The organism is Sphaerotilus natans, from assembly GCF_900156335.1.
Lineage (GTDB): Bacteria > Pseudomonadota > Gammaproteobacteria > Burkholderiales > Burkholderiaceae_C > Sphaerotilus > Sphaerotilus natans.
Genome location: NZ_FTMZ01000022.1, coordinates 1 through 86,364, shown reverse-complemented (window position 1 = coordinate 86,364; position 86,364 = coordinate 1). Strand labels below are relative to the sequence as shown.

At 69.9% G+C, this 86,364-nt stretch carries 82 protein-coding genes, 4 tRNA genes and 2 pseudogenes; 39 read left to right on the top strand and 49 right to left on the bottom strand.

Features of this window, described 5'->3' with window-relative positions:
* Nucleotides 1–299: ISAs1 family transposase (locus BW996_RS17175; protein ID WP_139330928.1), on the top strand; the 299-nt coding region annotated here is incomplete at its 5' end.
* Nucleotides 300–375: 76 nt separating this feature from the next.
* Here the strand turns inward: BW996_RS17175 and tldD are convergent.
* Nucleotides 376–1,839 carry a metalloprotease TldD gene (gene tldD / locus BW996_RS17170; protein ID WP_037478721.1) on the bottom strand — a complete coding sequence of 488 codons (1,464 nt, stop codon included), beginning with the start codon at nucleotides 1,837–1,839 and terminating at the stop codon, nucleotides 376–378.
* A 32-nt stretch (nucleotides 1,840–1,871) separates the two neighbouring features.
* Between tldD and dinB the strand changes: the two genes are divergently transcribed.
* On the top strand, nucleotides 1,872–3,167 hold the full coding sequence (gene dinB / locus BW996_RS17165) for a DNA polymerase IV (RefSeq protein WP_081837963.1): 1,296 nt from the start codon (nucleotides 1,872–1,874) through the stop codon (nucleotides 3,165–3,167).
* Here the strand turns inward: dinB and BW996_RS17160 are convergent.
* From BW996_RS17160 to petA, 7 genes are all read right to left on the bottom strand, one after another.
* A complete protein-coding gene (locus tag BW996_RS17160) occupies nucleotides 3,134–3,580 on the bottom strand; it encodes a YbaN family protein (RefSeq protein ID WP_169740568.1) in 447 nt (148 codons plus the stop codon). The two genes, dinB and BW996_RS17160, sit on opposite strands and share 34 nt — an antisense overlap.
* Before the next feature lie 66 nt (nucleotides 3,581–3,646).
* Nucleotides 3,647–3,722 (bottom strand) — tRNA-Thr (locus BW996_RS17155).
* 81 nt (nucleotides 3,723–3,803) lie between these two features.
* Complete coding sequence (locus tag BW996_RS17150) at nucleotides 3,804–4,331, bottom strand: ClpXP protease specificity-enhancing factor (protein ID WP_037478666.1); 528 nt, start codon at nucleotides 4,329–4,331, stop codon at nucleotides 3,804–3,806.
* Nucleotides 4,332–4,389: 58 nt separating this feature from the next.
* The gene (locus BW996_RS17145; RefSeq protein ID WP_037478668.1) at nucleotides 4,390–5,004 is read right to left on the bottom strand and encodes a glutathione S-transferase N-terminal domain-containing protein; all 615 of its coding nucleotides are present in this window, start codon (nucleotides 5,002–5,004) and stop codon (nucleotides 4,390–4,392) included.
* A gap of 162 nt (nucleotides 5,005–5,166) precedes the next feature.
* Complete coding sequence (locus BW996_RS17140; protein WP_037478670.1) at nucleotides 5,167–5,949, bottom strand: cytochrome c1; 783 nt, start codon at nucleotides 5,947–5,949, stop codon at nucleotides 5,167–5,169.
* A 31-nt stretch (nucleotides 5,950–5,980) separates the two neighbouring features.
* Nucleotides 5,981–7,384: a cytochrome b gene (locus BW996_RS17135; RefSeq protein ID WP_037478673.1), complete on the bottom strand. Its 1,404-nt coding sequence runs from the start codon at nucleotides 7,382–7,384 to the stop codon at nucleotides 5,981–5,983.
* 17 nt (nucleotides 7,385–7,401) lie between these two features.
* Nucleotides 7,402–7,998: a ubiquinol-cytochrome c reductase iron-sulfur subunit gene (petA, locus tag BW996_RS17130; protein ID WP_037478675.1), complete on the bottom strand. Its 597-nt coding sequence runs from the start codon at nucleotides 7,996–7,998 to the stop codon at nucleotides 7,402–7,404.
* Between the two features lie 313 nt (nucleotides 7,999–8,311).
* On the opposite strand from petA, the gene mscL reads away from it, so the two are divergent.
* Nucleotides 8,312–8,734: a large conductance mechanosensitive channel protein MscL gene (mscL, locus tag BW996_RS17125; RefSeq protein WP_037478677.1), complete on the top strand. Its 423-nt coding sequence runs from the start codon at nucleotides 8,312–8,314 to the stop codon at nucleotides 8,732–8,734.
* Between the two features lie 346 nt (nucleotides 8,735–9,080).
* Nucleotides 9,081–11,087 carry a putative bifunctional diguanylate cyclase/phosphodiesterase gene (locus BW996_RS17120; RefSeq protein ID WP_037478679.1) on the top strand — a complete coding sequence of 669 codons (2,007 nt, stop codon included), beginning with the start codon at nucleotides 9,081–9,083 and terminating at the stop codon, nucleotides 11,085–11,087.
* A gap of 29 nt (nucleotides 11,088–11,116) precedes the next feature.
* Here BW996_RS17120 and BW996_RS17115 read toward each other — a convergent pair whose 3' ends face one another.
* A complete protein-coding gene (locus tag BW996_RS17115) occupies nucleotides 11,117–12,313 on the bottom strand; it encodes an amino acid aminotransferase (protein WP_037478681.1) in 1,197 nt (398 codons plus the stop codon).
* A 226-nt stretch (nucleotides 12,314–12,539) separates the two neighbouring features.
* On the opposite strand from BW996_RS17115, the gene BW996_RS17110 reads away from it, so the two are divergent.
* Nucleotides 12,540–13,424, top strand: coding sequence for a response regulator (locus tag BW996_RS17110; RefSeq protein WP_037478682.1), 885 nt, complete (start codon nucleotides 12,540–12,542; stop codon nucleotides 13,422–13,424).
* 19 nt (nucleotides 13,425–13,443) lie between these two features.
* Here BW996_RS17110 and lplT read toward each other — a convergent pair whose 3' ends face one another.
* On the bottom strand, nucleotides 13,444–14,724 hold the full coding sequence (lplT, locus tag BW996_RS17105; RefSeq protein WP_037478683.1) for a lysophospholipid transporter LplT: 1,281 nt from the start codon (nucleotides 14,722–14,724) through the stop codon (nucleotides 13,444–13,446).
* Nucleotides 14,725–14,904: 180 nt separating this feature from the next.
* On the opposite strand from lplT, the gene alr reads away from it, so the two are divergent.
* The 3 genes from alr to BW996_RS17090 all read left to right on the top strand — a co-directional run bounded on the left by alr (nucleotide 14,905) and on the right by BW996_RS17090 (nucleotide 17,225).
* Nucleotides 14,905–16,017 carry an alanine racemase gene (gene alr, locus BW996_RS17100; protein WP_037478684.1) on the top strand — a complete coding sequence of 371 codons (1,113 nt, stop codon included), beginning with the start codon at nucleotides 14,905–14,907 and terminating at the stop codon, nucleotides 16,015–16,017.
* Nucleotides 16,018–16,064: 47 nt separating this feature from the next.
* Nucleotides 16,065–16,646 carry a cytochrome b/b6 domain-containing protein gene (locus BW996_RS17095; RefSeq protein WP_037478686.1) on the top strand — a complete coding sequence of 194 codons (582 nt, stop codon included), beginning with the start codon at nucleotides 16,065–16,067 and terminating at the stop codon, nucleotides 16,644–16,646.
* Nucleotides 16,647–16,724: 78 nt separating this feature from the next.
* A complete protein-coding gene (locus tag BW996_RS17090) occupies nucleotides 16,725–17,225 on the top strand; it encodes an acyl-CoA thioesterase (RefSeq protein ID WP_037478688.1) in 501 nt (166 codons plus the stop codon).
* 7 nt (nucleotides 17,226–17,232) lie between these two features.
* Here the strand turns inward: BW996_RS17090 and BW996_RS17085 are convergent, their stop codons facing one another.
* Both BW996_RS17085 and BW996_RS17080 read right to left on the bottom strand, forming a co-directional pair.
* On the bottom strand, nucleotides 17,233–18,162 hold the full coding sequence (locus tag BW996_RS17085; protein ID WP_037478690.1) for a DUF4394 domain-containing protein: 930 nt from the start codon (nucleotides 18,160–18,162) through the stop codon (nucleotides 17,233–17,235).
* 108 nt (nucleotides 18,163–18,270) lie between these two features.
* On the bottom strand, nucleotides 18,271–18,900 hold the full coding sequence (locus tag BW996_RS17080; protein WP_037478692.1) for a LysE family transporter: 630 nt from the start codon (nucleotides 18,898–18,900) through the stop codon (nucleotides 18,271–18,273).
* Nucleotides 18,901–18,952: 52 nt separating this feature from the next.
* Here BW996_RS17080 and radA point away from each other — a divergent pair, with 52 nt between their 5' ends.
* Complete coding sequence (gene radA, locus BW996_RS17075) at nucleotides 18,953–20,332, top strand: DNA repair protein RadA (protein ID WP_037478694.1); 1,380 nt, start codon at nucleotides 18,953–18,955, stop codon at nucleotides 20,330–20,332.
* 212 nt (nucleotides 20,333–20,544) lie between these two features.
* Nucleotides 20,545–21,009, top strand: coding sequence for a hypothetical protein (locus BW996_RS17070; RefSeq protein WP_076459023.1), 465 nt, complete (start codon nucleotides 20,545–20,547; stop codon nucleotides 21,007–21,009).
* A 25-nt stretch (nucleotides 21,010–21,034) separates the two neighbouring features.
* Here BW996_RS17070 and BW996_RS17065 read toward each other — a convergent pair whose 3' ends face one another.
* From BW996_RS17065 to ppnP, 3 genes are all read right to left on the bottom strand, one after another.
* Complete coding sequence (locus BW996_RS17065) at nucleotides 21,035–23,416, bottom strand: ATP-binding protein (protein ID WP_051631592.1); 2,382 nt, start codon at nucleotides 23,414–23,416, stop codon at nucleotides 21,035–21,037.
* On the bottom strand, nucleotides 23,413–23,928 hold the full coding sequence (locus BW996_RS17060; RefSeq protein ID WP_037478696.1) for a putative pterin-binding protein: 516 nt from the start codon (nucleotides 23,926–23,928) through the stop codon (nucleotides 23,413–23,415). Before BW996_RS17060 ends, BW996_RS17065 begins: the two co-directional genes overlap by 4 nt.
* Before the next feature lie 110 nt (nucleotides 23,929–24,038).
* Entirely contained in the window at nucleotides 24,039–24,362 is a 324-nt protein-coding gene (gene ppnP / locus BW996_RS17055; protein ID WP_037478698.1) for a pyrimidine/purine nucleoside phosphorylase, read from the bottom strand.
* Between the two features lie 190 nt (nucleotides 24,363–24,552).
* On the opposite strand from ppnP, the gene BW996_RS17050 reads away from it, so the two are divergent.
* On the top strand, nucleotides 24,553–26,280 hold the full coding sequence (locus BW996_RS17050; protein WP_037478700.1) for a long-chain-fatty-acid--CoA ligase: 1,728 nt from the start codon (nucleotides 24,553–24,555) through the stop codon (nucleotides 26,278–26,280).
* Between the two features lie 10 nt (nucleotides 26,281–26,290).
* Here BW996_RS17050 and BW996_RS17045 read toward each other — a convergent pair whose 3' ends face one another.
* Together BW996_RS17045 and BW996_RS17040 are read right to left on the bottom strand one after the other, a co-directional pair.
* A complete protein-coding gene (locus tag BW996_RS17045; RefSeq protein WP_051631593.1) occupies nucleotides 26,291–27,730 on the bottom strand; it encodes a serine/threonine protein kinase in 1,440 nt (479 codons plus the stop codon).
* 15 nt (nucleotides 27,731–27,745) lie between these two features.
* Nucleotides 27,746–28,466, bottom strand: a pseudogene (locus BW996_RS17040) (metallophosphoesterase family protein).
* Between the two features lie 119 nt (nucleotides 28,467–28,585).
* Between BW996_RS17040 and BW996_RS17035 the strand changes: the two are divergent.
* From BW996_RS17035 to BW996_RS17025, 3 genes are all read left to right on the top strand, one after another.
* Nucleotides 28,586–29,626 carry a chorismate transformation FkbO/Hyg5 family protein gene (locus BW996_RS17035; RefSeq protein ID WP_156027812.1) on the top strand — a complete coding sequence of 347 codons (1,041 nt, stop codon included), beginning with the start codon at nucleotides 28,586–28,588 and terminating at the stop codon, nucleotides 29,624–29,626.
* Nucleotides 29,627–29,744: 118 nt separating this feature from the next.
* Nucleotides 29,745–30,710 carry a hypothetical protein gene (locus BW996_RS17030; RefSeq protein WP_037478702.1) on the top strand — a complete coding sequence of 322 codons (966 nt, stop codon included), beginning with the start codon at nucleotides 29,745–29,747 and terminating at the stop codon, nucleotides 30,708–30,710.
* Between the two features lie 85 nt (nucleotides 30,711–30,795).
* A complete protein-coding gene (locus BW996_RS17025; RefSeq protein WP_037478703.1) occupies nucleotides 30,796–31,188 on the top strand; it encodes a hypothetical protein in 393 nt (130 codons plus the stop codon).
* Between the two features lie 31 nt (nucleotides 31,189–31,219).
* Here BW996_RS17025 and argF read toward each other — a convergent pair whose 3' ends face one another.
* The gene (gene argF / locus BW996_RS17020; RefSeq protein ID WP_037478706.1) at nucleotides 31,220–32,182 is read right to left on the bottom strand and encodes an ornithine carbamoyltransferase; all 963 of its coding nucleotides are present in this window, start codon (nucleotides 32,180–32,182) and stop codon (nucleotides 31,220–31,222) included.
* Nucleotides 32,179–33,390, bottom strand: coding sequence for an aspartate aminotransferase family protein (locus BW996_RS17015; protein WP_037478708.1), 1,212 nt, complete (start codon nucleotides 33,388–33,390; stop codon nucleotides 32,179–32,181). Before BW996_RS17015 ends, argF begins: the two co-directional genes overlap by 4 nt.
* Nucleotides 33,391–33,716: 326 nt before the next feature.
* Here BW996_RS17015 and BW996_RS17010 point away from each other — a divergent pair, with 326 nt between their 5' ends.
* From BW996_RS17010 to BW996_RS16995, 4 genes are all read left to right on the top strand, one after another.
* Nucleotides 33,717–34,055 carry a DUF3579 domain-containing protein gene (locus BW996_RS17010; protein ID WP_037478710.1) on the top strand — a complete coding sequence of 113 codons (339 nt, stop codon included), beginning with the start codon at nucleotides 33,717–33,719 and terminating at the stop codon, nucleotides 34,053–34,055.
* A 129-nt stretch (nucleotides 34,056–34,184) separates the two neighbouring features.
* Entirely contained in the window at nucleotides 34,185–35,426 is a 1,242-nt protein-coding gene (locus BW996_RS17005) for a hypothetical protein (protein ID WP_139330927.1), read from the top strand.
* A gap of 13 nt (nucleotides 35,427–35,439) precedes the next feature.
* On the top strand, nucleotides 35,440–36,837 hold the full coding sequence (locus BW996_RS17000; RefSeq protein WP_037478715.1) for a cytochrome P450: 1,398 nt from the start codon (nucleotides 35,440–35,442) through the stop codon (nucleotides 36,835–36,837).
* Entirely contained in the window at nucleotides 36,834–37,181 is a 348-nt protein-coding gene (locus tag BW996_RS16995) for a hypothetical protein (RefSeq protein ID WP_037478716.1), read from the top strand. The genes BW996_RS17000 and BW996_RS16995 overlap by 4 nt, the downstream gene beginning before the upstream one ends.
* 72 nt (nucleotides 37,182–37,253) lie before the next feature.
* On the opposite strand, the gene BW996_RS16990 is transcribed toward BW996_RS16995, so the two are convergent.
* From BW996_RS16990 to hemC, 6 genes are all read right to left on the bottom strand, one after another.
* A tRNA-Arg gene (locus BW996_RS16990) sits at nucleotides 37,254–37,330 on the bottom strand.
* A 36-nt stretch (nucleotides 37,331–37,366) separates the two neighbouring features.
* Nucleotides 37,367–37,443, bottom strand: a tRNA-Arg gene (locus BW996_RS16985).
* Between the two features lie 85 nt (nucleotides 37,444–37,528).
* Nucleotides 37,529–38,776, bottom strand: coding sequence for a heme biosynthesis HemY N-terminal domain-containing protein (locus tag BW996_RS16980; protein ID WP_037478718.1), 1,248 nt, complete (start codon nucleotides 38,774–38,776; stop codon nucleotides 37,529–37,531).
* A 12-nt stretch (nucleotides 38,777–38,788) separates the two neighbouring features.
* Nucleotides 38,789–39,826, bottom strand: a complete 1,038-nt coding sequence (locus tag BW996_RS16975; RefSeq protein ID WP_245801925.1) for a uroporphyrinogen-III C-methyltransferase — start codon at nucleotides 39,824–39,826, stop codon at nucleotides 38,789–38,791.
* 268 nt (nucleotides 39,827–40,094) lie between these two features.
* Nucleotides 40,095–40,901, bottom strand: a complete 807-nt coding sequence (locus BW996_RS16970) for a uroporphyrinogen-III synthase (protein ID WP_076459022.1) — start codon at nucleotides 40,899–40,901, stop codon at nucleotides 40,095–40,097.
* Nucleotides 40,898–41,857 (bottom strand): hydroxymethylbilane synthase, encoded by a 960-nt coding sequence (gene hemC, locus BW996_RS16965; RefSeq protein WP_245801924.1) that lies wholly within the window; start codon nucleotides 41,855–41,857, stop codon nucleotides 40,898–40,900. Before hemC ends, BW996_RS16970 begins: the two co-directional genes overlap by 4 nt.
* Before the next feature lie 154 nt (nucleotides 41,858–42,011).
* Here hemC and ppc point away from each other — a divergent pair, with 154 nt between their 5' ends.
* Entirely contained in the window at nucleotides 42,012–44,879 is a 2,868-nt protein-coding gene (gene ppc / locus BW996_RS16960) for a phosphoenolpyruvate carboxylase (protein ID WP_076459020.1), read from the top strand.
* A gap of 26 nt (nucleotides 44,880–44,905) precedes the next feature.
* Here ppc and BW996_RS16955 read toward each other — a convergent pair whose 3' ends face one another.
* The 9 genes from BW996_RS16955 to BW996_RS16910 form a co-directional block, all read right to left on the bottom strand.
* A complete protein-coding gene (locus tag BW996_RS16955; RefSeq protein WP_076459019.1) occupies nucleotides 44,906–45,958 on the bottom strand; it encodes a histone deacetylase family protein in 1,053 nt (350 codons plus the stop codon).
* Nucleotides 45,959–46,007: 49 nt separating this feature from the next.
* Nucleotides 46,008–46,745, bottom strand: coding sequence for an ABC transporter ATP-binding protein (locus BW996_RS16950; RefSeq protein ID WP_037483685.1), 738 nt, complete (start codon nucleotides 46,743–46,745; stop codon nucleotides 46,008–46,010).
* 33 nt (nucleotides 46,746–46,778) lie between these two features.
* A complete protein-coding gene (locus BW996_RS16945) occupies nucleotides 46,779–47,570 on the bottom strand; it encodes an ABC transporter ATP-binding protein (RefSeq protein ID WP_037483683.1) in 792 nt (263 codons plus the stop codon).
* A 19-nt stretch (nucleotides 47,571–47,589) separates the two neighbouring features.
* Nucleotides 47,590–48,681 carry an ABC transporter permease subunit gene (locus BW996_RS16940; protein WP_375131865.1) on the bottom strand — a complete coding sequence of 364 codons (1,092 nt, stop codon included), beginning with the start codon at nucleotides 48,679–48,681 and terminating at the stop codon, nucleotides 47,590–47,592.
* Nucleotides 48,682–48,703: 22 nt separating this feature from the next.
* Nucleotides 48,704–49,639, bottom strand: coding sequence for a branched-chain amino acid ABC transporter permease (locus BW996_RS16935; RefSeq protein ID WP_037483677.1), 936 nt, complete (start codon nucleotides 49,637–49,639; stop codon nucleotides 48,704–48,706).
* A gap of 262 nt (nucleotides 49,640–49,901) precedes the next feature.
* Entirely contained in the window at nucleotides 49,902–51,212 is a 1,311-nt protein-coding gene (locus tag BW996_RS16930; RefSeq protein WP_037483675.1) for a replication-associated recombination protein A, read from the bottom strand.
* A 10-nt stretch (nucleotides 51,213–51,222) separates the two neighbouring features.
* The gene (lolA, locus tag BW996_RS16925) at nucleotides 51,223–51,876 is read right to left on the bottom strand and encodes an outer membrane lipoprotein periplasmic chaperone LolA (RefSeq protein ID WP_375131862.1); all 654 of its coding nucleotides are present in this window, start codon (nucleotides 51,874–51,876) and stop codon (nucleotides 51,223–51,225) included.
* The gene (locus BW996_RS22515; RefSeq protein WP_310732930.1) at nucleotides 51,873–54,479 is read right to left on the bottom strand and encodes a DNA translocase FtsK; all 2,607 of its coding nucleotides are present in this window, start codon (nucleotides 54,477–54,479) and stop codon (nucleotides 51,873–51,875) included. The genes lolA and BW996_RS22515 overlap by 4 nt, the downstream gene beginning before the upstream one ends.
* Before the next feature lie 145 nt (nucleotides 54,480–54,624).
* Nucleotides 54,625–55,293: a Crp/Fnr family transcriptional regulator gene (locus BW996_RS16910; protein WP_037483673.1), complete on the bottom strand. Its 669-nt coding sequence runs from the start codon at nucleotides 55,291–55,293 to the stop codon at nucleotides 54,625–54,627.
* 248 nt (nucleotides 55,294–55,541) lie between these two features.
* On the opposite strand from BW996_RS16910, the gene trxB reads away from it, so the two are divergent.
* From trxB to BW996_RS16890, 4 genes are all read left to right on the top strand, one after another.
* Nucleotides 55,542–56,501, top strand: a complete 960-nt coding sequence (trxB, locus tag BW996_RS16905) for a thioredoxin-disulfide reductase (RefSeq protein ID WP_037483670.1) — start codon at nucleotides 55,542–55,544, stop codon at nucleotides 56,499–56,501.
* A 178-nt stretch (nucleotides 56,502–56,679) separates the two neighbouring features.
* Nucleotides 56,680–56,913 (top strand): 50S ribosomal protein L28, encoded by a 234-nt coding sequence (gene rpmB / locus BW996_RS16900; protein ID WP_037483668.1) that lies wholly within the window; start codon nucleotides 56,680–56,682, stop codon nucleotides 56,911–56,913.
* A 15-nt stretch (nucleotides 56,914–56,928) separates the two neighbouring features.
* Nucleotides 56,929–57,099 carry a 50S ribosomal protein L33 gene (rpmG, locus tag BW996_RS16895; protein ID WP_037483666.1) on the top strand — a complete coding sequence of 57 codons (171 nt, stop codon included), beginning with the start codon at nucleotides 56,929–56,931 and terminating at the stop codon, nucleotides 57,097–57,099.
* Between the two features lie 183 nt (nucleotides 57,100–57,282).
* Complete coding sequence (locus BW996_RS16890; protein ID WP_037483664.1) at nucleotides 57,283–58,881, top strand: hypothetical protein; 1,599 nt, start codon at nucleotides 57,283–57,285, stop codon at nucleotides 58,879–58,881.
* A 27-nt stretch (nucleotides 58,882–58,908) separates the two neighbouring features.
* Here BW996_RS16890 and BW996_RS16885 read toward each other — a convergent pair whose 3' ends face one another.
* The 3 genes from BW996_RS16885 to purN all read right to left on the bottom strand — a co-directional run bounded on the left by BW996_RS16885 (nucleotide 58,909) and on the right by purN (nucleotide 62,278).
* Nucleotides 58,909–60,132 (bottom strand): DesA family fatty acid desaturase, encoded by a 1,224-nt coding sequence (locus BW996_RS16885; protein WP_037483661.1) that lies wholly within the window; start codon nucleotides 60,130–60,132, stop codon nucleotides 58,909–58,911.
* A gap of 189 nt (nucleotides 60,133–60,321) precedes the next feature.
* The gene (locus BW996_RS16880) at nucleotides 60,322–61,590 is read right to left on the bottom strand and encodes an RsmB/NOP family class I SAM-dependent RNA methyltransferase (RefSeq protein WP_037483914.1); all 1,269 of its coding nucleotides are present in this window, start codon (nucleotides 61,588–61,590) and stop codon (nucleotides 60,322–60,324) included.
* Nucleotides 61,591–61,639: 49 nt separating this feature from the next.
* Nucleotides 61,640–62,278, bottom strand: coding sequence for a phosphoribosylglycinamide formyltransferase (gene purN, locus BW996_RS16875; protein ID WP_037483917.1), 639 nt, complete (start codon nucleotides 62,276–62,278; stop codon nucleotides 61,640–61,642).
* Nucleotides 62,279–62,446: 168 nt separating this feature from the next.
* On the opposite strand from purN, the gene BW996_RS16870 reads away from it, so the two are divergent.
* Together BW996_RS16870 and BW996_RS16865 are read left to right on the top strand one after the other, a co-directional pair.
* Entirely contained in the window at nucleotides 62,447–62,914 is a 468-nt protein-coding gene (locus BW996_RS16870; RefSeq protein WP_037483919.1) for a YidB family protein, read from the top strand.
* Nucleotides 62,915–62,981: 67 nt separating this feature from the next.
* On the top strand, nucleotides 62,982–63,416 hold the full coding sequence (locus BW996_RS16865; RefSeq protein WP_037483921.1) for a DUF3717 domain-containing protein: 435 nt from the start codon (nucleotides 62,982–62,984) through the stop codon (nucleotides 63,414–63,416).
* Here the strand turns inward: BW996_RS16865 and BW996_RS16860 are convergent.
* From BW996_RS16860 to BW996_RS16845, 4 genes are all read right to left on the bottom strand, one after another.
* A complete protein-coding gene (locus tag BW996_RS16860) occupies nucleotides 63,355–64,815 on the bottom strand; it encodes a sensor histidine kinase (protein ID WP_241462024.1) in 1,461 nt (486 codons plus the stop codon). The genes BW996_RS16865 and BW996_RS16860 overlap by 62 nt on opposite strands.
* A 14-nt stretch (nucleotides 64,816–64,829) precedes the next feature.
* Nucleotides 64,830–65,537, bottom strand: coding sequence for a response regulator (locus BW996_RS16855; protein WP_037483925.1), 708 nt, complete (start codon nucleotides 65,535–65,537; stop codon nucleotides 64,830–64,832).
* A gap of 89 nt (nucleotides 65,538–65,626) precedes the next feature.
* Complete coding sequence (locus BW996_RS16850; protein ID WP_081838222.1) at nucleotides 65,627–65,998, bottom strand: response regulator transcription factor; 372 nt, start codon at nucleotides 65,996–65,998, stop codon at nucleotides 65,627–65,629.
* A gap of 56 nt (nucleotides 65,999–66,054) precedes the next feature.
* Nucleotides 66,055–66,705, bottom strand: coding sequence for an excisionase family DNA-binding protein (locus BW996_RS16845; protein WP_076459018.1), 651 nt, complete (start codon nucleotides 66,703–66,705; stop codon nucleotides 66,055–66,057).
* 282 nt (nucleotides 66,706–66,987) lie between these two features.
* Between BW996_RS16845 and greB the strand changes: the two genes are divergently transcribed.
* On the top strand, nucleotides 66,988–67,557 hold the full coding sequence (gene greB / locus BW996_RS16840; protein ID WP_037483927.1) for a transcription elongation factor GreB: 570 nt from the start codon (nucleotides 66,988–66,990) through the stop codon (nucleotides 67,555–67,557).
* Nucleotides 67,558–67,572: 15 nt separating this feature from the next.
* Here the strand turns inward: greB and BW996_RS16835 are convergent, their stop codons facing one another.
* From BW996_RS16835 to BW996_RS16820, 4 genes are all read right to left on the bottom strand, one after another.
* Complete coding sequence (locus BW996_RS16835; RefSeq protein ID WP_081838223.1) at nucleotides 67,573–69,975, bottom strand: RelA/SpoT family protein; 2,403 nt, start codon at nucleotides 69,973–69,975, stop codon at nucleotides 67,573–67,575.
* Nucleotides 69,976–70,069: 94 nt separating this feature from the next.
* Nucleotides 70,070–70,273, bottom strand: coding sequence for a DNA-directed RNA polymerase subunit omega (gene rpoZ, locus BW996_RS16830; protein WP_037483929.1), 204 nt, complete (start codon nucleotides 70,271–70,273; stop codon nucleotides 70,070–70,072).
* A gap of 22 nt (nucleotides 70,274–70,295) precedes the next feature.
* Nucleotides 70,296–70,946 carry a guanylate kinase gene (gmk, locus tag BW996_RS16825; protein WP_037483965.1) on the bottom strand — a complete coding sequence of 217 codons (651 nt, stop codon included), beginning with the start codon at nucleotides 70,944–70,946 and terminating at the stop codon, nucleotides 70,296–70,298.
* A 17-nt stretch (nucleotides 70,947–70,963) separates the two neighbouring features.
* On the bottom strand, nucleotides 70,964–71,884 hold the full coding sequence (locus BW996_RS16820; protein ID WP_076459017.1) for a YicC family protein: 921 nt from the start codon (nucleotides 71,882–71,884) through the stop codon (nucleotides 70,964–70,966).
* A gap of 29 nt (nucleotides 71,885–71,913) precedes the next feature.
* Between BW996_RS16820 and BW996_RS16815 the strand changes: the two genes are divergently transcribed.
* The 5 genes from BW996_RS16815 to hemW all read left to right on the top strand — a co-directional run bounded on the left by BW996_RS16815 (nucleotide 71,914) and on the right by hemW (nucleotide 76,601).
* On the top strand, nucleotides 71,914–72,885 hold the full coding sequence (locus BW996_RS16815; protein ID WP_037483934.1) for a serine/threonine protein kinase: 972 nt from the start codon (nucleotides 71,914–71,916) through the stop codon (nucleotides 72,883–72,885).
* 76 nt (nucleotides 72,886–72,961) lie between these two features.
* Complete coding sequence (locus BW996_RS16810; protein ID WP_037483936.1) at nucleotides 72,962–73,885, top strand: PP2C family protein-serine/threonine phosphatase; 924 nt, start codon at nucleotides 72,962–72,964, stop codon at nucleotides 73,883–73,885.
* A 114-nt stretch (nucleotides 73,886–73,999) separates the two neighbouring features.
* Nucleotides 74,000–74,746 (top strand): ribonuclease PH, encoded by a 747-nt coding sequence (gene rph / locus BW996_RS16805; RefSeq protein ID WP_037483939.1) that lies wholly within the window; start codon nucleotides 74,000–74,002, stop codon nucleotides 74,744–74,746.
* A 12-nt stretch (nucleotides 74,747–74,758) separates the two neighbouring features.
* The gene (gene rdgB / locus BW996_RS16800; RefSeq protein ID WP_037483966.1) at nucleotides 74,759–75,391 is read left to right on the top strand and encodes an RdgB/HAM1 family non-canonical purine NTP pyrophosphatase; all 633 of its coding nucleotides are present in this window, start codon (nucleotides 74,759–74,761) and stop codon (nucleotides 75,389–75,391) included.
* Nucleotides 75,384–76,601 carry a radical SAM family heme chaperone HemW gene (gene hemW / locus BW996_RS16795; protein ID WP_051632120.1) on the top strand — a complete coding sequence of 406 codons (1,218 nt, stop codon included), beginning with the start codon at nucleotides 75,384–75,386 and terminating at the stop codon, nucleotides 76,599–76,601. Before rdgB ends, hemW begins: the two co-directional genes overlap by 8 nt.
* Here the strand turns inward: hemW and BW996_RS16790 are convergent.
* Nucleotides 76,570–77,775, bottom strand: a complete 1,206-nt coding sequence (locus BW996_RS16790; RefSeq protein ID WP_051632121.1) for a protein-glutamate methylesterase/protein-glutamine glutaminase — start codon at nucleotides 77,773–77,775, stop codon at nucleotides 76,570–76,572. The two genes, hemW and BW996_RS16790, sit on opposite strands and share 32 nt — an antisense overlap.
* Before the next feature lie 26 nt (nucleotides 77,776–77,801).
* Entirely contained in the window at nucleotides 77,802–78,512 is a 711-nt protein-coding gene (cheD, locus tag BW996_RS16785; RefSeq protein ID WP_081838224.1) for a chemoreceptor glutamine deamidase CheD, read from the bottom strand.
* A 183-nt stretch (nucleotides 78,513–78,695) separates the two neighbouring features.
* Between cheD and BW996_RS16780 the strand changes: the two genes are divergently transcribed.
* The 3 genes and pseudogenes from BW996_RS16780 (at nucleotide 78,696) to BW996_RS16770 (ending at nucleotide 80,876) form a co-directional block, all read left to right on the top strand.
* Nucleotides 78,696–79,430: a GGDEF domain-containing protein gene (locus tag BW996_RS16780; RefSeq protein WP_037483944.1), complete on the top strand. Its 735-nt coding sequence runs from the start codon at nucleotides 78,696–78,698 to the stop codon at nucleotides 79,428–79,430.
* A pseudogene (locus BW996_RS16775) lies at nucleotides 79,427–80,242 on the top strand (MinD/ParA family protein); the annotation flags it as partial. The gene BW996_RS16780 and the pseudogene BW996_RS16775, both read left to right, overlap by 4 nt.
* A gap of 226 nt (nucleotides 80,243–80,468) precedes the next feature.
* Nucleotides 80,469–80,876 (top strand): group II truncated hemoglobin, encoded by a 408-nt coding sequence (locus BW996_RS16770; RefSeq protein ID WP_037483946.1) that lies wholly within the window; start codon nucleotides 80,469–80,471, stop codon nucleotides 80,874–80,876.
* 28 nt (nucleotides 80,877–80,904) lie between these two features.
* On the opposite strand, the gene BW996_RS16765 is transcribed toward BW996_RS16770, so the two are convergent.
* A complete protein-coding gene (locus BW996_RS16765) occupies nucleotides 80,905–81,564 on the bottom strand; it encodes a Smr/MutS family protein (RefSeq protein ID WP_037483949.1) in 660 nt (219 codons plus the stop codon).
* Nucleotides 81,565–81,572: 8 nt separating this feature from the next.
* Nucleotides 81,573–82,241: a RadC family protein gene (gene radC, locus BW996_RS16760; protein ID WP_037483952.1), complete on the bottom strand. Its 669-nt coding sequence runs from the start codon at nucleotides 82,239–82,241 to the stop codon at nucleotides 81,573–81,575.
* 50 nt (nucleotides 82,242–82,291) lie between these two features.
* Between radC and BW996_RS16755 the strand changes: the two genes are divergently transcribed.
* From BW996_RS16755 to BW996_RS16735, 5 genes are all read left to right on the top strand, one after another.
* On the top strand, nucleotides 82,292–82,744 hold the full coding sequence (locus tag BW996_RS16755) for an FKBP-type peptidyl-prolyl cis-trans isomerase (protein ID WP_081838225.1): 453 nt from the start codon (nucleotides 82,292–82,294) through the stop codon (nucleotides 82,742–82,744).
* A complete protein-coding gene (gene ispH / locus BW996_RS16750; protein ID WP_037483956.1) occupies nucleotides 82,744–83,736 on the top strand; it encodes a 4-hydroxy-3-methylbut-2-enyl diphosphate reductase in 993 nt (330 codons plus the stop codon). The genes BW996_RS16755 and ispH overlap by 1 nt, the downstream gene beginning before the upstream one ends.
* Before the next feature lie 40 nt (nucleotides 83,737–83,776).
* Nucleotides 83,777–85,075, top strand: a complete 1,299-nt coding sequence (serS, locus tag BW996_RS16745; RefSeq protein ID WP_037483959.1) for a serine--tRNA ligase — start codon at nucleotides 83,777–83,779, stop codon at nucleotides 85,073–85,075.
* Nucleotides 85,076–85,130: 55 nt separating this feature from the next.
* Nucleotides 85,131–85,221: transfer RNA gene (locus BW996_RS16740), tRNA-Ser, on the top strand.
* A 390-nt stretch (nucleotides 85,222–85,611) separates the two neighbouring features.
* Nucleotides 85,612–86,271 carry a helix-turn-helix domain-containing protein gene (locus BW996_RS16735; protein ID WP_037483960.1) on the top strand — a complete coding sequence of 220 codons (660 nt, stop codon included), beginning with the start codon at nucleotides 85,612–85,614 and terminating at the stop codon, nucleotides 86,269–86,271.
* Nucleotides 86,272–86,364 lie beyond the last annotated feature (93 nt).

The window sequence follows — 86,364 nt, the reverse complement described above, 5'->3', positions numbered from 1 at the left end:
TGCTCGACGCCCAGGCCTTCAACGCCACCATCCGGGCGCACTGGGCCATCGAGAACGACTGCCACTGGGTGCTGGACGTCAACTACCGCGAGGATGCCTGCCTGATCCGGCGCGACCACGGCCCGCACAACATGGCCACGCTGCGGCGCATCGCCCAGAACCAGATCAAGCTCGACGCCGGCAAGGGCAGCCAGAAGACCAAGCGCAAGCGCATGGGCTGGAGCGATGACTACCTCCAAGCGCTCTTCGGCTTGACTCCAGCCTCACTCAGCCCTGCACAAATTTCGAGCGATGGCTGATGCAATCGCCCTGCCCTGGCGCTCAGGCGCTGTCGGTTCCTGGCGACGCGGATGCAAGCCTGCCGTCAGGCCCGGCTCAGGCCGTGCCGCCGACGGTCAGGCCATCGATGCGCAGCGTCGGCTGGCCGACGCCCACCGGTACGCTCTGGCCGTCCTTGCCGCAGGTGCCCACGCCCGAGTCCAGCTCGAGGTCGTTGCCGATCATCGACACGCGCGTCATCGCCTCCGGGCCGTTGCCGATCAGCGTCGCGCCCTTGACCGGGTAGAGGATGCGGCCCTTCTCGACCCAGTAGGCCTCGCTGGCCGAGAAGACGAACTTGCCGCTGGTGATGTCGACCTGGCCGCCGCCGAAGTTGGTGGCGTAGAGCCCGCGGTCGATCGAGGCGATGATCTCCTCGCGCGTCTTGTCGCCGGCCAGCATGTAGGTGTTGGTCATGCGCGGCATCGGCACATGGGCATAGCTCTCGCGGCGGCCGTTGCCGGTGGGGGCGACCTTCATCAGCCGCGCGTTCATCGAGTCCTGGATGTAGCCCTTGAGGATGCCGTCCTCGATCAGCACGTTCTTCTGGCTGACATGGCCCTCGTCGTCGATGTTGAGCGAGCCGCGGCGGTCGGTGATCGTGCCGTCGTCGAGCACCGTCACGCCCTTGGCGGCGACGCGCTCGCCGATGCGGCCCGAGAAGGTGCTCGAGCCCTTGCGGTTGAAGTCGCCCTCCAGGCCGTGGCCGACCGCCTCGTGCAGCAGCACGCCTGGCCAGCCGGGACCGAGCACCACCGTCATCTCGCCGGCCGGCGCCGGGCGGCTCTCGAGGTTGGTCAGCGCCGAGCTCACCGCCCGATCGACATAGTCCTGCAGCAGCGAGTCCTGGAAGTAGCCGAAGCCGAAGCGCCCGCCGCCGCCGGCCGAGCCCACCTCGCGCCGCCCGCCCTGCTCGGCGATCACCGTGACCGACAGGCGCACCAGTGGACGCACGTCGGCCGCCAGCGTGCCGTCGGCGCGCGCCACCAGCACCACGTCGTACTCTCCCGCCAGGCCGGCCATGACCTGCACCACGCGCGGATCCTTGGCGCGGGCCATGCGCTCGATGCGCTCGAGCAGCGCCACCTTCTGCGTGCTGTCGAGCGTGGAGATCGGGTCCAGGTCCGGGTAGAGCCGGCGGCTGGGCGCCACCACCTGCGGCGTGTCGACCTTGACGCGCCGGCTCTGGCCGGCCGCGGCGATGGTGCGCACGGTGCGTGCCGCATCCAGCAGCGCCGCCTCCGAGATGTCGTCCGAATAGGCGAAGGCCGTCTTCTCGCCAGCGACCGCGCGCACGCCCACGCCTTGGTCGATCGAGAAGCTGCCGCTCTTGACGATGCCCTCCTCGAGGCTCCAGCCCTCGCTGCGGGTGTACTGGAAGTACAGGTCCGCATCGTCGACGCGGTGCGCCGACAGGGTGTTGAGCGCCCGCGTCAGCGTGGCCTCGGTCAGGCCGAACGGGTCCAGCAGCAGCCGGCGGGCGGTGGCCAGCCGCTCCAGGGTGGGTTCGCGAGAGATCATGCGATGCATTCTAGGTCCGCCACAATCGACCCATGCACGATGCGGATGGCGACCCGACCCGGAAATCTCACGATGCCCCGGAACTGCCGGCATCAGCGCCCGCGCGCCTGATCGCCCACCTCGACATGGACGCCTTCTACGCCTCGGTCGAGCTGCTGCGCCGGCCCGAGCTGCGCGGCCGCGCGGTGGTGGTCGGCGGCAGCCGGGCGCGTGCCGCGCGCTTCGAGGACGGCCACTGGCCGCGCCTGGGCGACTACGCCGGCCGCGGCGTGGTCACCACCGCGACCTACGAGGCGCGCGCCCGCGGCATCCATTCCGGCATGGGCCTGATGAAGGCCGCCGCGCTGGCGCCGGACGCGGTGCTGCTGCCGGCCGACTTCGACGAATACCGGCGCCTGTCCCGCGCCTTCAAGGACGCGGTGGCCGAGCTGGCGCCCGCCATCGAGGACCGCGGCATCGACGAGATCTACATCGACCTGAGCGACATCGCGCGGGCGCACGAGCCGCTCGGCCACGATCCGCTGGGCGGCGCGCGCGCGCTGGCGCAGGACATCCGCAACAACGTGCGTGCCGCCACCGGCCTGAGCTGCTCGATCGGCCTGGCGCCGAACAAGCTGCTGGCCAAGATCGGCAGCGATCTCGACAAGCCCGGCGGCCTGACGGTGCTGACCGCCGCCGACGTGCCACTGCGGATCTGGCCGCTGCCGGTGCGGCGCCTCAACGGCATCGGCCCGAAGGCCGGCGCGCGGCTCGATGCGCTGGGCATCCAGACCCTCGGCGAGCTGGCGGCCTGCGAGCCCGGCTGGCTGGTCGAGCACTTCGGCCGCACGCAGGGGCTGTGGATGCACCGCAGCGCCCACGGCCTGGACGATCGCCCGGTGGTCACGCACAGCGACCCGGTGTCGATGAGCCGCGAGACCACCTTCGAGCGCGACCTGCACCCGCGCCACGACCGCGAGCAGCTCGGCGCCCTCTTCACCCGGCTGTGCGAGCAGGTGGCGGCCGACCTGCAGCGCAAGGGCTGGGTCGGGCGCACCATCGGCATCAAGCTGCGCTTCGACGATTTCCGCACCGTCACCCGCGACCTGACGATCGAGCTGCCCACGGCCGACGCCGCGCTGATCCGCCGCGTCGGCGGCCTGTGCCTGAAGCGCGTCAGCCTGAACCGGCGCCTGCGCCTGCTCGGCGTGCGGGTGGGCACGCTGTCGCGCGCCGATGTGCAGCCGCCGCGACCGCGGCCCAAGCGCCCGCCCCCGATGCCGCAGCAGCACGCGCCCGCAGACGCGCCGCTGACTCAGACGCTGCCGCTGTTTCCGGACGCGTCCTGAAGCGGCAGATCCTCGCGCGCGGGCAGCCGCGCCATCCAAAGCGCCACCAGCGCGCAGCAGGCTGCCGGCAGCCACTGCAGCCGCGGCAGCGACCAGGCCGCCACGACCGATCCGATCGCCATCATCGCGAAGGCCAGCCAGCGCGCGCGGCGCGGGATGGCGCGGTGGCGGCGCCAGTCGCGCACCATCGGCCCGAAGGTGCGGTGCGAAAGCAGCCAGCGCTCGCAGCGGGTGCTGCCGCGCGAGAAGCAGGCGGCAGCCAGCAGCACGAAAGGCGTGGTCGGCAGCAGCGGCAGGAAGATGCCCACCACGCCCAGCAGCAGCGCCACCAGCCCAGCCGACAGCCACAGCGCCCGCCACCAGACGGGCCGACGCGGCAGATCGGCCGCGCTTGCTTGTGTCCTCAGATTCACCGCGAACGCTCTCCGCAAGAAAGAAGCCCGCGCCTCCGGTGGGAGACGCGGGCTTCATCGTAACCCTGGTGCCGACTATCCGAATCGAACGGATGACCTACTGTTTACAAGACAGTTGCTCTACCAGCTGAGCTAAGTCGGCGGGGAGCCGGATTGTAGTGAAAAAGCGCTCCGAGGTGTCAGGCCAGAGCCTGCTGCACCTGCGGCCACCTCACTTGCAGCCTCACTTGATGCGCTTGAGCGACGGCCGGGCGCCCGCAGGCGGTGCGGCCGGCGGCGGCTCGTCGTCGCCCGCGTCCGGGTCGGCGAGCGGCTCTGCCGTGGTGGCAGGGGCCGGCGCCAGTCGCAGCCCGGCACCGGGGATGGGCTTCTCGTCGTTCTCGACCTCGGCCGACGCCGGGGCCTCGAGCTCGGTCGGACCCTCGGGCATGGGAAAGGCCATGCCCTGGCCGTTCTCGCGCGCGTAGATCGCGATCACATGGTCGATCGGCACGACGATGTCGCGCGCGACGCCACCGAAGCGGGCCTTGAAGTCGATCACGTCATTGCCCAGGCGCAGGCCGCTGGTGGCGTCGAAGCTGACGTTCAGCACGATCTCGTTGTTCTTGACGAACTCCATCGGCACACGCACCGAGGAGTCGACATGAACGGCGAGCAGCGGCGTGAAGCCGTTGTCGATGCACCAGTCGTGCAGCGCACGGATCAGGTAGGGACGGGTCGAGGTGCCCTGGGAATCGTGATCGACGGACATGCAGCGGTGCGCTCAGGCAGAAGTGGATCCGGGTCGGCGGCGGGAACGGCAGCGCGGCTTACTTGCGCATCACCTTCTCGGACGGCGTCAGCGCCTCGATGTAGGCCGGGCGCGAGAAGATGCGCTCGGCGTACTTCAGCAGCGGCGCGGCGTTCTTCGACAGCTCGATGCCGTAGTAGTCCAGACGCCACAGCAGCGGCGCGATCGCCACGTCGAGCATCGAGAAGTCCTCGCCCAGCATGTAGCGGTTCTTCTGGAAGATCGGCGCGAGCTGCGTCAGGCGGTCACGGATCTGCGAACGCGCACGCTCCAGATCCTTCTCGGTGGCCTTGACGCCGCCGCGGCCCTCGAGCAGGTTGACATGCGTGAACAGTTCCTTCTCGAAGTTGAACAGGAACAGGCGCACGCGTGCACGAGCCACCGGGTCGCCCGGCATCAGCTGCGGATGCGGGAAACGCTCGTCGATGTACTCGTTGATGATGTGCGATTCGTACAGGATGAGCTCGCGTTCGACGAGGATCGGCACCTCGTTGTACGGATTCATCAGCGCGATGTCCTCGGGCTTGGCGTAGAGATCGACGTCACGGATCTCGAAATCCATGCCCTTCTCGAACAGCACGAAACGGCAGCGATGCGAGTAGGGGCAGGTCGTGCCGGAGTAAAGCACCATCATGGCGGAGATCGCTCCTCGAAGAGAAGACAGAGCTCTGGAACCGAACTCTGAAAAACAAAAGCGCGCAGAGAACCTCGACGGGAACTCTGCGCGGTGACACCGGCCCAAGGCGCCGCACGAGGCGGCCCCCCGGACCCGGCGCCGGACACCGGGAACGTCAGCTTACTTGACGTCCTTCCAGAAGGCTGCATTCAGACGCCAGGCGATGACGGTGAACACGGCCAGGAACAGCAGCACCCAGACGCCGAGCTTGACGCGCAGGCCCTGGTTGGGCTCGCCCATCCACTGCAGGTAGGCGACCAGATCGCCGACCGCGGAGTCGAACTCCTGCGCCGACATCTTGCCCGGCTTGATCTGCTCGAAGCTCTTGAAGGCGTGCGTGACCTTCTTCGGATCATGCGGATCCTGGACTTCCTCGAAGATCGCGCGGCGCTCGCCCTGCAGTTCCCACAGCACATGCGGCATGCCGACGCTCGGGAAGGCCAGGTTGTTCCAGCCGGTCGCCTTGGTCTCGTCGCGGTAGTAGGTGCGCAGGTAGGTGTAGAGGTAGTCCGCACCGGTGCCAGCATGGCTGGCGCGCGAGCGGGCGATGACCGTCAGGTCCGGCGGCGTCGCGCCCAGCCAGTCCTTGGCCTGGCGTGCGTTCAGCGAGACGTTCATCAGGTCACCGACCTTGTCGGTGGTGAACAGCAGGTTGTCCTTGATCTGCTGCTCGGTCAGCCCGATGTCCTTCAGCCGGTTGAAGCGCATGAACGCCGCGGCATGGCAGTTCAGGCAGTAGTTGACGAACAGCTGGGCGCCACGCTGGAGGGCGGCGGTGTCGTGCAGCTTCTCGGTCGGGAACTTGTCCAGCGGCACCGAGGCACCACCGGCGGCGTGAGCCGGCGTCAGCGCGGTCAGGCAGGCCGACGCCGCCACGAGCAGGGAAGCGATGAACTTTTTCATGGTTGTCTGGGCTCCGTGTCGTGGGCAGGCATCAGTGCGGCTGGAAGGTCACGCGGTCAGGGACCGGCTTGAACTCGCCGATCTGGCTCCACCACGGCATCAGCAGGAAGAAGCCGAAGTAGAACAGCGTGCCGACCTGGGCGATCAGCGTGCCGATGTCCGACGGCGGCTGGATGCCCAGATAGCCAAGGACCAGGAAGAACACGACGAAGACACCGTAGAGCGCCTTGTTCCAGGACGGACGGTAGCGGATCGACTTGACCGGGCTGCGGTCCAGCCAAGGCAGGAAGAACAGGATGACGACCGCGCCACCCATGACGACCACGCCCCAGAACTTCGCGTCGAAGGTCTTCAGCAGACCGCAGACGACCACCGCGCCGACCAGCACGCCGACCTTGGCCTTGCTCGGCAGATTGCCCTTGAGCACCGCCAGCACCGCGGCCAGGCCGATGATGACCACCAGCACGTTGATCATCACGTCGGTGGTGGCACGCAGCATCGAGTAGAACGGCGTGAAGTACCAGACCGGCGCGATGTGCGGCGGGGTCTTGAACGGATCGGCCGGGATGAAGTTGTTGTATTCCAGGAAGTAGCCACCGAACTCGGGCGCGAAGAAGATCACGCCGGTGAAGGCCATCAGGAACACCGTCACGCCCAGCAGGTCATGCACCGAGTAGTACGGATGGAAGGGAATGCCGTCGAGCGGAATGCCGGTCTTCGGGTCCTTCTTGGCCTTGATCTCGACGCCGTCCGGGTTGTTCGAGCCCACTTCGTGCAGCGCGATGATGTGCGCGGCGACCAGGCCGATCAGGATCAGCGGCACGGCGATGACGTGGAAGCTGAAGAAGCGGTTCAGCGTCGCGTCCGACACGACGAAGTCGCCGCGGATCAGCAGCGCCAGGTCCGGACCGACGAAGGGCACGGCGGCGAACAGGTTCACGATCACCTGAGCGCCCCAGAAGGACATCTGGCCCCAGGGCAGCAGGTAGCCCATGAAGGCCTCGGCCATCAGCGCCAGGAAGATCGCGCAGCCGAAGACCCACACCAGCTCGCGCGGCGAGCGGTAGGAGCCGTAGATCAGGCCGCGGTACATGTGCAGGTAGACCACCACGAAGAACGCCGAGGCGCCGGTGGAGTGCATGTAGCGGATCAGCCAGCCCCAGGGCACATCGCGCATGATGTACTCGACCGAGGCGAACGCGAGGGCCGCGTCCGGCTTGTAGTGCATCACCAGGAAGATGCCGGTGACGATCTGGATCACCAGCACCAGCAGCGCCAGCGAGCCGAAGAAATACCAGAAGTTGAAGTTCTTCGGAGCGTAGTACTCGGACAGGTGTTCCTTGTACAGCTTCGACGCGGGGAAGCGGTTGTCCACCCAGGTCAGCAGCTTCTCGCCTGCGGAGGCGTCCGGGGGAGCGACTTTGAATTCAGCCATGTTGGACCTCAGTTCCTTCAAGCCTTCTTGTCTTCACCGATCAGGATCGAGGTGTCCGACAGGTACATGTGCGGCGGCACTTCGAGGTTGTCGGGCGCGGGCTTGTTCTTGAACACCCGGCCGGCCAGATCGAAGGTCGAGCCGTGGCAGGGGCACAGGAAGCCGCCCTTCCAGTCGTCCGGCAGCGAGGGCTGCGGACCGGCCTGGAACTTGTCGGACGGCGAGCAGCCCAGGTGGGTGCAGATGCCGATGACGACCAGATATTCAGGCTTGATCGAGCGCGGGGTGTTGCGCGCGTATTCCGGCGTCGGATAGGCGGTGCGCACCGAGTCCGGATCGGCCATCTCGGCGCTCAGCGCCTTCAGGGCCTCGAGCTGCTCGGGCGTGCGACGCACCACCCACACCGGCTTGCCACGCCATTCGACCGTGAGCTTCTCACCGGGCTTGAGTGCGCTGATGTCGACCTCGACGGAGGCGCCTGCCGCCTTGGCCCGCTCCGACGGCGTGAAAGTGCTGACGAAAGGCACGGCGGTCGCCAGGCCGCCTACGGCGCCTGCGCAGCCCGACGCGATCAGCCACGTCCGCTTGGCCTGGTCGACTTGCTGGTCACTCATGTTATTCCTCGGGAAAAGATCCGGTCTCTGAGAGGGGGGCAACCCCTAATTCTAGCCCAGCCCGAAGGGGCTTCTCCACATTCGGCAACACCCAGCCCTGTCTGTGGCATCGCCAAGCTGAGGCAAAAACAACACGCTCCGGAACAGATCGGGCCATCGCCCACCCCCTCGAATCAAGCCCGACCTAATGCTGGTTGACGCGGCGCTGACAGCGGCAATACTTCACGCGGCGAGACAAAGACGCGCCAGACATCCACATTCATTTCCGCGGGACAACCGGGGGCGACATCCGCCCTCAATCAGGAGAAGCGACATGGGCATGATGAGCGAATTCAAGGACTTCGCCCTCAAGGGCAATGTGATGGACCTCGCCGTCGGCGTGATCATCGGCGGCGCGTTCGGCAAGATCGTCGACTCGGCGGTCGGCGACGTGATCATGCCGATCGTCGGCAAGATCTTCGGCGGGCTGGACTTCAGCAACGCCTTCATCCCGCTGGCGGGCCAGACCGCCACGACGCTGGTCGAGGCCAAGAAGGCCGGCGCGGTGCTGGCCTACGGCAACTTCATCACCATCGCGATCAACTTCATCATCCTGGCCTGGATCATCTTCATCATGGTCAAGGGCATGAACCGCCTGAAGAAGGCCGAGCCGCCGGCGCCGCCCGCCCCGCCGGCACCGACGCCGGAAGACGTGGTGCTGCTGCGCGAGATCCGCGACGCGCTGAAGAAGCGCTGAAGAAGCGCCGAGCAGGCGCAGAGAAGGTCGCCCGGACCCGGTGTCCGCACCCAGCATGACCAGACCGCCGGGATCGGTACGATCCCGAACAACGGCCTCCACCCCCTTGTTCGAGGGGTGGAGGCTGTTTTGTTACCTAAAGGAGACAGACACTCGAAATTACCGTGGCGATTTTTTGCATTTACAGTCTGCCCCCATTATGTTGGCGTAACTTGCTCGGTAATTTGTCACGCCACTTGGGGAGATCGTCGGCATGGAAGCGGCATTCCTTCCCGCTCAACAGCATTTCAGCCTTCACGCACTGACTGCATCCCGTCAAGACGGGAATGCCGCGAGTGACAGTCCGGTGACGGACCACACCAGCGCCCATGTCACGCCGCTGCAGCGGCTGCGCACACCGGTCTGGCTCTATGACATCGACCAGGGCCGCGTGCTCTGGGCCAACGAAGCCGCGCTCGGCCTGTGGTGCAGCGACAGCCTAGAGGAGCTGCGCCAGCGCGACATGGCCCGCGAGATGTCACCGACCATCGCGCAGCGGCTGCGCCAGCTGCAGCAGGACTTCCGGCTGCATGACCGCAGCAGCACCGAGCTGTGGACGCTCTATCCGCGCGGCATGCCGCGCACCGTCGACATCGTCTGCACCGGCTGGGTGCTGGACGATGGCCGCATGGGCATGCTGTGCGAGGCCATCGGCGAATCGATGACCGACGCGGTCACGCTGCGCAGCGCCGAGGCGATGGTGCACACGCCCGTCATGGTCACGCTCTACAGCGTGCGCGGCCGCGCGCTCTACCGCAACCCGGCGGCGCGGGCCACCGTCGATCATCCGGATGCCGGCGCGCGCAGCCGGGTGCTCGACCGGCGCGAGCTGCGCCAGATCGTCGAGCAGCTGCACCGCAACGGCCAGGCCCGCGCCACCACGCAGGTCAGCACCAGCCTGGGGCCACGCTGGCACGACATCTCGGTGCGGCTGTGCCGCGATCCGGTCGAGGGGCGTCAGGTCTTCCTGGTCAGCGAGATCGACATCACCGAGCTCAAGCAGGCCGAGTCGCGCGCGCACTGGCTGGCGATGCGTGACACCCTCACCGGCCTGCCCAACCGCAGCTTCGTCTCGCGCGACTTCCAGCAGCGTCTCGACGGCCTGCACGCCAGCGGCGGCGAGGCGGCGCTGATCTTCATCGACCTGGACCGCTTCAAGGCGGTCAACGACTCGCTCGGCCATGACATCGGCGACCGGCTGCTGGTGGAGATCGCGCAGCGCCTGTATGCCACGCTGGACACCGACGATCTGGTCGCGCGGCTGGGCGGCGACGAGTTCCTGGTGCTGGTCTCGAACCGCGACGGCGACATCGAGCGACGCACCCGGCAGCTGGTGCGCCGGCTGCAGGCCGAGCTGGGCCGCACCGTGATGATCGGGCGACTGCAGATGCAGGTCACGCCCTCGATGGGCATCTGCCGCTTCCCGCGCGACGGCCATGACATCGACGCGCTGCTGCGCAATGCCGACCTGGCGCTCTACCGCGCCAAGGAGGCCGGCGGCAACGGCGTGGGCTGGTTCACCCCGGAGCTGGTGCGCATCGCCCGCGAGCGCATCCAGCTCGAGCAGGATCTGCGGGTGGCCGTCGAGCGCCACCAGTTCGAGGTGCACTACCAGCCGCGGGTGCAGGTCGGCAGCGGCCATCTGGTGGGCGCCGAGGCGCTGGTGCGCTGGCGCCACCCGCGCCGCGGCCTGGTCGCGCCGGATGTGTTCATCGGCCTGAGCGAGGAGACCGGCCTGATCCGCTCGATCGGCGCGATGGTGCTGGAGAAGGCCGCGCGTCAGCAGGTGCTGTGGCAGTCGCTGGGGCGGCGGCTGCGCATCTCGGTGAACCTGTCGCCGCGCCAGTTCGGCGATCCGGGTCTGGTCGACACCATCGCGCGCATCGTGCGCGACACCGGCTGCGACCCGCAGCAGATCGAGCTGGAGATCACCGAGTCGGTGATGCTCGGCCAGGACGAGTCCACCAACCGAGCGCTGCACCAGCTCGCCGACATGGGCTTCCGGCTGGCGATCGACGACTTCGGCACCGGCTACTCCAACCTCGCCTACCTGCAGCGCTGCCCGATCAGCACGCTGAAGATCGACCGCTCCTTCATCGCCGGAGACGATGGGGTCAGTCCGCTGGCGCGGCTGGTGATCACGATGTGCCGGATGCTGGGCATCGAGACGGTGGCCGAAGGCGTCGAGACCGAGGCGCAGCTCGACTGGCTGCGCACCCAGGACTGCGACGAGTACCAGGGCCACCTCTGCAGCCCGGCGCTGCCGGCCGACCAGTTCGAGCGGCAGATGCTGACGATGGCCGGTCCGGCCTGAGCCGGGAACCGATCCGACTGATCAGCCGATCAGCCGCCCAGCACCGCGGCGATCGCCTCGGCGGTCGGCTCGACATTGCCCGAGTTCAGGCCCGCCACGCACATCCGGCCCGATCGGACCAGGTAGACGCCGTGCTGCTCGCGCAGCACGTCGACCTGCGCCGCGCTCAGGCCGGTGTAGCTGAACATGCCGCGCTGGGTCAGGAAATAGCTGAAGTCGCGGCCGGGCACGCGCGCGGCCAGCACGTCGTGCAGGCGCTGGCGCATGGCCTGGATGCGCTGGCGCATCGCGTCGAGCTCGGCGACCCAGGCGGCGTTGAGGGCCGGATCGGCCAGCACGCGCGCGACGATGCGCCCGCCGTGCGTGGGCGGGCTGGAGTAGTTCTTGCGCACCGCCACCTGCAGCTGGCCGAGCACCAGCGCGGCCTCGGCCGGCGTCGGGCAGACCACGCTCAGGCCGCCGACGCGCTCGCCGTAGAGCGAGAAGCTCTTCGAGAAGCTGTTGGCGACGAAGAAGGCCAGGCCCGCGTCCGCCAGCATGCGCAGCGCGAAGGCGTCCTCGCGCACGCCGTCGCCGAAGCCCTGGTAGGCGATGTCGACGAAGGGGATCAGGCCGCGCTCGACCATCACCGGGATCAGCTCGGCCCACTGCGCTTCGCTCAGGTCCACGCCGGTCGGGTTGTGGCAGCAGGCGTGCAGCAGCACCACCGAGCGCGCGGGCAGCGCGCGGACGGCCTCCAGCATCGCGTCGAAGCGCAGGCCGCCGGTGGCCGCGTCGTAGTACGGGTAGGTGTTCACCGGGAAGCCCGCGCCCTCGAAGATCGCGCGGTGGTTGTCCCAGGTCGGGTCGCTGATCCAGACCTGCGAGTCGGGAAAATACTTGCGCAGGAAGTCCGCGCCGACCTTCAGCGCGCCCGAGCCGCCCAGCGACTGGATCGTCACCGTGCGCCCGCTCGTCACCGCCTCGTGGTCGGCGCCGAACAGCAGGTGCTGGACCTGGGTACGGTACTCGGCCAGGCCGGTCATCGGCAGGTAGCTGCGCGGCCCGATCGACTGCAGCAGCGCCGACTCGGCCTCGCGCACCGCCTGCATCACCGGCAGCCGGCCGGCGTCGTCGAAGTAGATGCCGATCGACAGGTTGATGCGGCCCGGGCGCGGGTCCTTCTGGAAGTTCTCGTTGAGCGTGAGGATCGGATCGCCCGCGTAGGCGTCGACGTGTTCGAACATGGACGTTGGCTCCTGCCGGAACGGCGCGGAAGAGAGGTCGGAAACCCGGATTATGGCGCCGCCCCGATCAGGAAAATCCGGGTGCGCCAAGCGTGCAATTCTGCGCACCCCCCGCGACAGCGCAGAGGTACCACGCCGTATTGAGGGGGGATCGGCGCCTTGACGCTGCGGGCCGCGGGCTCGAAGAATCGGACCGTCCCGAACCGCATAGCCCGAGGAGTACCGGATGTCCGATTGCCAGAGCGTCGCCTTTGTCGGCCTCGGCGCCTTCGAGCGCCGGACGCTGGAGAGCTTCTTCCGGCTCGATGCCGGCCGACGCCGCTACGCCTGCACCGACGCGATCGACGAGGCCGACTGGCTGATCGCCGATGCCGACCGGCCCGAGGCGGTGCTGCGCGTCGAGCGGCTCGACCGGATGCGCGAGACGGTGTTCGTCGGCGCCGGCGCCGTGCCGCGGTGCAGCGGCGCGCAGCTGCCGCGGCCGATCGACGCGCACCAGCTGCGCCGCCAGCTCGATCTGCTCGGCGAGCGTCGCGCGGCCCGGGCGGCGCGGCCGGGCGCCCTGCTGCAGCTGCCGCCCGGACCGCACCGGGAGCGCATCGCGGCGCTGGCGGACCAGCAGATCCATGACTTCCGGGCCAGCAGCGGCTTCAGCAACACCGTGCTGGCCGAGGGCGAGCAGCGGCTCGACCGCATCCTCATCGTCAGCAGCAGCCCGGCCGAGTGCCGGCTGCTGCGCGACACCCTGACACCGCTGGGCTACCGGGTGCATCTGACCCGCAGCGCCAGCGAGGCTCAGCAGATGACCGAGCGCCTGGGCTACGGCTTCGTGTTCCTGGGCGTGGGCCAGGGCGGCAGCGCCGGCTTCCAGGTCAGCCGACGCATCCGCCGCGAGATGGTCGACGGCGGCCCGGCTGCGGTGGTGGTGGCGCTGGCACCGCGCGGTGCGGCGATCGAGCGCATTCGCGCCACCTTTGCCGGCTGCGACGCCTTCCTGACCACGCCGCTCGACGAGCGCGAGCTGCTGCACCTGCTGGCGCGCCATGACCGCACCTTCGAGCGGGTCTTTCAGCCGACCGAGCTGATGATGCCGTTCGAGATGCGCGCCTGAACCCGGCGCGCACTGCGCGTCAGTGGTGGCCGTCGCTGCGGGCGATCACCAGCAGGCGATCGACCTCGTCGCGGTGCTGCACGGTGTTGCGCTGGTGCCAGCGACCGATCAGCCACATCGTTCCCGCCACCAGCAGGCCGAAGATGGTGATCGCGCCGAAGGCCGACAGGCCGCCGCGGGTCATGCCGGTGTAGAAGGCGCCCAGCGCCAGGATGCAGGCCTGCTCGTTGAAGTTCTGCACCGCGATCGAGCGGCCGGCCCCCATCAGGTTGTGGCCGCGGTGCTGCAGCAGCGCGTTCATCGGCACCACCAGGAAGCCACCCAGGCCGCCCAGCACCATCAGGAAGGGCGCCGCCACCCAGACGTTGTCGATCACGTTCATCAGCACGACCAGCACCCCCATGGCCACGCCCAGCGGAATGACCCGGGTGGCCTGGTCGAGCTTCATCATCACCGAGGCCACCACCGCGCCGACCGCGGTGCCGATGGCCACGACGCCCACCAGCGAGGACGCCTGCGTGGTGCCGTAGCCCAGCGCCGCAGCCGCCCAGGCCAGCACGATGTAGCGCAGATTGCCCGACACGCCCCAGAACAGCGTCGTCGTCGCCAGCGAGATCTGGCCGAGCTTGTCAGCCCAGAGACGCGAGTTGCACTCGGAGAAGTCGCGCACCAGCGCCAGCGGCTGCGCCGGCAGCGGCTGCAGCGGCGCGTCGGTGCGTGGAATGTAGAGGTTGAACACCGCCGCGATGATGTAGAGCAGCACCAGCGAGGCGATCGCCGCCTGCGCCGGCGTGTCGATGCCCAGCGACACGCCCGGCAGGTCCAGCGCCAGCAGATGCGGCGCGATGTGCGGCCCGACCAGCTGGCCGCCCAGCAGCACGCCCAGGATGATCGAGCCGATGGTCAGCCCCTCGATCCAGCCGTTGGCCTTGACCAGCTGCGAGGGCGGCAGCAGCTCGGTGAGGATGCCGTACTTGGCCGGCGAGTAGGCCGCCGCGCCCAGACCGACGATCGCGTAGGCCGCCAGCGGATGGGTGCCGAACAGCATCATCAGGCAGCCGACCACCTTGATGGTGTTGGAGACGAACATCACCCGGCCCTTGGGCACCGCGTCGGCGAAGGCACCGACGAAGGGGGCGAGGATGACGTAGAACAGCGCGAACATCGGCACCAGCGCGGCACGCTGCCACTCGGGCGCACCGGAGGTTCTCAGCAGCTCGACCGCAGCGACGAACAGGGCGTTGTCGGCCAGCGAGCTGAAGAACTGCGCCGACATGATGGTGTGGAAACCTTTTTTCATCCGGAAAGATGGCGCTGCGCTCGAGGTTCTGAGGGTTCGGCAAGGGGACGAGACCGCAGGGCGGCCGCGGCGCCGCTTCGGCGCGGCGCGGTTATAGCACGCAGGCCCAAGCCGCCTGCCAAGGCGATTCCCCGAGACGGCAGAACCGCGCCAGAACCGCGCTGGCACAATCGCACGATCATGCCCCGTCCGATCGAAGCCCTCGTCCATCCCGACGCCCTCGCCCGCAATCTCGCCACCGCCCGCCGACGCGCGCCCGACGCACGGCTGTGGGCGGTCATCAAGGCCAATGCCTACGGGCATGGCATCGAACGGGTCTGGCCGGGCCTGCTCGGCGCCGACGGCCTGGCGATGCTCGACCTCGACGAGGCGCAGCGGGTGCGCGATCTGGGCTGGCGCGGCCCGGTGCTGCTGCTCGAAGGCTGCTTCGAGCCGCGCGACCTGGAGCTGTGCTCGCGGCTGAACCTCTGGCATGTCGTGCACTGCGACGAGCAGATCGACTGGCTGGCCGCGCACAAGACGCACCAGCCGCACCGCGTCTTCCTGAAGATGAACAGCGGCATGAACCGCTTGGGCTTCACGCCGGCGCACCTGCGCAGCGCCTGGGCGCGGCTGGACGCGCTGCCCCAGGTCGACGAGATCTCGCTGGTGACGCACTTCTCCGACGCCGACGGCCCGCGCGGCATCAGCCACCAGGTCGAGGCCTTTGTCCAGGCCACGCGTGACCTGCCGGGCGAGCGCTCGCTGAGCAACAGCGCGGCCATCCTGCGCCATGCGGCCGCTGCCGACGTGCGCGCCGACTGGGTGCGCAGCGGCATCCTGAGCTACGGCAGCGCGCCCGACTTCCCCGAGCACGACATCGCGCACTGGGGCCTGGTGCCGGCGATGACGCTGCGCTCGCGGCTGATCGCGGTGCAGCAGCTCCAGCCCGGCGACAGCGTCGGCTACGGCAGCCGCTTCGTCGCCGAGCGCGCGATGCGCATCGGCATCGTCGCCTGCGGCTACGCCGACGGCTACCCGCGCCTGGCCGCCAGCGGCACGCCGGTGCTGGTCGACGGCGTGCGCACCGGCACCGTCGGCCGGGTGTCGATGGACATGCTGGCGGTCGATCTGACGCCGGTGCCCGCTGCCGGCTTCGGCAGCGAGGTCACGCTCTGGGGCCACGGCCCGCGCGGCACGCGGCTGTCGATCGACGAGGTCGCGCACGGCGCCGGCACCATCGGCTACGAGCTGATGTGCGCGCTGGCCCCGCGCGTGCCGGTGCGTGTGGTCGATCTTGCGCCGCAGGACTGATCGCCCCTTTCCCCTCCTGTCCACCGCCCGAAGACGGAACTCCGCCGATGCCCGCCCTCGCCCCCCGCTCCCCCTCCTCCCCGACGGTCTACGGACCGGTCTCCCGCCTGGCCCACTGGGGCGGCGCGCTGCTGACGATCGCGCTGCTGGCGCTCGGCCTGATCGCCGAGGAGCTGCTGCCTGACGGCGCGCTGCGCAAGAAGCTCTGGGCCTGGCATGTCGGCCTGGGCATGCTGGCGCTGCTGCCGCTGCTGCTGCGGGCTCAGTGGAGCGCGCTGGCGCTGCTGGCGCGGGGCCGTCGCCCGGCGCCGCTGTCGCCACCGGGCCCGCTGCGCTGGCTCGAGCACGGCGTGCATGCGGGCCTGCTGGTCGTCATGCTGGTGATGGCCTTCAGCGGACCGCTGATGTACTGGAGCGAGGGCGAGCCGGTCCATGTGCTGGGCTGGTTCTCGGTGCCCTCGCCGATCGAGGCGAACGCGGCGCTGCACTACTACAGCGGCCGCCTGCACGACCTGGGCTCGAAGCTGCTGCTGGCGCTGCTGGCGCTGCATGTGGCGGGTGCGTTGCGCCACGGCCGCAGTTCGCTGCGCCGCATGGCCGGACCACGACCGCAACCGTCCACGCGCTGACACCAGGCTGACGGCACCGGGCACGACTGGTGCAAGATGGCGGAGACTCCACCACCGACCTCACGGTCTGCCCCCTCCATGGATCTCCCCTCCCACCAGCTGACGATGACGGTGCTGATGACGCCGGACATGGCCAACTTCTCCGGCAACGTGCACGGCGGCACCATCCTGAAGCTGCTCGACCAGGTCGCCTACGCCTGTGCCAGCCGCTACGCCGGGCGCTACACCGTCACGCTCAGCGTCGACCAGGTGATGTTCCGCCAGCCGATTCACGTCGGCGAGCTGGTCACCTTCCTGGCCAGCGTCAACTACACCGGCACCTCGTCGATGGAGATCGGCGTGAAGGTCGTGGCCGAGAACATCCGCACCCAGGTCGTGCGCCACGCCAACTCGTGCTTCTTCACGATGGTGGCGGTCGGCGACGACGGCAAGCCGGTGCCGGTGCCGCCGCTGCGCCCCTTCAACGCCGAGGAAAAGCGCCGCTGGGCCAATGCCCAGGCCCGGCGCGAGCTGCGCACCGAGATGGAGCAGCGGCTGCGTGCGGTTCGCACCCAGCCGCCCGCACCGGCGGCCAGCTGAGCCGCCGTCAGGGCTCGATCGCCAGGCCGCGGATCGGCGCGCCGGCGCCGACCGGGCCGATGCGCTGGGCCTGGCCGCTCTTCAGGTCGACCCGGTAGAGCCGGGTGCGGTCGGTGCGCAGCGCCGCCAGCGCGGTGTTGTCGATGTCGGCGATGTCGAAGGCCGCATCCGAGAAGCCCTTCACCCCCAGCGACCCGACGGTGCTCAGCAGCCCGGTGTTGGGCGAGACCGCCGGCGTGGCCCCCTCCAGCGACCCCTGCATCACCAGCGTGCCGGCCGCCTGGTCGATCGCGTAGTTGGTGGTCAGCTTGTCGCTGGTCTTGTTGTAGGTGTAGCCGGCGGCGTCGATGCGCGGCGTGCGGCCGTGGGCCGGATCGCCCTCGGCATAGCGCAGCGCGCCGTCGGGCTGCAGGCCCTCCATCTTCGGGTCGCCGTCGACCAGCGCGCCGGTGTCGGGATGGGCCCGCAGATTCACCGCGGCGCCGACGATGCGGATGCGGTCGGCGGCCGGATTGAAGTCGAAGCCGATCGGCCCGGACGGCAACGCGATGGCCAGCGCCCCCCCCGTCCCCACCGGCGTGAGCTGACCGCTGCCGGTGTCGACGGTGTAGAGGCGGCCCTGGCGGGTCAGCAGGTACAGCACGCCGCGCGCGACCCGGAAGTCGATGCCGACCACCTCGTCGCCCGAGGCCAGTCCGCGCAGCGCCACCTGCTGCTCGATGCGGTCAGGGCGACCTGCGCGCACCAGCTGCAGCTGGTGGTCGGCGCTGACGATCCAGAGGCGGTGCTCGCGCGCCTTGGGCGGGAGCACCTCGGCGGTGACCGCCTCCGGCGCGCGGGGCTTGGGCGGCATGCCGGCGCAGGCCGACAGCAGCAGGGCCGCAGCCAGGGCCGACACGGCCGGAAAGAAGGACGAGACAGGACGGGAGCGCTTCATGGACGGCCTTTCATGCCGGAGAAGAACAGCCCCGGCACCGGCCCATCGGCAGCGCGGCGTGCGCCTTGAGTCCGGGCAGACCCGCCGCCCGGCTCCGTCCAGTCCAGTTCAGGCTGCGCGACGGAACATCGCCAGGAACAGGCCCGCAGCCACGAACAGGCCGCCGAAGCTGCGGTTCATCCAGCGCAGCTGGCCCGGCGTGCGCAGCGCGCCCAGTACCCGCGAGGCCAGCCCGACATAGCCGGCCATCACCACCAGATCGGTGAAGGCCAGCGTCAGCGCGATCGTCAGGTACTGCGGCACCAGGGCCTGCGCCTGATCGATGAACTGCGGCATCACCGCCAGCAGGAAGACGGTGCCCTTCGGATTGACCGTGTTGATCATCCAGCCGCGCAGCACCAGGGCCAGGCGCGAGGTGCCGGCGCCGGTGTCCTCGGCCGACACCAGCGGCGCCTCGGCGGCCCGCCACTGCTGGATGCCCAGCCAGACCAGATAGGCCACGCCCAGCCATTTCAGCATCGAGAAGGCCCAGGCCGAGGTCGCCATCAGCGCGCCCAGGCCGACCGAGACGACCAGCACCTGGGTCCAGATGCCCAGCACCAGTCCGATGACGATGGCATAGCCGCGCCAGAAGCCGTGACGCACGCCGGCGCTCATCGACGCCACCGCGCCGGGTCCGGGAGACAGGCTGATGGCCCAGCAGGCCGCGAAGAAGGTGATCCAGGTCGAGAATTCCATCGCGCGGTTGTAGCACGGACCGCCCGCCCCTCTGCACGGCGACAATCCCCCCATGGCCCGCGACAAGACGCTCTACACCTGCCGCGAGTGCGGCGGCACCAGCCCGAAGTGGCTGGGCAAGTGCCCGCACTGCAATGCGTGGAACACCCTCGACGAGACGGTGCCCGAGCCCACGGCCGCCGCCGGCGCGGCCGGGCGCAACACCCGCTTCCAGGCGCTGGCCAAGAACCAGCCGGTGGCCACGCTGGCCGACATCGAGGCCGCCGAGGTCGCGCGCACGCCCACCGGGCTGGAGGAGCTCGACCGGGTGCTGGGCGGCGGCATCGTCGAGGGCGGCGTGGTGCTGATCGGCGGCGACCCCGGCATCGGCAAGAGCACGCTGCTGCTGCAGGCGGCCGAGGCGCTGTCGCGGCAGATGAACGTCCTGTACGTCACCGGCGAGGAGTCCGGCGCGCAGGTGGCGCTGCGCGCGCGCCGGCTCGGGCTGGAGGGGCTGCAGCTGCGCCTGCTCGCCGAGATCGGCCTGGAGCGCATCCTGGCCACGCTGGCGGCCGAGCAGCCGGCCTTCTGCGTCATCGACTCGATCCAGACGCTGTTCTCCGAGCAGCTCAGCTCGGCGCCGGGGTCGGTGGCGCAGGTGCGCGAGTGCGCCGCGCAGCTCACCCGCGTGGCCAAGTCGAGCGGCTGCACCATCGTGCTGGTCGGCCATGTCACCAAGGAAGGCGCGCTGGCCGGCCCGCGCGTGCTCGAGCACATCGTCGACACGGTGCTCTACTTCGAGGGCGACACGCATTCGAGCTTCCGGCTGGTGCGCGCGATCAAGAACCGCTTCGGCGCGGTCAACGAGATCGGCGTCTTCGCGATGACCGACAAGGGCCTCAAGGGCGTGACCAACCCGAGCGCGATCTTCCTGTCGACCCAGGGCGAGCCGGTGCCCGGCGCCTGCGTGCTGGTGACGCTGGAGGGCACGCGGCCGATGCTGGTGGAGATCCAGGCGCTGGTCGATGCGGGCGGCCCGAGCCCGCGCCGGCTCAGCGTCGGCCTGGACCGCGACCGGCTGGCGATGCTGCTGGCGGTGCTGCACCGCCACGCCGGGGTGTCGTGCGCCGATCAGGACGTGTTCGTCAACGCCGTCGGCGGCGTGCGCATCGGCGAGCCGGCGGCCGACCTGGCGGTGCTGCTGGCGATCCAGAGCTCCTTGCGCGGCCGGGCGCTGCCCAAGGGCTTCATCGCCTTCGGCGAGGTCGGTCTGGCCGGCGAGGTGCGTCCGGCCCCGCGCGGCCAGGACCGGCTGAAGGAGGCCGCCAAGCTCGGCTTCTCGGTCGCGCTGGTGCCGCGCGCCAATGCGCCGAAGAAGGCGATCGAGGGGCTGACAGTGCACCCGGTCGATCGCATCGAGCAGGCGATCGAGGTGCTGCGCGGCCTCGATTGAGGCGAACCGGCGGCGAGGCCGAACCGGGCTGTTGCCGGATTCTTATCAACATTACCAGTTGTTTCACAAGGCTCCCGACAGGACCGCTGCTACTACACTTTCCGGTTGTTCCGCCTCCTGTCGACGCATCCGCCCCCCGATTCACGGGGCAGTTCGATCGACCGGATCCCGACAAGGAGGCGGCCCATTCCTCCAGCGATAAGATCTGGTACATGAAAGTTTCCAATCAACGCTTGCTGAACGCGACCCTGGTGGCGGCCGCCCTGATCGCAGGCTGGACGATGCTCGGCTGGCAGGGCGTGGTGCTGGCCATCACGGTGATCGGCTTCTGGATGGTGCTGCAGTTCAACCGCGCCACCCGTCAGATGCGCAATGTCGCCGACCGGCCTAAGGGCATGGTCGACAGCGTGGTCACGCTGCAGTCGAAGCTCGGTCACGGCATGAGCATGGCCGACGTGCTGTCCATCACCAACAGCCTGGGCCAGCGCGTCCAGGGCACCCATGGCGACTGGATGTGGCGTGACAGCTACGGCAACCAGATCGTCGTGACCTTCCGCCGCGGCGGCGTCGAGCGCTGGGCCGCCACCCGCACCGACGGCGGCAGCGCACCGCAGGCGATGCCGGAAGCCGCCACGGCCGCCAGCGCCTCGCGCCAGCCCAACGCCGCAGCCGCCTGACATCCTGCCGGGCTCGATCCCGGCCTCAGCCCGGCACGACCCAGCCGAGCTTGATGCACATCTCGCGCGCCTGATCGATCTGCTGGTGCAGCAGTCGCGTCAGCTCCTGGCGCTGCGCGGCCTCGTCCGGCAGGCCGCGCTCCTCGATCTGGCGGGCTGATTCGGCCAGCTGGCGCAGCCCCAGCGTCGCGGCCGTGCCCTTGACCCGGTGTGCCGCGGCGCCCAGGCCCTCGACGTCCTCGCGCTCGACCCGGTCGAGCAGATCCGCCAGCGTGCGGCTCTCGTCGGCGAAGAAGGACTGCAGCAGCGAGCGCAGCCGCTCGACGCCCAGCATCGCGCAGGTGTCGGTGATCAGATCCAGATCCAGCACCCGGCCGGCGTCGCCACGCCGGGGCCTCGACTTCGGCGCGGGTCGCGTTTCGGGCGCGGCAGCGCTGCCCGGCGGCGGGCGCACCGCGGCCACCGCCGCGCTGCCCACCGAGCGGGCGCCGAAGTGGCGACGCAGCATTTCCTCGACATCGTGAACCTGGACCGGCTTGGCCAGGAAGTCATCCATGCCGGCAGCATGCGCCCGCTCCCGGGACTCGGCGAAGGCATCGGCCGTCAGCGCGACGACGCGGGTGGCGCCGGCCGGCTGCGGCAGCTGGCGAATCGCCCGGGTCGCGGCCAGACCGTCCATGTGAGGCATGTGCACGTCCATCAGCACCAGATCGAAGGGCGAGCCTTCACGCTGGCGCACCTGCTCGAGCGCTTCGCGGCCATCCTCGGCCAGGAGGACCCGGTGCCCGAGCCGCTCCATCAGCACCTGCATGTACTTGCGGTTGACTGGATGATCGTCGGCGACCAGCACCTCCAGCGCGTCCGCTTCACGGCCTGCCTCACGCCTTGGGCCTCCCCCCTGGCCGGTCGCGGCCGCCTCGCCCGCCGCGACCTCGGAGGCCGGCACCGAGGCCGGCGCGAGCCGCAGCAGCGGCAGCAGCACGCTGAAGGTGCTGCCCTGCCCGGGCTGGCTCTCGACCCGGATGTCGCCGCCCATCATGCGCACCAGCTCGCGCGAGATCTCCAGGCCGAGCCCGGTGCCGCCGAAGCGCCGGCTGATGCTGTCGTCGCCCTGGCTGAAGCGCTGGAACAGCCGGCCCAGCGTGGCCGCGTCCATGCCGATGCCGGTGTCGATGATGCGCACCCGCGTCAGCGCCATGCCGCCGGGCTCGGCGGGCGGCAGCGCGTCGATCAGCAGCCGCACCTGCCCCCGGTCGGTGAACTTGATCGCGTTGCCGACCAGATTGAAGATCACCTGCTTGAGCCGCTTGCCATCGACCTCGACCCGCGGCGGCAGCGCCGGATCGAGCACCGCCTCGAACTGCAGCCCCTTGGCGCGCGCCTGCGGACGCATCAGGGCCTCGATCTCGGCCAGCAGGCGCGACAGGTCGACCGGATGGGGCGACAGCTCGAGCCGGCCCGACTCCAGCTTGGACAGGTCCAGCACATCGTTGAGGATGGCCAGCAGGTGCTCGCCGGACTGGCGCGCGATCTGCAGATGCTCGCGCTGCTGCGCGTCCAGCGACGAGCGGTCGAGCAGCGACATCATGCCCAGCAAGCCGTTGAAGGGCGTGCGCAGCTCGTGGCTCATGTTGGCCAGGAAGGCGCTCTTGGCCCGGTTGGCCTGCTCGGCCTCGGTCTTGGCCTCCTCCAGCCGGGTGGCGAGCTGCTGCAGCGCCTCGCGGCGGCGCTCGAGCACACGCATCTGCCGCACGACGATGCCGGCAAACAGCAGGATCAGCAGACACTGGAACAGGGTCAGCGCGATGCCGATGCGGTTCTGCTGGCGCACGCCCTCGTTGCGGCTGACGATGCCCGCGCCCACCGCCTGGTTCGACAGCAGCGACAGATCGCGCACCGCCGGCTCCAGAGCCTCGTAGTCGGCGATCACCGCCTTCAGCGCGGCCGGGTCGAGCGGCTGGGGCGCCTCCGGACCCAGCACGGTGTCGACCCGATCGACCATGCCGCGCAGCAGGCCCATCACCCGGTGATGCTCGGGCAGATCGGGCATGACCTCGCGGGTGCGCTGCGGATCGACCAGGCTGATGCGGCTGACGAAGATGTCGTAGCGCTCGCGAAGATCCGTCTCGGCCAGATCGCGCTGCGGCGGCGGCAGGACCGCGCCATCGCGCGCGAAGTCGCGCAGCTGCTGGCCCAGGCGCAGGTACTCGGTCTCGAGCTGGAAGAAGCTCCAGACGATGTTGTCGCCCTGATAGACGACATTGGCGCTGAGCAGCCGCAGCGACTGCGCCTGCAGCCAGGCGATGCCACCGAAGACCAGCGCCAGCAGCAGCGCCATGACCGCCAGCAGGCGGCCGACCCGCCGCGATCCGGCCGGGGCAGGCACCGAGGCGGCCGTCGCGCTCACTCGACCTCGATCACCTTCAGCTGCCAGGCCGAGCGGCTGTAGTAGCGCTCGCTGCGCAGCGTCTCGTCGGCATCGAAGGGATAGATGATGAACAGCGGCCCCTTGTCGCGCACCGGCATCGGCTTGTCGTCAAGCAGCCGGGCCAGCACCACGGAATAGCGCGAGGCGTCCTCGACCGGCAGCTCGACCTTGTAGTCGTTGAGCGCGATCGCCCGCAGCGTGCGCCCCTGCGCGCCGGCGGCAGCCAGCACATCGCGCAGCAGCGGCCCGGTGAACTTGCGCGGGCCCGGGTACCAGGGCGTCTTGGTCGAGAAGCTGTGCTGGGGCATCGCCGCCAGCATGTCCATGTCGAACTGGGCGGTCTCGCCGGCATTGCGGATGCCGATGCGGCCGGAGATCGTCAGCACGACCCGGCCCTTGGGGGCCGGCAGCGCGGCGCGGACGACGCCCGGCAGCAACGGCAGTGTGGTGGCGGCAGCCGCCGCAGCCAGAAGACGACGACGATGCATCATGAGGAAGCTCTCCAGGCAATCGCACGACACGCACGTGCGGCGCGGATGATGCCCGAGGAACCCTCAGGTATCACGCGCCGATGACACGGGGTCGATCGGCCGCACGACGATCAACCGAAGTGGCAGATGTAGTGGTAGGGCTCACCCTCGACACGGATGTCGAAGCGGGCGTTGCCGGGCACGCTGAACTTCTCGCCGGGGCCGAAGGTCTGCCACTCGCTCGCGCCGGGCAGGCGCACGCTGCACGAGCCGGCCACCGTCTCCATGATCTCCGGCGCGCCGGTGCCGAAGTTCAGCTCGGCCGGCAGGATGACGCCGACGCTCTTGCGGGTGCCGTCGGCGAAGGTCACGGTGTGGGAGACGCAGCGGCCGTCGAAGTAGACATTGGCCTGGGTCGAGACGGCGACGCCGTCGAGCTGTGCGGTGATGCTCATCGTGAAAGCCGCCGGGAGGCGGACAGCAAGGGGAAAGCGTTGCGGGATTGCAGCCGTGAATTCTAGGCGGCACACGCCTGTCCCGGTCGCGACAGCGCCTCCGGGACGCCCCGATGCCCGCCGCCCGCGCCCGCGCCTACGCTGCAGGCCAGCTCCCCCTGGAACGACCCGACCGAGCGCGAGGTTCACGATGCCGATTCCCGCCGACCGTCCGCACCTGAAGCACTGGCCCGCACGCCTGCCGCGCGAGCTGGCGGTGCCCGACACCACGCTGTGGTTCAACCTCGAGGTGGCCGCGCAGCGCTGGCCGGACAAGCCCGCCTGGAGCTGCCTGGGCCACGACTGGCACTGGCGCGAGGTGCGGCGCCAGGCCGAGGCGCTGGCCGGCTGGCTGCAGGCGCAGGGCGTGGGCCGCGGCGACCGGGTGGCGCTGTTCATGCAGAACTGCCCGCAGTTCGTCGTCGCGCTGTACGCGGTGGTGCGCGCCGACGCGGTGGTGGTGCCGGTCAACCCGATGAACCGCGCCGACGAGTTCGGTCACTACATCGTCGATCCGGACACGAAGGTGGTCATCTGCGCGGCCGAGCTGGCCGAGGTGGTGCAGCAGGCCGACGCGCGCCTGCCCGAGGCGCAGCGCCTGCGCGCGCTGCTGGTGACCGGCTGGGACGACGTGCTCGGCCCGGAGCGCCGGATCGATCCGGACCTGGCCGTGCCGCCGGTGATGCAGGCGCTGCTGCAGGCCGAGCCCCTCTTGCCCGAGGGCGCCACCCGCTGGGCGGACGCGCTGGCCGCCGGCCTGGCGCCGGGCCCGCACCTCGCCCGGCCCGACGACCTGGTGCTGCTGCCCTACACCTCCGGCACCACCGGCCTGCCCAAGGGCTGCATGCACACCCACCGCACGCTGATGCCCAACATCGTCGGCGGCTCGCTGTGGAGCCATGTCGGCGCCGAGTCGGTCACGCTGGGCGTGGTGCCCTTCTTCCACATCACCGGCATGGTCTACGGCGTGCTGGCGCCGGCCTGGAGCGGCGCGACGGTGGTGGTGATGCCGCGCTGGGACCGCACGCTGGCCGGGCGGCTGATCGCGCGCCACCGCGTCAGCCACTGGACCTGCATCCCGACGATGATCATCGACCTGCTCGCCAGCCCGGAGGCGGCGAGCCTGGATCTCTCGAGCCTGCGCTTTCTCAGCGGCGGCGGCGCAGCGATGCCGCAGGCGGTGGCCGAGCGGCTGCAGCGCGACTTCGGCCTGACCTTCGCCGAGGGCTACGGCCTGACCGAGACCGCCGCGCCCAGCCACGCCAACCCGCCCGAGCGAGCCAAGCTGCAGTGCCTGGGCCTGCCGCTGTTCGGCACCGACGCGCGGGTGGTCGATCCGGTCACGCTGGCCGAGCTGCCCGCCGGCGAGGTCGGCGAGATCGTCACCTGCGGGCCGATGCTGTTCACCGGCTACTGGAAGCATCCAGCCGCGACCGAGGCGGCCTTCGTCGAGCTGCCCGGCCTGCCGGGGCGGCGCTTCTTCCGCACCGGCGACCTCGGCCGCATGGACGAGGAGGGCTACTTCTTCCTCACCGACCGGCTCAAGCGCATGATCAACGCCAGCGGCTTCAAGGTCTGGCCGTCGGAGGTGGAGCTGCTGCTCTATCGCCATCCGGCAGTGGCCGAGGCCTGCGTGATCGGCGCGCGCGACGCCTACCGCGGCGAGACGGTCAAGGCGGTGATCGTGCTGCGCGCCGAGGCGCGTGGCCAGGTGACCGAGGCGGAGATCATCGCCTGGGCGCACGAGCACATGGCGGCCTACAAGGCGCCGCGCCAGGTCGAGTTCGTCGAGACGCTGCCCAAGTCGGGGACGGGGAAGGTGATGTGGCGGCTGCTGCAGGACCGCCAGAAGGCACAGGACGACGAACCGGTTCGCTGACGCGGCCGCATCAGGATTCCTCGTCGCCCTGGGCGGCCGGCCGGCGCACCACGGTGACGGTGCAGTCGGCGTCCGCCACCACCTTCGACGAGACGGTGCCCAGATAGCGCCTGAGCGTCGAGCGCGCCCGCGCGCCCATGATGATGTGGTCGACCTGGGTGCGCCGCGCGAACTCGAGCAGCGCCTCGGCCACGTCCGGGGCCTCCAGCACATGGAAGGTCAGCCGGCCGGTGCCCAGCGCCAGCGACTGCGCGATCGGCCGCGCCCAGTGCTTCAGACCGACGAGCTGCTTGACGTGCAGGCTGTTGCCCGAGCGGTCGGTCAGCTCGTCCATGCCGATGCGGTTGGTCTTCATGACGCCCACACAGGCCAGGCGCGCGCCCGGCTCGGCCGCGACGATGCGCCGCACCGTCTCGCGCTGCAGGTCGAGCAGCGGCTCGGTGGCGTTGCTGACATCGACCGCGGCCAGGATGATCGGCGCGCGCTTGAGCTGCTCGCCCACCGAGGCCCGCGCGGTCGGCTCGGTGCCGAGCGCACCCAGCCAGCGCCGCCAGGTCTGCAGCCGCCCCGGCGTGGTGTCGCGGCTGGCGCGCTCGGTCAGCGCCATCTGGTCGGGATGGCTGAGGTCGTGCATCAGGTGCGCCGCGCTCGGATGGCGGTCCTCGGCCTTCACCTCCAGGCAGCGCAGGATGATCTCCTGCAGCCACGGCGGGCAGTCCGGCCGCAGCCGGCGCGGCGGCACCGGCGCCTGGTAGAGCCGCTCGCGCAGGCCGCGCACGCTGGTGGGCGCGCCGAAGGGCCGCTCGCCGGTGGTCAGGTGGTAGAGCATCACGCCCAGCGCGAACAGGTCCGAGCGCGGCTCGCTGCGCAGGAACTGCACCTGCTCGGGCGACATGTAGGGCCCGGTGCCCATCGGCAGGTTGAACTCCTCGTCGAGCAGGTCGGGCAGGTGGTCGTGCCGGCTCAGACCGTAGTCGACCAGCACCGCCTCGCCGCCCGGGCGGAACAGGATGTTGCTCGGCTTGATGTCGAGGTGGATGACGTTCTGGCGATGCAGATCGTGCAGCGCCGCGGCCACCCTCGCGCCGATCGAGGCGACCTCGGCCACCGGCAGCGGCGCCATGTCCAGCTTCGGGCGCAGCGAGTCGCCGGCGATGTGTTCCATGACGATGTAGGGACGCGTGGCGAAGTCGCCCTTGGCGATGCAGCGCGGCACATGCACGCCGCGCAGCATCGGCAGGATCATCATCTCGACCTCGAAGCCGACGATGGTGGCCGGGTCCTCGCCGCCCTTGATGCGCGGCACCTTCATCAGCATCGGCAGCCGATGGTCCGGATGTGTCACCCGCCACAGGCTGGCCATGCCGCCCTGATGGAGCCGCTCCTCGAGCAGGAAGCCGTCGACCAGATCGCCCACGCCGAAGCGCACGCCGAACGCGTCGCTGTCCATCGCCGCCCTCCCCGCTCAGGCGCCGACCAGCAGCCGCTCGCCCAGCGCGCGCGGCAGGCCGGCGGCGATGATCTTCGCGGCGGTGGCCTCATGGTCGTAGGGCACGCGGTGGAAGGTCAGCGTCTGGCGGCCCAGATCGAACATCGCCCAGGCCGCGGCCGGATTGCCGTCACGCGGCTGGCCGGCCGAGCCAGCGATCGCCAGCCACTGGCGATGCCCCGGCACCGGCACCGCCACGCCCGGCACCGGCGAGAAATTGGCGATCTTGCCAACGCTGGACAGGTGATAGAGCGCCGGCTGGTGCACATGGCCGCAGAAGGTATGGCGGCAGTCGGTGGCCATCATGCTGCGCACCGCCTCGTTGCGGCCCAGGATGTACTCCCAGCTCGCCGGCGCCCAGGCATTGGCATGCACGAACAGGCAGCCGAACTCCTCGCGGCGCATCGGCAGCCGGGCCAGGAAGGCCAGCTGCTCGGCCGAGAGCTGGGCGCGCGTCCTCGACCAGGTTCGGATTGGGCTCGCCGGCCACCGCGTCGTCATGGTTGCCGCGCACCGCGATCGCGCCCTGCGCGACCAGGTCCTGCACCATCGTCACCACCCAGGCCGGATCGGCGCCATAGCCGACGAAGTCGCCCAGCAGCGCGATGCGGTCGGCGCCATGCAGATGGGCCTGCTCGAGACAGGCCTCGAAGGCCTCGCGGTTGGCATGGATGTCGGTGATCAGTGCAATCTTCATGTCGAGGTCTCCCCGGTCGGACACGCTGGCGTGCCCCGGTATGGAATCGAGTGTAGACCGCAGCCGGGCCGTCACGGCGCTCGCCTAGAATCGCCGCGTTCCCGAGATCGCCGCGACCCGTGACCCTGAGATTCGAGCGACAGCCGCCCGGTGCGGCCTGCCCTGACCCCTGTGCCCCCCGCTCTGCCACCGCCGCGTCGCCCGCGGCCGTCATGCTCGGCGAGCGCTGCCATGACAGCGATGCGGCCCTGGCCCGTGCCGCCGGTCTGCCCCGGCTGCTCGCGGGCGAGCCACCCTGCGCCGAACGCTGGCTGAGCCCGGTCGACCCGGCCAGACTGCGACAGGGCTGCACCGGCCGGGTGAACTGGCGCAGCGACGGCCTCTGGCTGCACGCCAGCGCCCGCATCGAGGTGCAGAGCGGCGCCCAGCTGCGCGAGCACACCCGCGCGCTCTACGCCGACCTGTTCGAGGTGCTGCGCCTGCAGGGCGGCCCCGAAGGCGGCATGCGCCTGCATGCGCTGAAGATCTGGAACTATCTGCCGCACATCACCGCCGAGCTCGATGGCCTGGAGGTCTACCGGCACTTCAACATCGGGCGCCAGCAGGCTTTTCTCGAGGCCGGCCTGAGCGCCTTCGAGGGCGCACCGGCCGCCTGCGCGCTCGGCCACCATGACGGACCGCTGACGGTGCATGTGCTGGCCGGCCCCGAGGCGCCGCGCCCGGTCGAGAATCCGCGCCAGGTCAGCGCCTACCACTATCCGTCGGTCTACGGGCCGCGCAGCCCGACCTTCTCGCGCGCGGCGCTGGTCTCGCTGGCGCCGGGCGAGGAGACGCTGCTGATCTCCGGCACCGCCAGCATCGTCGGCCACGAGACCTGCCATGCCGGCGACGTGGTCGCGCAGACCGCCGAGACGCTGCGCAATCTGGAGGCGGTCATCGCCTCCGCGCACCGGCAGACCCCGGCCCGCTTCGATCTGCGCCAGATGGACCTGACGGTCTACCTGCGCCGTCCGGGCGACCGCGCGGCGGTCGAGGCGGTGCTGGCGCAGGCACTCGGTGCCGCGGCCCCCGGCCTGCGCGATGCGCTGTGGCTGCACGCCGATGTCTGCCGCACCGACCTGCTGGTCGAGCTGGAGGCCCAGGGCCATGCACGGTGCTGAAAGCGCGGGCCCCGAATCGGGTGCTTTCACCCGGGTGACTGGCGGTTCCACGGAACCCTGGGCACACTGGCCAGATTGAAATCATGGAAGACCGCCGGACCGGGCGAAGGAAAACCGAATGAGTCACGACCGATCGAATCTTTCGCATCCCGAGGCCCGGCGGCGCCTGCTGCTGGGGGCTCTGGCGCTGTCGCCACTGGCTGCGACGCCGCTGCTGGGCGGCTGCACCACCACGCCGCCGCTGTCGCCGATCCCCCCGACCGAGACCACCCAGCCGGCCGCCACCGCCCTGCTGGCCGAATCGGCCGCAGCCCATGGCCTGAGCGCCTGGCGCCGGGTGCGCGATCTCGGCTTTTCCTGCCGAGGCGAGTGGCGCACGCTGGTGGACCGGCTGCAGCCGGAGCTGGTGGATGCCCGCTTTCGGGTCTCGTCCGAGGAGCGCCTGCTGCCGTCGGAGGGCCTGATCGCCCAGATCCACACCGGGCCTGGCGGCCACAAGCATGTGCTGCGCCGCCAGGGCCGCGGCGAGCGCGACACCGGCAGCGTCGAGGTGGCCTACAACAGCCTGAGCACCCGCGACGCCGCGCTGCTGCAGGCCAGCGCGCTGGCGGCCGACACCAGCCGGCTGAGCCTGCTCGGCCCGCTGGCGCTGGTGGACGGTGCGCACACCCTGCGGCTGGCCGGTCTGGAGCAGGTCGGCGAACACGCCTGCGAACGGCTGATGGTGCGCCTGAGCCCGGGCCTGGGCCTGTCTCCGGCAGACCAGCTGGTGCTGTGCATCGACCGGCGCACCCGGCTGATGCGCCGCCTGCGCTTCACGCTGGATGGCCTGGCCTCGGCGCGCGGCACGCTCCTCGAGCTGGACACGCACGACTTCCAGAACATTCACGGCATCGAATGGCCGACCCGCTTCCACGAACGCATGCGCCGGCCGGTCCCGCACCTGCCGGTGCGCGACTGGCAGCTCACCGGCCTGGACATCAATCGCGGCATGAAGGCCGAGGAGCTCGGCGGCGGCCGCTTCTCGGGCGCGGCGCGCGGCGCGGCGCGAGCGCTGCCCGGTGCGGCGACACCCACGACCTGAACCGCAATCATGCTGCAGCGCAACATGGGTGAGTCGATCGGCCTATGATGGCCGGGTCACGAACTCCTCGGACGGTCCGTCGCCCATGTCACCCCATCTGCACCATCGACCCGACGCGCTCTGGGTCGCCCAGATCGAGAAGCTCTGCGAGGAGCTGAACCTGCGCATCGCCCGACTGGCCCTGATGCTGGGCGTGTCGCTCGACGACGAGGCCCAGCTGGCCCGGATGCTGGCACCCGTGCCTCGCCCGGACGCCGGCGACAGCCACGGCACGCGCCATGAGGCCGCCGCACGCACCGAGCTGCGCGGCCTGCTGCTGCTGCGCGGCGAGCTCGAGAAGCGCTGCGTCGACGAGTTCGGAGCGGCGACCGCCGGCGAGATGCTGATCGACGTCGAGGCGGCCATGGTGCGCCACGGCTTTGCGCCGGGCGCCGACGGCCTGGACCTGCGGCGCCTGTTCGGCACGTCCTCGGCCTGAGCCGGCCGGCCAGGCGCGGCCTGCGCCAGCGTCAGCCGATGCGACCCAGCAGCAGGTACTCCATCAGCGCCTTCTGGACGTGCATGCGGTTCTCCGCCTCGTCCCAGACCACCGACTGCGGGCCGTCGATCACCTCGGCGGTGACCTCCTCGCCGCGGTGCGCGGGCAGGCAGTGCATGAAGAGCGCGTCCGGCTTGGCCACCGCCATCATCTCGGCATCGACGCACCAGTCGGCGAAGGCGGCGCGGCGCGCCTCGTTCTCGGCTTCAAAGCCCATGCTGGTCCAGACATCGGTCGTGACCAGATCGGCGTCGCGACAGGCCTCGTGCGGATCGGCGAAAACCTTGTAGCAGTCGCTTGAACGAATGCCGGCGACCTGCGGGTTCACTTCGTAGCCGCTGGGCGTGCTCACATGCACCGTGAAACCCAGGATCTCGGCCGCCTGCAGCCAGGTGTTGGCCATGTTGTTGCCGTCGCCGACCCAGGCCACCACCTTGCCCTTGAGGCAGCCCAGGTCATAGCCGTTCGCCCCGACCGGCGCGCGGTGCTCCAGGTAGGTGAACAGGTCGGCCATGATCTGGCACGGGTGGAACTCGTTGGTCAGCCCGTTGATGACCGGCACGCGGCTGTGCGCGGCGAAGGCCTCGATCTTGGTGTGCTCGAAGGTGCGGATCATGACCAGGTCGGTCATGCGGCTGATGACGCGCGCCGAGTCCTCGATCGGCTCGGAGCGGCCGAGCTGGCTGTCGCCGGTGGTCAGGTGCACCACCGAGCCGCCCATCTGGTACATGCCGGCCTCGAAGCTCACGCGGGTGCGGGTGCTGGCCTTCTCGAAGATCATCGCCAGCGTGCGGTCGGCCAGCGGCTGGTAGCGCTCGTAGTTCTTGAAGCGGCGCTTGATCAGGCGCGCGCGCTCGAACAGGTAGGCGTACTCCTCGGCGCGGAAGTCCTTGAACTGCAGGTAGTGCTTCATCAGGCTGTTTCCGGGTTTCATGCTGCGGCAGACTCGGCGAGGAAGGTCTTGATGACGGGCACCAGCAGCGCGACGATCTCGTCGGCCTCGGCCACGCTCAGCGTCAGCGGCGGCACCAGGCGCACCACGCTGTCGGCGGTCACGCTCAGCAGCAGGCCGGCCTCGAGCGCGCGCGTCAGCACCACGCCGCAGGGACGGTCCAGCTCGATGCCCAGCATCAGGCCGGCGCCGCGGATCTCGGCCACGCCCGCCACGCCGGCGAGCTCGCGCTCCAGCGCCGCCTTCAGGTGCGCGCCGACGGCTGCGGCGTTCTCCAGCAGGCCCTCTTCTTCCATGATGCGCAGCGTCTCGATGCCGGCGCGCATCGACAGCGGATTGCCGCCGAAGGTGGTGCCGTGGTTGCCGGGCTTGAAGATGTGGGCCGCGCGCGGGCCGCACACCACCGCGCCGATCGGCACGCCCGAGCCCAGGCCCTTGGCCAGCGGCATCACGTCCGGCTTGATGTCGGCCCACTGGTGCGCGAACCACTTGCCGGTACGGCCGATGCCGCACTGCACCTCGTCGAGCATCAGCAGCAGGTCGTGCTGGTCGCACAGCTCGCGCACCGCGCGCAGGTAGTCCCAGCGCGCCGCGTGGATGCCGCCCTCGCCCTGGATGGTTTCCAGGAAGATCGCGGTGATGTTCGGGTTCGACTCGACCGCGGCGCGGATCGCCTCGATGTCGTTGAACGGCACCCGCACGAAGCCCTCGACCAGCGGGCCGAAGCCGGCCTGCACCTTCGGGTTGCCGGTGGCCGACAGCGTGGCGATCGAGCGACCGTGGAAGGCCTTCTCGAACACGATCACCTCGGGGCGCTCGATGCCCTTGTCATGGCCGAACTTGCGCGCGAGCTTCAGCGCCGCCTCGTTGGCCTCCAGGCCGGTGCTGCAGAAGAAGGCGTTGGTCAGGCCCGACAGTTCCACGAGCCGGGCCGCGAGCTGCTCCTGGCCGGGAATGTGGTAGTAGTTCGAGCAGTGGATGAGGGTCGCGACCTGCTCCTGCAGGGCCGCGACGAACTTCGGGTGCGCGTGGCCCAGCGTGTTGACCGCGATGCCGCCCAGGCCGTCGAGGTACTCGCGGCCGGTCGAGTCCCAGACGCGGCTGCCTCGGCCTCGCACCAGCGCGATCGGCAGGCGGCCGTAGGTCGTCATCACGTGGGGTTCGGCGATCGTCGCGGACTCGGCGGTCATCTAGGTACTCTCCAGGCTAGGAATCCAGGCAGGCAAATGCAAAAAGCGCCGCACGATGACGGCGCCCGGCCCATTGTAAGGAAAGCCGACGACAGCACGCCGACAGATGCCTGAGCGATACTCGCACCCCGCGCGCCAGTGCCGACGCGCAAGAACCGCACAGAACAAGACGCAGAGACCCGGTGCCGCCTGCGGTGCCGGCCGATATCTGCCCTGACTCCGCGGCCGTTCCGTCCTGCGCCGATTGCTGCTGCGCTGCAGCACAATAGCGGGCTGACGGGCGGCCGCATGCGCTTGTCACCGCAAGCAGAACAAGGCAGCAGCCCGTGACGAACAACTCGAAACCCAAACCCCGCGAAGTCTTCATCCAGGGCATCACCCGCGACGGCCGCACCTTCCGTCCCAGCGACTGGGCCGAGCGACTGGCCGGCGCGATGTCCTGCTTTCGCCCCGGCGGCGCACGCCCTGCCGGCATCGGCTCGGCGATCGGCTACTCGCCCTACTGCATCCCGACCGTCATCGGCAGCACCAAGTGCGTGGTCGTCAGCGAGGCGCTGAAGGACATCGAGCCGATGGCCTGGGACTTCGTGATGAACTTCGCCCGCGACAACGACCTGCAGGTGATGGAAGCCTGCCTGATCCCCGACGCCCCGAAGAAGGGCTGACGCCCGGGGCGCCGCGCCGCCCTTTTGCCCGCCTTTGCCGCTCGAGTTCCGCCGATCACGGCCGGAGCAGGCGGCGCATCATGCACCGGTCCCGAGATGATCCGCCGCGACCGCCGTCCGGTGCATGCCATGACCCGCCCGTCCGCCCGCTCCCCGTCCTCCTGCGCCAGCTCCATCGCCGCCACACCGGTGCGCCGGCGTCGCGTCCACTACTTCAGCGGTTTCGACCCGCGCGGGGCCAGCCACTACCACCGCCTGTTCAGCCAGCAGGGCGAGCGCCCGCAGCCGGGCGGCGGCAGCATCACCACCGGCGCGCGCCAGCGCATCGGCGAGCTCTTCCACCGCTGGACGGTGGACTGGCGGCCAGCTCCGGCCACCCCCGCCGCCGCGCCGGACGATGCCGCGGTGCGCACCGAGCATGTCTTCATGGGCTGGGACGACATCATCCGACGCCACTGGAGCCGCCAGCCGCTGGCGCTGCTGCGCGAGTTCGCCGCGGTGCAGGTGGCGATGATGCGCGACGTCGGCCTGCGCCGGGTGCACGCACTGCATCCCACCGCGCTGCTGACCGCGCTGCTGCCGCTGCTCTGGCTGGTGGCGACGCTGCTGGTCGGCGGCTTCGTCATCGCCGCGATGTCGGCGCTGCCGCTGACCGCCCTGGGCGAGACCGGTCTGGTCGCAGTGGCCACCGGCGTGGGCCTGGCCCTGACCGGCATGCTGCTCTCGCTGGGTGCGCAGGCCGGACTGTTCTGGCTGATGCGCATCTACCACTTCATCCTGTGCATGGGCCGCGGCCAGGTCGCCGGCATGGACGAACGGGTCAAGGAATGGGTCGAGCATGTGATCGAGCGCCAGAGCACCGATCCCGTCGACGAGGTGGTGCTGGCCGGCCACAGCGTGGGCACGCTGGTGATGGTCGAGGCGGTCGACCAGCTGCTGCGCGATCCGCGCTGGCAGGCGCTGCAGGCGGGCCGGCGCACCGCGATGCTGACGCTCGGCCAATGCTATCCCGGCCTGGCGCTGCTGCCCGGCGCCGAGTCCTTTCGCCATGCGCTGCTGCGGCTGTCGCGCCACCCGGACCTGGTCTGGCTGGACGTGACCGCGCGCATCGACCCGATGTGCTTCTTCAGCACCGCGCCGCTGGCCGGCACCGAGCTGGCCGAGCAGGCCGGCCCGCTGCCGCGCCGCCGCGCCGCGAGCTTCTTCCAGATGTACGACCCGCTGCACTGGGCCGCGATCCGTCGCGACAAGCTGCAGGCGCATTTCCTCTATCTGATGACGCCGGACCGGCCCGGCAACTTCGATCTGTTCGCGATGCTCTACGGCCCGCGCCGCTTCGAGCAGCAGCTGGTCGAGACGCGGCGACGCTGAGCCCCGAGGCCCCATGGCGCACTTCTGCCCCGCCTACCCGACCCCACGCAGGCACAAGGCCTCCGGCCTGCTGATGTTCCTGAGCGCACGCCACTCCTGGCTGGACGCGCTGTACGAGCGCAGCTACCGGATGCAGATGGGCGAGGTCCGCCTGCCCGGCCTGGACCTCTACATGATCAACGAGCCCGGCCTGGTGCGGCGGGTGATGGTCGAGCAGGCCGAGGACTTCCCGAAGAGCGAACTGCTCGGCCAGGCGCTCGAGCCGCTGCTGGGCGAAAGCATCTTCACCACCAGCGGCGAGCAATGGCAGCGCCAGCGCGCGATGATGGATCCGGCCTTCGCGCAGGCGCGGCTGCAGGTGGCCTTTCCGGTCATGGCCGCCGCGACCGAGGCGATGCGGGCGCGGCTGGATCGGCTCGCCGACGGCACCGAGCACGACATCGAGGTCGAGATGACCCATGTCACCGCCGACATCATCTTCCGCACCATCTTCTCGGTGCCGATGGAGGGCGAGGACGCACGGCGGGTGTTCGACGCCTTCGCGCGCTACCAGGCGCTGGTGCCGCGCCTGATCCTGCCGTCGATCTTCGGGCTGCGCTGGCTGGTCTGGCCCTGGGACGCCTGGCGCGCACGCCACGCCGCACGCGAGATCCGCGGCCTGCTCGAGACGCTGATCCGCCCGCGCTTCGAGGCCCGCCGCGCCGGCGCCGAGCATCCGCAGGCCGACATCCTGGCCGCCTTCCTCGACGCCCGCGACGAGCAGGGCCGCGCCTTCGACTTCGAGGAACTGGTGGACCAGGTCGCGATGCTCTTTCTGGCCGGACACGAGACCTCGGCCAGCGCGCTGACCTGGGCCTGCCACCTGCTGGCGCGTGCACCTGACATCCAGCAGCGCGTCCATGACGAGGTCGCCACACAGATCGGCGCACGCGCGCCCGGCGTGGCCGACATGAAGGGCCTGACGCTGACCCGCAACGTCTTCCGCGAGACGCTGCGGCTGTTCCCGCCGGTGGGCTTCATGGCGCGGCAGGCGCGCACCGGCTGCCCGATGCGCGGCAAGCAGATCCAGGCCGGCGCCACGGTGGTGATCTCGCCCTGGCTGATCCAGCGTCAGCGCGACGGCTGGCGCGACCCGGACGCCTTCGATCCCGATCGCCATGCCCGCGACGAGGAAGGCAGCGCAGGCCACGGCCGCGCCGGCTACCTGCCCTTCGGCATGGGGCCGCGCGTCTGCCTGGGCGCGGCCTTCGCGCTGCAGGAAGCGACGCTGATCCTGGCCCAGCTGGTGCGCCGCTGGCGGCTGGAGGCCGTCGAAGGCCATGAGCCCCGCCCGGTCGGCCGGCTGACGATCCGCTCGGCCAACGGCGTGCGCCTGCGCCTGCACCGGCGCGCGGAGGCTCCAGCCGGATGAAGGAGCGAGCGGCAGGCATCCTGCTGATGTGCGCGATCGTGCCGCTGGCGGTGATCGGCTACCTGATGCTGGTGTGGATCGGCCTGTTCGGCCCCAACCGGCGCGGCCGCGCCGGCGTGCGCGCGCTCGACCATTTTGTCAACGCGACCGTCTTCGGCGGCCACGCCTGGGAATCGATATCGTCGCACGCCTGGCGGGTGCGCGAGCACAAGCGCTGGGCGCGCCTGGTCATCCGCCTCACCGACCTGTTCCAGAAGGACCACTGCCGACGCGCCAACAAGCGCGAGCAGCCGCTGGTGGATCTGGCGCTGCGTGCCGGTCTGGATCGGCAGACCATTCGCTGAGCTGAGAAACAGCAGTCAGGCCAAGATCCGAAAAAAGAAAAGGGACTGCTTTTTGAGCAGTCCCTTGATGTTTGGTGCGGCTGGCAGGATTCGAACCCACGACCCCTTGGTTCGTAGCCAAGTACTCTATCCAACTGAGCTACAGCCGCATTGATCTTGCGATCATCTCGGCGAATTTGTCTTTATGGTGCGGCTGGCAGGATTCGAACCCACGACCCCTTGGTTCGTAGCCAAGTACTCTATCCAACTGAGCTACAGCCGCTAAGCAAATTTCGCTGAGAGATGAATTATGGCATGCGCCTGAAAATTTCCGCAAGCACTTCCGACAATTATTTTTTGCACCCGGATCAGAGGCTGCGTGCGGCCTCGCGATAGCAGCGCTGCGCCAAGGCCTCGTCGCCTTCGCTCTCGGCGATCTCGGCCAGCGCGCGCCAGGCCTTCAGCCGCAGCGCCGGCGCGGCATCGGTCGCGGAAGCCGCCGACTCCAGCAAGCGATGCGCGCGTCCCCAGAGCTGGCGCTCGGCCATCGCCCGGCCAGCGACATAGGCCAGATGCGCATCGCGCGGCGAGGCATCGACCGCGGTCTCGAGCAAGGGCAGCCAGTCGGCTGGCAGCCCCGGCAGCACCTCGACGAAGGCATCGAGCACATCGCCGCGGTCGCGCTCGTCGAGCTCGGCCAGACGCTCCCAGTGAGGCTTGAGCCAGCCCCGGGCATCGGAGGGCGCCTCGACCGCCGCCGCACGGCGCGCAGCGCGGGCGGCCACATAGGGGTCACGCCGATCAGCGCTGTCGAGCTGCAGCCAGATGCGACGCAGCTGGTCAGCATCGCGAGCGGTGTCGAGCGCCTCGACCGCCAGCGAGCGCAGCAGCCCCTGGGCGGCAGCCGGCGTGAAGCCCTGATGCTTGGCCAGCAGGCGTGCGGTCTTCAGCGCCTCGAGCGGCTGACGAGCAAGACGGGTGGCCTGCAGCTTCAGCCGCAACGCATGGGTGCGACGGGCCACGCCGGCCGGCAGCTGGCCGAGCTGGTCGAGCGCCCGATCGGCATCGCGGTCGTCGACCGCCCACTCGGCGGCCAGCATGCGGGCGCCCTCGCCGATCGCGGAGCCCGCGGGCAGATCCGCCAGCAGCGCCTGGGCGCGCGAGAGCTGCTCGTCGCGCCGGCCCTGATCCTGCAGCCGGTGCAGCGCGCTGGCCGACAGCAGATGCGCCAGCACCGGCAGGTCCGGATCGAGCTTCAGGTCGGGCGCCTGGATGCGGATGTCCAGCGCCTGCTGCGCTGCCTTGTGCGCGCGGCCGTAGCGGCCGGCGAAGAGCTGCGCCACCGCCTCGCGCATCGCGCGCTGCACCGCGGCCTCGCGCTGCTGGGTGCGCCACTGGCGTGCCCGCTGCGGCAGATCGATCAGGCCCGAGACCGCCCCCGTCAGCACATGCCCGACAAAACCCGCCGCCAGCAGCAGCAGCACGAAGACATTGATCGACAGATCGACCCGCCACGGCGCCCAGTAGATCGACACCAGTCCGTCATTGGCGCCCAGCGTGCTCGCCGCCAGCACCGCGATGGCGAACATCATCAGCAGCCACACCACCTGACGCATCGTGTGACTCCTTCAGCGTCCGGCCAGCGCGGCCGTGGTGGCGGCCAGCGTGTCGTCCGGCCGCGGAATGCCGACCAGCCGGCTCTGCGAGGAGACCTGGCGCAGCATGTCGGCAGCGATCTGGGTGCGCCGCGCGCTCATGTCGAAATAGGTCACCAGCATGCGCTGGCAGGCCTGCAGGTCGGCCACCGCGGCCTCGGGCTGGCGCGACAGCAGCGACAGCCGGGCATTGAGCAGACGCAGCTTCAGGTTCTCGCGCAGGAAGAAGCCCTGGTCGGGCGACAGCAGCATCGCCTCGGGATGATCGATGCGGGTCACCCGCAGCAGGCCGGTGATCTCCGACCAGACCAGCTCGACCGGCCGGCTCCAGTCCTGCAGCCATTGCGGCCAGGCCGAGCCGGAGGCTCCGTCTTGCGCGGCCGAGGCCCGGGCGGCGGCCTGCACCGCACGCGCCTGCTGGGCCGCCGCCCGGCCGGTGGTGGCGGCCTGCGAGACCAGCGGCAGCTCGTCGGCCAGCCGCACCGTCTCGTCGAGCTTGATCAGCAGCGAGCCGATGTCGGGCACCGCCACCGAGCGCACCCGGTCCATGTCGCGGGCGATCGCCCGGCGCAGCGGCTCCAGACGCGGCTGGCTGATGCGCGCCAGCCGCTCGTCGGCGCTGCGCAGCGCCACCATCAGCGGCTCGGCCGAGCCGGTCAGCGTGGACTGCTGGATCGCCAGTCGGATGGCCGAGTCGATGTCGGACACCGCGTTCTCGTCGCGCGAGCGCGACAGCGACTGCAGCAGGTCATCGATCTGGCCGCGCTGCAGCGCGACCTCGGAGACACGCGCCTCCATCAGCGCGACCTTGGCGGCCGCGTCGCGCGCGATCTCGTCGGACTGGCGCGCCAGCACCCGGGCCTCGGCGGACTGCTCGCCGCTGTCCTGCTGGCGCTTGACCAGCTCCATCTCGAGCGAGTGCACCCGCTGCTGCGTCTGCCAGCTGGTCCAGGCGCCGCCGCCAGCCAGCAGCGCCAGCACCAGGCCGGTCGGCAGGACCCAGCCGGGCAAGGCGGGCGCAGAAGCAGATGCAGACGCCGGCAGGCTCGCAGGTGCGGCCACGGGCGGAGGCGCGAACACCGGCGGTGCGGCCGGCGCCACAGGCGCCGCTGCGGAAACGGCCGGAGCGGATGCCTCGGCCGGTGCCTCGGCGGCGCCGGCCGGCGGAACCGGACTGCTGGAAGGAGAGGATTGATCGTTCACGGGCAATGCGGGTCCGGGAGGAGGAACCTCCCTCCGGAAAGATTGTATAGAGCGGACCGCGCCTGCGTGCGACGCATCACGCTCGCGGCTCCGGCGAGGCGTCAAGCGCCTGACGCACCTCAAGCGGATGCGGACGCACCGGCATGACGACGGCAAAGCCGGCCGCGCGAGCGGTCTCGGCGATGCGAGGATGAGTCGCCAGCACCGGCACGGACCGAAGGGCCGCCCGCAGCGCAGGCTCGACCGGTGCAGCCATCAGGTGGTCGATGCACTGCGAGCTGCTGAACAGCCAGACCTGCGCGGCCGGATCGCGCCCGACCGCCGCCAGCGCGGCACGCTCCGCCGCGGTCCAGGCGGGCTCGGCGCGTGCGTAGGCGGCCAGGGCCTCGACCCGGGCGCCGGCCTGGCGCAGCGTCGCAGCCAGCCAGTCGCGGCCTTCCTCGCCACGCACGATCAGCACCTGCTGCTCCGCCCAGTCCAGCCCGGCCAGCGCGTGGCGCCACAGCGATTCGGCGTCGAAGCTGGCCGCGTCCTCGGGCGGCGCGGCGATCGAGCGCGCCTCGACGCCCTGCGCACGCAGCGCCGCGATCGTGCCGGGGCCGGTCGCGCCGGCCAGCGTGTCCGCCGGCCAGACGGCGCCCTCGGGCCGCCCGGCGAAAAAGGCCAGCACCGCATTCGGGCTGACGAACATCACCAGCCGGTGCCGCGCCAGCTCCGACCAGGCCGCGCGCACCGCCGCATCGAAGCCCTCGCGGCGCACGATGCGCATCAGCGGCAGGGCCTGCGCCGGCGCGCCAAGCGCCTGCAGCCGCGCGACCCATTCGTCGGCCTGCGGCTGCGGCCGGGTGACGAGCACCGTCGGCAGCGCGGCGGCCCGCCTCATGCGCTGGCCGACAGCGCGGCAGCCGCGTCCAGGCAGACCTGGCCGCCGGCAGCACGCAGCTGGCGCGCGGCCTCCAGGCCCAGCGCCTCGGCGGCGGCCGTGTCGGCGACTTCGGCCGAGACGCTCACCCCATGCAGCGGATGCGCCGCATCGACCGGATGGCCCAGCCGCGCCTGCAGCACCAGCGTGCCGCCCTGCCAGTGCGCCCAGGCCGCCAGCGGCATGCTGCAGCTGCCACCCAGCGCGCGCGACACCGCGCGCTCGGCATGCACCGCCAGCCAGGTCGGCGCGTGCGTCAGCGAGGCCAGCGCCTCGCGCAGCGCGGTCGCATCGGTGCGCACCTCCAGGCCCAGCGCGCCCTGCCCGGCCGCCGGCAGCATCACCTGCGGATCGATCACCGCGCGGATGCGCGCGCCCAGGCCCAGGCGCTTCAGGCCCGCCGCCGCCAGCACGATGCCGTCGTACTGGCCCTCGTCGAGCTTGCGCAGCCGGGTGTCGAGGTTGCCGCGCAGCGGCTGCACGTCCAGGTCCGGCCGGATCGCCTTGAGCTGCACCACCCGGCGCAGGCTGGAGGTGCCGACGCGCGCGCCCTGCGGCAGCGCCTGCACCGACTCGAAACGGGGCGAGACCCAGGCGTCGCGCGGATCCTCGCGCTCCATGACGGTGCACAGCGAGAAGCCCTCGGGCATCTCCATCGGCACGTCCTTGAGCGAATGCACCGCCAGGTGGGCGCGGCCCTCCTCCAGCGCCACCTCCAGCTCCTTGACGAACAGGCCCTTGCCGCCGACCTTGGACAGCGCGCGGTCCAGGATCTGGTCACCCTTCGTCGTCATGCCCAGCAGCTCCACCGTCCAGCCGAAGCGCTGGCGCAGCAGGGACTGGACATGCTCGGCCTGCCACAGGGCCAGGCGGCTTTCGCGGGTGGCGATGATGCACGGGGACGACAGTGTGTTCATGCCGCGATTGTCCTTCATCGGCTGAAGGCCGCGTGACAGGCCTCACGAAGCGGCAACGGACTCGTTCTGGTCCGAAAGCTGCTCTGAAGCCCCACTTCGGGTGCTAACATGCGCCGCGTAACCCGGTTACCACTCCATCGCCATCGAGGTTTCAATGCCCCGCGCTGCCCGTCCCAAGAAGAACGCCGCTTCCGCCCCCGCTCCTGAAACCCCGGTCGTCGAGACCGGGTCGGCCGCCGACGCGGCCGAGAAGAACCGACCGCTGGTCGAGGACATCCGCCTGCTCGGGCGCATCCTCGGCGACGTCATCCGCGAACAGGAAGGCAAGGCCGCCTACGAGCTGGTCGAGAAGATCCGCCAGCTCTCGGTCGCCTACCGCCTGAAGCAGGATGCCGGCGCCGGCAAGTCGCTCGACCGGCTGCTGAAGAACCTGTCGGTCGAGCAGACCGTCAGCGTGATCCGCGCCTTCAGCTACTTCTCGCACCTGGCCAACATCGCCGAGGACCGCCACCACGTCCGCCGCCGCGAGGTGCACGAGCGCCAGGGCCACCTGCAGGAAGGGTCGCTGGCGATGACCTTCGAGCGCCTGGCCGAGGCCGACGTGCGCGCCGACGACATCGCCGGCACGCTCGCGCGCGCCTACATCTCGCCGGTGCTGACCGCGCACCCGACCGAGGTGCAGCGCAAGTCCATCCTCGACGCCGAGCGCGCCGTGGCCGAGCTGATCAACCAGCGCGACCACCTGCACACCACGCGCGAGCGCGCCGAGAACGAGGAGCAGCTCGCCGCCCGCGTGACGCAGCTCTGGCAGACGCGCATGCTGCGCTACACCAAGCTGACCGTCTCGGACGAGATCGAGAACGCGCTGTCCTACTACCGCGCGACCTTCCTGCGCCAGATCCCGAAGATGTACCGCGAGATCGAGCACGCGCTGCCGGGCCGCGACATCGCCAACTTCTTCCGCATGGGCAACTGGATCGGCGGCGACCGCGACGGCAACCCCTTCGTGACCGCCGAGACGCTGAAGCTGGCGCTGTCGCGCCAGAGCGAGACGGCGCTGCGCCACTACCTGACCGAGGTGCACCAGCTCGGCGCCGAGCTGTCGATGTCGCTGCTGCTGTGCCCGGTCACGCCCGAGATGGTCGCGCTGGCCGAGCGCTCGCCCGACCAGAACGCCCACCGCCAGGACGAGCCCTACCGCCGCGCGCTGGTCGGCATCTATTCGCGCCTGGCCGCGACGCTGCACGCGCTGACCGGCACCGAGGCGCTGCGCCACGCGGTCGCGCCGCAGAACCCCTACGCCTCGGCCGGCGAGTTCCTCGCCGACCTGCAGGTGATCGAGGCCTCGCTGAAGTTCCACCATGCGCAGGCGCTGATCGCGCCGCGCCTGGCGCCGCTGATGCGCGCGGTCGAGGTCTTCGGCTTCCACCTGGCCACGGTCGACCTGCGCCAGAGCTCGGACAAGCACGAGGAGGTGGTGGCCGAGCTGCTGCGCGTGGCGCGCATCGAGGCCGACTATTCAAGCCTGGACGAGGCCGGCCGGCGCGCGCTGCTGCTCAAGGTGCTGGATGACGCGCGCCCGCTGCGCGTGATCGGCGCCGAGTATTCGGACCACGCCCGCAGCGAGCTGGCCATCTTCGAGACCGCGCGCGAAATGCTGGGCCGCTTCGGCCGCCACGCGCTGCGCCACTACATCATCAGCCACACCGAGGACGTCAGCGACCTGCTCGAGGTGCTGGTGCTGCAGAAGGAAGTCGGCCTGATGCGCGGCACGCTCGACAGCGGCGCCGCGGTCAACGACCTGATCGTCGTGCCGCTGTTCGAGACCATCGGCGACCTGCGCAACGCCGCGCCGATCATGGCGCAGTTCTATGCGCTGCCCGGCATCGCCGGCATGGTCGAGCGCTCGGGCCGCGAGCAGGACATCATGCTGGGCTACTCCGACAGCAACAAGGACGGCGGCTTCTTCACCAGCAACTGGGAGCTGTACGCGGCCGAACTGGCGCTGGTGGAGCTGTTCGAGCAGCTCGGCCGCGCGCACGGCATCACGCTTCGCCTGTTCCACGGCCGCGGCGGCACGGTGGGTCGGGGCGGCGGCCCGAGCTACCAGGCCATCCTGGCCCAGCCCCCGGGCACGGTCAACGGCCAGATCCGCCTGACCGAGCAGGGCGAGGTGATCGCCTCGAAGTACGCCAACCCCGAGATCGGCCTGCGCAACCTGGAGACGCTGGTGGCCGCGACGCTGGAGGCCACGCTGCTGCACCCGACCAAGAGCGCGCCGAAGGCCTTCCTGGACGCGGCCGCCGAGATCTCGGGCGCGAGCATGGCCGCCTACCGCGCGCTGGTCTACGAGACCCCGGGCTTCACCGACTACTTCTTCAGCGCCACGCCGATCCGCGAGATCGCCGAGCTCAACATCGGCTCGCGCCCGGCCTCGCGCAAGGCCACCCGCGCGATCGAGGACCTGCGCGCGATTCCCTGGGGCTTCAGCTGGGGCCAGTGCCGCGTGGCGCTGCCGGGCTGGTGCGGCTTCGGCTCGGCCGTCGCCGCCTACCTGGCCGGCGCCAAGGGCGACAAGGCCCAGGCCGAGCGCCTGGCGCTGCTGCAGCGCATGTACCAGGAATGGCCTTTCTTCCGCACGCTGCTGTCCAACCTGGACATGGTGCTGGCCAAGTCGGACCTGCGCATCGCCGCGCGCTACCTCGATCTGGTCGAGGACAAGAAGCTGGGCAAGAAGATCTTCGCCGCGATCGAGGCCGAATGGCAGCGCACCAACGACGCGCTGAACCAGATCACCGGCGACACGCAGCGCCTGGCGGCCAACCCGACGCTGGCGCGCTCGATCGAGCACCGCTTCCCGTACCTCGATCCGCTCAACCACCTGCAGGTCGAGCTGATGCGCCGCTACCGCCAGCGCCCGGCGGACGCGAAGACCGCGGGCGACGCGACGCTCGAGCGCCTGCAGCGCGGCATCCACATCTCGATCAACGGGGTGGCCGCGGGCCTGCGCAACACCGGCTGAGGCCGGCAGGCCCAAGGCGGCCGGCCTCAGCCGGCGGCCGCCTCGAAGCCTTCGAGCACGTTGACGACGTTGATGCCAACCTCGGCGACCGCGTAGCCGCCCTCCATCGTCAGCACCACCGGCAGGCCGGCGCGCGCCAGGCGCTCGCCCAGGCGCAGGTAGTCGTCGGCGCGCAGCCGGAAGCCCGAGATCGGATCGCCCTCGAAGGTATCGACGCCCAGCGCCACCACCAGCGCCTCGGCGCGGTGGGCGGCCACCGCGGCCAGGCCGGCTTCGAGCGCCTCGAACCAGGTCTCGACCGTCGTGCCGCGCGGCAGCGGCAGGTTCAGGTTCGCGCCCAGGCCGGCGCCCTCGCCGCGCTCGTCGGCATGGCCGAGGAAGAAGGGGTATTCGGTGCGCGGATCGCCGTGCAGCGACACCGTCAGCACGTCATCGCGGCCATAGAAGATCGTCTGCGTGCCGTTGCCGTGGTGGTAATCGACATCGAGCACCGCCACGCGCGCCGCGCCCTGCTCGCGCAGCGTCTGCGCCGCCAGCGCGGCGTTGTTGAGGAAGCAGTAGCCGCCGAAGAAGTCCGGCCCGGCGTGGTGGCCAGGCGGGCGGGTCAGCGCGAAGGCGGCGCGCTCACCGCCGGCCACCGACAGCGCGGCCGAGCGGGCGCAGGCCGCGCCCTCGCGGGCCGCCGCCCAGGTGCCGGCCATGATCGGGCTGCCCGCGTCGAAGGAGAACAGCCCGATGCGCGCGGCGAAGCTCTCGGGCAGCAGGTCGGCGCGAAAGCCCCGCACCGGCCAGACCGCCGGCAGGATGTCGGTCTGCGCGTTGGCGGGATCGAGCGCGACCCATTCGTCCCAGGCGCCGGCCAGGAAATCGAGGTAGCGCGGCGCATGGATCGCCGCCAGCGCGGCGCCCAGATCGGGCTGCGGCAGCGGCTCCAGCAGCGTGCCGACCGGCCGGCGCGCCAGCTCGGCCAGCACATGGTCGAGCCGCGCCGGCGTCTCGTGGCAGGGCACGAGGCGGCCGCGGTACATCTCCAGGCGCGCGTCGTGGCGGCGGTAGAGGGCGTTGCGGAAGATCTTCATCGGCACCGGCCCTCCCCGCCGGACAGGACGCTCAGGCCGCTCAGGCCGTTCACTCGCCCAGGTAGGCGGCGCGGACCTTCGGGTCTTCGAGCAGCTGGCGGCCGGCACCGGTCATGGTGATCAGGCCGGATTCCATCACGTAGCCGCGATCGGCCACCGCCAGCGCGCGGCTGGCGTTCTGCTCGACCAGCAGCATGGTCACGCCCTGCTTGTGGATGTCGTTCACCACCTCGAAGATCTTGTCGACCATGATCGGCGACAGGCCCATCGAGGGCTCGTCGAGCAGCAGCACCTTGGGTTTGGCCATGAGCGCACGGCCCATCGCCAGCATCTGCTGCTCGCCGCCCGACATCGTGCCGGCGAGCTGGTCGCGGCGCTCCTTCAGGCGCGGGAAGATGGAGAAGACCTTGTCGATGTCCTCCAGGATGCCCGCCTTGTCGTCGCGGATGTAGGCGCCCATCTGCAGGTTCTCGGTGATGGTCATCCGGGTGAAGGTGCCGCGACCTTCCGGGATCATCACCAGGCCCTGCTTGGCCAGGTCCCAGGCGCCCTGGCCCTTGAGGCTCTTGCCCAGGTACTTCACGTCGCCGTCGCCGATCGGCTGCAGGCCGGTGACCGCCTTCAGCGTGGTGGTCTTGCCCGCGCCGTTGGCGCCGATCAGCGAGACCAGCTCGCCCTCGCGCACCTCCAGGCTCACGCCCTTGACGGCCTGGATGCCGCCGTAGGCGACCTTGACGTTCTCGATGCTGAGCAGGACCTGCCCGCTCTTCTTGTGGTTGCTCGACATGATGGTCTGCTTTCCTGTGCGATCAAGCCGGGCTCAGTGGGCCTTGTGGCCGGTGCCGAGGTAGGCCTCGATCACCTTCTCGTTGCGCTGCACCTCGGCCGCGGTGCCCTCGGCGATCTGCTTGCCGTAGTCGAGCACGGTCAGCCGGTCGCACAGGCCCATCATCAGCTTGACGTCGTGCTCGATGATCAGGATGGTGCGGCCGTCCTTGCGGATGCGGTCGATCAGCTCGCGCAGCACCACCTTCTCGGTGGCGTTCATGCCGGCGGCCGGCTCGTCCAGCGCGATCAGCTTCGGATCGGTGGCCAGCGCGCGGGCGATCTCCAGGCGACGCTGGTCGCCATAGCTCAGCGTGCGCGACTTGAACTCGGCGTACTTGCCGATGCCGACATAGTCGAGCAGCTCCTGCGCCCGGCGGGCGATCGCGGCCTCCTCGGCCTTGAAGCTGGGCGTGCGGAAGACGGCGCCGAGCAGGCCCGACGAGGTGCGCACATGGCGGCCGACCATCACGTTCTCCAGCGCAGTCATCTCGGGGAAGAGCCGGATGTTCTGGAAGGTGCGGGCGATGCCGGCGGCGGCCACCTCGTGCACGGCGGTGGGCGTGTAGGGCGCACCGCCGAGCTGGAAGGTGCCGCCATCGGGCGTGTACAGGCCGGTGATGACGTTGAAGAAGGTCGTCTTGCCGGCGCCGTTCGGACCGATCAGGCCATAGACCTGACCCTTGCGGATGGTGATGCCGACGTCGGAGAGGGCCTGCAGGCCACCGAAGCGCTTGGAGACGCCCTTGACCTCGAGGACGATCTCGGATTGCGTGCTGTTGCTCATGAAGTGCTTCTCCTGGGGATCACTTGGCGACCGGGGCGGCCTTGCCATGCTCGGGCGCAGGCCACAGGCCGCGCGGACGCAGCAGCATGATCGCGATCATCGCCAGCGCGATCAGCAGCTGGCGCAGGATGGCGGCGTCGAGACGGCCGCCGGTCATCGCCTGGATGTCGCCGGCGACGTAGCGCAGCACTTCCGGCAGCGCCGCGAGCATCACCGCGCCCAGGATCACGCCAGGAATGTGGCCGATGCCGCCCAGCACCACCATCGCGACGATGATGATCGACTCGGCCAGCGTGAACGACTCCGGCGAGATGAAGCCCTGGAAGGCCGCGAACATCGAGCCCGACACGCCGCCGAAGGTGGCGCCCATGCCGAAGGCCAGCAGCTTCAGGTTGCGGGTGTTCAGGCCCATCGCCTTGGCGGCGATCTCGTCCTCGCGCACCGCCATCCAGGCCCGACCGATGCGGGAGGTCTCGATGCGATGGCAGATGATGACGGTGAAGATCACCAGCGTCAGGAACAGGTAGTAGTACAGCGTCACCGACGGGAAGCTGTGACCGAACAGCTCCAGCGGCTTGCCGAAGCTCACGCCGCCGATGCTGATCGGGTCGATCTGGCTGATGCCGCGCGGACCGTTGGTGATGTTGACCGGATGCTCCAGGTTGTTCATGAACACCCGGATGATCTCGCCGAAGCCCAGCGTGACGATGGCCAGGTAGTCGCCGCGCAGCTTCAGCGTCGGTGCGCCCAGCAGCATGCCGCAGACCGCCGCGACCGCCGCGGCGATCGGCACCACCGCCCAGATCGGGAAATGCATCCCGTCAGGATAGGCGGCCCGGATGGACTCGAAGTTCTCCATCAGGTGCGGCGAGGCCACCAGCGCGTACAGGTAGGCGCCGACCGCATAGAAGGCGACATAGCCCAGGTCGAGCAGGCCGGCGTAGCCGACGACGATGTTCAGGCCCAGGGCCAGCATCACGTACAGCAGCGCCAGCGCCATGATGCGCACCCAGCCCTGGCCGAACTGCGCCACCACCAGCGGCAGCGCCAGCAGCGCGACCGCCGCCAGCAGGAAGACGACGATCTGCTTGGTCTTGTCCATGTGTTGCATGTGAGTCTCTCCTCGGACGGCGTCAGGCGCGATCGGCGACACGCTCGCCCATCAGGCCGCTCGGGCGCAGCGTCAGGACCAGGATCAGCACCAGGAAGGCGAAGATCTCGACATAGTGGCTGCCGAACAGGCCGCCGGTCAGGTCACCCAGGTAGCCGGCGCCCAGCGCCTCGATCAGGCCGAGCAGCACGCCGCCGACCATCGCGCCGGTCAGGTTGCCGATGCCGCCGAACACCGCGGCGGTGAAGGCCTTCAGGCCGGGCATGAAGCCCATGCTGTGCTGCAGCGTGCCGTAGTTGGCCGCCCACATGATGCCGGCGATGGCCGCCAGGGCCGCGCCGATCACGAAGGTCGCGCTGATGATGTGGTCAGGACGCACGCCCATCAGGCCGGCGACACGCGGGTTCTCGGCGGTGGCGCGCATCGCGCGGCCGAGCTTGGTCTTGTTGACCAGCCACAGCAGGCCGGTCAGCACCACCGCGGTGATCACCAGGATCAGCACCTGGGTCAACGTGATGACCGGGCCGTCCTCCCACAGGAAGAACACCTCGACCGGCAGCAGCTGCGGATAGGGCTTCGGGTTCGGCTTCCAGATGATCATCGCCAGCGTCTGCAGCAGCAGGCTCATGCCCATCGCGGTGATCAGCGGCGCCAGGCGCGGCGCGTTGCGCAGCGGCCGGTAGGCGATCTTCTCGATGGAGTAGTTGAGCGCCGCGCAGACGATGATCGCGGCGATCGCCGAGATCAGCATGATCAGCCAGCCCGGCATGGGCGAGGCGGTATCCAGCAGAAAGGTCGCGACGGTCCAGCTGACCATCGCACCGACCATGAGCACCTCGCCATGCGCGAAGTTGATCAGGCTGATGATGCCGTAGACCATCGTGTAGCCCAGCGCGACGAGGGCATACATGCTCCCGAGCACCAGACCGTTGATGATCTGCTGTACAAAGATGTCCATTCCAAGATCTCCTGTGGCTTGCTCAGGAAATCGCAAGGGCCGTGCCAGCCCATGGAAACCCTGACTCGCCCAGGGGATCGGCGGATCGTGACATCCTTCCCGCCGCAGGCGTTGCAGTGCCTTGCCCCGGCCCGGATCGGCCACATTTCAGCGCCACGCACCGGCCACAGCCCCGCCCGCGACAGCGGCACAAGCGCACGAACCGCAGAAGATCCGGACTCCCACCCCTTCGGACCGGATCGGATCGGGAAAAGAGCGCCGTTCAGCCCAGCTTGTTCGCCTGGGCGTCCAGCTCGCGCAATCTCTCGAGCTTCTCGCCGATGCGGATCTCGAGTCCCCGGTCGACGGGCTGGTAGAAGCGCGGCGCCGGCGCCAGTCCGTCCGGGAAATAGTTCTCGCCGGACGGATATCCGTCCGGCTCGTCGTGCGCGTACCGGTAATTCCGTCCGTGCCCCAGGTCCTTCATCAGCCGGGTTGGTGCATTGCGCAGGTGCGCCGGCACCGGACGCGAGCCGTCCTGCTTGACGAAGGCCTGCGCGGCCTTCCAGGCGACATAGGCGGCGTTGGACTTCGGCGCGACCGCCAGATAGAGCACCGCCTGCGCCAGCGTCAGCTCGCCCTCGGGCGAGCCCAGCCGCTCGTAGGTCTCCGCGGCGTCCAGCGCGATGCGCAGCGCGCGCGGATCGGCCAAGCCGATGTCCTCGCTGGCCATGCGCACCAGGCGCCGGGCGATGTAGCGCGGATCGGCGCCGCCGTCGACCATGCGCGCGAACCAGTACAGCGCGCCGTCCGGGCTGCTGCCGCGCACCGCCTTGTGCAGCGCCGAGATCGCGTCGAAGAACTGGTCGCCGCCCTTGTCGTAGCGGCGCAGCTGCGCGCCCAGGCAGCGCTCGAGCGCTGCCTCGTCCAGCGGCCGCTCCGTGCCGGCCATGCGCACCACGTTCTCGAAGGTGTTGAGCAGCCGGCGCGCGTCGCCGTCGGCATAGGCGGCCAGGCGCTGCGCTGCGGCAGGCTCGGGCGCGGGCGCGGGCAGCGCCTCGCCGGCGCGGGCCAGCAGCGCCAGCAGCTCGGCCTCGCTCAGCGGTTCGAGCACATGCACCGTCGCGCGCGACAGCAGCGCCGAGTTGACCTCGAAGGACGGATTCTCGGTCGTCGCGCCGATGAAGGTGAACAGGCCCGACTCGACATGCGGCAGGAAGGCGTCCTGCTGCGCCTTGTTGAAGCGGTGCACCTCGTCGACGAAGACGATGCAGCGCCGCCCGTGCGCGCGCGAGCGCTGCGCGCGCTCGACCGCCTCGCGGATGTCCTTGACCCCGCCCAGCACCGCCGAGATCGGCACGAAGTCGGCGTCGAAGGCCTCGGCGGTGAGACGCGCCAGCGTCGTCTTGCCGACACCCGGCGGGCCCCACAGGATCATCGAGTGCGGCCGACGTGACACGAAGGCGGCGCGCAGCGGCTTGCCCTCGCCCAGCAGATGCGTCTGGCCGATCACCTCGTCGATGTGGCGCGGTCGCAGCCGCTCGGCCAGCGGGGCCTCCGGTGCGGTCGGCGCTTCGTCGAACAGATCGTTCACGCCGGCGCGCTCACTGCTGCAGCACGTCGGCGCCGGCCGGCGCGCTGAAGCGGAAGCGCTCGGCCGGCAGCTTCAGATTGGCCTCGAAGCGCGAGAAGTCCAGCCGCGAGCGCTGGCCCAGCGCGTCGGTCAGCTCGATCGCCGCCAGGTCCTTGCCGCGAAAGCCCACCCGCAGCTGGCGGATCTGGCTCTCCTTCGCCTTGGGCTGGGCGGCCGCCCACTGCAGGCCGCCCTGGTCGGGCTCGGCCGACAGCGTGAAGTCGCGCTCCAGGGTGCCGCCGGCCAGCAGCGCCGCGGGCGTGGCGCCCAGCGCCTGGTCGAAGGGCCGCACCGTCACCTGGTTCAGGTCGACGTCGAAGAGCCAGACCTTCTGGCCGTCGGCGACGATCTGCTGCTCGTAGGGCCGGGCGTAGTCGAAGCGGAAGCGGTTCGGGCGCTGGAACTCGAACTCGCCGCTGGAGGTCTTCTTCTTCGCGCCGTCGGGCGAGGTGGCGACCTGCGTGAAGGCCGCGCGGCCGGACTGCACCGTCTGCACGAAGCCGCGCAGCGTGTCGACCGCATCGGCGCGCGCCGGCAGCGCGGTGGCGGCAACGGCCGCCGCCAGCGCCAGCATCAGCACCCGGCCAGGCCGCTTCGAGAAGGATTCGAGGGAGAGCAGCTTCATTCTTCCTTGCGGGCCGGGACGAGGATGTCGCGGTTGCCGTTGGTGGACATGCTCGATACGAGTCCGGTTTTTTCCATTTGTTCCAGCAGCCGCGCCGCGCGGTTGTAGCCGATGCGCAGATGGCGCTGCACCAGCGAGATCGAGGCCTTGCGGTTCTGCAGCACGATGGCCACCGCCTGGTCGTACATCGGATCGGCCTCGGCGTCGCCACCACCGCCCTCGGCGTTGGTGTCGTTGGCGCCGCCCTCGCCCTCGAGCGTGCCGCCCTCCAGGATGCCCTCGATGTAGTTCGGCTCGCCCTGGCTCTTGAGGTATTCGACGACGCGGTGCACCTCGTCGTCGGAGACGAAGGCGCCGTGCACCCGCACCGGCTGTCCGGTGCCGGAGGCCATGTAGAGCATGTCGCCCATGCCCAGCAGCGCCTCGGCGCCCATCTGGTCCAGGATGGTGCGGCTGTCGATCTTGCTCGAGACCTGGAAGCTCAGCCGGGTCGGGATGTTGGCCTTGATCAGGCCGGTGATCACGTCGACCGACGGGCGTTGCGTGGCCAGGATCAGGTGAATGCCGGCCGCGCGCGCCTTCTGCGCCAGGCGGGCGATGAGCTCCTCGATCTTCTTGCCGACGACCATCATCAGGTCGGCCAGCTCGTCGATGACGACGACGATGTGCGGCAGGCGGTCGAGCGGCTCAGGCTCCTCCGGCGTCAGGCTGAAGGGGTTGGGAATCAGCTCCTCGCGCTCGTGGGCCTCGCGGATCTTGGCGTTGTAGCCGGCGAGGTTGCGCACGCCCAGCTTGCTCATGATCCGGTAGCGCCGCTCCATCTCGGCCACGCACCAGTTCAGCGCGTTCGAGGCCTGCTTCATGTCGGTGACCACCGGCGCGAGCAGGTGCGGAATGCCCTCGTAGACGCTCATCTCGAGCATCTTCGGATCGATCAGGATCAGGCGCACGTCCTCCGGCTCGGCCTTGTAGAGCAGCGACAGGATCATGCCGTTGATGCCCACCGACTTGCCCGAGCCGGTGGTGCCGGCCACCAGACAGTGCGGCATCTTGCCCAGGTCGGCCACGATCGGCTCGCCGACGATGTTCTTGCCCAGGCCCATCGTCAGCAGCGAGGCCGCCTCGCGGTAGACCGGCGCGCCCAGCACCTCGGACAGGCGGATCATCTGGCGCTTGCGGTTGGGCAGCTCCAGCGCCATGCAGTTGCGCCCCGGAATCGTCTCGACCACGCGGATCGACACCAGGCTGAGCGAGCGGGCCAGATCCTTGGCCAGATTGACGATCTGCGAGCCCTTGACGCCGACGGCCGGCTCGATCTCGAAGCGGGTCACCACCGGGCCCGGCATCGCCGCGATCACCTTCACCTCGACGCCGAAGTTCTTCAGGTGGCGCTCGATCATGCGGCTGGTGTTCTCCAGCTCCTCGGGCGAGGCGGATTCGGCCTGCGGCGGCGCGGCATCGAGCAGATCGACCGACGGACGCCCGCCCTCGCCGCCCGCCGCGAAGACCACCGGCATGGCCGGACGGGGCGCCGGCGGTGGCATGACAAAGACCGGCGGCGCGGCTGGCGCCGGTGGCGGCAGGTCGTCCTCGTCGTCGGCAGGATCGTCCCACGGGGCCGCCGAGGTCCGCGCCAGGGCAGGCATCGGCGCGGGCGCCGGATCGCGAGGCCGGGCTGGCGGTGCCGCCACCGCGGGAACCGGCGCCGGCATGGGCTGCACCGGCATCTGCGGCAGGGTGTCGACAAAATCCGGCTCGTGGCCGGGCGAGCGACCCGGAGCCAGCGCAGCGATGTCGCCGAATTCCGGCTCGACCGGCACCACGGCGGGCACCGCCGCGGCCTCGCGCTCCTTGCGGGCGCGGCGCGGGGCGGCCGGCGCAGGCGTCGCGGCCGGCACGAGCGCCGGTCCAGCGGCCATCAGGTCATCGGCCGGACCCTGCCCGGACAGGCCGCGCTCGCGCTGCGCCTGCTCGCCGATGCGCTTGTCCTCGGCCTCGGCCAGACGCTCGTCGCGGCGCTCGCGCCAGATGTCGAACAGCGCGCCGATGCGCTCGGCCAGACCCAGCCAGGAGAAGCGGAAGGCCCAGGCCATCGACAGCAGCAGCAGCACGATCCACAGCACGCCACTGCCGACGAAGCCCAGCAGCTTCATGCTCAGCGGACCGAGCATGGCGCCCAGCACGCCTCCGGCATGGGTTCCAGCCACCAGGCCTTCATGCTGGTAGAGCCGCGTCCACTCGAGCGAGGTGCTCGACAGCAGCAGCAGCAGCAGCCCAATCCAGGCCTGCCACCAGGGCCGCCAGTGCACCGGGCCGTCGACCGTCTCCACCGGCGCCAGATCGACCCGCAGCAGCCGCGCCACCGCCGACAGCCAGCCACGCAGGCCAAAAAGCAGCAGCCACCAGGCCGACAGGCCACACAGCACGAAGGACAGATCGGACAGCCAGGCCCCGATCACGCCAGCCTGGTTGCGCAGCGGCCGGCCGTCCCCGGAGGTCGAGAAGGCGGCGTCGCCCGGGTGATGGCTGAACATCGCCAGCATCCACAGCACCAGCAGCGTGCCGCCGAGCGTGATGGCCAGCTGCAGGCGCCAGCGTGACACCGGACGAGGCAGGGAGGAACGGGTTTGCGCGGCTGCAGACGACCCTGAGGCCGTGCCGCGCAGCGAACCGAGCGGATAAGTCATGCCCGAATTGTCCGCCATCCGTCAGGATGGTCTTGAAACGACAACCGGGCGAGGTCTGCGCTTATTGCGAGGCCAGACGCTCGGTCAGCACGACCCAGCCGTTCTCCTGGGTCTCGATCAGATGGCGCTCCTCGAGATCCTTCATGACGCGGCTGACCATCTCGCGCGAGGCGCCGACGACCTTGGCCAGATCCTGGCGCGAGACCTTGGAGCGGATGACGCGGCGGCCCTCGTCGTCCTCGGCCATGTCGAGCAGCGCGCGCGCCACCCGGCCGTAGACATCGAGCAGGGCCAGCGACTCGATCTGGCGGTCGGCATTGCGCAGGCGCGCCACCAGGCCGCGCAGGATCGCGTAGGACAGGCTGGAGTTGTCGGGCAGGCAGACCGCGAACTCGTTGCGACCCAGCACCAGCACGTCGGTCTGGACCTCGGCGCGCACGGTGGCCGAATGCGGCTCGTTGTCGATCAGGCTCATCTCGCCAAGATAGTCGCCCGCCTCGAGCACCGCCAGGATGACCTCGCGGCCACGCGCGTCCGAGGTGATCACGCGGGCGCGGCCACTCAGCAGGATGAACAGCGCGTCCGACTTGCGACCCTGCTCGACGATGATCTCGCCGCGACGGTAACGGCGCTTGACCACGCCGTCGGCGATCGTCTGGGCCTGCTCGACGGTCAGCATCGAGAACAGCGGCACACGCCGGATCAGATCGAGATTCGAGAGCATCGCCATGTTGGGGGTCACTCCTGTGCTTGTTTGGTTTCTGTCGTTGAGTTGGGGCCAGGCCTAGCGCGAGTCGGCATCCCCTGGCGACCGGGGACGATCGGGAACCGCTAAGCTCTCGAATCGCACCGCGTCACGCACGCCCGATGCGACGCGACTCTAACCGATGCGTCGCGTCGTTGAACAGCGAACCGACCCGGAAATGAAACCGTGCGCCGCCCGCCGGCGCCCGCCCCCAGAACCTGCCACAGAACGCCATGACCCGCACTGTCCAGCACGCCCAAGTCCTCATCCTCGGCTCCGGCCCGGCCGGCTACACCGCCGCCATCTACGCCGCCCGCGCCAACCTCAAGCCGATGCTGGTCACCGGCATGGCCCAGGGCGGCCAGCTGATGACGACCACCGAGGTGGACAACTGGCCGGCCGACGTGATGGGCGTGCAGGGTCCCGAGCTGATGGAGCGCTTCCAGAAGCACGCCGAGCGCTTCAACACCCAGTTCGTCTACGACCACATCAACCAGGTCGACTTCAGCCAGCGCCCCTTCACGCTCCAGGGCGACAGCGGCACCTACACCTGCGACACGCTGATCATCGCCACCGGTGCCAGCGCCAAGTACCTGGGCCTGCCCTCCGAGCAGACCTTCATGGGCCGCGGCGTCAGCGGCTGCGCGACCTGCGACGGCTTCTTCTACCGCGGCGACGAGGTCTGCGTCGTCGGCGGCGGCAACACCGCAGTCGAGGAAGCGCTCTACCTGTCCAACATCGCCAGCAAGGTCCACCTGATCCACCGCCGTGACAAGTTCCGCGCCGAGGCGATCATGGTCGACAAGCTGCACGAGAAGGTTGCCGCAGGAAAAATGGAGTTACACCTGTTTCAGACGCTGGATGAAGTCCTGGGCGACCAGAGCGGCGTGACCGGCGTGCGCCTGAAGAGCACCGAGGACGGCAGCACCCGCGACCTGGCGGTCAAGGGCTGCTTCATCGCGATCGGCCACCACCCGAACACCGACATCTTCCAGGGCCAGCTCGAGATGAAGGACGGCTACATCGTCAGCCGCTCCGGTCTGGACGGCTTCGCGACGATGACCAGCGTTCCCGGCATCTTCGCCGCCGGCGATGTCCAGGACCATGTCTACCGCCAGGCCATCACCAGCGCCGGCACCGGCTGCATGGCCGCGCTGGATGCCCAGCGTTTCCTGGAGCAGAACCACGGCTGAGTCGTCGGGCCTGGGCCCTCGGCCGTTTTCAGGCTACAATCGACGTTTTGCCGCCAAAAGAGACCCGAGGCGCCGGATGGTGCTGTCGGAGGGGTAACCATCAGACCAGGCACCACAAGTGCTGCAAGTTCCGGGCGGGTCTGCGCTGGTTGCTGTAACCATAGATCGGAGAAGCGTCATGGCACGCGTCTGTCAAGTCACGGGCAAGGGCCCGATGACCGGGAACAATGTTTCCCACGCCAACAACAAAACCAAGCGCCGCTGGCTGCCCAACCTGCAGTACCGCCGCTTCTGGGTCGAGAGCGAGAACCGCTGGGTTCGCCTGCGCATCTCGAACGCGGCTCTGCGCCTGATCGACAAGAAGGGCATCGACGTGGTCCTGGCGGACCTGCGTGCTCGCGGCGAACTGTAATCGGAGACCGACACCATGGCAGCCAAAGGCGGACGCGAAAAGATCAAGCTGGAATCCACTGCGGGTACCGGCCACTTCTACACCACGGACAAGAACAAGAAGACCACGCCGCAAAAGCTGGAATTCATGAAGTTCGATCCGAAGGCACGCAAGCACGTCCTGTACAAGGAAGTGAAGCTGCGCTGATCTCGATGATCGACACGTTCCTCGGCAGCCGCTGCTGAACGTGCCCGTGCAGACCCGCCCGGACAGTCATGTCCCGGCGGGTTTTCTTCGTCGACACCCCCTTGCGGGGGCCCCCTCCAGGGGGATGAGCCCTCAAGTCACCGATGCCTACATTGAGCCGGTGAACTCTCGAGGAGGGCCTCCATGCACCTGTGCGGCTCCCGCCCCCGGCGACGCCAGCAACCCGAACGGATCTGGCTGCTCTGGCTGTTTCTACTGCTGCTGCCGCAGCAGGCCGGCGCGCAATCCATCGACACTCGCCGCAGCAAGGCCACCATCGGCGAGCCAGTCGCGATGAGCCTGCAGGTGCGGGCCTTCGACATTCCACCCGCACTGCTGGGGCCGGACTGCATCGCTGTGCGACTGCAACATGCCGACAGCGGCGAAGCGCTCGAACCGATCCGGATACGCACCGTGCCCAGCGGGCAGGACGAGCAGGTGACGGTCCAGATCCACAGCCCTGCGCTCGTCGAGGAGCCGGTGCTGATCGGACGGGTGGACCTGCTGTGCGGCGCGGCCTTCAGCCGGGAGTTCACCGTGCTCGCCGATCCTCCGCGCCGACCCCTGCCTCGCAGACCTGCAGCACAGGTGCGCCAGACGGTTCAGGCCCACGCCGCACCGTCAACACCCGCGGCTGCAGCCCCCCGCCCTGCACCGACCCTGAGCGGCCCGACCGGCGCCGACGAGGCCGCGCTGGCCGGCGCCGCCGAGCTGATCGCCCGTCTGGTGGCGGAGCGGCTGCCGCACGCCGAACCCGGCGTCCGGGCCGAGTTCCCCGAGGCCTGGCGACATCTGCATGAGCAGCAGCGCGAAACCCGTGCCGCCCTGGACGAGCTGAAGCTGCAGCTGCAGCTGGCCCAACAGGACGCCCCTGCCCCACCCTGGCGCGATGCAGCCCTGGTGGCGGGCACGCTGATCGGCCTGGGCAGCTGCATGATGATCGGACGACTGCTGCACGATCGACCGGCAGGATCGGGCCGGGCCGGTCGGCGCCGCACGACCCCCAGCAGCACCGTGCCAACCGGACCCCATCACCCAGGCACCGACGAGCACGCGGCGCCCGCCTCACCCCAAGGCCCAGCGGGACGGATCATCACGATCGACTGGCCCCAGTCGCAGGACGACGAGGCCTCGACGGCAGCCCCTCCAGCACCTTCGTCCGCATCGGCCTTGACCTCTGCCGAGGATCGCTCCTGCTGGCAGGACAGCAACTTCGGCCATCCCCGCCTGGACGACGAGGGCAGCCAGGAGCTGCTGGGGGAACTGGAGGCCGCACCGCCCGGCAATGCCGAGCAGCAGCTCGGCTGGGTCATGGTGCTCGAACGTCGCCTGCTCGAAGGCCAGGGACGCTGCCCCTGGCTGCTGATGCGGCTGCTGGCCCTCTACGAGCAGCTGCGACAGCCCTGGAACCATGAACGGGTGGCTGCTCAGCTCGAGGCGCTCTACAACGTGCGAGTGCCCCAGATGTCGCCAACGACATCGGCCTCAGCAGCATCGCGGCAGGACAGCCAGCGCCAACTCGAGCAGCATGAACTCACCTGGAGGCAGGTCTGCGAGCACTGGAACGAGGCGCAGGCCGAGGCGCATCTGGCCGCGCTGCTGCTGCGGCCGACCGCGCTGGAAGAGCTCGATCTGCCCGCCTTCGAGGAACTGCTGACGCTGCACGGCCTGCTGCGTCGGCGAGAGCAGATGCCCCGGGCTTCGCTGCTCGATGTCGTGGAGTTCGAGGTGCTGGCCGCCTGAAGTGGCTGCGGCGACCCGCCGTGCCCGTCAGGCCCGCGCCGAGCGCAGCGTGCGGGCGAAATCCTGCAGCGCGACGATACCGCTGGCCTCGGCCCGCTGGCACCAGCCCTGCAGGTCGGCGACCAGCTGCTCGCCCGACACATTGGTGCGGGTCCAGAGCTGGCGCAGCTCCTCGCGCATGGCCACCAGCTTGGCCAGTGCCGGGCTCTGGTCGCAGGCCTGCGCGATGCTGGCCTTGAACTCGGCCGGGATCTTCTGCTCGTCGCGGTGCAGCCAGCGCTGCGCCAGACGCATCTGGGCCCAGCGCTCGGTGTTCTGCGCCCCCTGCTGCTTCAGGCGGTCGAGTTCCTCGTTGCAGGCGCGGCGCAGACCGGTGGCGTACTGCGCCATCATCTCGTAGCGGTTGGCGATCAGCGCCTCCAGCGTCTGGCTGTCGGCCACCGCCTTCATGGCGCCGAGCTTGAGCTGCGGCGCGGTCTTGCGCACCTTGGCCTGGCCGAGCATTTCCAGCAGGCGGATGTAGCCCCAGCCGATGTCGAACTCGAAGGGCTTGACCGACAGCTTGGCCGAAGTCGGGAAGGTGTGGTGGTTGTTGTGCAGTTCCTCGCCGCCGATCCAGATGCCCCAGGGCGAGATGTTGGTCGAGGCGTCGGCCGCCTCGAAGTTGCGATAGCCCCAGTGGTGGCCCAGGCCGTTGATGATGCCGGCCGCATGGATCGGGCTCCACAGCATCTGCACCGCCCAGACCGTCAGGCCCAGCGCGCCGAACAGCGCCACGTCGATGATCAGCATCAGCGCCACGCCCAGCGCCGAGCGGCCGGTGTAGAAATGGCGCTCGAGCCAGTCGTCGGGCGTGTTGTGGCCGTACTTCTTCAGCGTCTCGGCCACCTTGGCCTCGGCGCGATAGAGCTCGCTGCCACGCAGCAGCACCGTCTGCAGGCCGTGCGCGACCGGGCTGTGCGGATCATCGACCGTCTCGCACTTGGCGTGGTGCTTGCGGTGGACCGCGACCCACTCCTTCGTCACCATGCCGGAGGTCATCCACAGCCAGAAACGAAAGAAATGCGAAGGAATCGGCCCCAGGTCCAGCGAGCGATGTGCCTGGCTGCGGTGCAGGAAAACGGTGATCGAGACGATCGTGATGTGCGTCACCACGAGCGTGAACAGCAGCACCTGCCACCAGGAAGCACGCAGCAGGCCATGAGCCAGCCAGTCCAGCAGGACTGCCCAGATCGTCGAGAGGTCGGACATCGGAAAGACTTTCAGAAACGCAGGAAGCAGGCAGGCTGCACGGCGGGCGAAGGTCGCCGGCGTTTCGGAAAGCGCACGGGGCGAGGGGTCCGAGTCACAGGCGGGCGGGCGATTCTAGCCCCGCTCGGGTGGCGGCGACATGAGCAGCCACCCGAGTGGCGGTGATTTGCCCGCCCGCCTCCAGCGCGCTCAGCGCCGGCGCCAGACCGCGGCGAAGAAGCCGTCGGTGCCGTGGCGGTGCGGCCACAGCCGCAGCATGCCGTCGTGGCACAGCGAGGCGGCCTGCTCGACCTTCTGGCGCTCGAGCACCTCGGCGGCGTCGAGCCGCTCGAAGTCCGGGTGCGCCTCGGAGAAGGCGTGGACGATGGCCTCGTTCTCGGCCTCCAGCACGCTGCAGGTGGCGTAGACCAGCTGGCCGCCGGTTTTCACCAGTCGCGCGGCGCTGTCGAGGATGGACGCCTGCTTGGCGGTCAGCTCGGCGACCGACTTCTCGCTCTGGCGCCACTTCAGGTCGGGATTGCGGCGCAGCGTGCCCAGGCCTGAGCACGGCGCGTCGACCAGCACCCGGTCGATCTTGCCGGCCAGGCGCTTGACGCGGTCGTCGCGCTCGTGGGTGATGCCCGCCGGGTAGACATTCGACAGCCCGCTGCGCGCCAGGCGCGGCTTGAGCGCGGCCAGGCGGTGCGCCGACACGTCGAAGGCGTAGAGCCGACCGGTGTTGCGCATCATCGCGCCCAGCGCCAGCGTCTTGCCGCCGGCGCCGGCACAGAAATCCACCACCATCTCGCCACGCTTGGCCTCGGTCAGCAGCGCCAGCAGCTGGCTGCCCTCGTCCTGCACCTCGACCTCGCCGCGGTTGAAGACCTCGGTGCGGTTGAGCGCCGGCTTGCCGTCGACGCGCAGGCCCAGCGGCGAGAACGGCGTCGGCTGCGCGCGGATGCCCTCGGCGGCCAGCGCCTCCTGTGCGGCCTCGCGCTTGACCTTGATCGCGTTGACGCGCAGGTCCAGCCCGGCGGGCTGCAGCAGCGCCTGGGCCAGCGCGTCGAACTCCTCGCCGACCTGCGCCTTCAGCGGCTCGACCAGCCACTCGGGCAGGTTGTGCACCAGCGCGGCGTTGTGGCCCTTCGACGCCTTCATCGGATCAAACTGGCGGCAGTTGTCCAGCCAGGTGCGCTCGCCCTCGGTGATGGCGGCATTCAGGTAGGCCTCTGAGCCCTGCCAGGCCAGCAGGATCAGCCGGCGCTCGATCGAGCCGTGGCCCGAGCGCGCCAGATATTGGTACTTCGCGCGGCGGCGCAGCACCTCGTAGACCGTCTCGGCCAGCGTCTGGCGCTCGCGTGCGCCCAGCGCGCGGTTCTGGCGGAAGAAGGACGACACCACCGCATCGGCGGGCGTGGTGAAGCGCAGCACCTCGTGCAGCAGCTCGTCGCACAGGGCGAACAGGGCCTTGGGGGTCATCGAGGGCTCCTCGGGAACGAAATCGGAAAATCTGACAAGAAAGGACGGCTCAGCGCGGATCGAACAGCCACTGCTCGGCACCGTCAAGATGGCGCACGACGCCCGCCGCATCGACCTCGAGGCGGTCCTCGACGAACCAGCGCACCGCGCGCGGGTAGATCACGTGCTCGCAGCGCAGGATGCGCTCGGCCAGCGTGTCGGGCGTGTCGCCCTGGCGCACCGGCACCGCCGCCTGGATGACGATCGGACCGTGATCGAGCTCGGGCGTCACGAAATGCACCGTGGCGCCGGCGAACTTGCAGCCTGCCTGCAGCGCGCGCTCGTGCGTGTGCAGGCCGCCGAAGGACGGCAGCAGCGACGGGTGGATGTTGAGCAGCCGCCCGGCGTAGCGCGCGACGAACTCGGGCGTCAGGATGCGCATGAAGCCGGCCAGCACCACCAGGTCGGGCTGGTGGCGGTCGATCTCCTCGGCCAGCGCGGCGTCGAAGGCGGCGCGGTCGGCATGGGCGCGGTGGTCCAGGCCGACCGCGGCGATGCCCTGCGCCTGTGCCCAGGCCAGGCCGCCGGCCTGCGGGCGGTTGCTGATGACGGCGACGACGGAGGCTGGCCAGCCCTCGGCCACGCAGGCCTTCTGGATGGCCTCCATGTTGGAGCCCCGGCCGGAAATCAGGATCACGATGCGTTTCATGGGTGCGGGAGTGTAATCGGCGCCCGGCGGATGACCCGGCCATTGGTCGCATGACAAGGACTTGGAAACCGGTCACAGTAGCTCCCGCGCCCCGGCGCAGCGTGAACCTTGTCGCGATTCACGACTTCTTTCTTCTTTCTTCTTTTCGATTCCAACAGGAGAACACAGATGGGACTGCTCGACTCTCTGGTCGGCTCGGTGGTGAGCCAGGCGCTCGGCGGCTCGCAGCAGGGCGGCCAGGCCGCCCTGATCCAGGCGCTGATCGGCATGCTGATGAACGGCGGCCTCGGCGGCGGCGGCGCGGCCCAGGCCAGCGCGCCGGCCGGTGGCCTGGGCGGGCTGCTGGAGCAGTTCCAGCGCGGCGGCCTGGGCGACGTGGCTGCCTCCTGGGTCTCGACCGGCCAGAACCTGCCGATCTCGGCTGAGCAGATCGGCCAGGTGCTCGGCCCGGACGTGCTGGGCCAACTCGCGCGCAGCGCCGGCATGGACAGCGGCGCAGCCGGTGGCGCGCTGGCGCAGATCCTGCCGCAGGTGGTCGACGCCATGACGCCGGACGGCCGCCTGCCCCAGCAGGGCACCGACCTGGGCGCGATGCTGCCGCAGATCCTCGGCGGCCTGCTCGGCGGCGCGCGCTGAGCGCACCGAGCCTCCACCGCCCCTGACGATGCCGGGGACGGGCGTCGGCCGCTATGCTCGCGTGGCCATGGCCGACATCCACATCACCGACATCGAGAACGCCATCAACTGGTGGCGCCAGCGCAGCCCCTCGCCCGACGGCGTCGAGCTCGGCGCGCCGCTGCGCGCGCTGGCCGAGGTCTACGCGCGGATGAGCTACTTCCGCCAGACCGCGCACGACGAGACCACGCTGCCGCCGCCGGCCCGCGAGGCCTGGCTGGCCTGGTACGACAGCACGCCCGACGCGCCCTGCATCGCGATCTGCTCGACCGCCCAGGGCGACGCAGTCTGCAAGGGCTGCGGGCGCAGCTTCGAGGAGGTCCGGCACTGGCCGGCGATGAGCCCGGGGGAGAAGCGCGTCATCTGGCGCCGCATCATCGCCGAGGGCAGCGCCTGGCGCTTCAACCGCTATGCCGACCGGGCGCCGGAGCGTCGTCGCCCAGCATCGGACTCGGCAGCGTGATGACGAAGCAGGTGCCGCCGCCCTCGCGGCCCTCGCAGCGCACCGTGCCGCCGTGGCGCTCGGCGATCTGGCGCACCAGCGACAGCCCGAGGCCGACGCCGCCGGCGCGCTCGGCATGGCCGGGCAGGCGGTAGAACGGCTCGAAGATGCGCTCGCGGAACTCCGCCGGCACGCCAGGGCCGCGATCGCGGATGCTGATCTCGATGCGGCCGTCCGGCAGCGTGGCGACATCGGCCGACACATCGTCGCCGCCGTAGCGACGCGCATTCTCCAGCAGGTTGCGCAGCGCGCGGCGCAACAGGCGCTCCTCGCCCAGCACCTGGACATCCTCGCCGCCCGCATCGGCGCCGACCCGCGCGGCCTCCTCGACCAGCAGGCCGAGCAGGTCGACCAGCTCGGGCTGCATGTCCGAGCGCGCATCGAGCCGGCTGGCCAGCAGCACCTCCTCGACCAGCTCGTCGAGCTCGCGGATGTCGCGGTCGATCTCGCGGCGCAGCCCCTCGTGCTGGGCCGGGTCGGCATGATCGAACATCGACACCGCCATCTTCAGCCGTGCCAGCGGCGAGCGCAGCTCATGGCTGGCATTGGCCAGCAGCGAGCGGTTCGAGCGCACCAGATCCTCGATGCGCTGCGCCGCCTGGTTGAAGCTGCGCGCCACCGCGGCGACCTCGTCTTCGCCGCGTGCATCGACCCGGTGCGACAACCGGCCACTGCCGAAGACTTCGACACCGCGCTGCAGGATCTCGAGCCGCCGGGTCAACCGGCGCACCACCGGATAGGCGCCCAGCGTGATCGCGGTGAACAGCGCCGCCAGCAGCAGCAGCACGCCGGTGGCCTCGTCGAGCAGGCCCGGCCCGCCCAGGCCGATGCGATCCAGCGGCCCAGGACCGCTGATCGGCGGCAGGCGCGGCGGCCCGCCATCACCGCGAGGCCCATGCTCATGCCCGGGGCCGGGCCCTGGCCCGCCGCCCTTGATGCCCTTGAAGCGGATCTTCAGTGTCCACAGCACCCGGCCATCCGGCAGGCGCGAGGCCAGCGCGATCTCCGCTTCGGGGCGCGCCCGGTCCTCGAGAATGCGACGGTAAGGTTCGGACTCGGCGATGCGCCGACCCGAGGCGTCATCCAGCGCCAGCGGCAGCTTGAGCTGACGCGACCAGTCCAGCAGCACCTCGCGCTGGGTTTCCTCGGGTGCGCTGGCGGGTGGAAGACTGCGCTCGATCAGCGCCGCCATCGCCCGAGTGCGCTCGAGCACCGCGCTCTCGAAGCGGGCCTCCTCGGCTGCCGCATGGCGGCGGAACAGCACCGCCGCGATCAGCGCGAACACCAGCAGCACCACCACGACGGTGAGGTAGATGCGCAGGTAGAGGCTGCGCACTCCGGTGGCTCGACGCCAGCGCATGCCTGAAGACGCGCTCAGGCCGCGTCGGCGTCCTGCTTGCGCGCGAAGACGTAGCCCGAGCCGCGCACCGTCAGGATGCGGCGCGGATTCTTCGGGTCGTCCTCGATCGCAGCGCGGATGCGCGAGACATGCACGTCGATGCTGCGGTCGAAGGCCTCGATCGGGTGGCCCTTGAGCGCATCCATGATCTGGTCGCGCGAGAGCACCCGGCCGGGGCTGCGCGCCATCACCTGCAGGATGTCGAACTGGTAGCTGGTCAGCTCGCAGATGCGGCCGTCGACCCGCACCTGACGCGCGTTCACGTCGACCTCGAGCCGGCCGAAGCGCAGCACCGCGTCATCGCCCAGCGGCGTGGCACGGCGCAGCAGCGCCTTGATGCGCGCGAGCAACTCGCGCGGCTCGAAGGGCTTGGGCAGGTAGTCGTCGGCACCGAGCTCCAGACCGATGATGCGGTCCATCGGCTCGCCGCGTGCAGTCAGCATCAGCAGCGGCAAGCTGCGCAGGCGCGGGTCGGCGCGCAGCTCGCGCGTCAGGTCCAGGCCATCGCCATCGGGCAGCATCAGGTCGAGCACCAGCACATCGAAGAGCTCGCGCTGCAGACGCGCGCGCCCCTGGGCCAGGTCGCCAGCCACCGAGACATGAAGTCCGGCCGAGACCAGGTAGGTGCTGACCATGCCGGTCAGACGGGCATCGTCGTCGATCAGGAGAACACGGGCGCTCATGGGGGAGTCGGAGGAACGGGCAGTCTCGGAGAGCATGAAGTATCGTCGACCGCGGACGTCAGCCTCACGTGCCTGCGCTGTAAAGAACTTCAGCCCAGCATCGACTCGACCTGCTCGAGCAGTTCGATCGGGCTGCACGGCTTGACCAGACAGGCATCCGCACCAGCCCGTCGGCCCGCCTGCAGATCGGCCGGCAGGCCGCGAGCGCTGAGCAGCAGCACCTTCACGCCCGCCTGCGCCGGATCGGCACGCAGGCGCCGGCACACCTCGAGCCCGTCGATCGATCCCGGCAGCATCACATCCAGCACCACCAGGGCCGGTCGCAGCTCATGTGCCAGCGCCAGCGCCTGGGAACCGTCGGCCGCCTCGTGCAGCTCATGCTCGGTCATCTCCAGCGTCATCCGGATGAAGCGGCGAATGTCGATCTGGTCCTCGACGATCAGGATGCGGCTGGAAATCATGTCCGTTCTCGGGATCCCGGCAGGTCGGCACAGACCCTCACCTGCCGGGGACAGGTTCACTGCATGCCTTCGGCATGCATGCTGCGGCCCATGCGGATCATCTCCGATTCCACCCAGGCGCGCACCGCGATCGCAGGCGCGGGCTGGTGGATCACGCGGACCCGGTCGGGCAGACCGCCGCGTTCGGCGATCTGGTGCGGCGTCTGACTGGTAATCGCCAGCACCCGGAGCGGAGCGTACTCGTTCAGCCCGGACAGCGTCAGCAGCATCGCGTAACCGTCGATGTCAGGCATCGCCAGATCGGTCACCAGCAGGTCCGGCGCCTTGCGACCGAGCTGAAGCAGGCCGGTGTAGCCATTGTTGGCGCCGCGCAGCGACACATTCGAGCCCAGAGGCTGCAGCACCTCCTGCCAGAGCTGCAGCTGGTCGACGCTGGAGGCGATCAGCAGGACATCGATCGGTGCATTGGCGGCAGCCGCCATCGACAGCGAGGTCGGCGCCGCAGGACGCAGACCGCTGCGCTGGGCCAAGGCCTCGACCGCGGACAGCCGGATGCGGCGATGGCCACCTGGCGTGCGACCGGCCGGCAGCGTGCCGGCCTCGACCCACAGCTGGACGGTGCGCAGCGACACGCCGAGCCGCAGTGCGGCCTCACGGGTGGTCAGGAGCGGGTCCAGAGGATCTTGAGCAAAATGGGGACGGGACATGGCAGGGGGCCCTCTAAAACACAGATCGGGCGAGCTCGTCTGACCGAGTTCGCGAGTCTCCAGCTCATCTATTTGCGGCTTGCCCGGGTCATCGGCATGCGGCTTCCCCCGCTGTAGCGCCGGAAGTTTCAAAGTGTGACTTATTTCGCCGCCCGATTACGAATTGCGCAGATCCAGTATGAGGAATATTTGCAACACAACCCCTCATTCATGGGTACGCATCGTACCAAATGAATCGAAAAAAATGATCATGTGCAAAAAATCACACCAGGAGCCACAACAATGACCCGTCCAGCGGCCACACCCCCTTCAGATGCAGCCGACGACGAGGAGTTTCAAGGATTGCCCCCGCTGCCTCCGGGTACACGAAATTACATGACGCCGCAAGGCCATCGCCAGATGCGCGCCGAATTGATGAATCTGCTCGATGTCGAGCGCCCGAAAGTGGTGGAAACCGTTTCCTGGGCCGCAAAGAACGGCGACCGCTCGGAAAACGGGGACTATCTCTACGGGAAGAAACGGCTGAGGGAAATCGACCGGCGCATCCGGCACCTGACGCGCCGGCTCGACATCGCGGAGGTGGCCGATCCGTCAGCGCACCACGGGCGCGACCAGGTCTTCTTCGGTGCGACGGTGACCTATGCCGACACCACCGGTCAGGAGCACACCGTCACCATCAAGGGCATCGACGAGTCCGACAGCCTGCGCGGCGAGATCAGCTGGATCTCGCCGGTCGCCCGGGCGCTGCTGAAGGCGCGCGAGGGCGACGAGGTGATGCTGATGACCCCTGCGGGGCTGCAGCGCCTCGAGGTGATCGAGGTGCGCTATCCCGCCCCGGGCGAGCCGGCCTGAGGCCGTGGGCCCGCCTCAGGGACGGATGCGGGCCACCCGCATCACCGACGGACTGCGTCGCACCACACGCAGCACATCCGCCAGATGCTGGCGGTCGCGCACCGCCAGCATCAGCCGCAGCTCGGTGGTCTCGCCGGCGCGGTGCGGATCCATGTCGATGTGGGCAATGTCGGCCTCGGCCTGACTGACCGCCTGGGCAATCTCGGCCAGCACCCCGGTGCCGTTGCGCACCAGCACGCCGACCGCGGTGCGGAAGGCGCGCACCGGCTGATCCGACCATTCCACGCCCAGCCAGCGCTCGGGATCGCGCTCGAAGAGCCGTTTGCCGACCGAGCACTCGGCGGTGTGCACCGTGAGGCCCTCGCCGCGGCCGAGGTAGCCGACGATGTGGTCGCCCGGAATGGGCTGGCAGCAGGTGGCGAGCTGGATCGTCGCGTTCTCGCTGCCGTCGATGACGATCGTGCCCTGGGTCGGCGCCTCATGGTCGACCGCGTAGCGGCCCATCGACAGCGTGACCGCGTCGGGCCGACGCCCTTGCTCGATCATCTGGCGTGCCAGCCGCTTGGCGACGATCACCGCGATCTTTCGGCCCAGGCCGACGTCGATCAGCAGCTCGCGGCGGTTGCGGTTGCCGCTCCAGCGCACCAGCGACTGCCAGAGCTGCGCGTCGGCCTCGCTGAGATCGCTGTCGTCGATGCCGGGCAGCGGCAGGCCCTCGGTGCGCAGCGCCTGCGCCAGCAGCTTCAGGCCGAGATCGTAGGACTCCTCGGCCTCCATGTTCTTCAGGTGATGGCGGATCTTCGAACGGGCCTTGCCGGTGCGCACGAAGTTCAGCCAGGCCGGATTGGGCCGGGCCGAGGGCGCGGTGATGATCTCGACCGAATCGCCCGAGGACAGCGCGGTGCGCAGCGCCACCGGCTCGCCGTTGACGCGCGCGGCCACGCAGTGATCGCCCACGCGCGAGTGGATCGCGTAGGCGAAGTCCACCGGCGTGGCGCCGCGCGGCAGCGCCAGGATCTTGCTCTTGGGCGTGAAGACGTAGATCGACTCGGGGAACAGATCGATCTTCACATGCTCGAGGAACTCGGCCGAGTCACGCGTCTCGCTCTGGATGTCGACCAGCGACTGCAGCCACATCGTGCCCAGATGCTTGGTGTCGGGCCGGGTGTCGGGCGCCTCGCTGCCGTGGCTGGTCTTGTACATCCAGTGCGCGGCGATGCCGGCCTCGGCCACCGCATGCATCGCGGCGGTGCGGATCTGGAACTCGATCGCGGTGCCCAGCGGGCTGACCACGGTGGTGTGCAGCGACTGGTAGCCGTTGGCCTTCGGGATGGCGATGTAGTCCTTGAAGCGCCCCGGCACCGGCTTGTAGAGCTGGTGCAGCACGCCCAGCGCCAGATAGCACTCGGGCAGCGTCGCCACCACCAGCCGGAAGCCGAAGATGTCGCTGACCTGCGCGAAGCTCAGGTGCTTCTCGCGCATCTTGGTGTAGATCGAATGAACCGTCTTTTCGCGGCCGTAGACCTGCGCGGGCACCTCGGCCTGGGTCAGCGCCAGCTCCACCTCCTGGCGCACCCGCTCGACCAGGTCGCGCCGGTGGCCACGGGCCTTGCCGACCGCCTTCGACAGCGCCGCATGGCGCCAGGGGCTCAGGAAACGGAACGAGGTCTCCTGCAGCTCGCGATAGCACTGGTTCAGGCCGAGCCGGTGCGCGATCGGCGCGTAGATCTCGAGCGTCTCGCGCGCGATGCGGGCGCGCTTGTTCGACGCCATCGCCTCCATCGTGCGCATGTTGTGCATGCGGTCGGCGAGCTTGATCAGGATGACGCGCACGTCGCGCGCCATCGCCAGCAGCATCTTGCGAAAGGATTCGGCCTGCGATTCCTCGCGGGTCGAGAACTGCAGCTTGTCGAGCTTGGTCAGGCCGTCGACGATGTCGGCGGTGGCCGCGCCGAAGCGCTCGACCATTTCCGACTTGGTGATGCCGCAGTCCTCCATCGTGTCGTGCATCAGCGCGGCCATGATGGCCTGCACGTCGAGCTTCCAGTCGGCGCACAGGCCGGCCACTGCGATGGGGTGCGTGATGTAGGGCTCGCCGCTGGCGCGGAACTGGCCCAGATGCGCCTCGTCGGCGAAGCGGTAGGCCTCACGCACGCGGCGCACGTCGGCCTCGTCCAGGTAGTCGAGCTTGGCCGTCAGCACCGCGAAGGAGGCGGCGCTGGCGCCATGTGCGCCCGGCACCGCGTCGATCACCGGCTTGCCGGCGCGATCGCGCGGCTTCTGGCGCGCGGCGACCTCGGGCCGGACGGGCTCGGCGATCGGCGAAGCCTCGGCATCGGGAAGAAGGGTCTCGGAGGCATGCTCCGGATCGCCCGATCCGGACTTGCTTCCCGTTCGTCGCCAGGACGGGAAGAACATGCGACGCAGGACATCAGCAGTACGGGACACCATGACTCACTCTAGCGTGTCCCGCGCCGCGTCGGGCGTCGCGGGCGGGAGGCCGGACAGGCGATCAGGTCGGCACCTTGCGCAGCATCTCGACGCCGACCTGGCCGGCGGCGATCTCGCGCAGCGCGGTCACGCCCGGCTTGTTCTTGGTCTCGACCTTCGGCGCATGGCCCTGGCTGAGCATGCGGGCGCGGTAGGTGGCCGCCAGCACCAGCTGGAAGCGGTTGGGGATCTTCTGCAGACAGTCTTCGACGGTGATGCGTGCCATGGTGGGTCTTTTCTTCCGCAGTTCAGGAGAGTTGGAGGGCGTCGAAGACAGCCGGACGGCTGCGACGCTGGGTCGAGTATTTTAGCCGCTGGGCGTGCACGATGGTCTTGAGGTCGAACAGCGCCGTGTCGAACAGCGCGTTGACGACGATGTAGTCGAAGTGGCGCGCCTGCGCGACCTCATGCCGGGCGTTGATCATGCGCTGCTCGATGACCTCGGACGTGTCCTCGCCGCGGCGGCGCAGGCGCTGCAGCAGCTCCTCCCACGACGGCGGCAGGATGAAGATCAGCACCGCGGCCGGGAAGATCTGCTTGATCTGCAGCGCGCCCTGGAAGTCGATCTCCAGCACCACATCCTCGCCGGCCTGCAGGCGACGCTCGATGGCGGCGCGCGAGGTGCCGTAGCGGTTGCCGTGCACCTGCGCCCACTCGAAGAAGTCGCCGCGGTCGATCATGGCCTGGAACTCGTCCTGGCCGACGAACCAGTACTCGCGGCCGTGCTGCTCCTGGCCGCGCGGCGCGCGGGTGGTGTGCGAGACCGACACCATCAGCCGGGCGTCGAGCTCGAGCAGCGCCTTGACCAGGCTGGACTTGCCGGCACCGCTCGGGGCGGAGACGACATACAGGTTGCCCGGATAGTCAGGCTGCACGGCGGCGGGATTCGGCGTGTTCATGGCGGAGTTGTTGGCACTCATTCGATGTTCTGGACCTGCTCGCGCATCTGCTCGATGGCGACCTTCATCTCGACCGAGATGCGGGTGAGCTCGAGCGCGGCGGACTTCGAGCCGAGCGTGTTGGCCTCGCGGTGCAGCTCCTGGATCAGGAAGTCGAGCCGCTTGCCCAGCTCGCCGCCCTGGCGCAGCAGCCGGGCGATCTCGTCGAGGTGGGACTGCAGCCGGCCCAGCTCCTCGGCGACGTCGATGCGGATCGCGAAGGCCGCGGCCTCCGACATCGCCCGCTCGGCCAGCGCCTCGGCCGGCACGCCCTGCGAGGCCCCGGCAGCGGCCAGCGCCTCGTTCCAGCGTTCGAGGAAGCGCTGGCGCTGGCGCTCGACCACCTGCGGCACCAGCGGAGCAGCCTGCGCGGCCAGGGCGCGCAGCGCCTCGACCCGCTCCATCAGGATGGCGACCAGGCGCTCGCCCTCGCGGGCCCGCGCCTCGCGCAGCCGCACCACGCACAGCCGGGCCGCCTCGGTCGTGGCCTCGTCGAGCACCGGCGCCGGCGCGGTCGAGCGGCACCAGGCCAGCGCCTCCTGCACGCTCATCGGCGCGGACTGCGGCAGCGCCGCCAGCACCGCCGACTGCAGCATGCCCAGCCGGGCGAGCTGCTCGGCCGCGGGCGGGCGCACCTCGGTGTCGGCGCGCTCGCCGTGCAGGCGCAGCTCGATCTTGCCGCGCTTGAAGGCCTGCGTGAGCTGCTCGCGCAAGCCCGGCTCGAGCGCGCGCAGCTCGTCAGGCAGACGCAGCGTCAGATCGAGAAAACGGCTGTTGACCGAGCGCAGCTCGACCGTCACGGTACCGGCGCGGACGGCGGTGGATTCGGTGTTTTCCCCGGTGTCAGGGCCGGTGCCGGCGCTGGCACTGGCATAACCGGTCATGCTGTAAACTGGCATCGCGGACTTCGCCCAAGCAAAACACGATTATGTCAAAGCCTCAGAAACCCGCCCCGCTGCCGCCTGGCACGGTGGTCGGAGGCTACCAGGTCATTCGAAAGCTGGCGGCGGGTGGTTTCGGGGTGGTCTATCTGGCCGAGGACGCCGAGCGTCGGCTGGTGGCACTGAAGGAGTACCTGCCGTCATCCCTCGCCGAGCGTGCTCCGGGCGAGCTGATCCCGCGCGTCAAGCCGGACAAGCAGCCGCTCTATCGCCTGGGCCTGAAGAGCTTCTTCGAGGAAGGCCGCAGTCTCGCGCAGATCAGCCATCCGAGCGTGGTCTCGGTGCTGAACTTCTTCCGCGAGAACGAGACGGTCTACATGGTGATGAACTACCTGCAGGGCGACACGCTGCAGGACTTCATCGTCACCGCCCGCGACCTGAAGCGTGACAAGGTCTTCCGCGAGAGCACGATCCGCAGCCTCTTCGACGAGATCCTGCGCGGCCTGCGCATCGTGCACCAGCACAAGATGCTGCACCTGGACATCAAGCCGGCCAACATCTTCATCACCAACGACAACAAGGCGGTGATGCTGGACTTCGGTGCCGCGCGCGAGGTGCTGTCCAAGGAAGGCAACTTCATCCGGCCGATGTACACGCCGGGCTTCGCCGCGCCGGAGATGTACCGCCGCGACGGCAGCCTCGGGCCCTGGACCGACATCTACGCCATCGGCGCGTGCATCTACGCCTGCATGCAGGGCTATCCGCCCAACGACGCGCCGCAACGCATCGAGAAGGACCGGCTGAACCTGTCGCTGTCGCGGCTGCGCAATGTCTACTCGGACAACCTGATCGAGGTGACCGAGTGGTGCATGTCGCTCGACCCGCTGGCGCGGCCGCAGAGCGTGTTCGCGCTGCAGAAGGAGCTCTCGCGCGAGACCGAGCGGCGCTACACCAAGCTGAGCTTCAGCGAGCGTCTCAAGCTGCAGCTCGAGAACATCAAGTCCGGCGCGAAGGCCTGAGCACGGCCGCGCCGTCCTGCACAGCCCTTCCCGCTGCCCTCCTCACGACACCGCTCGACGCCCGGAATCCCTGTCCATGCGCTTTTCCGTCTACCAGATCAGCCGCCGCGGCGGCCGCGAGAAGAACGAGGACCGCATGGGCTACTGCTACACGCGGGACTCGGGCCTGTTCGCGCTGGCCGACGGCATGGGCGGCCACCCCGAAGGCGAGGTCGCCTCGCAGCTGTCGCTGCAGACGCTGGCGGCCCAGTTCCAGCAGGAGGCGCGGCCGACGCTGAAGGATCCGAAGCGCTTTCTGAGCGAGGGCATCCTGGCCGGCCACCACCAGCTGCTGCGCTACGCGGTCGAGCGCGCGCTGCTCGACACCCCGCGCACCACGCTGGTGGCCTGCCTCCTGCAAGGCCGCGAGGCCTGGTGGGCACACTGCGGCGACTCGCGCCTGTACCTGGTGCGCGACGGCCGGCTGATCGCGCGCACCCGCGACCACTCCTACTCCGAGCTGCAGGAGACGCTCACCGGCATCGTGCCGCTGGGCGACAAGGTCAACCGCAACGTGCTGTTCACCTGTCTGGGCAGCCCGGGCAAGCCAGTGATCGACATCGTCGGGCCGGTGACGCTGCAGCCGGGCGACCGGGTCATGCTCTGCTCGGACGGTCTCTGGGGCGTGATCGACGACGCCACCATCACCCGGGAGCTGGCCGCCGCGCCGATCGGCGAGTCGGTGCCCGAGCTGGTGGAACTGGCGCTGCGCACCGCCGGCGACAAGAGCGACAACGTCACCGTCATCGCCGTCGAGTGGGAAGCCTCCGAGAACGACGACGAGGACACCCTGGCCGGCATCGAGACCGCCGCGCTCGGCGACGACATGTTCGAGTCGACCATCCAGGCCGGCCACGGCCCCGGCCAGGAGGCGGCCGACCTGCTCGACGACGAGGAGATCGAGCGCTCGATCCGCGAGATCAACGAGGCGATCCGCCGCACCGCGCAGAAGCGTGGCTAGCGGCCAGCCCCTGCCCCGTTTTCCTTCTCTCCCTTTCTTTTCATTCCCTCGGCGTTCGTCATGCCCGCGCAGGCGGGCACCCACGCACCGCCCGCCCCGTCCAGGACTGACCCCATGACCACCTCCCGCCCCCTCGACCGCGCCCCCGACGCGCTGCGCCCCGTGCGCATCACCCGCGGCTACACCCGGCACGCCGAAGGCTCGGTGCTGATCGAGTTCGGCGACACCCGCGTGCTGTGCACCGCCTCGGTCGAGGAGCGCGTGCCGCCGCACAAGAAGGGCTCGGGCGAAGGCTGGGTCACCGCCGAGTACGGCATGCTGCCGCGCGCCACCCACACCCGCTCCAGCCGCGAGGCGGCCAAGGGCAAGCAGACCGGCCGCACGCAGGAGATCCAGCGCCTGATCGGCCGCTCGCTGCGCAGCGTCTTCGACCTGAAGATGCTGGGCGAGCGCACCATCACCATCGACTGCGACGTGCTGCAGGCCGACGGCGGCACCCGCACCGCCTCGATCACCGGCGCCTTCGTCGCGGCCCATGACGCGGTGTCGAAGCTGCTGGCGCAGGGCCTGCTGGCCGAGACGCCGATCCGCGACCATGTGGCGGCGATCTCGGTCGGCCTGCTCGACGGCGCGGCGCTGCTCGACCTCGAATACGTCGAGGACTCGGCCTGCGACACCGACATGAACGTGGTGATGACCGGCTCGGGCGGCTTCGTCGAGGTGCAGGGCACCGCCGAGGGCGTGCCCTTCAGCCGCGAGGAGATGGACCGCCTGATCGGCCTGGCCGACAAGGGCATCCGCGAGCTGATCGCGCTGCAGCGCGCGGCGCTGGCCGCGGCTGGCACCCCCGCCGGGGCCTGAGCGATGGACACGCTGCGACTGGTGCTGGCGTCGAACAACGCCAAGAAGCTCAAGGAGCTGGGCATGCTGCTGGCGCCGGCCGGCGTCGAGCTGGTGACGCAAGGCGCGCTCGGCGTCGCCGAGGCCGAGGAGCCGCACCACACCTTCATCGAGAACGCGCTGGCCAAGGCGCGCCACGCCGCGGCCGCCACCGGCCTGGCGGCGATCGCCGACGACTCCGGCCTGTGCGTGGACGCGCTGGGCGGCGCGCCGGGCGTGCATTCGGCGCACTACGCCGCGCTGGAGCCGGCCGCCGACGCCGACCGCGAGGCGCTGCGCGCCCGCCAGGACGCGGCCAACAACGCCCGGCTGCTGGCCGCGCTCGACGGCGCCGCGACGCGGCGCGCGCGCTTCGTCTGCGCGCTGGTGGCGGTGCGCTCGGCCCAGGACCCCGAGCCGCTGATCGCCTTCGGCCGCTGGGAGGGCGAGATCCTCGCCGCGCCCGAAGGCTCGGGCGGCTTCGGCTACGACCCGCTGATGTTCATCCCGTCCGAGGGCTGCACCGCCGCGGCCATGCCGGCCGAGACGAAGAACCGGCTCAGCCACCGCGCGATCGCCTGCGCGCAGATGCTCGCGCTGATGCGGGAGGTCTGGCAGCGTGGCTGAAGTCATCGTCGATCACCAGGCGCTGCTGGCGCGCTACCTGCGCCCCGGCACGCTGCAACTGGGCGCGCCGCCGCCGCTGGGCCTGTACATCCACCTGCCGTGGTGCCTGCGCAAGTGCCCGTACTGCGACTTCAACTCGCACGAGGCGGCCGCCGGCGGCCACCCGGAAGCGCGCTATCTGGACGCGCTGCGCGCCGACCTGGAGGCCGCGCTGCCGATGGTCTGGGGCCGTCACATCCAGACCATCTTCATCGGCGGCGGCACGCCCAGCCTGTTCTCGCCCGAGGGCATCGAGCGGCTGCTGACCGACGTGCGCGCGCTGCTGCCGCTCACGCCGGGCTGCGAGATCACGCTGGAGGCCAATCCCGGCACCTTCGAGCGCGAGCGCTTCCGCGCCTTCCGCGCCGCCGGCGTGACCCGGCTCTCCATCGGGGTGCAGACCTTCGACGACGCGCGGCTGCAGACGCTCGGCCGGGTGCACAGCCGCGCGCAGGCGCTGGCCGCCGCTGAAGAAGCCCACGACGCCTTCGACACCTTCAACCTCGACCTGATGTATGCGCTGCCCGGCCAGACGCTGGCCGCAGCCGAGGCCGACCTGCGCACCGCGCTGGCGCTGGCGCCGCCGCACCTGTCGGTCTACCACCTGACGATCGAGCCCAACACCGTCTTCGCCAGCCGCCCGCCCTCGGCCCTGCCCGACGACGACCTCGCCAGCGAGATGCTCGACCAGATCACCGCGCTGACCGGCGAGGCCGGCATGGCACGCTACGAGGTCTCGGCCTACGCGAAGCCCGGCCACCGCTGCGCGCACAACCTGAACTACTGGCAGTTCGGCGACTACCTCGGCATCGGCGCGGGCGCGCACAGCAAGCTGAGCTTCCCGAACCGCGTCGTGCGCCAGGTGCGCTGGCGCGAGCCGGCGATGTACATGGAGCGTGCGCTCGCCGGCCAGGCCATCTCCAACGACGAGGAGGTCGGCCGCAAGGCGCTGCCCTTCGAGTTCATGCTCAACACACTGCGGCTGAAGGACGGCTTCGAGCTGGCGCTGTTCGGCGAGCGCACCGGGCTGCCGCCCTCGGCCCTCGCGGCCGGGCTGGCCGAGGCCGAGCGGCGCGGCCTGCTCGAGCACGACCGCACCAGCGGCATCGTGCGCCCGAGCGCGCGCGGCTTCGACTTCCTCAGCGACCTGCAGTCGATGTTTCTGACCTGAGCGCACCGGCCGCGCCGCTGCCGACCAGGCCGAGCAGCGCCATCAGCCGCGGGCCGATGGCCTGCAGCGCCAGCACTTCCTGGCAGGCGCCGGCGCGGATCGCTTCCTTGGGCATGCCGAAGATCGCGCTGGTGGCCTCGTCCTGGGCGATGTTCCAGGCGCCGGCGTCGCGCATGCGGCGCATGCCCTCGGCGCCGTCGCCGCCCATGCCGGTCAGCATCACGCCCAGCGCGCGATCGCCCACCACCTGCGCGACCGAGCGGAACAGCACGTCGACGCTGGGCCGGTGGCGATTGACCGGCTCGGTGTCGGTGACCCGCGCGACCAGACTGGCGCCGACCTTGACCACCGACAGGTGTCGCCCGCCCGGCGCCACATAGCCGTGGCCCTGCTGCAGCACCATCTCGTCGCGGGCCTCGCAGACCCTCAGCGTGCCCAGCGTGTCGAGCCGCGCGGCATAGCGCGCAGAGAATCCGCCGGGAATGTGCTGCACGATCACCACCGGCGGCACCTGTGGCGACAGCGCGCGGATCACATGCGGCGTGGCCTCAGGCCCGCCGGTGGAGGCCCCGATCGCGATCAGGCGGATGCGGCGTTCGCCGACCTCGACCGCCGGACCGCCCGGCATGGCCGGTGGAACGGCAGTCTGGGCCTGCAGCGGCGCCGGCGAGGCCACGGACGGGGCAGGTGCCGGCACGATCGCGGGCGCCGCAGACATGCTTCGCCGTGGTGCAGCGGGCCGGCTTTGCACCGCCTGCCGCAGGGCCGTCAGCAGCTCGCGCTCGAACGCCTCGAAGGCCCCCGGAACGCCGACGGCCGCCTTGTCGATCACCGCCGCCGCGCCCAGCGCCAGCGCGCGGGTCACGATGTCGGGCTGACGCTGGGCGGCCGAGGTGACCATCACCACCGGGGTCGGGCGCAGCCGCATCAGGCGGTCGAGGAATTCCAGGCCATCCATCTTCGGCATGGCCATGTCGAGCGTGATCACGTCAGGATCGAGCTCGCGGATCATCTCGCGGGCCTGCAGCGCGTCGCAGGCGGCGCCGAGGCACTCCATGTCGGCCTGGCGGGCGATGATGCCCGACATCAGGCCGCGCATCACCGCGGAGTCGTCGACGACGACGATCCGGATCGGCGCAGCCGGCGGGCGCGAGGGCTGGAAGGAAACAGGCATGGATTCGGCGCTCGGGCGAAACAGGATCAGAACAGGTCGATGCTGCCGGCGGCGGACGCCGAGGCGCGGCGGCGTGCATCCTGGTCGAGCGCGATGGCGGCCTCGCGCTGCGCGGGCGGCAGGCGGCGCACCATCGCGCGCCCGGTCTTGGGGAAGAAGCAGACCTTGCGCGGATAGGGTCCGAGCACGTCCTGCGACACCAGCGGAATCTCCTCGGTGCGCAGGTAGTCGAGCACGAAGCTGGTGTTGCGCTGGCCGACATTGAGCGCGCCATTGCCGGCGATCAGCGCCGCGCCGCCGAAGACCTTGGCCTCGAGCGTGCGCCGGGTCGCACCGCGCTTGATCAGCGCGTTGATCAGCAGCTCCATCGCGCAGGAGCCGTAGCGACCGCCATCGTCGGACGCCCCGTCGCCCGGCAGCATGAAATGGTTGATGCCGCCGACCGCGGCCTGGCGATCCCACAGGCAGGCGGCGATGCACGATCCCAGCGTCGTGGTAATGACCAGGTCCTCGCTGTGGACGAAATACTCGCCCGGCATCACCTTGACCGCATCGGCGTTGAAGGCGACCTCGCGATAGAAGAACGACGCCTCGCCCGAGGCACGCCGCTCGGCACGCATGCGCTCCATCCGGCCGGGCACGACGCGCGCCTCGGCAGAGGAAGCGTCGGAGGCTCGGGCTCCGGCAGGCCGGCGGGCATCGGCAGACGAGGGGGAGGCGCTCTGGGTATTGGTCATGACGGGTTCCCGGACTGTGGTGCACTGTGCCGTCGCAGGCCAGCGTGCAGCCCGGGAAGAAACCCGTCAAACCGGGCTCATCTTGGCAGAGGCGAATCCGCCGGACCCCTTAGACTGCAAAATCATCGCCGCCCCACTCGCCCAGCCCACTTCATGACCCCGTCCCCCGAGGTCCGTCATCGCATGAACACCGTGACCATCGGCGGCGCGACGCTGCGCGTCGATCTCGCGGTCCAGATGCTCGAGCGCTCGGGCGTGGACGGCCTGTCGCGGCTCGAGCCCGGCTCGGCCGCCTGGCTGCAGGCGCTGATCGACGGCCTGTGCATGCTGTCGAGCCGCGATCCCATGACCGGCCTGGTCAACCGTCGCCAGTTCGAGGCCAGCCTCGACAGCGAGATCGACCGGGTCGCGCGCTCGGGCGAGTCGGCGATGCTGCTGCTGATCGACATCGATCATTTCAAGCGGGTCAACGACAGCTACGGCCACGGCGCCGGCGACGAGGTCATTCGCGCGATCGGACGCACGCTCCAGGAGTGCGTCCGTCCGATGGACACGGTGGCGCGCATCGGCGGCGAGGAGTTCGCCGCGGTGCTGCCCAACTGTCCGGCGAGCTTCGGCGAGGCGGTGGCCGACCGCATCCGTCTGGCGATCGAGTCCTGCCGGATCGAGGTCAGCCGGCATGTGCGGCTGAGCGTGACGGCCAGCGTCGGCGGCGCCTTCGCGCCGCGCTGGGTGCGCTCCTCGGCCCGGCTCTGGATGGAGCGCGCCGACCAGCAGCTCTACCGCGCCAAGGCCGCCGGCCGCAACCGCACCTGCATGGAGCTGCCTCCGCACTCGGAGGTCAGCAACGAGGAACGCGACATGCTGTTCAGCACCATGTCGGCGTTCATGCCCGACACACTGGATTCCACCCGATGAGCACGACGACCCTGACGACCTCGCCCGGCTCCGAGCCGACCGCGACCGGCCGCGCCGAGCGTCCGCGTGTCTTCGCGATCACCAGCGGCAAGGGCGGCGTCGGCAAGACGATGCTGGCCGCCAACCTCGCCGCGGCCCTGGCTCGCCGTGGCGAGCGGGTGCTGGTGATCGATGCCGACCTCGGTCTGGCCAACCTCGACGTGGTGCTGAACCTGCAGCCTCGGCGCACGCTGCACGATGTCTTCACCGGACAGGGCACGCTCGACCAGGCGCTGCTGACCGCGCCCGGCGACTTCCAGGTGCTGCTGGCCGGCTCCGGCCTGATCGAGTACTCGCGGCTGACGCCGACGGTGCGCGAGCAGTTCGCGCGACTGATCGACACGGTGCGCCCGCACTACGACCGGGTGCTGATCGACACCGGCGCGGGCATCTCCGACGTGGTGCTCTACGCGATCTCGATGGCCGACGAGGCGATCGTCATCGCCACGCCGGAGCCGACCGCGCTGGCCGATGCCTACGCGACCGTCAAGGTGCTGGGCATGCAGCAGGGCCGCACCTCGATGATGCTGGTGGTCAACCAGACCCATCGCCATGGCGAAGGTCGCCATGTGGCGGCACAGCTGCAGTCGGTCATCGACCGCTTCATCACGCTGCCCGAGGGCGGCACGATCCGGCTGAATCCGCTCGGGGAAGTCGTCAGCGACACCTCGGTGCGCCAGGCGGTGCAGCGACGCCAGCTGGTGATGCTGGCCTATCCGGGCTCCGATGCCGCCCAGGGCATGTCGGCGATCGCGATGCGTCTGGCCACGCTGCATCCGCCGGCCGGCCGCCTGCCGATGCCCGCGGGCACCCTGGTGACGCTGCTGCCGGCGCCTGAGCCGGTCGCCACGCAGGACGCATCGGCGCCAGAACCATCACCCGCCGATCTTCCCGCAGAGACCCACCTGGCCGGCGCCACCGCTACCGCCACCGCCACCGACGACCCGCACTGATCCCGCGCATCCCGTGCGGGCGCGGGCTGGGCTACAGTGCGCCCGCATGACGACTGACACCCCCACCCCGCCCCCGAAGCCTGCCACCCCGTACGAATGGGTGGGCGGTGACACCCGGGTGCGCGAACTGGTCGACCGCTTCTACGATCTGATGGACCTGGAGCCCGCCTACCGCGAGCTGCGCGCTGCCCACGGCACGACGCTCGACGAGGCGCGCGACAAGCTGCACTGGTTCCTGAGCGGCTGGCTGGGCGGCCCCGATCTCTACATCGAGCGCTTCGGCCACCCGCGGCTGCGCATGCGCCACATGCCCTTCTCGATCGGCATCCTGGAGCGCGACCAGTGGGTGACCTGCATGCACCAGGCCATGACCGAGGTGCAGCTCGACCCGGCGCTGATCGAGCGCCTGACCGAAAGCTTCATGAAGACCGCCGACTGGATGCGCAACCGCTGATCAGCGCGCAGCCGACCGGTCACGGTCATCAGCGCAGCCGGCCGTCCGGGCTGCGCGACGAATCCAGCAGCACGATCAGCGCGCCGGCGCCGCCATCGGGCCCGCGCGCCTGCGTGAAGGCCAGCACCTCCTGGCGCTGCACCAGCCACGAGCGCACCTTGCCCTTGAGCACCGGCTGGCGCCCCGGCGAGCCCAGCCCCTTGCCGTGCACCACCCGCACGCAGCGCCAGCCACGCTTGCCCGCATCGATCAGGAAGCCCGCCAGCGCCTCGCGCGCGGCGTCGCGGTTGAGGCCATGCAGGTCGATCTGGCCCTGCATGACCCAGACGCCGCGGCGCAGCTTCTTCAGCACGTCGTCGCCGATGCCGGACTGGCGATAGGAGAGCTGGTCGTCGGTCTCCATCAGCGACTCGGGATCGAACTCGTCGGACAGCGCGGTCCGCATCACCTCGGCCTCGTCGAGCTCGCGCTGACGCGGGTGTGGGAGCGGGCGCGGCCGGGCAATCTCGGCCAGATTGCGCGGGCGCAGCCGCACCACCGGCCCGACCGTGCGCTCGAACAGCTCGTGCTCGCGCCGGCGCGCGGCCTCCTCGGCGGCGCGGCGCGCGGCTTCCTCCTCGGCCTGGCGGCGGCGCTCGCGCAGCACCCGCTGCACCGCGGCCAGCCCGTCCAGCGAATTCACCTTCATCGTCGTCGTCACAGCAGCCCCCGCTCGGCAAAGGACACCACCGGCCCGCGCCCGACGACGAAGTGGTCGAGCACCCGCACGTCGATCATCTGCAGCGCGGCCTTGAGCGACTGCGTCAGGAACTCGTCCGCCTTCGACGGCTCGGCCACGCCGGAGGGGTGGTTGTGCGCCAGGATGACCGCCGCGGCCTCCAGCGCCAGCGCGCGCTTGAGCACCTCGCGCGGGTAGACGCTGGTCTGCGTCAGCGTGCCGCGGAACATCGGCTCGAAGCGGATCAGCCGGTGCTGCGCGTCCAGGAACAGCACCGCGAAGACCTCGTGGCCCAGCTCGGCCAGCTCCAGGCGCAGGAAGTCGCGCACGGCGCTGGGCGAATCGAAGACTGGCCGGCGCGCCATCTCGGCCGCCAGCGTGCGCCGCGCCAGCTCCAGCACCGCCAGCAGCTCGGCGCGCTTGGCCGGACCCAGCCCCTTCACGCCGGCCAGCGCCGCGCCGTCGGCCCGCAGCAGCCCGCCCAGGCCCTGGAAGCGGTCCAGCAGCTGCTGCGCCATCTGCAGCACGCCGTTGCCGGCCGTGCCGGTGCGCAGCAGGATCGCCAGCAGCTCGGCATCCTGCAGCGCGGCCGGGCCGTGGCTCAGCAGCTTCTCGCGGGGTCTCAGCTCGGGCGGCAGGTCTTTCATCGGGGGACACCTAAAATCGCGGACAGTCTATCGAGAACAGGATCACTGACGTGCCACAGGTCCAAGCGGGTTCATTCCTGACGCTTCACTATCGCCTCGCCGGCCCGGACGGCGGCGACATCGTCAACACCTTCAACGACAAGCCCGCGACGCTGACGATCGGCAGCGGCGAGCTCGCCCCCGCCATCGAGGCGCGCCTGATCGGCCTGGAGGAAGGCACGCGCACCGTGATCGAGCTGGCCGCCGGCGAGGCCTTCGGTCCGCGCAACCCGGACATGGTGCAGAAGCTCGCCTTCTCGGAGCTGCGCCAGATGGGCGACCCGAACGAGGAGTACCACATCGGCGACGTGGTGCAGTTCCCCACGCCCGACGGCCGCGGCGCCTTCGCCGGCGTGCTGCGCGAGCTCGGCCCCACCGGCCGCGACTGGGCGCTGTTCGACTTCAACCACCCGCTCGCCGGCCAGCCGGTGAGCTTCGAGGTGCAACTCATCGGGGTGCTGTGATGACGACCGAAACGACATCGACCGGCCGGGTGCAGGAAGTGGTGCTGGCGCAGCCGCGCGGCTTCTGCGCCGGCGTCGACCGCGCCATCGAGATCGTCGAGCGCGCGATCACCCGCTTCGGCGCGCCGATCTACGTGCGCCACGAGATCGTGCACAACACCTACGTCGTCAACGACCTGAAGGCCAAGGGCGCGATCTTCATCGAGGATCTGGCCGACGTGCCGCCGGGTGCGACGCTGATCTTCAGCGCCCACGGCGTGAGCCAGGCGGTGCGCCGCGAGGCCGCCGCGCGCGGCTTCGAGGTCTTCGACGCGACCTGCCCGCTGGTGACCAAGGTCCATGTCGAGGTCGCCAAGCTGCGCCGCGAGGGCTACGACTTCATCATGATCGGCCATAAGGGCCATCCGGAGGTCGAGGGCACGATGGGCCAGCTCGACGGCGGCATCCACCTGGTCGAGGACGTCGAGGACGTGGCGAAGGTCGTCGTGCCCGACGAGAGCCGGCTGGCGGTGGTCACGCAGACCACGCTGAGCGTGGATGACGCGGCCGAGATCCTGGCCGCCGTCAAGCGCCGCTTCCCGCAGGTGCGCGAGCCCAAGCAGCAGGACATCTGCTACGCCACGCAGAACCGCCAGGACGCGGTGAAGGTGCTCTCGGCCGAGGTCGACATCGTCATCGTCGTCGGCAGCCCGACCAGCTCCAACAGCAACCGCCTGCGCGAGCTGGCCGAGCGCCTGGGCACGCCCGGCTTCATGATCGACAGCGCCGCCGAGCTGCGCGCCGAGTGGTTCGAGGGCCGCCCGCGCGTGGGCCTGACCGCCGGCGCCTCCGCGCCCGAACTGCTGGTCGACCAGGTGATCGCGCGGCTGCGCGAGCTCGGCGCGCTGGCGGTGCGCAAGATGCCCGGCGTGGAGGAACACATCGAATTCCCGCTGCCGAAGGGCCTGGGCGACAAGTCGATGGCCGAGGCCGCGGCGCAGCGCCAGAATTGAACCTTCACGCTTTCCAGCCAGATCCAGTCTTCTCATCCCCATGCTTGACATCACCCTGCTGCGCCGCGATCTCGACGCGGTGCTCGCGCGCCTGCAGACCCGCAAGAACCCGCAGCCCTTCCTCGACGCCGACGCCTTCCGCGCGCTGGAGGCCGAGCGCAAGACCGTCCAGACCCGCACCGAGGAGCTGCAGGCCACCCGCAACCGCCTCTCGAAGCAGATCGGCGCGCTGCGCGGCAAGGGCGAGGACACCAGCGCGCTGATGGCCGAGGTCGCCGGCATCGGCGACGAGCTCAAGCGCTGCGCCGATCGCCTGGGCCAGATCCAGACCCAGCTCGAGGCGCTGGTGCTGTCGGTGCCCAACCTGCCGCAGGCCGACGTGCCGGTCGGCACGGACGAGCACGGCAACGTCGAGGTGCGCCGCTGGGGCACGCCGCGTGCCTTCGACTTCGCGGTCAAGGACCATGTGGACCTGGGCGCGCCGCTGGGCCTGGACTTCGAGACCGGCGCCAAGCTCTCGGGCTCGCGCTTCACCTTCATGAAGGGCCAGATCGCCCGGCTGCACCGTGCGCTCGCCCAGTTCATGCTCGACGTGCAGACCCAGGAGCACGGCTACACCGAGTGCTACACGCCCTACCTGGTGCAGGGCGATGCGCTGCGCGGCACCGGCCAGCTGCCCAAGTTCGAGCAGGACCTCTTCCACGTCACCTCGGGCGACGGCGAGGCCGCCGGCAGCAAGTGGTACCTGATCCCGACCTCGGAGGTGACGCTAACCAACGTCGCCGCCGACACGATCGTGCCGGCCGACGCGCTGCCGCTCAAGCTCACCGCGCACAGCCCCTGCTTCCGCTCGGAAGCCGGCTCGGCCGGACGTGACACCCGTGGCCTGATCCGCCAGCACCAGTTCGACAAGGTCGAGATGGTGCAGATCACCCACCCGGATCACAGCAACGCCGCGCTGGAGGAAATGACCGGCCACGCCGAGGCGATCCTGCAGAAGCTCGGCCTGCCCTACCGCGTCATGCTGCTGTGCACCGGCGACATGGGCTTCGGCTCGACCAAGACCTACGATCTGGAGGTCTGGGTGCCGGCCCAGGGCACCTACCGCGAGATCAGCTCCTGCTCGAACTGTGAGGCCTTCCAGGCCCGGCGCATGCAGGCACGCTTCAAGAATGCCCAGGGCAAGAACGAGTTCGTGCACACGCTCAACGGCTCGGGCCTGGCGGTCGGCCGCACGCTGGTGGCGGTGCTGGAGAACTTCCAGAACGCCGACGGCAGCATCACCGTGCCCGAAGTGCTGCGGCCCTACCTCGGGGGCCTTGACAAGCTGGCCATCTGATCGTCTATAATCGAATTCTTCGCTGAACAGACCACGGTTCAGCAGCAAGCTACCAGGAGAGGTGGCAGAGTGGTCGAATGCGCCGGACTCGAAATCCGGTATACGGTACCCCCGTATCGAGGGTTCGAATCCCTCCTTCTCCGCCAGACAAAAGCCCGAGTGATGCAAGTCATTCGGGCTTTTTCTTTGCCGCCAGATCCTGACCAGACGCCTTGTACTTCCAGGCGAAGTGGCAACGCTCGAAGCAGCAGCGATCCGCATCGCTCGGGTTCCTCGACGCCGTGCAGCCAGCACAAGTCGATGAAGTGAACCTTGGCGCTCGTTGAGCCTGAAAGCCAGCCCCGCTTCATACTTTTTCCGTACCGACCTGCCTCCTCGAAACAGACCCGCCCAAGCAACAAATGAAAAAGCCCCGTAAATCAACGACTTACGGGGCTTGATCTGGTGGCGGTGCAGGGTTCAAACATGCATCGTAAGTTGTTGATTTGACACAGCAGTGCGATCATTCCAGGGTAGAGCTACCCTGAAAGTTACCCGTGTCTTCGTTTGTTGCCCCGTCTGATGAGTCCATCAACATCGATGCACTACGCGCCCTGATCGGCAACCAGGTCTGCGACAAGGACAGCCTGTGCAAGCTGATCGGGCAGCGCATCCGCATCGCCCGCGAATCAACGGGGCTCACCGGGCATCTGATGGCGGCGCGCATCGGCCATGCGAACGGCACACAGTTGTCCCTGTGGGAGATGGGGATTCGCATGCCGCCGCTGTGGAGCCTGATCCTGTTGGCGGCAGAGACCGGCGTGAGTCTCGACTACCTGGCGGGCGTCTCCGACGAAATGGCGCCAGACCCATCGGTTGCCATGCGTCGCAGCGCCGTATCTCAGGCCCGACTGGCAATCGACGCCGTTGCACGACTGGTCGCCGATGCGTCGATTCGCCTGTCATGCGAAGTCTCTGCGGCTGAACATGCCTGGCGCCATGTGCGTGACGACTTCACCGAACTGGTGGCGGCTCTGAAGCGTGTCCGAGATCAGAACGGCACCCTGTTCGATGAGCACATCCGGGGCGGTGCCCGGCTGCTGGCCGCGGCTGACCGCATCTCCACCAGTGTGGCGAACCTTGAGCGGGCGGCAACCACTCCCGCCAGACTGCGGACCGAGATCGAAGCGGGGGCAAGCGTCTTCATGGCGATATGACCAGGTAGACGGCTCGGGCCGGCGCTGGCCGGGCCTCGTTTCCAGAAAACCACTACCCCGGTCACTGCCACCACTGACGAAAAGCCACCGAGG

Coding starts and splice junctions, on each gene's coding strand:
- tldD (WP_037478721.1), bottom strand. CDS start 1,839: ATGATCTCTCGCGAACCCACCCTGGAGCGGCTGGCCACCGCCCGCCGG.
- dinB (WP_081837963.1), top strand. CDS start 1,872: ATGCACGATGCGGATGGCGACCCGACCCGGAAATCTCACGATGCCCCG.
- BW996_RS17150 (WP_037478666.1), bottom strand. CDS start 4,331: ATGTCCGTCGATCACGATTCCCAGGGCACCTCGACCCGTCCCTACCTG.
- BW996_RS17145 (WP_037478668.1), bottom strand. CDS start 5,004: ATGATGGTGCTTTACTCCGGCACGACCTGCCCCTACTCGCATCGCTGC.
- BW996_RS17140 (WP_037478670.1), bottom strand. CDS start 5,949: ATGAAAAAGTTCATCGCTTCCCTGCTCGTGGCGGCGTCGGCCTGCCTG.
- BW996_RS17135 (WP_037478673.1), bottom strand. CDS start 7,384: ATGGCTGAATTCAAAGTCGCTCCCCCGGACGCCTCCGCAGGCGAGAAG.
- petA (WP_037478675.1), bottom strand. CDS start 7,998: ATGAGTGACCAGCAAGTCGACCAGGCCAAGCGGACGTGGCTGATCGCG.
- mscL (WP_037478677.1), top strand. CDS start 8,312: ATGGGCATGATGAGCGAATTCAAGGACTTCGCCCTCAAGGGCAATGTG.
- BW996_RS17115 (WP_037478681.1), bottom strand. CDS start 12,313: ATGTTCGAACACGTCGACGCCTACGCGGGCGATCCGATCCTCACGCTC.
- BW996_RS17110 (WP_037478682.1), top strand. CDS start 12,540: ATGTCCGATTGCCAGAGCGTCGCCTTTGTCGGCCTCGGCGCCTTCGAG.
- lplT (WP_037478683.1), bottom strand. CDS start 14,724: ATGAAAAAAGGTTTCCACACCATCATGTCGGCGCAGTTCTTCAGCTCG.
- alr (WP_037478684.1), top strand. CDS start 14,905: ATGCCCCGTCCGATCGAAGCCCTCGTCCATCCCGACGCCCTCGCCCGC.
- BW996_RS17095 (WP_037478686.1), top strand. CDS start 16,065: ATGCCCGCCCTCGCCCCCCGCTCCCCCTCCTCCCCGACGGTCTACGGA.
- BW996_RS17090 (WP_037478688.1), top strand. CDS start 16,725: ATGGATCTCCCCTCCCACCAGCTGACGATGACGGTGCTGATGACGCCG.
- BW996_RS17085 (WP_037478690.1), bottom strand. CDS start 18,162: ATGAAGCGCTCCCGTCCTGTCTCGTCCTTCTTTCCGGCCGTGTCGGCC.
- BW996_RS17080 (WP_037478692.1), bottom strand. CDS start 18,900: ATGGAATTCTCGACCTGGATCACCTTCTTCGCGGCCTGCTGGGCCATC.
- radA (WP_037478694.1), top strand. CDS start 18,953: ATGGCCCGCGACAAGACGCTCTACACCTGCCGCGAGTGCGGCGGCACC.
- BW996_RS17070 (WP_076459023.1), top strand. CDS start 20,545: ATGAAAGTTTCCAATCAACGCTTGCTGAACGCGACCCTGGTGGCGGCC.
- BW996_RS17060 (WP_037478696.1), bottom strand. CDS start 23,928: ATGATGCATCGTCGTCGTCTTCTGGCTGCGGCGGCTGCCGCCACCACA.
- ppnP (WP_037478698.1), bottom strand. CDS start 24,362: ATGAGCATCACCGCACAGCTCGACGGCGTCGCCGTCTCGACCCAGGCC.
- BW996_RS17050 (WP_037478700.1), top strand. CDS start 24,553: ATGCCGATTCCCGCCGACCGTCCGCACCTGAAGCACTGGCCCGCACGC.
- BW996_RS17045 (WP_051631593.1), bottom strand. CDS start 27,730: ATGGACAGCGACGCGTTCGGCGTGCGCTTCGGCGTGGGCGATCTGGTC.
- BW996_RS17030 (WP_037478702.1), top strand. CDS start 29,745: ATGAGTCACGACCGATCGAATCTTTCGCATCCCGAGGCCCGGCGGCGC.
- BW996_RS17025 (WP_037478703.1), top strand. CDS start 30,796: ATGTCACCCCATCTGCACCATCGACCCGACGCGCTCTGGGTCGCCCAG.
- argF (WP_037478706.1), bottom strand. CDS start 32,182: ATGAAACCCGGAAACAGCCTGATGAAGCACTACCTGCAGTTCAAGGAC.
- BW996_RS17015 (WP_037478708.1), bottom strand. CDS start 33,390: ATGACCGCCGAGTCCGCGACGATCGCCGAACCCCACGTGATGACGACC.
- BW996_RS17005 (WP_139330927.1), top strand. CDS start 34,185: ATGACCCGCCCGTCCGCCCGCTCCCCGTCCTCCTGCGCCAGCTCCATC.
- BW996_RS17000 (WP_037478715.1), top strand. CDS start 35,440: ATGGCGCACTTCTGCCCCGCCTACCCGACCCCACGCAGGCACAAGGCC.
- BW996_RS16995 (WP_037478716.1), top strand. CDS start 36,834: ATGAAGGAGCGAGCGGCAGGCATCCTGCTGATGTGCGCGATCGTGCCG.
- BW996_RS16980 (WP_037478718.1), bottom strand. CDS start 38,776: ATGCGTCAGGTGGTGTGGCTGCTGATGATGTTCGCCATCGCGGTGCTG.
- BW996_RS16970 (WP_076459022.1), bottom strand. CDS start 40,901: ATGAGGCGGGCCGCCGCGCTGCCGACGGTGCTCGTCACCCGGCCGCAG.
- hemC (WP_245801924.1), bottom strand. CDS start 41,857: ATGAACACACTGTCGTCCCCGTGCATCATCGCCACCCGCGAAAGCCGC.
- ppc (WP_076459020.1), top strand. CDS start 42,012: ATGCCCCGCGCTGCCCGTCCCAAGAAGAACGCCGCTTCCGCCCCCGCT.
- BW996_RS16955 (WP_076459019.1), bottom strand. CDS start 45,958: ATGAAGATCTTCCGCAACGCCCTCTACCGCCGCCACGACGCGCGCCTG.
- BW996_RS16950 (WP_037483685.1), bottom strand. CDS start 46,745: ATGTCGAGCAACCACAAGAAGAGCGGGCAGGTCCTGCTCAGCATCGAG.
- BW996_RS16945 (WP_037483683.1), bottom strand. CDS start 47,570: ATGAGCAACAGCACGCAATCCGAGATCGTCCTCGAGGTCAAGGGCGTC.
- BW996_RS16940 (WP_375131865.1), bottom strand. CDS start 48,681: ATGCAACACATGGACAAGACCAAGCAGATCGTCGTCTTCCTGCTGGCG.
- BW996_RS16935 (WP_037483677.1), bottom strand. CDS start 49,639: ATGGACATCTTTGTACAGCAGATCATCAACGGTCTGGTGCTCGGGAGC.
- lolA (WP_375131862.1), bottom strand. CDS start 51,876: ATGAAGCTGCTCTCCCTCGAATCCTTCTCGAAGCGGCCTGGCCGGGTG.
- BW996_RS16910 (WP_037483673.1), bottom strand. CDS start 55,293: ATGGCGATGCTCTCGAATCTCGATCTGATCCGGCGTGTGCCGCTGTTC.
- trxB (WP_037483670.1), top strand. CDS start 55,542: ATGACCCGCACTGTCCAGCACGCCCAAGTCCTCATCCTCGGCTCCGGC.
- rpmB (WP_037483668.1), top strand. CDS start 56,680: ATGGCACGCGTCTGTCAAGTCACGGGCAAGGGCCCGATGACCGGGAAC.
- rpmG (WP_037483666.1), top strand. CDS start 56,929: ATGGCAGCCAAAGGCGGACGCGAAAAGATCAAGCTGGAATCCACTGCG.
- BW996_RS16890 (WP_037483664.1), top strand. CDS start 57,283: ATGCACCTGTGCGGCTCCCGCCCCCGGCGACGCCAGCAACCCGAACGG.
- BW996_RS16885 (WP_037483661.1), bottom strand. CDS start 60,132: ATGTCCGACCTCTCGACGATCTGGGCAGTCCTGCTGGACTGGCTGGCT.
- BW996_RS16880 (WP_037483914.1), bottom strand. CDS start 61,590: ATGACCCCCAAGGCCCTGTTCGCCCTGTGCGACGAGCTGCTGCACGAG.
- purN (WP_037483917.1), bottom strand. CDS start 62,278: ATGAAACGCATCGTGATCCTGATTTCCGGCCGGGGCTCCAACATGGAG.
- BW996_RS16870 (WP_037483919.1), top strand. CDS start 62,447: ATGGGACTGCTCGACTCTCTGGTCGGCTCGGTGGTGAGCCAGGCGCTC.
- BW996_RS16865 (WP_037483921.1), top strand. CDS start 62,982: ATGGCCGACATCCACATCACCGACATCGAGAACGCCATCAACTGGTGG.
- BW996_RS16860 (WP_241462024.1), bottom strand. CDS start 64,815: ATGCGCTGGCGTCGAGCCACCGGAGTGCGCAGCCTCTACCTGCGCATC.
- BW996_RS16855 (WP_037483925.1), bottom strand. CDS start 65,537: ATGAGCGCCCGTGTTCTCCTGATCGACGACGATGCCCGTCTGACCGGC.
- BW996_RS16850 (WP_081838222.1), bottom strand. CDS start 65,998: ATGATTTCCAGCCGCATCCTGATCGTCGAGGACCAGATCGACATTCGC.
- BW996_RS16845 (WP_076459018.1), bottom strand. CDS start 66,705: ATGTCCCGTCCCCATTTTGCTCAAGATCCTCTGGACCCGCTCCTGACC.
- greB (WP_037483927.1), top strand. CDS start 66,988: ATGACCCGTCCAGCGGCCACACCCCCTTCAGATGCAGCCGACGACGAG.
- BW996_RS16835 (WP_081838223.1), bottom strand. CDS start 69,975: ATGTTCTTCCCGTCCTGGCGACGAACGGGAAGCAAGTCCGGATCGGGC.
- rpoZ (WP_037483929.1), bottom strand. CDS start 70,273: ATGGCACGCATCACCGTCGAAGACTGTCTGCAGAAGATCCCCAACCGC.
- gmk (WP_037483965.1), bottom strand. CDS start 70,946: ATGAACACGCCGAATCCCGCCGCCGTGCAGCCTGACTATCCGGGCAAC.
- BW996_RS16820 (WP_076459017.1), bottom strand. CDS start 71,884: ATGCCAGTTTACAGCATGACCGGTTATGCCAGTGCCAGCGCCGGCACC.
- BW996_RS16815 (WP_037483934.1), top strand. CDS start 71,914: ATGTCAAAGCCTCAGAAACCCGCCCCGCTGCCGCCTGGCACGGTGGTC.
- BW996_RS16810 (WP_037483936.1), top strand. CDS start 72,962: ATGCGCTTTTCCGTCTACCAGATCAGCCGCCGCGGCGGCCGCGAGAAG.
- rph (WP_037483939.1), top strand. CDS start 74,000: ATGACCACCTCCCGCCCCCTCGACCGCGCCCCCGACGCGCTGCGCCCC.
- BW996_RS16790 (WP_051632121.1), bottom strand. CDS start 77,775: ATGCCTGTTTCCTTCCAGCCCTCGCGCCCGCCGGCTGCGCCGATCCGG.
- cheD (WP_081838224.1), bottom strand. CDS start 78,512: ATGACCAATACCCAGAGCGCCTCCCCCTCGTCTGCCGATGCCCGCCGG.
- BW996_RS16780 (WP_037483944.1), top strand. CDS start 78,696: ATGAACACCGTGACCATCGGCGGCGCGACGCTGCGCGTCGATCTCGCG.
- BW996_RS16770 (WP_037483946.1), top strand. CDS start 80,469: ATGACGACTGACACCCCCACCCCGCCCCCGAAGCCTGCCACCCCGTAC.
- BW996_RS16765 (WP_037483949.1), bottom strand. CDS start 81,564: ATGAAGGTGAATTCGCTGGACGGGCTGGCCGCGGTGCAGCGGGTGCTG.
- radC (WP_037483952.1), bottom strand. CDS start 82,241: ATGAAAGACCTGCCGCCCGAGCTGAGACCCCGCGAGAAGCTGCTGAGC.
- ispH (WP_037483956.1), top strand. CDS start 82,744: ATGACGACCGAAACGACATCGACCGGCCGGGTGCAGGAAGTGGTGCTG.
- serS (WP_037483959.1), top strand. CDS start 83,777: ATGCTTGACATCACCCTGCTGCGCCGCGATCTCGACGCGGTGCTCGCG.